The organism is Pseudomonas sp. RG1, from assembly GCF_025910115.1.
GTDB classification, from domain to species: Bacteria; Pseudomonadota; Gammaproteobacteria; order Pseudomonadales; family Pseudomonadaceae; genus Aquipseudomonas; species Aquipseudomonas atacamensis.
In genome coordinates this window covers 56,830-170,126 of record NZ_JAPCIK010000055.1, presented here as the reverse complement: position 1 = coordinate 170,126, position 113,297 = coordinate 56,830, and the positions used below count along the sequence as shown (strand labels likewise).

Sequence of the window (113,297 nt, the reverse complement as noted above, 5' to 3'; positions counted from 1 at the left end):
TGGTGGTGCTGGCGATCCTGCTTTACGCGGTGCTCGGCAAACTCGCCGACCTCGCCGCCCGTGGACTTGAACGTGTGTGGCTGCGCTGGCACCCGGCCTATCAGGTTGCCAAGGGAGGTGCGGCATGACCGCTCAACAACCTCCACGCCTGTTGCGCGGGATTCCACTGGCGGTGCGCAACCTGCAGAAAACCTTCGGCGCGCGCCAGGTGCTGCGCGACATCGATCTGCACATTCCGGCGGGGCAGTTTGTCGCCGTGGTCGGGCGCAGCGGTTGTGGCAAGAGCACGTTCTTGCGCTTGCTCGCCGGCCTCGATCAACCGACTGGCGGCGAGCTGCTGGCCGGCTCCGCGCCGCTCAGCCAGGCGCGCGACGATACGCGGCTGATGTTCCAGGAAGCGCGGCTGCTGCCGTGGAAAAAGATCATCGACAACGTCGGTCTCGGCCTCAAGGGCAACTGGCGCCAGCAAGCGCTGGATGCACTGGAAGCCGTGGGTCTGGCTGATCGCGCCAATGAGTGGCCGGCGGCGTTGTCCGGTGGCCAAAAGCAGCGTGTCGCGCTGGCCCGGGCGCTGATCCATCAGCCGCGTCTGTTGCTGCTCGACGAACCACTCGGCGCACTGGATGCCCTGACCCGCATCGAGATGCAGCAACTGATCGAACGGCTGTGGCAGCAACACGGTTTTACCGTGCTGCTGGTGACCCATGACGTCAGTGAAGCGGTGGCGATTGCCGATCGGGTGATCCTGATCGAGGACGGCGAAGTCGGCCTCGACCTGCACGTCGAACTGCCGCGCCCCAGGGTGCGTGGCTCGCATCGCCTCGCCGCACTGGAAACCGAAGTGCTCAACCGTGTTCTGTCCCTGCCCGGCGAACCGCCGGCGCCGGAACCCGTTTCACCCCTGCCTACGCAATTGCGTTGGGCGCAATGAAGCAGCTGCAAGCTTCAAGCTACAAGCCGCAAGAACAAGCCTGGTGCTTTTACTTGCAGCTTATAGCTTGCCGCTTGCAGCTCATTTCGATCCTAGGAGAAATGCCATGACTATCAAAGCCATCAACGTGCGCAACCAGTTCAAAGGCTCGATCAAGGAAATCGTCCTCGGCGACGTGCTGTCGGAAATCGACGTGCAGACCGCTTCGGGCATCGTCACTTCGGTGATCACTACCCGCTCTGTGAAAGAGCTGGAGCTGGTGGTCGGCAGCGAAGTGATCGCCTTTGTGAAATCCACCGAGGTATCGATCGCCAAGTTGTAAGCCGGTGAACAAAAAACAACCCCGGAGGGTGTGAGCCCTGCGGGGTTTTTTGTGCCTATCGATCGTTCCCATGCTCCGCGTGGGAATGCCTCTAGGGACGCTCCGCGTCCAGTGACGCGGAGCGTCACGGGCTGCATTCCTTTGCTGCGCGTGGGAACGATCATGTCTCAGCGCTTGGGTAGATACGGCGGCAGATACAACCCGATATAGGCATCAAACACGCGCATCCCTTCCTCGGCCATGCGCGGGGTGATCTGCCCGTGCTGCTGCACCGAACGAGCATAGACCCGGTCGCCCAGTTCCATCGCCAGGGCAAACACATCGACATCGTCCGGCAGCCTCGGCAACTCGAAATGCTGGTCGAACAGCTTGTGCATCAGGTCGCCCAGTTCCAGATCGTGCTGGCGGTCGGCCTGGGTCACTTCGGTCAGGCCGTGTTGCGCCAGGATCAATTGCCGTGCGGCGGCGTCTTCGTCGTAGATCTCCAGCATGCGTTGTTCGACCAGTCGCGACAGATCTCGCCAGTCGCGTAACGCGTCGTGATCGATCGGCGCTTGCAGGCAGGCGCGGAAGGCTGCGTGGACATCAGCGGTCAGGGCTTCAAGCAGCGCCGGGACGCTGGCGAAGAAGTGATACACGGAGGAGGGCGGAATCTGCGCGCGCTCGGCGACGCTGTAGATCGACAGACTGGCCACGCCCTCGGCCGCCAGCAGCGTGCGCGCGGCATCGAGGATCGAATCGATCCGCGCCTGACTGCGGGCACGGGGTTTGCGGACGGTGGCGGGACGCGTCATGGAAGTCTCCTGCGGGGCAGCGGGCATTGTACGAGGCGGTTCAGGTGTTGTCTGCCAGTACCCTGTGGCGAGGGGATTTAGCGAAACGTCGCACCGCCCCGTTCGGCTGCGCAGCAGTCGTAAACCCTGAGAGCCGGGTATTGCTGACACACCGAGTGGGATGGATTTGGGGCTGCTTCGCAACCCAACGGGGATAAATCCCCTCGCCACAGGTTTTGTGTTCGGCCATAAAAAAAAGCCGCTGGCTGAATCAGCCAACGGCGTTTTTTTGAAGCTGCAAACCATTTAAACGGTATGCAGATACCAGTTGTACTCAAGGTCGGAGATGGAGTGTTCGAACTCCTCCAGCTCGCTTTCCTTGCAGGCGACGAAGATATCGATGTACTTCGGATCGATGTACTTGGCCATCACCTCGCTGTCGTCCAGCTCGCGCAGGGCATCGCGCAAGTTGTTCGGCAGGCTCTGTTCGTTCTGTTCGTAGCTGTTGCCTTCGACAGGCGCGCCCGGTTCGATCTTGTTGACCAGACCGTGGTGCACGCCGGCAAGTACCGAAGCCATCAGCAGGTACGGGTTGGCGTCGGCGCCGGCCACGCGGTGCTCGATACGTACGGCATCGGCAGAGCCGGTTGGTACGCGAATCGCCACGGTGCGGTTGTCCAGGCCCCAGCACGGCGAGTTCGGTACATAGAACTGCGCGCCAAAGCGACGGTAGGAGTTGACGTTCGGGCAGAGGAAAGCCATCTGCGCCGGCAGGGTCTCGAGCACACCGCCGATCGCGTGACGCAGCGCGGCGTTCTGCTCGGGATCCTCGCTGGCAAAAATGTTTTTGCCGGCTTTGTCCAGAATCGAAATGTGTACGTGCAGACCATTGCCCGCCTGGCCCGGATACGGCTTGGCCATGAAGGTGGTGTCCATTTCATGGTCGTAGGCGATGTTCTTGATCAGACGCTTGAGCAGGACCGCGTAGTCGCAGGCCTTGATCGGGTCGGCGACGTGGTGCAGGTTCACTTCGAACTGCGCCGGGGCACTTTCCTTTACGATCGCATCGGCCGGGATGCCTTGCTCTTTGGCACCTTCCAGAATGTCCTGGAGGCAGTCGACGTATTCGTCGAGGTCGTCGATCAGGTAGACCTGCGTCGAGTGCGGGCGTTTGCCGGAGATCGGCGAGCGTGGCGGCTGCGGACGGCCGTTCACGTTTTCCTGATCGATCAGGTAGAACTCGAGTTCGAAGGCGGCGCATATGGTCAGGCCGAGCTCGTCGAACTTGGTCACCACCTGGCGCAGCACTTCACGGGGATCGGCGAAGAACGGATCGCCTTCGAGTTCGTGCATGGTCATCAACAGCTGCGCGGTCGGGCGCTTCTGCCATGGCTCGTTGCACAGGGTATCGGGGATTGGATAGCAGATGCGATCGGCGTCGCCGATGTCCAGGCCCAGACCGGTGCTTTCCACCGTGGAGCCGTTGATATCCAGAGCAAATAGAGAGGCCGGCAGGTTGATGCCTTTCTCGTAAACCTTGTGGAGGCTGGTGCGTTCGATGCGCTTGCCGCGCACCACACCATTCATATCCGCAATCAGAAGGTCAACGTACAGAACCTCAGGATGTTCCTTAAGGAACGCGTTCGCTTCGTTAAGCTGAACGGCACGCGGGGGTACCGACATGATGCAACACCTTTGTTGTTAAAAATATCAATCATTGATCTTTTCTGGTTTCAGTCAACCCGAACGGCCTGCCGAAGTCAAGCGAGGCCTTTTTTGCCCCGAAAAAGCGCTTGAAGGGCATTTATGGGGCACTTTGGGGCGTTTTTTCAAACCTTGAACATTGCTCAGCTGCGGGCTTGAGCAGGCCGTGTTGTATTTTTTACGGGGGTGTTGTGTAAAAAAATGAACAAGGCTAAGCTCCGGTCAAACCCATAACAGCAATAATACCGGGGTGCTTCATGTCTCGCCTGCCGTTAATCGGCATCACCGACTGCTCGCAACAGTCCGGTCTGCATGCTCATCACATCAGTGGCGATCAATCCGTCCGTAGCGCAGCCAGCAAGGCGCGCAGCCTGTCGACGACACGCTCGTCCACATCCGGCAAAACGGCAGCGTCCGATATTCTGGACGTCGGGCACAGCATCCGCTTTATGGCGTCTCCTTTCACTATAGAACTCTTTCCCTCCCAAAGCCCGTGCCGCACTCAGCGTCATGCTTGTGATTCTGCACGTTTGCAAAGTGCACGGGAAATGCAACGCCAGCGTCAAGGGCAGGTAAGCTCCTCTTTCATTGTCTATGCGCGGTGCCAGGCGTAAGCCGGCACTGCGCGAGCAAGCCCCCTTTAACGCGACGCCGCAAGCGTCAAAATTGCCTGACATCGCGTCAGGAGACTCAGCCCAGAGGCATTTATGAGTAACAACCTCGACCAGCTCACCGATTGGTTGAAAGACCGCAAGATCACAGAAGTCGAATGCATGATCGGCGACTTGACCGGTATTACCCGGGGCAAGATTTCGCCGACCAACAAGTTCATCGCCGAGAAAGGCATGCGTCTGCCGGAGAGCGTGCTGCTGCAGACCGTGACCGGCGACTACGTCGAAGACGACATCTATTACGAACTGCTCGACCCGGCCGACATTGACATGATCTGCCGTCCCGACCAGAACGCCGTGTATCTGGTGCCGTGGGCCATCGAACCGACCGCGCAGGTGATCCACGACACCTACGACAAGCAAGGCAACCCGATCGAGCTGTCGCCGCGCAACGTCCTCAAGAAAGTCTTGAAGCTTTATGCCGACAAGGGCTGGCAGCCAATCGTGGCGCCGGAAATGGAGTTCTACCTGACCAAACGCAGCGACGACCCCGACTATCCGTTGCAGCCGCCGATCGGCCGCTCGGGCCGTCCGGAAATCGGCCGGCAGTCGTTCTCCATTGAAGCGGCCAACGAATTCGACCCGCTGTTCGAAGACGTCTACGACTGGTGCGAATTGCAGGAGCTGGACCTCGACACGCTGATCCACGAAGACGGCACCGCGCAGATGGAAATCAACTTCCGTCACGGTGACGCCCTGTCGCTGGCCGATCAGATTCTGGTGTTCAAGCGCACCATGCGCGAAGCCGCGCTCAAGCACGACGTGGCAGCGACATTCATGGCCAAGCCGATGACCGGCGAGCCGGGCAGCGCCATGCACCTGCACCAGAGCATCATCGACATTCAGACCGGCAAGAACGTCTTCTCCAACGAAGACGGGACCATGAGCCAGTTGTTCCTGCACCACATCGGTGGTCTGCAAAAATTGATCCCCGAGCTGTTGCCGCTGTTCGCACCGAACGTCAACTCGTTCCGCCGCTTCCTCCCGGATACTTCGGCACCGGTGAACGTCGAGTGGGGTGAAGAAAACCGCACCGTCGGCCTGCGCGTACCGGATGCCGGCCCGCAGAACCGCCGCGTGGAAAACCGCCTGCCGGGCGCCGACGCCAACCCGTACCTGGCGATCGCCGCGAGCCTGCTCTGCGGCTACATCGGCATGGTCGAGGGCTTGAATCCGAGCGCGCCTGTGGTCGGCCGTGGATACGAGCGCCGCAACCTGCGCCTGCCGCTGACCATCGAGGACGCGCTGGAGCGTATGGAAAACAGCGCGACCATCGAGAAGTACCTCGGCAAGACCTTCATTACCGGCTACGTCGCGGTCAAGCGGGCCGAGCATGAAAACTTCAAGCGCGTGATCAGTTCCTGGGAGCGTGAGTACCTGCTCTTCGCCGTCTGATACGCCGGGCGCGGCGGCCAGCCGTCGCGCCTTCACCGATAACAAGGAGAATTGGCATGACCAGCAACAACCCGCAAACCCGTGAGTGGCAAGCGCTGAGCAGCGATCACCACCTGGCCCCGTTCAGCGACTTCAAGCAACTGAAAGAGAAGGGCCCGCGGATCATCACCAACGCCAAGGGCGTTTATCTGTGGGACAGCGAAGGCAACAAGATCCTCGACGGCATGGCTGGCCTCTGGTGCGTGGCGATCGGTTACGGTCGCGATGAGCTGGCCGATGCCGCCGCCAAACAGATGCGCGAACTGCCGTACTACAACCTGTTCTTCCAGACCGCACACCCGCCGGCACTGGAACTGGCCAAGTCGATTGCCGACGTGGCGCCAGAAGGCATGAACCACGTGTTCTTCACTGGCTCCGGCTCCGAAGGCAACGACACCATGTTGCGCATGGTCCGCCACTACTGGGCGATCAAAGGCCAGCCGAACAAGAAAGTCATCATCAGCCGCAAGAACGGTTACCACGGTTCTACCGTGGCCGGCGCCAGCCTCGGCGGCATGACTTATATGCACGAGCAGGGCGACCTGCCGATTCCGGGCATTGTCCACATCGCCCAGCCGTACTGGTTCGCCGAAGGCGGTGACATGTCGCCGGAAGAGTTCGGCATCTGGGCGGCCAATCAGCTCGAAGAAAAGATTCTCGAGGTCGGCGTCGACAACGTCGGTGCCTTTATTGCCGAGCCGATCCAGGGTGCCGGCGGCGTGATCATTCCGCCTGATACCTACTGGCCGCGCATCAAGGAAATCCTCGCCAAGTACGACATCCTCTTTGTTGCCGACGAAGTGATCTGCGGCTTCGGCCGTACCGGTGAGTGGTTCGGTAGCGATTTCTACGACCTCAAGCCGCACATGATGACCATCGCCAAGGGCCTGACCTCCGGCTACATCCCGATGGGCGGGTTGATCGTGCGTGATTCGGTGGTGGCCGTGCTCAATGAAGGCGGCGATTTCAACCATGGCTTCACTTACTCCGGCCACCCGGTGGCAGCCGCTGTGGGCCTGGAAAACATCCGCATCCTGCGCGACGAAAAAATTATCGAGAACGCCCACAACGAAACGGCACCGTATTTGCAGAAACGTCTGCGCGAGCTGAACGATCACCCGTTGGTGGGTGAAGTTCGCGGCGTCGGTCTGCTGGGGGCGATCGAGCTGGTGCAGGACAAGGCCACGCGCAAGCGTTACGAAGGCAAGGGTGTGGGCATGATCTGCCGGCAGTTCTGCTTCGACAACGGCCTAATCATGCGCGCAGTCGGCGACACCATGATCATCGCGCCGCCGCTGGTGATCAGCAAAGCGGAGATCGATGAGCTGGTTACAAAGGCACGCAAGTGTCTGGACCTGACCCTCGGTGCGCTACAGGCCTAGGTGCTAGGCTTTGGGCGGGGGAGCTGCGGCGCACTCGCTCAAAGCTGTCAGAAAGGCTGGTCTTTTGTTGAAAGACCGCCTCGGATCTTGCCAGACTAGCCGCGGTTCCAGTTGTCCGGGTTCGGCCGCTGAACAAAGTGGTTCAAAAAAGAAAAATTTGGAGCATGACGCATGAAGGCATTAGGTAAAAAGCTAGCTGGCAAGACTCTGCTCGCGCTGTCCATGGCGGGCATGATGGCGGGTGCGGTGCACGCGGACGACAAGGTACTGCACGTCTACAACTGGTCCGACTACATCGCGCCGGACACCGTGGCCAACTTCGAAAAAGCCACCGGGATCAAAGTCGTCTACGACGTCTTCGACAGTAACGAAACCCTGGAAGCCAAGCTGCTGGCCGGCAAGTCCGGTTACGACATCGTGGTGCCTTCCAACAATTTCCTCGCCAAGCAGATCAAGGCCGGCGTTTACCAGGAGCTGGACAAGTCCAAGCTGCCGAACTGGAAAAACCTCGACGAAGATCTGCTCAAGGCCGTTGGCGATGCCAGCGACCAGGGCAACAAACACGCCTTCCCGTACATGTGGGGCTCGATCGGCATCGGCTACAACCCGGCCAAGGTCAAGGCTGCGCTGGGCATCGACAAGATCGATTCGTGGGACGTGGTGTTCAAGCCTGAAAACATCGAGAAACTCAAAAGCTGCGGTGTGAGCTTCCTCGATGCCCCGACCGAAATGATTCCGGCGGCATTGCACTATCTGGGCAAGCCGACCAACAGCAAGGACAAGGCTGACCTGAAAGCCGCCGAAGACCTGTTCCTGAAGATCCGTCCTTCGGTCGCCTACTTCCATTCGTCCAAGTACATCTCCGACCTGGCCAACGGCAACATCTGCGTCGCCGTCGGTTACTCGGGTGACCTGGAGCAATCCAAGACCCGCGCTCAGGAAGCCGGTGACAAGGTCAAGCTGGCCTACACCATTCCAAAAGAAGGCGCCGGTACTTTCTACGACATGGTCGCCATTCCCAAGGATGCCGAAAACGTCGAAGCCGCCTACAAGTTCATGAACTACCTGCTGGAGCCGCAAGTGATGGCCGGCATCACTAACGCCGTGCGTTTCCCGAACGGCAACAAGGCGGCGACGCCTATGGTGGACAAGGACATCACCAGCGACCCGAGCATCTACCCGTCGGCTGAAGTGAAGAAGCAGCTCTATGCGATCAGCGATCTGGACGCTGCAACGCTGCGTCTGATCACGCGCAGCTGGACCAAGATCAAATCGGGCAAATAAGCCGGTTTGTCGCCACAACCACTGGCCGTCGTCGTCGCGACGGCGGCCAGCGGATAATTAAATGACAGAAAGTTTTGCTGGATCGGTTTTTCGAGGGTAAGTTGCGCGCCGGTTTTGTTGTCGGGCAGCCATGGCTGTCATGCAGCGCGGGGCAACTTGGGCCCAATCAATTTAGAGGACCTCCACTTGCCTGTATTTTCTTCTTTGCGCAAAGCCCTGCTGGTCGCTGCCGGCCTGACAATCGCTGTCGGAACCCAGGCCGCCGGTACGGTGCATATTTATAACTGGTCCGATTACATCGGCGAATCGACCCTGGCCGACTTCGAGAAAGAGACCGGGATCAAACCGGTCTACGACGTTTTCGACTCCAACGAAACCCTGGAAGGCAAGCTGCTCGCCGGGCGTACCGGTTACGACGTGGTCGTGCCCTCGAACCACTTCCTTGGCAAGCAGATCAAGGCGGGCGCGTTCCAGAAGCTCGACAAGGCGCAACTGCCCAATTATTCCAACCTCGACCCGGTGCTGCTCAAGCGCCTGGAGCAGAACGATCCCGGCAACCTCTACGCCGTGCCGTATCTGTGGGGCACCAACGGCATCGGCTACAACGTCGACAAGGTCAAGGCCGTGCTCGGTATCGACAAGATCGATTCCTGGGCCGTGCTGTTCGAGCCGGAAAACATCAAGAAGCTGCACAGCTGCGGCGTTGCGTTCCTCGATTCGGCTGATGAAATGATGCCGACGATGCTCAATTACCTGGGCCTGAACGCCAACAGCACCAACACCAAGGACTACGAAAAGGCCACCGCCAAGTTGCTCGCGGTGCGTCCATACGTGACCTATTTCCACTCGTCGAAGTACATCGGTGATCTGGCCAACGGCGACATCTGCGTGGCCATCGGTTTCTCCGGCGACATCTTCCAGGCGAAGAACCGTGCCGAGGAAGCCAAGAAGGGCGTCAACATCGCCTATTCGATCCCGAAAGAGGGCGGTGCGCTGTGGTTCGACATGCTGGCGATCCCCAAGGATTCGTCCAACGTCAAGGAAGCCCACGCCTTCATCAACTATTTGCTGAAACCTGAGGTGATCGCCCAGGTCAGTGATTACGTCGGTTACGCCAACCCCAACCCGGGTTCGGACAAGCTGATGGAACAATCCATTCGCACCGATGAAGCGGTTTACCCACCGCAAGCAGTCCTCGACAAGACCTACGTGTCGACCGAGTTGCCAGCCAATATTCAGCGTTTGATGACCCGTAGCTGGACCAAGGTCAAGTCGGGCAAATAACGCACAAACTATCCAGGGTTCGTCTTGCGGGGCGAACTGCTGCTTCTGTTGGGAGTTTCGTAAATGGCAGTTGCCTCCGGCGCCTACAAGAAAGCCCTCGAGGGCGACCAGACACCAAAACAGGTGCTGGTCAAAATCGACCGGGTCACGAAGAAGTTCGACGAGACGATTGCCGTGGACGACGTGTCCCTGGAAATCAAGAAGGGCGAAATTTTTGCTCTGCTCGGCGGTTCGGGATCGGGCAAATCCACCTTGCTACGGATGCTTGCAGGCTTCGAACGGCCCACGGAAGGGCGGATTTTCCTCGACGGCGTCGACATCACCGACATGCCGCCGTACGACCGTCCGATCAACATGATGTTTCAGTCCTACGCACTGTTCCCGCACATGACCGTGGCGCAGAACATTGCCTTCGGCCTGCAGCAGGACAAGATTCCCAAGGCTGAAATCGACGCCCGCGTGGCCGAGATGCTCAAGCTGGTGCAGATGAGCCAGTACGCCAAGCGCAAGCCGCATCAACTGTCCGGCGGTCAGCGTCAGCGCGTGGCCCTGGCCCGCTCGCTGGCCAAGCGCCCGAAGCTGTTGCTGCTCGACGAACCGATGGGTGCACTGGACAAGAAACTGCGTTCGCAGATGCAGCTGGAACTGGTGGAAATCATCGAGCGCGTCGGCGTGACCTGCGTGATGGTGACCCACGACCAGGAAGAGGCCATGACCATGGCCGAGCGCATCGCGATCATGCACCTGGGTTGGATCGCGCAGATTGGTAGCCCGATCGACATCTACGAAACCCCGACCAGCCGTCTGGTCTGCGAATTCATCGGCAACGTCAACATCTTCGAAGGCGAAGTGATCGACGACGCCGAAGGCCACGCGACCATCACCTGCAAGGACCTCGACCGGCAGATCTACGTCGGCCACGGCATCAGCACCTCGGTGCAGGACAAGTCGGTCACCTACGCGATTCGCCCGGAAAAACTGCTGGTCACCGCCGACATGCCGACCTGCGAGTACAACTGGTCGAGCGGCAAGGTCCACGACATCGCTTATCTGGGCGGGCACTCGGTGTTCTACGTCGAATTGCCAAGCGGCAAACTGGTGCAGTCGTTCGTCGCCAACGCCGAACGTCGCGGCGCGCGTCCGACCTGGGGCGATCAGGTCTACGTGTGGTGGGAAGACGATAGCGGCGTGGTACTTCGCTCATGAACATGCGCAAATTCAAACGCCGCATAAACCGAATCATCCCCAATGGCCGGCAGATGGTCATCGGGGTGCCGTTCATCTGGCTGTTCCTGTTCTTCATGCTGCCGTTCTTCATCGTCCTGAAGATCAGCTTCGCCGAAGCCGACGTGGCGATCCCGCCGTACACCGAGATCTACACCTACGCCGAGCAGAAGCTGCAAGTGCTGCTGAACCTGGGCAACTACGCGTTGCTGGGTGACGACGAGCTGTACATCGCTGCCTATCTCGGCTCGCTGAAAATGGCCTTTATCAGCACCTTGCTCTGCCTGCTGATCGGCTATCCGATGGCCTACGCCATCGCCAGCGCGCGCAAGGAGCTGCAAACGGTACTGGTGCTGCTGATCATGATGCCGACCTGGACCGCGATCCTGATCCGCGTGTACGCGTGGATGGGCATCCTCAGCAACAACGGCCTGCTCAACGGTTTCCTGATGAGCATGGGCCTGATCGACGAGCCGCTGCAGATTCTCAATACCAACCTGGCGGTGTACATCGGGATTGTCTATTCGTACCTGCCGTTCATGATCCTGCCGCTCTACGCCAACCTGGTCAAACACGATCAGAGTCTGCTGGAAGCTGCGTCTGATCTGGGTTCGAGCACCTTCAACAGCTTCTGGAAAATCACCATTCCGCTGTCCAAGAACGGGATCATTGCCGGCTGCATGCTGGTGTTCATTCCGGTGGTCGGCGAGTTCGTGATCCCGGAACTGCTGGGCGGCCCGGAAACCTTGATGATCGGTAAAGTGCTGTGGCAAGAATTCTTCAACAACCGCGACTGGCCGGTGGCGTCCGCGCTGGCGGTGGTGATGCTGGCGATCCTGATTGTGCCGATCATTCTGTTCAACCGCAGTCAGGCCAAGGAAATGGAGGGTAAAGAATGAAGCGCTTCCGTTTCTCCAGCCTGATGCTGGTACTGGGTCTGCTGTTCATCTATCTGCCGATGCTGATCCTGGTGATCTACTCGTTCAACGCCTCGAAACTGGTGACGGTATGGGGCGGCTGGTCGATCAAGTGGTACGTCGGCCTGCTCGACAACTCGCAACTGATGGGCTCGGTGCTGCGCTCGCTGGAAATCGCCTGCTACACCGCGGTTGCTGCGGTGGCACTGGGTACCCTGGCAGCGTTCGTGCTGACCCGTATCACCCACTTCAAGGGCCGCACGCTGTTCGGCGGCCTGGTGACTGCGCCACTGGTGATGCCGGAAGTGATCACCGGTCTGTCGCTGTTGCTGCTGTTCGTGGCCATGGCGCAGATGATCGGCTGGCCGCAGGAACGCGGCATCGTCACCATCTGGATTGCGCACACTACGTTCTGCGCGGCGTATGTGGCGGTGGTGGTGTCGGCGCGCTTGCGTGAGCTGGACCTGTCGATCGAAGAGGCGGCGATGGACCTGGGCGCGCGGCCGTGGAAGGTGTTCTTCCTGATCACCATCCCGATGATCGCGCCGTCGCTGGCGGCGGGCGGCATGATGTCGTTCGCGCTGTCGCTGGATGACTTGGTGCTGGCGAGCTTCGTGTCCGGCCCGGGTTCGACGACCCTGCCGATGGAAGTGTTCTCGGCGGTGCGCCTGGGTGTGAAGCCGGAAATCAACGCCGTGGCCAGCCTGATTCTGCTGGCCGTGTCGCTGGTGACCTTCCTCGTCTGGTTCTTCAGCCGCCGCGCCGAAGAAGCCCGCAAGAAAGCCATCCAGCAAGCCATCGAAGAAAGCGCGGCTGATTCGTGGAAGCAACCGGACGCACGCCGCGCGCCTGCGCCACAGACTGTGTGAGCCGGCGGGTTGGTTTCATTCCCGAGGCCAACCCAAATCAAAATGTGGGAGCGGGCTTTTGTGGTGAGGGGATTTATCCCCGATGGACTGCGCAGCAGGCCTTTTTTTTGGGGGTCGCTTCGCAACCCAACGGGGATAAATCCCCTCGCCACAGGGCCCAGTTCCAAATCTGGTTTTAAGCAGTCCAGGGAGACTGGCGGATGACCTCGACGAAATTCATCGGTTTGAACCCCGGCTCCTGATCCACCAGCACATCGGTCTTCACATTGCCAAACGTGGTCTGCGGTCGATGACGCAAGCCGTCGGCAAACGCGCAGATGATGCACTCCTTGAAACCCTCCCCACGCGGATGCGCATGCACCACGGCTTCGCGCTGCACGCTGCTGAACGCCGCGTAGTCCATGCCCAGCACGTCCATCTCCACCCCGGCCGTCACCAGCGCGACGGTCGGGCGCAGATGCCTGGGTACGCCCGGCGTGGTGTGCAATGCGATCGACAGCCAGACTTGCTCGATATCGTCGTCGCTCAGCCCGTACGGTGTGAGAAAGGCTGCGGCGGCATTTGCGCCGTCCACTTCAAAGCGCTCGTCATCGCTGCGATGACCTGCGACCAGACCAAGGTCGTGGAACATCGCGCCGACATACAGCAGCTCCGGGTTATAGGCCAATTGCTGGCGCTCGCCGCTCAGGGCACCGAACAGAAACACCCGGCGCGAGTGGTGATAAAGCAGTTCGGATTCGATGTCGCGGATGTATTCGGTGGTGGCCCGGGCGAGGGCGCTGTCAGGGATCTTGATGCCGGCGATGGTGCTGGTCATAACGGTTTCCTCGTCGAAAACGCCGTCGTGGCGCTGCTGGAGAAAGTCTGTTCCCCGCGCGCCAAGCGAACAATCGAGTCATGGCTGCGATCCTTGCCATTGCGCCTGCAAATCGTGCCAAGCTCACTTGTCGGGTGTGGGCTGGCCAGGGTTAGCTCGATCAACCAGTTGGACATGGCCCATGTGGGAGCGAGCCTGCTCGCGAAAGCGGTTTCTCATTCGACAGCTATGTTGCGTGTGTTGGCCTCTTCGCGAGCAAGCTCGCTCCCACGGGTTTGTGTGTTTGCCAAAGGATCGAGGACGTTTGAGTCATGAACAAATCCGTCGCCATTGTGGTGTTCCCCGGCGTGCAGTCACTGGACGTCAGCGGCCCGATGGACGTGTTCGCCGAAGCCAACCGCTTTCTTGCGCCGCAGGATCACTATCGCTTGCAAGTGATCGGCGTCGAGCATGGACCGATGGCCTGTTCCAACGGCATGAGCCTGAATGCCCACTGCCACTTTAGCGAAGCAAAGGATAGCCCTGACCTGTTGCTGGTCGCCGGTGGCCCGCAGTTGCCGTTCATGGATTTTGGCCCCACGTTCGATGCCTGGCTGCGTGAAGCCTGTGGCCGCGCCCGGCGTTTCGGCTCGATCTGCAATGGCGCGTTCATGCTCGCCCGCGCCGGTTTGCTCGAGGGGCGCACTGTCACCACGCACTGGAACGATGCCGAGGCGTTGGCGCAGTTGTGCCCGACCACGCGGGTCGAAGCGGATCGCCTGTATGTCGAGGACGCCACGCTCTACACTTCGGCCGGGGTCACGGCGGGCATCGATCTGTCGCTGTACCTGCTGGCGCGCGACCACGGTGCCGAGGTCGCGCTGAGTGTGGCGAAACGGCTGGTGGTGTTCACCCAGCGCTCGGGCGGGCAATCGCAGTTCAGCCCGTTCCTCACGCCGCATGCCGAGCCGACGTCAGCGGTGGCGCTGGTGCAGTTGTATGTGCTGGCCAATCTCACTGGTGATCTGACGATCGCCGATCTGGCCAATGCGGCGAACATGAGTGCGCGCAATTTCTCGCGGGTGTTTGCGCGGGAAGCGAAAGTGACCCCGGCGGAGTTTGTCGAACGGGCGCGGGTGGATGCGGCGCGGGTCATGCTGGAAAGCACCACGGCGCCGCTGAAGACCGTGGCCTATCAGTGCGGGTTTCGTGATGCGCAGCATATGCGCAGTGTGTTCAACCGCAGATTAGGCGTGACGCCGCAGCAGTTTCGGATGAATTTTGCGCTGAATGTTTGATCCGGGCTTGAGCTCGAAAGCCCTCACCCCAGCCCTCTCCCAGAGGGAGAGGGAGCCGACTGCAGTGTCTGGCGTGTTACATCGACCTGAAAGACCTTATCGATTATGGATTCGGCGCCAATCTTTCACGTCGGCGTTTCTCATGAATATCCCCCAATCGGTCCCCTCTCCCTCTGGGAGAGGGCTAGGGTGAGGGGCTGTTCAGGGCTTGCGCGCAGGCAGCAGCTTCAACGTACTGCGCGTATTCGCCAGCACCTCTTCCTCGCTGAAATGCGCCTGCACATAAATCCCCTCCACATACGCCTCGGCCTGGTCGTCATAGTGACTGTCCAAACGCACGCCACTCTGGCCGACCGGGTTGATCGTCAGGCCATGCACCGGATCGGCGAAATCCACCAGACGTCGCGTCGACGGTCCATAGGTCACCGGCCATGGCGCCGGGCCGATCTTCGCCGAGAGGTTGTTCGGCACTTCGTGGCTGCCCGGCGCTGCGAACGGGCCGACGTTGAACAGGCGATCCAGCGGCTTCTGCTGCCCCAGTGGATGGCCGTGGGTGAGGGTGTGCGCCGCGCCCCACTGCCAACCGGCCACGTTATCGCCGAGGGTCAGTTTCAGATGCGCCATGCTTGCCGCCCACGCCGTGCGCACGACATCGGCGCGGGTTTCTTTGGCTGGCGTGCTGCGATTGTCCCACCACGGTGAATCCGCCTTGGCCGCCAGGCGTGGCAGCGCCGAATCGATCACCCTCGTCGACAGCAGTGTCTCGAAGAAGTCATTGCCCAACTCATCGCGCATCGCCGCATCGGCAAGGTCGTAGAGGAACTGGTTGAACAGCGTCGCGCTGATCGAGTTCAGCGGATAGTCGCCAGGCCACTGCGCCAGTTGCTCGACCAGTTTGAGCTGCGCCGGATCACTGACCACCTCACGCAACACCGGCAACAGCGGCGCCAACAGACGCGGGCCGTAACCGGTCGCCGTGCCCAGTTGCAGTTGCTGGTTGGCCTCGTTGCTCCACTTCACCCGGTTGTCGCTGAGCTGACGGTCAAGCTGCTGACCACGATCGGCAAGGTTGTAGTAACCGGGGATCTCCATGCCGGTCGGCGACACGGGCTGGAAGTTGGCCGAGACGATATAGCCGCGCGCCGGATTCTCTTCCTGCGGGTTGGCGCTGAACGGGTAATAGCCTTCCTTGTCCGCCTCAGGCGTGCTGCCGTCGAGGATGAAGCCCGGTTTCACCCCGGCCGGACGTTTGGGCAGCAGGGCCGAGGCCCACCAGGCGATATCGCCTTTGGCGTTGGCGTACACCAGATTCAGGCCCGGCGCCTGCACCTTGGCCGCTGCCGCGCGGGCCTTGGCCAACGTGTCGGCGCGGTTGAGCTGGTAGAAACCGTCGAGGATCGGGTTGGGTGTTTCGAGGAACGCCCACCACATCGCAATCGGGATCTTGCCGGCAGCGCTGCCAAGAGCATCGTTGACGATTGGCCCGTGCGGGGACTGGCGCAAGGTGAGGGTCACCGGCGCCTGCCCCTTCACATTGATCTGTTGTTCGCTGACGAGCATCTCGGTCCACTGACCGCGATACCAGACTTGATTGGGGTTGTCCGGGTTGACCTTCTCGGCGATCAGGTCGAGATCGTCGTTCTGGAACATTGTCAGGCTCCAGCCGAAATCGAGGTTGTGTCCCAGAAACGCGAACGGCACCAGTGCCTGATGATGGCCGTACAACTCGAAACCCGGCGCCGACAGCTGCGCCTCGTACCACACCGACGGCACCGAAAAGCGGATATGCGGATCGCCGGCCAGCAACGGCTTGCCACTCTGGCTGCGGCTGCCGGCAATCACCCAGGCGTTGCTGCCTTCAAACTGCGGCAGGCCGTTGTCGAGCAGCGCCTGTTCGCTGAGGCGGGCGAGGGCGGTGAGGTCCTGCCAGTCGCCGGCGGCGAGGGCCGGTGCGTGGCGGGTGTGATCGGTGGCCAGAACGCCTTTGGCCTGCCAGTCCAGATCGAAGACATTGAGGTAATCGGCGCCGAGCTGATCGCGCACATAGGTCAGCAGCGGCTCGGTGCGGAACGCGGCGGCAAAGCTGTAGGCCATGTAACCGGCGACGCTGATGCTGTCTTCGGCAGTGAACGGCCGCTTGGGGATGCCCAGCACGTCGAACTCGATCGGCGCGGCGTGGCTGCTCTGATATTGGTTGATGCCGTCCAGATAGGCTTGCAGGCCCTTCCACGCCGGCGACTGCTTGTCGAGGCTGGCGACGTAACTGGCCGCACGCTCGCGGATGCGCAGGCTGCGGAACAGTTTGTCGGTGTCGAGCAGTTTCGGCCCGAGCACTTCGGCCAGCTCGCCCCTGGCGAGGCGGCGCATGGCTTCCATCTGGAACAGACGATCCTGCGCGTGCACATAACCGAGGGCGCGATAGAGGTCGGTTTCATTCTCGGCGCGGATATGCGGCACACCGCGCTCGTCGTAGCGCACGGTCACTGAGCCTTGCAGGTTGCGCAACTCGACCTGGCCCTGGCGCGTCGGCTGCTTGCTGTAGATATACCCGCCGGCGGCGCCGAGCAGGACAACGATGAGCAAGGCAACGACGATCAACGCACGCTTCATGGTGACTCCTTGTGCAGGCGGGAAGGCCGCCCGTCGGGCTGCAAACATTTAGCACAGAGCATCTGTGCGGTGCAGCGCTGTCCTTGAAAAGTCCGGAATGCCTTACTTCGCGTCCGCCGGCCACGGGCAATAACAACCCACTGCCAGCGTATGCGTGGCATTGACCGGGCGATCTTCCGTCAGCGCATGCAGAATCGGTTCGATAAAGCTGTTGCTGGAGTTGCAGGTCAAACCTTCGCTGTACGGGCCGAAGTAGGCGAGTTTGCCGCTACGATCCCAGATCGCCACGGCGGGGCTGGCGGGGATCTGTTCGGCGCCGGGCAGGACGATGATGGTTTTCAGGCTGGCGAGGGTGGCGGGCAACTGGCCGTGGCTGCCGGGCTTTTGCACGGCGAAGAACTCCACGCCGCGAGGACCGAACTGTTCGACCATCTCGCTCAGGTGCTGTTGATTACCGACGTTGCACGGGCAGGCCGGGTCCCAGAAGTGCACCAGGCGGATATTGCCCGGCCCGGCGAGGTTGTCCGGCAGGCGCAGCGGGTCACCGGAAAATACCGCCGTATGTTCGCTGAACGCGCGCAGATAGCGGCCCTGAAACCAGTCATACGCCGCCCACAGCACCCCGGCGCAGATCAGCGCGAGCAGGCTGGCGAACAGTGCGGTGCGGTAGGGCGAACGCATGATTTCGGAATCTGAAAAGGTTGGCTAGCTTGCCATGCTTGCTCCGACAGATGAATATCGCAGGCCGATAAAGTCCGTTTACCGCTTTGGAATGTGCGCATGCCTGATACTTTCGACCCCGATCATTTACGCGCGAGCCTCAAGCCATTGGCCGAGTGGCAGCCGTTATCGGATGAGGCGAAGGCTTATCAGCGCTTCTACAAGACCGACTTCGCCGAGCGCGATGTCTGGCGCGGCATGGGTCGTTTCGAGGTCGATGGCTACGAGCTGGTCAGCCATTGCTGGTGGCCGGAGAAGGTCAAGGCGACGTTGTTTCTGCTCCACGGTTACTACGATCACATCGGCCTGTACCGGCATGTGATCGAGTGGGCGCTGGATCAGGATTTTGCCGTGATCGCCTGCGACTTGCCGGGCCATGGTCTGTCGAGCGGGCCACGGGCAAGCATTCGTGATTTCTCTGAATACCAGGACGTGTTGCAGGCGCTGTTTGCTGAAGCGAGCTCGATCGCGCTGCCGCAGCCTTGGCATTTGTGCGGGCAGAGCACCGGTGGCGCGATTGTCGTCGATCACCTGCTCAACCATGGCGAGAACAGCCCGGCGCAGGGGCAGGTGATTCTGCTGGCGCCATTGGTAAGGCCGAGGGCGTGGGCCTGGTCGCAGTTGAGTTATTACCTGCTGCGGCCGTTTGTACGCGGGGTCGCGCGACGCTTCAGCGAGAACTCCAACGATCCGGATTTCCTGCCGTTTCTGCAGGCCGATCCGTTACAGCCAAGGCGCCTGCCGACGAAATGGGTGGGCGCGCTGTCGCGCTGGATCATCCGCGTCGAGCACGCGAAAAAAAGTCCGCGACGGCCGCTGATCATTCAGGGGCAGGCGGACATGACTGTCGACTGGCAGCACAATCTGCAGGTGTTGAAATGGAAGTTCGACCGACCGCAGATTCTGCTGCTGGCCGAGGCACGGCATCACCTGGCCAATGAAACGGCGGAGATGCGTGAGGAGTATTTCGAATTCTTGAGCAAGCGGATCAGGGGGCGGAATCTCTAGTGCCTGGGAGGGCCTCTTCGCGAGCAGGCTCGCTCCCACAGGGGAATGCGTTACAACTGTGGGAGCGAGCCTGCTCGCGAATGCGATCTTTCAGGTAACGAACATCACTGGCCGACCGCCAACCCCGCCCGAATCGCCGCCAGTGCCGCCTGGTAGTAAGCCTTGCCCTCGGTCGACTCGGCAAATGTCGCAAACTCTTCCAGCTCTTCATCCGACAAGTCGCGATAGACATAGAGCAGCGTGTTGTTCAGATCGGCGCCGATCTGATCCATCAACCGCTGGCGCTGACCGTTCAACATGCCCTGTGCCTGTCCACCGCCGAGCAGTCCCGGGATCATCGAACTCAAGCTGTCCGCCGCTACGCCGGCAATCGCCAGGCTGACCTCGGCGCCCGCCTCACGGGCTGGCAGGGCCTGGGCGAGATGGCCGATGATCAGCAAGCGACTGTCGCTGGCCTGCATCTTCGGCAGGCCCTGGGCATTTTTTGCCAGTTGATCGCGACGGGTCGCCAGCAATTCGGCGGCGACGATTTTCTTGCCCAGCGGTGACTGGAAGAAGGTCAGCGCCGGTTTCGGGTCGGCGAGTTTCTGCCGCAGTTGCGCTTCGGCACGCTGATCCATGGCCTGCGCGGCAAAGCGTTGATTGCTGTTGTTGACCAGCGCCTGAAACACCGCAGGCGGCAGGCTGTTCTGATAGCGCTGCTGGGCGGCGCTCAGGGCATCGTTGAAATGCGCGCGTTGTTCTGGCCAGCCGGCGACCTTGTACAACTGATCAAAGCCGTCCGCCCAGGCGGGCAATACGCAGAACATCAACAGTGAAAAAAGCAAACGGCGCATAGGGACTCCTGTCAGCAGCGGACTATTGTCCGTGCGGTGCCGGTACTTGTCGAGAATTCGTAGCAAGGCGCTGCATGGCTCTGTCGGATTTGTTGCCGTCGGCATACTATGCGCGCCATGCCGATATCCTCTGAACACCCGCTGCTGTTACGCATTGTCGACGACCTGGCCGAACACGGCTGGTCGCAGCAGAACATCTTCCTGCCCGCCGATCTGACCCGGGCGCTGGCGGCCGAGTGCCGTAAACGTGAAGCCGAAGGTGAGCTGGCGCCGGCGGCGGTCGGACGCGGGCCGTTTTCGGAGATTCGCGAGGGTATTCGCGGCGATCACATCCAGTGGATCGACCCGGGTCAGGCCGAGGCCACCGACCGTTACCTGAGCCTGATGGACAGTCTGCGCGAGGCACTCAATCGTGGCTTGTTTCTGGGGCTTGAGGATTTCGAATGCCATTTCGCCCTGTACCCGCCCGGCGCGTTTTACCTCAAGCACGTCGACCGCTTTCGCGATGATGACCGGCGCATGGTCTCGGCCGTCATTTACCTCAACGAGGCCTGGTTGCCGGAGGACGGCGGCCAGTTGCGCATGTACCTGGGCGAGGAACGCGTGCATGACGTACAGCCGACCGGCGGCTGTCTGGTGGTGTTTCTCTCCGGCGAAGTGCCCCACGAAGTGTTGCCGGCCCATCGCGAGCGCCTGTCGCTGACTGGCTGGTTCCGTCGCCGTGGCAACGAGCCGTTCTGAACATGGAAAAGATCCTGGTCAGTCGCTGCCTGCTGGGCCATCGCGTGCGTTATGACGGTGGTGCGAGCGGGCCGTTTGATCTGCTTGAGCAGTGGATCGAAGAAGGGCGGGTAGTGCCGTTGTGTCCTGAGGTGGCCGGTGGATTGCCGACGCCGCGGGCGGCGGCTGAGATTCCTGGCGGGCAGGGCGGAGAGGTGCTGGATGGCACTGCTGCTGTGATCACTACCGATGGCGAGGATGTCAGCGTGCAGTTTCTCGAGGGGGCGCGGCGAGCGCTGGAACTGGTGCAAAAGCACGGCATTCGGGTGGCGGTGCTCAAGGCCAACAGTCCTTCTTGCGGGAATCTGCTGACGTATGACGGCACGTTCAGTGGGGTCAGAGTCAGTGGCGAAGGGGTGACGGCGGCGTTGCTGAAGCGCCATGGGGTTCGGGTTTTCAGTGAGCTTGAGCTGGCTGAGGCGGCGGTGACTCTGGCGGCTTTGGACTGATCCGCCATCGTTGCCCTCACCCCAGCCCTCTCCCGGGGGGAGAGGGGGCCGACCGAGGTGTCTGCCGCTGTCCATCGACCTGAAAGACCTTGGCGACCAGGGATTCGACAAAGCCATGATCAGTCGATTTCGGATTCGGTATAGCAATCCCAAGTCGGCGTACCTCTAAAGCATCCCCGGATCAGTTCCCTCTCCCTCCGGGAGAGGGTTAGGGTGAGGGGCTCTTACGGTTTCAACCACTTCTCGGACAACGCCGCCAACCGCCCATCCGCCTTGATCCGTTCCAGCGCGCTCTTGAGGCTGGCCTGAAACGCCGGATTACCCTTCTGAAACGGTATCGCCAATTCCACCGGCGCCGCCGCTTTCGGCTTCTCTTCCGTCAACGCCTGCACCAGCACCATCGGCCGTGGCGTCTCGTCCTTCTTCGCCAACAACTGCCCGTCGACCTGGCCGTACGGCTCGCTGAAGTCGAAACGATCCTTGAGTTCGGGTGTCAGTGCTATGTGGTTGAGCGCGACGTCGTACTTGCCGCTTTCAACGCCCTGGAGCAGGTCGCCCTGGTCGGTGACGATGAAGTCGGCGCGTACATCCAGCTCGTTGGCGATCAGTTGCCCAAGCTCGACCTCGAACCCCGTGAGGGTGTCGCCTTCCTTGTAATTGAAGGGCGGTGTATTAGCCTCAAGGGCTATGCGCAGCTCGCCACGGTCGTTGATGTCATCAATCAGTTCGGCGTGAGCCAGCGGGCTCAGAAGGGGTAGCAGGCAGATCAGGCCAGGCAGCAGGCGCATGGTCACTCCTTTGAAATCATTATCGCGACGCTCTGATTCAGGCTCGCTTTGCTATGGTTGTCGAGTGCCTTCGACAACGAATGGTCATGAAGTTGTCATGACCGTGCGGATTTTACGGAAAAACTGGAGAAGAAAATGAAAAGCTTTTTGTCACGTGCAGCGTTGGCCGGTGTGCTGATGGGTGTTTCGGTGCTGGCCAGTGCGGCGACACCGGCGCCGAAGGATGCTGAAGTGTTCATCGTTTCTCCCGAGGACGGCGCTACCGTCTCGCAGGAATTCAAGGTCAAGTTCGGCGTCAAGAACATCGCGCTGGCCCCGGCGGGTGACACCACCAAGAACACCGGCCACCATCACCTGCTGATCGACGTCGATGATTTGCCGGCCGAAGGCGCGCCGATCCCGACTGACGCCCATCACATGCATTTCGGCAAGGCGCAGACCGAAGCCACGATCAAACTGGCCCCGGGCAAGCACACCTTGCAACTGATCCTCGGCGACAGCGGCCACATGCCGTTCGACCCATCGATCGTTTCGGAAAAAATCACCGTAAACGTGAAATAAAAAAAGGGAGCCCTGCGGGGCTCCCTTTTTTAATTCAGCTTCAAGTGGCTAGCTGCAAGCGGCAAGGTAAAGCAAAAGCGCTGTTCACTTGCCGCTAGTAGCTTGAAGCTTGCCGCTGCTTCTTCAGAAGAGAACACGGCTACGGATAGTGCCGTTGACGTGTTGCAGTTTCTCTTGCGCCAGCTCCGAGTATTCGGCGTCTACGTCGATCACCACGTAGCCGACTTTCTCGTTGGTCTGCAGGAACTGACCGGAGATGTTGATGCCGTTTTCGGCGAAGACCTTGTTGATCTCGCTCATCACACCCGGGATGTTCTCGTGGATGTGCAGCAGGCGGTGCTTGCCAGGGTGAGCCGGCAGGGCCACTTCCGGGAAGTTCACCGACGACACCGAAGTACCGTTGTCGCTGTACTTGACCAGTTTCTCTGCCACTTCCAGACCGATGTTGGCTTGCGCTTCGGCGGTCGAGCCACCGATGTGCGGGGTCAGGATCACGTTGTCGAGGCCGCGCAGCGGGCTTTCGAACTCTTCATCGTTGGAGCGTGGTTCCACCGGGAACACGTCGATGGCCGCGCCGATCAGGTGCTTGTCCTTGATCGCGTCCGCCAGGGCGTCCAGCTCGACCACGGTGCCGCGTGCGGCGTTGATCAGGATGCCGCCCTTTTTGATGGCGCGGATTTCCTTCTCGCCGATCATCCACTGGGTCGCCGCAGTTTCCGGGACGTGCAGGGTGACGATGTCGGACATGCCCAGCAGCTCGTGCAGGTTGTTGACCTGCGTAGCGTTGCCCAGTGGCAGCTTGGTCACGGTGTCATAGAAGAACACCTGCATGCCCAAGCCTTCAGCCAGCACCGACAGCTGCGTGCCGATCGAGCCGTAGCCGACGATGCCCAGCTTCTTGCCACGGATCTCGAACGAGTTGGCGGCGGACTTGATCCAGCCGCCACGGTGGCAGGATGCATTCTTCTCAGGGATGCCGCGCAGCAGCAGGATCGCTTCGGCCAGTACCAGCTCGGCTACGGAACGGGTGTTGGAGTACGGCGCGTTGAACACGGCAATACCGCGCTCGCGGGCCGCACTGAGGTCAACCTGGTTGGTGCCGATGCAGAAACAGCCGACCGCGACCAGTTTCTTCGCGTGATCGAAGATCTCTTCGGTCAGTTGCGTGCGCGAGCGAATGCCGATGAAGTGAGCGTCAGCAATCTTTTCCTTGAGCTGGGCTTCCGGCAAGGAACCAGTCAGGTATTCGATGCTGGTGTAGCCCGCCGCCTTGAGGACGTCGACAGCCGATTGGTGGACGCCTTCGAGAAGAAGGAACTTGATCTTGCTCTTATCGAGAGAAGTCTTGCTCATCTGCGTAAACCTGTATCCCGGAGAAAAATGGCAGGGAGGGAGCAGCCTGGAGCTGACCCGCACGGCAACAAAGCCGTCACCGCGGATCTGGCCTTGGGCACTGTCCTGCGGGGTCGGTATGCTAGCATAGCCACCCCGCTAAACACTCATTCCTGCGACGTGAAGCGTTCTCAGGATGACCATGAATTGTTCGAGAGTTCTGTCGATGACCAATCCTGCGCTGATTGATGAACTGAAGACCCTGGTTGAGCCTGGCAAAGTCCTCACCGACGCCGACTCCCTGAACACTTACGGCAAGGATTGGACCAAGCACTTCGCCCCGGCGCCGAGCGCTATCGTGTTTCCCAAGACCATCGAGCAAGTGCAGGCCGTGGTGCGTTGGGCCAACACCCACAAGGTCGCACTGGTGCCGTCCGGCGGGCGCACCGGGTTGTCCGCCGCTGCGGTGGCGGCCAATGGCGAAGTGGTGGTTTCGTTCGATTACATGAACCAGATTCTCGACGTCAACCTCACCGACCGCACCGCCGTCTGCCAGCCGGGTGTGGTCACTGAGCATCTGCAGAACGTCGCCGAGGAAAACGGCCTGTACTATCCGGTCGACTTCGCCTCGGCGGGTTCCAGTCAGATTGGCGGCAATATCGGCACCAATGCCGGCGGGATCAAAGTGATTCGCTACGGCATGACCCGCAACTGGGTTGCCGGCATGAAAGTCGTCACCGGCAAGGGCGACGTGCTGGAACTGAACAAGGACCTGATCAAGAACGCCACCGGTTACGACCTGCGTCAGCTGTTCATCGGTGCCGAAGGCACCCTCGGTTTCGTTGTCGAAGCGACCATGCGCCTCGATCGCGCGCCGAAAAACCTCACGGCGATGGTCCTCGGCACCGCCGATTTCGATTCGATCATGCCGGTGCTGCATGCCTTCCAGGGCAAACTCGACCTGACGGCGTTCGAATTCTTCTCCGACAAGGCCTTGGCCAAGGTCATGGGCCGTGGTGACGTGCCGGCGCCGTTCGAGACCGAGTGCCCGTTCTACGCCCTGCTGGAATTCGAAGCGACCACCGAAGAAGTGGCCAACAGCGCGCTGGAGACCTTCGAACACTGCGTAGAACAGGGCTGGGTGCTCGACGGCGTGATGAGCCAGAGCGAAACCCAGCTGCACAATCTGTGGAAGCTGCGCGAGTACATCTCCGAAACCATCTCCCACTGGACGCCGTACAAGAACGACATCTCGGTTACCGTCTCGAAAGTGCCGGCGTTCCTGCGCGAAATCGACGCGATCGTTGGCGAGCACTACCCGGATTTCGAAATCGTCTGGTTCGGCCACATTGGCGACGGCAATCTGCACCTGAACATCCTCAAGCCGGAAAATCTGAGCAAGGACGAGTTCTTCGCCAAGTGCGCCACCGTCAACAAGTGGGTGTTCGAAACCGTCGAGAAATACAACGGCTCGATCTCGGCCGAGCACGGCGTGGGCATGACCAAGCGTGATTACCTGACCTACAGCCGCTCGCCGGCCGAGATCGAGTACATGAAAGCGGTCAAGGCAGTGTTCGACCCGAACGGCATCATGAACCCGGGCAAGATTTTCCCGGTTTGATCGGTAATCTCTGTTGAACCAATAAAGGCAGGAGTCGGTAAATGAGCTATCAGCACCAGTACGTCGACGGCACGCGCATTCACTTCCCGATCGGGAAAGTCGTGTGCATTGGCCGCAATTACGCCGAACACGCCAAGGAACTGGACAATCCGGTGCCGACCGAGCCGCTGCTGTTCATCAAGCCGGGCAGTTGCGTGGTGCCGCTGGAAGGCGGGTTCAGCATTCCGACCGAGCGTGGTTCGGTGCACTACGAAGCGGAAATCGCCGTGTTGATCGGCAAGCCGCTGTCAACCAAGCCGAGCCGTGAAGAAGTCCTCGATGCGATCTCCGGCTTCGCCCCGGCGCTGGACCTGACCCTGCGCGACAAGCAGGCCGAGCTGAAAGCCAAGGGCTTGCCTTGGGAAATCGCCAAATCGTTCGATGGTGCAGCGGTGATCGCGCCGTTTGTGGTCGGCAGCACCTTCGCTGACCTGACCGACATCGGCATCCGCCTGACCATCAACGGCGAAGTGCGCCAGGACGGCAACAGCAGCGCGATGCTCAACCCGATCGTGCCGATGATCCAGCACATGGCCGGCTGCTTCTCGCTGCAGGCCGGCGACGTGATCCTCACCGGCACGCCAGTGGGCGTCGGCCCGCTGAACGTCGGCGATGAAATCGTCCTCGAACTGCCGGGGGCGAGCAGCTTCAGCAGCAGCGTGCGCTAACCGCAGAACCCCTTGTAGGGGGTGAGCTTTGTGGTGAGGGGATTTATCCCAGCAGGCCCCTCTTCAAGATCAAGAGGGGCGCGCTTCGCGCGCCAACGGGGATAAATTCCCTCGCCACAAGGGCCATTCCATATCTGTAATGTGTTGCTGCTGGCAAATGCACACGGCAATCCCGCCATTTCCCGTTTTTTTCACATCCTCTCTGGATAATTCCCGCGATTCTGGCGTCTCAGCCGGCCTCTTTGTGCTATTACCCTTGGCCTGAATTAACGGAACGCATCCCTTGATGGCATCTTCAACTCAGCAGAAATCCCCCTCCCGTTCGCGCTTCGTCCTGCGCTGGTATGTCTGGCTGTTGCTGGTCATCGCCGCAGCCTATGGGCTGGCGTTCGCCATGCACTGGGATGATCGCGGCGTGCTGTGGGTGCTGGAGCGCTTCGAGAGCAAGGCCGAGCAGAAGGAGAGCGTGTGGCTGCCGGATTATCAGGTGGTGATCGATGCCAAGCCGCTGCCGGGCATGGAAAAGGACGAAGCTTCGGATCTGGCCTACAACCCGCAGACCAGGACCCTGTTTGCGGTGATGGGCAAGAATGCCTTTCTGGTCGAGCTGACGCTTCAGGGCGACGTGTTGCGCAAGATGCCGTTGGTGGGCTGGAGTAATCCGGAAGGCTTGACGGTCATGGAAAACGGTTTGCTGGCCATTGTCGATGAGCGTGAGCATACGCTGTCGATCGTCAAGGTCGATGCCGCGACTCGTGAGCTGAACATCGCCGATTTCCCCAAATACGACCTCGGGCCGTCGAAAGATCAGAACAAGGCTTTTGAGGCCATCACCTGGGATCCGCGCAACCAGCGCCTTATTCTGGGGGAGGAACGCCCCCCGGCGCTGTTCACCTGGAAAAGCGATGGCGGCCAGACCCTGCAGGGCGAGAAGCAGAAACTGGCCAGCGATCAGCTGGATCTGCGCAACCTGTCGGCGCTGGCTGTCGATCCGCGCACTGGCCATCTGCTGGTGTTGTCCGCCGATTCGCACCTGTTGCTGGAACTGGACGAGGCCGGCAAGCAAGTCAGCTTCATGACATTGCTCGGCAATTTCAACGGTCTGAAAGACACCATCCCCCGCGCCGAAGGCATGACCATGGATGAGGAAGGCACGCTGTACATGGTCAGCGAACCGAACCTGTTCTACCGATTCGAAAAACATCGGTAATGCTTTCCCTGTAGGAGCCGCCGCAGGCTGCGATCTTTTGATCTTGCCTTTCAAAAGCAAGATCAAGAGATCGCAGCCTTCGGCAGCTCCTACACGGGTTGGCTTGTGGTCTGGGGCAAGTGGCCATTAAGCTTCAATTCAGACGGGCGTGATATTTCATCGGCCTGTCATGAATCCGAGCCTGCCTGAATGCGTCGACTTGCCCGCCCCAAACCGCTGATCCTCGTCCTGTTGATGATTGTCCTGATCGCGTTGCTCGCGATCGGCCAATACCTGCGCCTGTTCGAGCGCGCCTGGTTCAACCTGCACACGCTGTGGCAACCGGTGAGCAGCGAGGCGATCGGCCTGGATCAATATCGGGTGATCATCGAAGCGCGACCGATCGACGGGCTCGACGATGACGTCTCGGCGCTGACCTACGATCCGGTGCGCAAAAGCCTGTTCACCGTGACCAACAAGAATTCCGAACTGATCGAACTGTCGCTGGAAGGCAAGATTCTGCGGCGCATCGCTCTGGTGGGGTTTGGCGATCCGGAAGCCGTCGAGTACATCAGCGCCGACACCTACGTGATCACCGACGAGCGTCAGCAACGCCTGATCAAGATCCACCTTGAAGCCGACACCACTTTTCTCGATGCCGAAGATGCGGAGCAAATGACCTTGGGCGTGCACATGGCCAGCAACAAGGGTTTCGAGGGGCTGGCTTACGACTCGGTGGGCAAGCGGCTGTTCGTGGCCAAAGAGCGCGACCCGATGCTGATCTACGAGGTCCACGGCTTCCCGCATTTCAAACCGGACAAGACCTACGCGGTGCACGTGATCAACAACCCCAAGCGCGATGCCGGGATGTTCGTGCGTGATCTGTCGAGTCTGCAGTACGACGAGCGCAGCGGGCACTTGCTGGCACTGTCGGACGAGTCGCGGTTGATTATCGAACTGGATGTCGACGGGCGCCCCTTGAGCACCATGTCGATCAGCGGCGGGCGTCAGGGTTTGCAGAAAACCGTGCCGCAGGCGGAAGGGATTGCGATGGATGATGACGGCACGTTGTACCTGGTGAGCGAGCCGAATCTGTTTTACGTCTTCAAGAAGCCCACACAAAACTGACCAACACCACAAAACACTGTGGGAGCGAGCCTGCTCGCGAATGCGGTTGGCCAGTCAATGAAGATGTTGGCTGAACAGGCGCATTCGCGAGCAGGCTCGCTCCCACAGGTTTATTTGTCTGCCCATGATTCGGGCAGTCTGTTACTCAGCCTTCAGGGTTTTCACGCCTTCACTGGTGCCCAGCAACAGCAGATCCGCCGGGCGCGCGGCGAACAGGCCGTTGGTGACCACGCCGACGATGGCATTGATCTGCGCTTCCAGCTCCACCGGGTTGGTGATCTGCAGGTTGAACACGTCGAGGATGATGTTGCCGTTGTCGGTCAATACGCCTTCGCGGTACACCGGGTCGCCACCGAGTTTGACCAGTTGGCGGGCAACGTGGCTGCGGGCCATCGGGATGACTTCCACCGGCAGCGGGAACTCGCCGAGTACCGGCACCAGTTTGCTGGCGTCGGCGATGCAGATGAAGGTCTTGGCCACGGCGGCGACAATCTTCTCGCGGGTCAGGGCGGCGCCGCCGCCCTTGATCAGGTTCAGGTGCGCATCGCTTTCATCGGCGCCGTCGACGTAGAACTCCAGATCGCTGACGGTATTCAGCTCATACACCGGAATCCCATGGCCCTTGAGGCGCGCGGCGGTGGCTTCGGAGCTGGCAACGGCGCCATCGAACGCGCCCTTGTGCTGGGCCAGTGCATCGATGAAGCAGTTGGCGGTGGAGCCGGTGCCGACGCCGACGATGCTCTTGTCGTCGAGTTTCGGCAGGATGAAGTCGACAGCGGCCTGGGCCACGGCCTGTTTGAGTTGATCCTGGGTCATGCGGGCTCCGGAAGCGGGCAAGGGTTGGGCAGAAAGGCCGGCATTATAGGCCTCGCGGTGGTAGAGGGGGAAACAAGCTGTGGCGAGGGGATTTATCCCCGTTCGGCAACGCAGTCGTCGTAAGACCCTGGAACGCGGTGTAACTGAAAAAATGCAGGGGAGCGCTTCGCACTCCAGCGGGGATAAATCCCCTCGCCACGACAGTGCTCACTCAAGAATGGGTTTCCAGACCTTAAAACCACCTGTTTAGTGTGGTCGCCTCGGCAAAAGGCGGGTTAGACTCGCTGGTCCCGCCCAATCGCCAGTGATGCTTTCCGATGCTCGAACAGTACGTCAAGAAGATCCTCACCTCGCGCGTTTATGACGTTGCCGTAGAAACCCCGCTGCAGAACGCTCGCCAGCTCTCCGAGCGGCTGGGCAACGACATCTGGCTCAAGCGTGAAGACTTGCAGCCGGTGTTCTCGTTCAAGATTCGCGGCGCCTACAACAAGCTGACGCAACTGAGCGACGAAGAGCGCGCTCGTGGCGTGGTCACCGCGTCGGCGGGCAATCATGCGCAGGGGCTGGCCTTGGCGGCGAAAGTGTTGGGCGTCAAAGCCACCATCGTCATGCCCAAGACCACCCCGGAAATCAAGGTCGAAGGCGTGCGTTCGCGCGGCGGCAAAGTGGTGCTGCACGGTGACTCGTTTCCGGAAGCGCTGGCCTACTCGCTGAAACTGGTCGATGAAAAAGGCTACGTCTACATCCACCCGTACGACGATCCGCACACCATTGCCGGGCAGGGCACCGTGGCGATGGAAATCCTGCGTCAGCACCCGCAGCCGCTGGATGCGATTTTCGTCCCGGTCGGCGGTGGCGGCCTGATCGCCGGTATCGCGGCCTACGTGAAATACCTGCGTCCGGACATCAAGGTGATTGGCGTCGAACCGGACGATTCCAACTGCCTGCAAGCGGCAATGGCAGCGGGCGAGCGCGTGGTTCTGCCGACTGTCGGCATCTTCGCCGACGGCGTGGCGGTGGCGCAGATCGGCCAGTACACCTTTGAGATCTGCAAGGATTACGTCGATGAAGTGATTACTGTCAGCACCGACGAGATCTGCGCAGCAATCAAGGATATCTACGACGATACCCGCTCGATCACTGAGCCTGCCGGCGCGTTGGGCGTAGCCGGGATCAAGAAGTATGTTGAGCAGCGTGGCGTCAGCGGCCAGACTTTCGTCGCCATCGACTCCGGCGCCAACGTCAACTTCGACCGTTTGCGCCACGTCGCCGAGCGCGCCGAACTGGGCGAAGGTCGCGAGGCGATCATCGCCGTGACCATCCCGGAAAAGGCCGGCAGCTTCAAGGCGTTCTGCGAAGCCATCGGCAAGCGCCAGATCACTGAATTCAATTACCGCTACAACACCGGCAGCGAAGCACACATCTTTGTTGGCGTGCAGACCCACCCGGACAACGACCCGCGCAGCGCCTTGCTGGCGAGCCTGACCGAGCAGGGTTTCCCGGTCATCGACCTGACCGACAACGAACTGGCCAAGTTGCACATCCGCCACATGGTCGGCGGCCGCGCGGCGCAGGTGGTCGATGAAGTGGTGCTGCGCTTCGAATTCCCGGAGCGCCCGGGCGCGCTGTTCAACTTCCTCAACAAGCTCGGCGGGCGCTGGAATATCTCGATGTTTCACTACCGCAATCACGGCGCAGCGGACGGCCGCGTGGTCGCCGGCCTGCAAGTGCCCCATGACGAGCGTCATCTGGTGCCGGCGGCACTGGCGGAAATCGGCTACCCGTATTGGGATGAAAGCGACAACCCGGCCTATCAGCTGTTTCTTGGCTGAGCGGCTACGCTGATGGGCATGGATCTACGGAAGAGAACGACATGGAAACCCTGACCACCCTGAAAGTCCTTCACGTCGCGGCGACCGTGGTCATCCTCGCGAGCGGGCTGGTGCTCGCCGCCCTGACCTGGCGTAATCGCAGCGAAGGCCCGGCCAGTACGATGCGCCGTCCGTGGCTGTTCATCTGGTGTCTGATGCTGATCGGCATGCTCAGCATGCCTTTCACCGGCTGGTGGCTGGTACACCTGGTGGGCTGGCCATTGGGCCAATTGTGGATTCTGGGTTCCAGCGTGATCTATGCCGTGGCCACGCTCAGCGCGGTCTGGCTGCTGGTCCGGCTGGATCGGCTGTGGACAAGCGGGATGGGCAATCGCAAGTTCAATCTGGCCCTGGCGATTGTCAGCGGCGTCGGGTTTGTCGCCATAGCGGCGTTGATGGGGGCCAAGCCGGTTTAAGGCTTGAGGCCGAGTTGACCCCCATCGCTGGCTTGCCAGCGATAGCAATCTCAGTCGCGCAACGAAATCACCGGCCAGCCACGCTTCTCGGCCTCGGCCCGCAGATTCGCATCCGGGTCTACCGCCACCGGATTCGCCACCTGCTCCAGCAGCGGCAGATCATTCATTGAATCGCTATAGAAATAGCTGTCCTCAAGCGAATGCCCGGTCTCTTCCAGCCAGCGATTGAGGCGCGTGACCTTGCCTTCACGGAAACACGGAATGTCGGTGCTGCGCCCGCTGTAGCGGCCGTCGATCATCTCGCATTCGGTGGCGATCAGGGTTTCCACGCCCAGGCGCACGGCGATCGGCGCCGTGACGAAGCGGTTGGTGGCGGTAATGATCACCAGTTTGTCGCCGGCATCGCGGTGTTTTTTCAGCAGCTCCAGTGCCTTGGGCAGCACGATCGGCTCAATGCAGTCGCGCATGTAATCGCTATGCCAGGCGTCGAGTACGGCCATTTCGGTGCGGCCGAGAATTTCCAGGCAGAAGTTCAGGTAGGCAGCGTTGTCGAGCTTGCCGGCCAGGTAATCCTGATAGAACTCGTCGTTGCGCGCCTTGTAGGCGATCGGGTCGAGGAAGCCGCGCTCGCACAGATAATCGCCCCAGGCGTGATCGCTGTCGCCGCCCAGAAGGGTGTTGTCCAAATCGAATAAAGCCAGGCGCATTGCAGTTACCCGCTGAAAAGTCAGTAAAAAGGCGACAAGAATACGGTCTTTTCACAAGAGTGCACATAAGGTAGGAACCTTCGTTGCCGCCTCATCAAGCTTTGTGGAACAATGCGGCGACATGCGTTTGCGAGGTTGTTGCCGTGATCGACCCCGATGGTTTCCGCCCCAATGTCGGGATCATTCTGACGAATGACGCCGGCCAGGTGCTATGGGCTCGCCGTATCAATCAGGACGCCTGGCAGTTTCCGCAAGGGGGGATCAACCCCGAGGAGACGCCGGAAGACGCCTTGTACCGCGAGCTGAACGAAGAAGTTGGCCTGGAACGTGAAGATGTTGAAATACTGGCCTGTACCCGAGGCTGGTTGCGCTATCGTTTGCCGCAACGCCTGGTGCGTACCCACAGCCAACCGCTGTGCATCGGCCAGAAACAGAAATGGTTTCTCCTGCGCCTGATCTCCAACGAGCAGCGGGTGCGGATGGATCTGACCGGTAAACCGGAGTTCGATGGCTGGCGCTGGGTCAGCTATTGGTATCCGTTGGGCCAGGTGGTGACATTCAAGCGCGAGGTGTATCGACGCGCTCTCAAAGAGCTTGCCCCGCGCCTTTTAGCGCGCGACTGACGACGGAGTTCGACCCCGAGCCATGCTCAATACGCTGCGCAAGATCGTCCAGGAAGTTAACTCCGCCAAGGATCTCAAGGCGGCGTTGGGGATTATTGTGTTGCGCGTCAAAGAGGCCATGGGCAGCCAGGTCTGCTCGGTCTACCTGCTTGATCCGGAAACCAATCGCTTCGTCCTGATGGCCACCGAGGGCTTGAACAAGCGCTCGATCGGCAAGGTCAGCATGGCCCCCAACGAGGGTCTGGTCGGTCTGGTCGGCACGCGTGAAGAACCCCTGAACCTGGAAAACGCGTCGGTTCACCCGCGCTATCGCTATTTCGCCGAAACCGGTGAAGAGCGTTACGCCTCGTTCCTCGGTGCACCGATCATCCACCACCGCCGCGTCGTCGGCGTGTTGGTCATCCAGCAGAAAGAACGCCGCCAGTTCGACGAAGGTGAAGAAGCCTTCCTCGTGACCATGAGCGCGCAGCTCGCCGGCGTGATCGCCCACGCCGAGGCCACCGGTTCGATCCGTGGTCTGGGCCGGCAGGGCAAGGGCATTCAGGAAGCCAAGTTCGTCGGCGTGCCGGGTTCGCCGGGTGCTGCCGTCGGTACCGCCGTGGTCATGCTGCCGCCGGCGGACCTGGACGTGGTGCCGGACAAGACCATCACCGACATCAACGCTGAGCTGGCGCTGTTCAAGACTGCCATCGAAGGCGTGCGCGCCGACATGCGCGCCTTGTCCGCCAAACTCGCGACCCAGTTGCGCCCGGAAGAGCGCGCGTTGTTCGACGTCTACCTGATGATGCTCGACGATGCCTCGCTGGGCAGCGAAATCACCACGGTGATCAAGACGGGGCAGTGGGCTCAGGGCGCCCTGCGTCAGGTGGTCACTGAGCACGTCAACCGTTTCGAACTGATGGACGACGCCTACCTGCGCGAGCGCGCCTCGGACGTCAAAGACCTTGGCCGCCGTCTGCTCGCCTATCTGCAGGAAGAGCGTCAGCAGAATCTGGTCTACCCGGAAAAAACCATTCTGGTCAGCGAAGAGCTGACGCCGGCGATGCTCGGCGAGGTGCCGGAAGGCACGCTGGTCGGTCTGGTCTCGGTACTCGGTTCCGGTAACTCTCACGTCGCGATTCTGGCCCGGGCCATGGGCATTCCGACGGTGATGGGCCTGGTCGACCTGCCGTACGCCAAGGTCGACGGCATCGAAATGATCGTCGACGGCACCCGTGGCGAGGTCTACACCAACCCCAGCGAAGTGCTGCGCAAGCAGTTCGCCGAAGTCGTCGAAGAAGAGAAACAACTGGCGCTGGGCCTCGACACCCTGCGCGACCTGCCGTGCGTGACCCTCGATGGCCACCGCATGCCGCTGTGGGTCAACACCGGCCTGCTCGCCGATGTGGCGCGGGCGCAGAAGCGTGGCGCCGAAGGAGTCGGCCTGTACCGCACCGAAGTGCCGTTCATGATCAACCAGCGCTTCCCGAGCGAGAAGGAACAGCTGGCGATCTACCGCGAACAGCTCGCCGCGTTCCACCCGCAACCGGTGACCATGCGCAGCCTCGACATCGGTGGTGACAAGTCGCTGTCGTACTTCCCGATCAAGGAAGACAACCCGTTCCTCGGCTGGCGCGGTATCCGCGTCACCCTCGACCACCCGGAAATCTTCCTCGTGCAGACGCGCGCGATGCTCAAGGCCAGCGAAGGCCTGAACAACCTGCGGATTCTGCTGCCGATGATCTCCGGCACTCACGAACTCGAAGAAGCCCTGCACCTGATCCACCGTGCCTGGGGTGAAGTGCGCGACGAAGGCACAGACGTGCCGATGCCGCCGATCGGCGTGATGATCGAAATCCCGGCAGCGGTGTACCAGACCAAGGAACTGGCGCGGATGGTCGACTTCCTCTCCGTTGGCTCCAACGACCTGACCCAGTACCTGCTGGCGGTAGACCGCAACAACCCGCGCGTCGCCGACCTCTACGACTATCTGCACCCTGCGGTGCTGCAAGCTCTGCAAACCGTCGTCACTGACGCCCACGCCGAAGGCAAACCGGTGAGTATCTGCGGCGAGATGGCCGGGGATCCAGCGGCGGCGGTGCTGTTGATGGCGATGGGTTTCGACAGCCTGTCGATGAACGCCACCAACCTGCCGAAGGTGAAGTGGATGTTGCGCCAGGTGAACCTGAGCAAGGCGCAGGAGATGCTGGCGGAACTGATGAAGATCGATAACCCGCAGGTTATCCACAGCTCGCTGCAACTGGCGCTGAAGAATCTTGGGTTGGCGAAGATGAATTCGCCGGTGGTGACCAAGGCTCTCTAAAAGGTAGATGCCCTCTTCGCGAGCAGGCTCGCTCCCACAGGGATTCGTATCGATCACGAAACCCATGTGGGAGCGAGCCTGCTCGCGAAGGCGCCAGTTCAGGCACCGCTAAACCACAATCTCAACCTCGCCCAAATGCCCACCATACGGCCCAAAGCTGCGCTCTACCATCCGCCGCGTGCCGTCCGCTCGCACGATCAACGCTGTACTCGCTCGGGTCCCATAGCTCTGGCTGGCAATAAACACGCTCGACAACAACGACTCCGTCGCCATGCCTACCCCGGTATCCGGCAACTCCGCCTCGGGTGCGGTCTGCGCATCGCTCAGCAAGGCCAGCAATCGCTCAGGCTGCGGATCGTCCAGCACCGCGCTCAACGCCGCCCTGGCCTTGAGCAGTTTCGGCCAAGGCGTATCCAGCCCCGCGTTGGATAAACCATAAACCCCGGGCTGCAACATCACCGGCTCTGACGCCCGCGCATTGAAGTGCCACAACTCATGGGCATTGCCCAGCAGCAGATTGAACCCGGCATATTCGGCGGCACGAGCCACCACATCGCTCAAATAATCATCAATCGACAGATCACTAGCAAGAAACCGCGCCACCAGCTCGCCCCGGGATTTGGTCGCCGGTGGCTGCTGTGGATCGCGAATATTGGTCAGCGCGGCGAAGCGTCCGTTGGCGCCGATCCCCAACCAGGTGCCGCCGGCTTCAAGATCGCGCCCGGCGTGCACATGCGGAGCTTCCGCCCACGGCGCCAATGGCAGGCTGGGGCGGGCGTAGAACTCGTCGCGGTTGGCCGCGACGATCAGCGGCTGGGCATGGTCCGGGCGCCAGGCGAAAACAATCAGGCACATAAGGTGGTCCTTGCGTGTTTTTTGCCCACTCTACGCATCCGGCGTCCGTGCATCCATCGCCAGTGGAGCAGAAGGCTGCGCATCCGTTAACATGCCGCTCCTGTTTTGCCGATGCGTGCTGGAGACGGTCATGGAATTTCTGCTCTACCTGGCGCTCGGCGCCTGTGCGGGCGTGCTCGCCGGGCTGTTTGGCGTCGGCGGCGGGATCATCATCGTCCCGGTGCTGGTGTTCAGCTTCACTTTGCAGGGCTTCGATCAGTCGATTCTTACGCACTTGGCGGTAGGGACTTCGCTGGCGACGATCATCTTCACCTCGGTCAACGCCGTGCGTGAACATCACCGTCGCGGCGCGGTGCGCTGGGCGATTTTTCGCTGGATGACCGTGGGTATCCTGCTCGGTGCCGGTTTCGGGGCGCTGACCGCAGAAGCCATCTCCGGGCCGAACCTGCAAAAGATCATCGGCGTGTTCGCTCTGGTGATCGCCGTGCAACTGGCGCTGGACGTCAAACCCAAGGCCAGCCGAACGGTGCCGGGCAAACTCGGTCTGACTGCCGCCGGTACGGTGATTGGCTGGGCCTCGGCGATTTTCGGCATTGGTGGCGGCTCGCTGACCGTGCCGTTTCTGACCTGGCGCAGCGTGCCGATGCAGCAGGCGGTGGCGACCTCGTCGGCCTGTGGCCTGCCGATCGCTCTGGCCAGTGCAGCAAGTTTCATGATTCTGGGGTGGCACGATCCGTTGTTGCCGGCCCATAGTCTCGGTTTTGTGTATTTGCCGGCATTGTTGGGCATCGCCCTGACCAGCATGGTCTTCGCCCGGCTCGGCGCGCGTCTGGCACACAGGTTGTCGCCGCGCTTGCTGAAAAGGCTGTTCGCCGCTTTGCTGTTCTGCGTGGGTCTGAGCTTTCTGCTCTGACCGCGTGGCAATCCTGGCTTAATCCTGAGGTGGCAGCGTCGCCCGGGAATTTCGCTTTCAACTCTAACAAGGAGTCGCAATGCTGCCTTACCCGCAGATCGACCCGGTGGCCCTGGCCATCGGTCCGCTGAAAATCCACTGGTACGGTCTGATGTACCTGATCGGCATCGGCGGCGCGTGGCTGTTGGCGTCGCGCCGGCTCAACCGCTTCGACCCGACCTGGACCAAGGAGAAACTCTCCGATCTGGTGTTCTGGCTATCGATGGGCGTGATCGTCGGCGGCCGTCTGGGTTACGTGCTGTTCTATGATCTGAGCGCGTACCTGGCCAACCCGACGCTGATTTTCGAAGTATGGAAGGGCGGCATGTCGTTCCACGGCGGATTCATCGGCGTGATGCTCGCGGCCTTGTGGTTCGGCAAGCGCAATGGCAAGTCGTTCTTCCAGCTGATGGACTTCGTCGCGCCGATGGTGCCGATCGGCCTGGGCGCCGGGCGCATCGGCAACTTCATCAACGCCGAGTTGTGGGGCAAGGCCACCGACGTGCCATGGGCGATGGTGTTCCCGCCGTTCAGCGATCCGGCGCAGTTGCCGCGTCACCCGTCGCAGCTGTACCAGTTCGCCCTCGAAGGCGTGGCGCTGTTCCTGATCCTGTGGATCTTCTCGCGTAAACCGCGTCCGACCATGGCGGTCTCCGGCATGTTCGCGCTGTTCTACGGCATCTTCCGTTTCATCGTCGAGTTTGTCCGCGTGCCTGATGCGCAGTTGGGCTATCTGGCGTGGAACTGGCTGACCATGGGTCAGGTGCTCTGCGTGCCGATGATTGTCGGCGGGCTGTTGCTGATCTGGCTGGCCTATCGTCGCGCCCCGGCAGCACCGCTCGCGCCGACGGCTTAAACTACGAACCCCGGCGCGCGACGCCGGGGCTCCAAGGACACAGGTAACTCATGAAGCAATATCTCGAACTGGTCTCGCACGTCATTCAGAACGGCACCAAACAGGCCAACCGCACCGGCATCAACACCATCAGTTTTCCGGGAGCGATGCTGCGTTTCGATCTGCAGGAAGGTTTCCCGGCGATCACCACGCGCAAAATGGCTTTCAAATCGGCCATCGGCGAGATGTGCGGCTTTCTGCGTGGCGTGAACAACGCCGCTGAATTCCGCGCACTGGGCTGCAAGGTCTGGGACCAGAATGCCAACGAAAACGCGCAATGGCTGGCCAACCCGTTCCGTCAGGGCGACGACGACCTCGGTGAAATCTACGGCGTGCAATGGCGCAAATGGCCGGCGTACAAGCAGATCCCGCTGAGCAACACCGCCGCCATTGAACAAACCCTGGCCAACGGCTACAAGCAGATCGCTCAGGGCGAAGAAGACGGCCAGGCCTACGTCGTGCTGTGCAAGGCGATCGATCAGGTGCGCCAGTGCGTCGACACGATCATCAAGGATCCGGGCAGCCGCCGCATTCTGTTCCACGGCTGGAACGTCGCCCAGCTCGATGAAATGGCCCTGCCGCCATGCCATCTGCTGTACCAGTTCCACCCGAACGTCGAGACCAAGGAGATCTCCCTGACTCTCTACATCCGTTCCAACGACCTGGGCCTGGGCACACCGTTCAACCTCACCGAGGGCGCCGCGCTGCTGAGCCTGATCGGTCGCCTCACCGGTTACACGCCGCGCTGGTTCACCTATTTCATCGGCGATGCGCACGTCTACGAGAACCACCTGGACATGCTCAACGAACAGCTCAAGCGCGAGCCGTTTGCCATGCCGAAACTGAAGATCTCCGATCGCGTGCCGGAGTTTGCCAAGACTGGTGTGTATCAGCCGGAGTGGCTGGAATTGGTCGAGCCGAGCGACTTCTCGCTGGAAGGCTATGAGCACCATCCGCCGATGACCGCGCCGATGGCGGTCTAGTCACCATTGATCGTTCCCACGCTCCGCGTGGGAATGAATCCCGTGACGCTCTGCGTCACTTTGGACGCGGAGCGTCCATGGCGGCATTCCCACGCGGAGCGTGGGAACGAGCTTCGCCCGTCAGTGGCCGTGGCTACGGCCGACGTGGGAATGTTCAACTTCGGTCGCGACAACCCCGCCACTCACCTCCAGCCGCTGCAAGATCCCGCACTGATCGGCCTCCGGCCCTTCGCCACAGCGTTGGCGCAGGTCGAGCAGTTGTCTCTGCAACGCCAATAACCCATCAATTCGCGCCTTCACGTGCTGAATATGTTCGTCGATCAGCGCATTGACGCTCTCGCACTGATCCTGCGGGCTGTCGCGCAGGGCGAGGAGGCTGCGGATTTCTTCGAGGGTCATGTCGAGGGTGCGGCAGTTGCGGATGAAGGTCAGGCGTTCAGCGTGGGCTTGGGTGTAGACGCGATAGTTACCGTCGCTGCGCGCCGGTTCCGGCAGGAGGTTTTCGCGCTCGTAGTAGCGGATGGTTTCCACCGCACAGTCGGTGAGTTTCGCCAGTTCGCCGATCTTCATGACCGCCATCTCCAAAAGGGTGCTTGACCCTATAGTGGCTACAGGGTCTTTACTTGGCAACAGGCACCTTCATGGACGCGACCAATGAGCGATTCCCTGCACACCCGCAAGCCCGGCGACGGTCACGATCACAGTCATAAATTGCAGCCCGTGCATAAACATGCGCATGGCGGCGATTCCTGCTGCTCGTCAAAAGCCGCCGCACCTGCGCGGGTGCAACTGAGCGAAAAGACCAGCGCAGACGCGCGCCTGAGCAGCTTCCGCATCGAGGCAATGGACTGCCCGACCGAGCAGACGCTGATCCAGAACAAACTCGGCAAACTGGCCGGGGTGCAGCAGCTGGAATTCAACCTGATCAACCGCGTGCTTGGCGTGACCCACAATCTGCCGGGCACCGAGCCGATCACCGAGGCGATCAAATCCCTCGGCATGCACGCCGAGCCGCTGGAGGCGGGTGTCGATGCGCCGGCACCGGCTGCGGTGAAAAAACACTGGTGGCCACTGGCGCTGTCCGGTGTGACCGCGCTGGGCGCCGAAGTCATCCACTTCACCAGCGCTGCCCCCGACTGGGTGGTGGCGATTGTTGCGCTGATGTCGATCCTCAGCGGCGGCCTCGGCACCTATAAAAAGGGCTGGATTGCCCTGAAGAACCGCAACCTCAACATCAATGCGCTGATGAGCATTGCGGTGACGGGCGCGATCCTCATCGGCCAGTGGCCGGAAGCGGCGATGGTGATGTTCCTCTTCACCGTCGCCGAGCTGATCGAAGCACGCTCGCTGGACCGCGCGCGCAATGCGATCAGTGGCTTGATGCAAATGACTCCCGAGCAAGCCACGGTTTTGCAGGCCGACGGCAACTGGCGCGAACAAGAGGTCAAAAGCGTCGAACTGGGCGCCCGCTTGCGGGTGAAACCTGGCGAGCGCATAGCTCTGGACGGCACGGTGGTCAGCGGCAGCTCGACCATTGACCAGGCGCCGATAACCGGTGAAAGCCTGCCGGTGGAAAAAACCGTCGGTGACAAAGTCTTCGCTGGCACCATCAATCAGGCCGGCTCGCTGGAATACACGGTGACCGCTGCGGCGAACAACTCGACCCTGGCGCGAATCATTCACGCCGTCGAACAGGCCCAGGGCGCGCGGGCACCGACGCAGCGTTTCGTTGACCAATTCTCGAAAATCTACACCCCGGCGGTATTCGTCTTCGCCTTGGCCGTGGCGATCATCCCGCCGTTGTTCATGGGCGCGGCGTGGTTCGACTGGATCTACCGCGCGCTGGTGCTGCTGGTGGTGGCCTGTCCGTGCGCACTGGTGATTTCCACCCCGGTGACCATCGTCAGCGGCCTCGCGGCGGCGGCGCGCAAGGGCATTCTGGTCAAGGGCGGCGTGTATCTGGAAGGCGGCTTCAAGCTCGATTATCTGGCGCTGGACAAGACCGGCACGATCACCCACGGCGAACCGGTGCAGACCGATTACCTGTCGCTCGATCCGACAGCCGATGCCAGCGCGCCGGCCATCGCTGCCGCGCTGGCCGGGCGCTCCGATCACCCGGTGTCGTTGGCCATCGCCAACGCCGCTGTGGATAAAGATTTCGCCGCACTGCCTGTGGACAACTTCGCCGCGCTGGGCGGGCGGGGCGTCAAAGGCGACATCAACGGCCAGACTTATCACTTGGGCAACCATCGTCTGGTCGAAGAGCTTGGCCTGTGCTCACCGCAGCTGGAAGAGAAGCTGTTCGCGCTGGAAAAGCAGGGCAAATCCGTGGTGTTGCTACTCGACAAATCAGGCCCGCTGGCGCTGTTCGCCGTGGCCGACACGGTCAAGGAAACCAGCCGCGAAGCGATTCGTCAGTTGCATGCACTCGGGGTGAAAACCCTGATGCTGACCGGCGACAACGTCCACACCGCACAAGCGATTGCCGCCCAGGTCGGGATCGACGAGGCGCGCGGCGATTTGCTGCCGACCGACAAGCTGCAAGCCATTGAAGATTTGTACAAGCAGGGCCACCGGGTCGGCATGGTCGGCGATGGCATCAACGACGCCCCGGCACTGGCCCGCGCCGAGATCGGTTTCGCTATGGCCGCGGCTGGCACCGACACCGCGATCGAAACCGCCGATGTCGCCCTGATGGACGACGATCTGCGCAAGATTCCTGCGTTCATCAGTCTGTCGCGCAATACCGCGAGCATTCTCAAACAGAACATCGCACTGGCGCTGGTGATCAAGGCGATCTTTCTTGCGGTAACCTTCGCCGGGTTCGCCACCATGTGGATGGCGGTGTTTGCCGATATGGGCGTGAGCCTGCTGGTGGTGTTCAACGGTTTGCGCCTGCTGCGCAAATAAACGTGAGGGATGGTTGTGCTGAGTGCCGAGCTGAAAGCGTTTTACATGGTCGCCCGCCTGGGCAGCATCACGCTGGCGGCGAAAAAGCTCGGCCTCAGCCAACCGACCGTGACCACGCAGATCCGCAATCTGGAGAGTCAGTATTCGGTGGAACTGTTCTACCGTGGCGGGCGCCGTTTAAGCGTCAGTGACGAAGGCGCGCGGCTGCTGCCGATGGTCAAGACCCTGTTGCAGCAAGAGGCCGACATCGAGTTTTTCCTGCGCAACAGCGGTCAGGTGCAGGGCACGCTGCGTATTGCCGCCACCGCGCCGTATTACATTCTCGATCTGGTAAAAACCTTCCGCGAGCGTTTGCCGCAGGTGGAAGTGTCGGTGGAAATCGGCAACTCGCAGCAGGTGCTTGAGGCTCTGGAGGATTACCGCGTGGATGTCGCGGCCTCGTCGCAGTTGCTCGACGATGCGCGGTTGATTCGCCGGGTACTCGGCACCGATCCGCTGGTGCTGGCGGTGCATCGCAATCATCCGTTGGCGGCGCAGGAACATGTGACGCTGAACGCGCTGGCCGGGCATACGTTGTTGATGCGCGAGCCGGGTTCGACTACTCGGCGCTTGACCGAAGAGTTGCTGGCCAGCGCCGGGGTCAGCTTCGGGCCGTTGCTGGAGATCGGCAGCCGCGAGTCGATTCGTGAGGCGGTGCTGCGCAATATCGGCATCAGCATCATTGCGCGGCAGGAGGTGCCGCATGATCCGCAACTGAGGGTGCTGACCATCGAGAATGCGCCGCAGATTCCGGAGTATCTGTATTGCCTGAAGGAAAGAAAGGGCGCGCGGTTGCCGGCGGCGTTTCTTGGCCTGGCCCAAGAGATGTCTCCTGCGTAATGATCGTTCCCACGCTCCGCGTGGGAATGCAGCCCGGGACGCTCTGCGTCCCAAAAGCCGAACGCGGAGCGTCCGATGAGGCATTCCCACGCAGAGCGTGGGAACGATCTGCAGTGAACCAAAATCCTCGAATACCACTATCAGCCGTTTTTGCCTCGCTGCCACATGACGGACGCATTACAACTCTAGGATTGGCCTCATCCGTTTGCTGAGGTCCGTCCATGAATCCTGCCATCGCAACTGCCCTGACCAACCCCGGCGCGCCGATGAAAGTGCGCGGCGTGCACAAGCGTTTCGGTGCGTTCACTGCGCTGGACAACGTCTCCCTCGATGTCGCCGCCGGCGAACTGGTGTGCCTGCTCGGCCCGTCGGGCTGTGGCAAGACCACGCTGCTGCGCTGCATTGCCGGGCTGGAGCAGCAGGACAGCGGCGAGCTGTATCTGGGCGATCGCGATGTCTCGCACCTCGCCCCGCAAGCGCGGGATTACGGGATTCTGTTCCAGTCCTACGCGTTGTTTCCCAATCTGACGGTCGAGGCGAACATTGCCTACGGCCTCGCCGGCAGCGGGCGCGATGAAGTGCGCCGGCGTGTCGGCCAGATGCTGGAACTGGTCGGCCTCAGCGGCAGTGAGAAAAAGTACCCAGGCCAATTGTCCGGCGGTCAGCAACAGCGGGTGGCGCTGGCTCGGGCCCTGGCGCCGTCGCCGTCGCTGTTATTACTCGACGAACCGATGTCGGCCCTCGACGCGCGGGTGCGCGAGCACTTGTGCACCGAGCTGCGTCAGCTGCAACGCAACCTCGGCATCACCACGCTGATGGTCACGCACAATCAGGACGAAGCGATGCTGATGGCCGATCGCATCGCGGTGATGAACAACGGCCGCGTCGAGCAGTACGCCACGCCGCAGGAAATCTACAACCGCCCGGCCACGCCGTTCGTGGCCGAGTTTGTCGGCCAGGGCAACTGGCTACCGTTCCAGCGCAGCAGCGACAGTCATGCCCGGGTCGGCGGGATGAATCTGCGCTTGGCCGAGGGCAGCGTACACGGCGCTTCGGGTCGACTGTTCTGCCGCCCGGAGGCGATCAACGTCAACCCGCTGGTGCACGAAGAGAACCTGTTCCCGGCCAAGGTTCGCGAAATCACTTTCCTCGGCAACCGCTGCCGGATGAGCTTCGAACTCGATCAACTGCCGGGCCATGCGCTGCTTGCCGAAATCGCGCCAGAAGCCATGCCGCGCCTCGGCGCCCAGCAGATCATGGTCGCCTTGCCGCCGCGCAGTTTGCAGGTGTTCGCCTGATGAACAGCAACCTCGCGCTGCCGCTACCGCACAAGCAGGTGCGACAGTCCTCGAAAGCCGAGATCGGCGATCGCCTGTTCGTTCTCGGCGGCAAAATCCTCCTGCTGGTGTTGCTCGGCCTCGCGGTGCTGCTGCCGTTGCTGGCGATCTTCTGGCGCGGCTTCAGCAACGACGCCGGGCAGGGCGGTGGATGGCTCGCGGCGAAGGAGTTGGTGACCAGTGCCAATTTCCATTGGCTGCTCGGCAACAGCCTGAAAGTGTCCCTCAGCGTTGCGGCCATTGTCGTACCGCTGGCCTACCTGTTTGCCTACGCGCTGCAACGCACGCTGATTCCGGGCAAAGGCATCTGGCGCGGGATCTCGCTGCTGCCGCTGATGGCGCCGTCGATGCTGCCGGGAATTGCGCTGGTCTATCTGTTCGGCAACCAGGGCATGCTGCGTGGGCTGCTCTCGGACAATATCTATGGGTTCTGGGGCATTGTGCTGGGCGAGGTGATCTACACCTTCCCCCATGCGCTGATGATTTTGCTCTCGGCATTGTCGCTGGCCGATGCGCGGCTGTTCGACGCCGCATCGAGCATGGGCGCCAGTCCGGCCAAAGCGTTTCGCAGCATCACCTGGCCGGCGACCCGCCAGGCGGTATTCGCTGCGTTCTGTCTGGTGTTCACCCTGACCATCACCGATTTCGGTGTGCCGGTGGTGGTCGGTGGCGACTATCAAGTGTTGGCGCTGGAAGCCTACAAAGCCGTGGTCGGCCAGCAGCAATTCGGTCGCGGCGCGTTGATCGGTATGGTGCTGTTGCTGCCGGCGCTGTTCAGTTTCGGTGTCGATGCATGGTTGCGTCGGCGTCACGGCGATTCCATGAGCGGGCGCGCGCAAGTGTTCAAACCGCTGCCGTCGAAAATGCGCGACGGCTGCTATCTGGCGATCGTTTTGCTGATTTGCGCCGCGCTGCTGCTGGTGTTCGGCATGGCGGTGTTCTCGTCGCTGGTGAAGTTCTGGCCGTACAACCTGTCGCTGTCGCTCAACCACTATCAGTTCAACGAGACCGCCGGCGGTGGCTGGCTCGCCTACAGCAACAGTCTGAAAATGGCGCTGGGCACCGCGCTGATTGGCAGCGTGCTGATTTTCACTGGCGCCTATCTGATGGAGAAAACCCGCACCCAGCGCGGCTTGAACCTGGCTTTGCGCATGCTCAGCTTCGTGCCGATGGCGGTGCCGGGGCTGGTGCTGGGCCTGGGTTTCGTTTTCTTCTTCAACCTCAGCGGCAATCCGCTGCACGTGCTGTACGGGACGATGACGCTGCTGATCGTCTGCACCATTGCGCACTACCTGACCACCGCACAAATGACCGCGACCACCGCGCTGCGCCAGCTCGACGCCGAGTTTGAAGCGGCGGCGCTGTCGCTGAAGGCGCCGCTGTACCGGCATTACCTGCGCGTGACCGTGCCGATCTGCCTGCCGGCGTTGCTGGACATCGTGCGCTACCTATTCGTCTCGGCAATGACCACGGTTTCCGCCGCGATCTTCCTCTACAGCCCCGACACCATCCTTGCGGCGGTGGCGGTACTGAACATGGACGACGCCGGCAACGTCGGCGGTGCGGCGGCGATGTCGACCCTGATTCTGTTCACTTCGGCCGGCGTGTCGCTGCTGCTGGCGTGGGCTTCGCGCGGCCTGTTGCGCCGTTCCCAGGCCTGGCGGCAAACCGCGCCAGGTCACTGATTGCAAACCCGATCAACTCATCTACAGGAAAACGCTCATGTTCAAGCCTATGGCCCTGGCCGCTGCTGTGCTCGCGACTTTCAGCCTGAATGCCTTCGCGGCAAAAACCGAGTTGACGGTGTACACCGCACTCGAAGCCGAACAGCTGAAGTCCTACAAGGACGCTTTCGAAAAGGCCAACCCGGACGTCGAGATCAAATGGGTGCGCGATTCCACCGGGATCATCACCGCCAAACTGCTCGCCGAAAAGGCTCGTCCGCAGGCTGACGCGGTGTGGGGCCTGGCCGCGTCGAGCCTGGCGATTCTCGACCAGCAAGGCATGCTGCAAAGCTATGCACCGAAGGATCTCGGCAAGATCGGCGCGAACTACCGCGACGCCGCCAACCCGCCAGCCTGGGTCGGCATGGACGTCTGGGCCGCGACCATTTGCTTCAACACTGTCGAAGCCGAGAAGCAGGGGCTGAGCAAACCGGTCAGTTGGCAGGATCTGACCAAGCCTGAGTACAAGGGCAAGATCGTCATGCCCAACCCGGCGTCGTCCGGCACTGGTTTCCTCGACGTCAGCGCCTGGCTGCAAACCTTCGGCGAGAAGCAGGGCTGGGCGTATATGGACGGCCTGCACCAGAACATCGGCCAATACGTTCACTCCGGTTCCAAGCCGTGCAAGTTGGCGGCGGCGGGGGAGTTTCCGATCGGGATTTCCTTTGAATATCCAGCCGTACAGTTGAAACGCCAGGGCGCGCCGCTGGATATCATCCTGCCGAAGGAAGGTCTGGGCTGGGAGATCGAAGCGACGGCGGTGATCAAAGGCACACCGCATGAAGAGGCGGCGAAGAAGCTCGCCGACTTCTCCGCCAGCGCCGAGGCGATGGATCTGTACAAGGAGAACTTCGCCGTGCTCGCCCAGCCGGGGATCGCCAAGCCGCAGACCGAATTGCCGGCCGACTATGAGCAGCGTCTGATCAAGAACGACTTTGCCTGGGCCTCGAAGAATCGCGACGAGATCCTGGCCGAATGGCGCAAGCGGTATGACGGCAAGTCCGAAAAAGTTGTCGCCAAGTAAGATCTTTATCGACTGACAAGGCCCCTTCGCGAGCAGGCTCGCTCCCACAGTTGCAATGCTGTCCCCTGTGGGATCGAGCCTGCTCGCGAAAGCGGTTTCTCATTCAGAGCACCTCTACATGACACAACCCAAAGACTTGCTCATCGTCGGCGCCGGCATCCTCGGTCTGTCCCACGCCTATGCCGCTGCCAAACGCGGCCTGAAAGTCGCGGTATTCGAACGCACCGCCACCCCCCTCGGCGCTTCGGTGCGCAACTTCGGCCAGGCGCTGGTCACCGGTCAGCCGCCCGGCATCATGCTCGAACTGGCCAAGGCCAGCCGCGATATCTGGGGCGACTGGGCGCAACTTGCCGGCCTGCAGGTCAAGCGCAACGGCTCATACCTGTTCGCCCGCAGCGAGGCCGAAGAACACCTGCTCGAAGCCTTTTGCGCCGGCCGCGCGATCGAGCACGGCTACAACGTCGAGCTGCTGCGCGGCGCGGCGTTGCGTGATCTGTATGGCGGCCAGTTCAGCCATCACCGCGCCGCGCTGCACGGTATCGATGATCAGCAGTTGTACTCGCGCGAAGCGATTCCCGCGCTGATCGACTACTTGCGCCGTGACCTCGGTGTCGAGTTTCACTTTTCCACGCTGGTGCGCGACGTCGAACCGGGGCGTCTGCACAGCACCGCCGGCAGTTTTACCGGCAAGCAGATCATCGTCTGCTCCGGCCACGATTATCAGACCCTGCTGGCCGAGCCGATTGCTGCGCTCAATCCGCAGATCTGTCGTTTGCAAATGCTGCGGGCCAGACCAAGCATCGAGTTGAACCTGCAACACGCCGTGCTCACCGGCCTGAGCTGCGTGCACTACGGCGCCTTCGCCGATTTGCCGCAAGCCGCAGCGGTGCAGGCGCAGATCATCCGTGAGCAACCGCACCTGCACGCCAACGGCATTCACCTGCTGATCAGCCCGACGCCGTATGGCGAACTGATCATTGGCGATTCGCATCATTACGGCAGCGATGCGTCACCGTTCAACGCCGAACAGGTCGACAATTGGATGCTCGAACTTGCCGAGCAGACGCTGGGCTGCCAGGTGCAAGTGGTCGAACGCTGGCAGGGCGTCTATGGTTCTCGGGGGCCAGGGCCGTTTTCTTTCCTGCGCCCGGCACCGGGCCTGAGCGTGGCGCTGATGCACACCGGCGTCGGCATGAGCGTCGGCCCGGCGCTGGCCGAACGCAACATCGCGCAGTTACTGGAGGAGGCATGAATCACGAACAGGTGATCGCCCGGGTGTTCGGCCTGTATGAACGCTTCGGCGCCAGCGATTACATCGGCGAACCGGTGTCGCAACTCGAGCACATGTCCCAGGCCGCAGAACTGGCCATGGCTGAAGGCTGTGACGATGAAGTGGTGCTGGCGGCGTTTTTTCATGACATCGGCCATTTGTGTGCCGAGGGCGCGGGAAACATGGGCGGTTATGGCGTGGTCAGCCATGAACGGCTCGGTGCGGATTATCTGCGTGAGGCAGGTTTCAGTGAACGGCTGGCGCGACTGGTGGAATATCACGTTCAGGCCAAACGCTATCTGACGTTACGCGAGCCGGGTTATTACGCGCGGTTGAGTGAGGCGAGTCGCAGGACGCTGGAATATCAGGGCGGGGTAATGGGCGCGGCTGAGGCGGATGCGTTTGCGGCTGATCCGTTGTGTGCGCTGAGTTTGCGCATGCGGCGCTGGGATGAGTTGGCGAAGGAGGTTGCAGTGCCGCTGGTGGATCTGGCTGGATTGAAAGCGAAAGCGGCGCGACTGCTGGCGGCGTAACCCATGTCACCGAGTCGCGCCATTCGCGAGCAGGCTCGCTCCCACAGGGATCCGCATTCCAATGTGGGAGCGAGCCTGCTCGCGAATGGGTCAGCGCTACAAATTTTCAACCAACGCCTCAACCTGCTCCTGCCTTTCCGCCTGATTCAACTTCGCCTGCGGATTGAGCGACGACCACTGCGGATGCGCGCGCGCCTTGTTCAGCGCTTCCGGCAACTTGCCTTCGCGCCAGGTTTTATCCACAGGCGTGGCCACCTGAATGCTGTCCATCGCCGCATGCCCGCGCTGATCGAGTGCCAGCAACAACTGGCGCTGGCGCAACGCCAACAGGCGCAGCACGGCGTCATCCACCGTCAATTCCCGCTGGCCTTTGATCTTGCCGAGCAAGCGACTGCCATAACTGCGCGCGGTTTGCAGCGCACCGCCGGCAATCGCGCCGGCCAATGCTGCTGCGCCGAGGGTAATCCCGCCGACCAGCAAATCCACGCCGGCCCCGGCCGCTGCACCGGCAGCAATGCCGCCGCCGACGCGCACGCCGAGTTGCTTCAGGGTTTCCGGGTTGAACAGATCATCGCCCCAGCGCCCGTCGAGCAACGGCAAGTCACTGGCCGCCGCGTCCTGCGGGCGAAACGCGTAGAGCTTGAGCAGCGCCTCAACGCACTTCTGCTCGCGCTGGCGCACGGCTTTGCGCAGTTCGCTGATCGCCTGCTGCTCCTGCTCGGCTTCGCTGACCACACTGCGCCGGCACGCAGCGCAGTCGATCAGCAATTCGGCAATCAAGCGCGCGGCGCTTTGCTGACGGGCGAGGCGCTGCGCCTGCTGGTCGGCGATCAACCGCTCCAGTTGCGGCCGGGCGTTTTCCAATAGCAGGGCGAGGCTCTCGTACAAGCGCCGCTCGCCATCTTCGGGCGGTGCGACGCTGTCGAAACGTACCAACGCATGCAGCCCCAACCGCGCCAGCGCCTCGCGCCAATCGGGTTCGCGATGGTTGGCGCTGCTGACGAAATTCAGCACCGGCAGTAGCGGTTTGCCGCAACTGGCGAGCACTTCCAGTTCGTCGCGGTACTTGGCCAGCACCGGTTCACGGGCGTCGATCACATACAGACCAGCGTCGGAAGCGAGCAATTGCCGCAGCACCTTGGCCTCCTGCTCGAAACGCTGGCGCGCCTCGCTGCCGTCGAGAAACCGCGCCAGTCGTGCCGGGCCGTCGAGGCGTTCGCCGGGGCGTTCCAGACGCTCGAGAAAATCCAGCAGGGCGATCGCATCTTCCAGCCCCGGCGTGTCGTACAGATCGAGCAACGGCTCGCCGTCCACCGACAACCGCGCGCCTTCGACATGCCGGGTGGTACTCGGCCGATGCGAGACTTCGCCGAAGCCGACATCGCGGGTCAGCGTGCGCAGCAGCGAGGTCTTGCCGACGTTGGTGTGGCCGACCACCGCGAGTTTCAGCGGGGCTTTGCGTGCATCAGTCATGTCCGCTCTCCAGCCAGTTCATCGGCGCGCAATCGGCAAACGGCAGGTTCAGTTGTTGCAGCGCCGCGTGCCAGTCACCCAGACGTTGCCCGTCCAGCGCTTCGCCAGGCGGCGCTTGCAGCAGCCAGATGCGAGTGGCGCCAGCGTTGCGCGCGAGTTCGGCGATCAGCGCAAGGCTGCCGCGATCCGGCGAACGTCGCGGATCACAGGCGATGGCCAGCCGCGCCGGCGGGAAGCGACTGAGTTGTTCGAGCAGCTTGTGCCGCGATTCGCGGCTGTCGAGGATGCCCGCGTTGCTGACGTTTTTCGGCAGCACGGGTGGCCACGGACGCTGTTCGTCCAACTCAATCGCCACCAGCAGCGCGCCTTCACTGGCCAGTTCGCCGACGTTGCTTTCGACGCGATGCAGTTGCGCCGGCTCCGGGTCGTTGACACCAAGGCGCTCGCTGGTCGGCATCAGCCTTTCGCGCAGTTGCGCGTAGCCGGGCAGGTTCAGATCCAGGCGCAGCGCAGCTTTGCCGCGGTTCCAGCGCCACAGGCAGAACAGCGCGAGCAGCAGGCGCGGCAGCACGCCGTAGACCACCAGCACACCGACCAGCCAGGTCGCCCAGGCTTGTCGTGCGCTTTCAATATCCAGTGCGCCGGCGCCGCTGGCGCGGATCATTTCCTCGGTCGGCACGTTGAAGCCGAGCAGCGACGGCAGATAGCCAAGGGCCTGGGTGACATGGATAAAGGTGTCGGCACCGAGGATTGTGGTTTCCCAGACAAAGCCGTAGCGCCGCGTGGCCATCAGCGTCAGCAACAGAATCAGCGCGCTGAGCATCGCCAGCAGCCACAGACCATTGACCAACGCGCCGAGCGCCCAGCGGTTGAGTTTCTTGCGCTGCAGCAGCAACAGCAGGGCCGGCGCCAGTTGCGCGGCTTTGGCGTCGCGGGCGAATTTTTCGCTGAGCCACAGCCACAAGCGCCCAAGGGTGGCGCCGTGTTCGCCAGCGAAAATCAAGCCCAGCGCCCAACTCAGCAGCAAAATCAGATTGATCCCGAGCAGACTGCCCAGCGCCCAGAACACATTCACCGGCGTTTGGCCAAGTGCGGCGAAAGCCAGGCCGGCGCCGCTGAGCACGGCGAAAATCATCAACAGCACCAGCGCCAGACGCGCGCCTTGCAGCCAGTGCTTGAGCGCGGCGGTCAGCCCGTCACGCTCGGCCAGCCATAGCGCCCGGCGCGCAATGCGGCTCGGCAGATCGCCGCCAGCGGCGCGGGCCAGACGATTGGCTTCCAGATCATCCAGCGGCCCCGCGTGTTCTTCGCGCAGGCGGATGGTTTCGGTGAGCCAGAGGTTTTGCAGTGGAGTCAGTTCAGTCACGCGGCGTCCCGTCGCTAAATCGAGCGCTGAGCATAACCGCTGTGGCGCTTATCGGGGTAAGCGCGGCTCTGGTATCCTCGCCGGCATGACTAAATCACTGCCCCTCAGCCTGATCGCAGCCCTCGGTGAAAACCGCGTGATCGGCGTCGACAACAGCATGCCCTGGCACCTGCCGGGGGACTTCAAATACTTCAAGGCGACCACGCTCGGCAAGCCGATCATCATGGGTCGCAAGACCTGGGATTCGCTCGGCCGGCCGCTGCCGGGGCGCTTGAACATCGTGATCAGCCGCCAGACCGATCTGCAACTCGAAGGCGCCGAGGTCTATCCGTCGCTGGAAGCCGCCGTGGCCCGCGCCGAGGAATGGGCGAAGGCCCAGGGCGTTGATGAACTGATGCTGATTGGCGGCGCGCAGTTGTATGCGCAGGGACTGGCGCAGGCCGATCGGCTGTACCTGACCCGCGTGGCGCTGAGCCCGGAAGGGGATGCGTGGTTTCCGGAGTTTGATCTGAGCGAATGGAAGCTGGTGTCGAATGTTGAAAACCCGGCGGTTGAAGATAAACCCGCGTACAACTTCGAAGTCTGGGAGCGCGCATGATCGTTCCCACGCAGAGCGTGGCAACGATCCTTTGAAACTATGCCTGGGCCAACTCTGCGTGTTCATCGGCATCCAGCAGCGCTTTATCCGTCTGCTGCATGACCTGACTGGTTATCGCCCCGGCGGTAATCGAGCCACTCACGTTCAACGCCGTACGGCCCATATCGATCAGCGGCTCGACCGAAATCAGCAGGGCCACCAGTGACACCGGCAAGCCCATCGCCGGGAGCACGATCAGGGCGGCGAACGTCGCGCCGCCACCGACCCCGGCGACACCGGCCGAACTCAACGTGACAATCGCTACCAGCGTCGCGATCCACAACGGATCCAGCGGGTTGATGCCGACCGTTGGCCCGACCATCACGGCCAACATCGCCGGGTACAGGCCGGCACACCCGTTCTGGCCGATGGTCGCACCGAACGAGGCAGCGAAACTGGCGACCGACGACGGAATACCCAGGCGGCGGGTCTGCGCTTCAATGCTCAGCGGAATGGTCGCCGCGCTGGAGCGGCTGGTGAAGGCGAAGGTCAGCACCGGCCAGATCTTGCGGAAGAAGCGCAGCGGGTTGATCCCGGCGGCCGACACCAGTACGCCGTGCACGACGAACATCAGGCCCAGGCCGATATACGAGACCACGACGAAACTGCCCAGCTTGATGATGTCCTGCAGGTTGGAACCGGCGACCACTTTGGTCATCAGCGCCAGCACACCGTACGGGGTCAGCTTCATCACCAGACGCACCAGTCGCATCACCCAGGCTTGCAGGGTGTCGATGGCGTTGATCACTTTTTGACCTTTTTCCTCGTCATCCTTGAGCAACTGCAACGCAGCAACCCCAAGGAACGCGGCGAAGATCACTACGCTGATGATCGAGGTCGGCTTGGCCCGGGCCAGGTCGGCGAACGGGTTCTGCGGAATGAACGACAGCAGCAATTGCGGCACATTGAGGTCGGCGACCTTGCCGGCGTAGTCGTTCTGAATGGTTTGCAGGCGCGCCATTTCCTGAGTGCCGGCGATCAGACCTTCAGCGGTAAGGCCGAACAAATTGGTCAGGCCGATGCCGATCAGCGCCGCGATGGCGGTGGTGAACAGCAGCGTGCCGATGGTCAGGAAACTGATTTTGCCCAGCGACGAAGCGTTGTGCAGGCGTGCCACGGCGCTGAGGATCGAAGCAAACACCAGCGGGATCACGATCATTTGCAGCAACTGCACGTAACCGTTGCCGACCAGATCGAACCAGCCGATCGAGGCTTTCAGCACCGGGTTGCCGGCACCGTAAATCGTGTGCAGCGCAACGCCGAACGCCACGCCGAGAACCAGTGCAAGCAGGACTTTTTTCGCCAGGCTCCAAGTGGTGTGGCGGGTTTGCGCCAGACCGAAGAGCAAGGCGAGGAACACCAGCAGGTTGAGAATCAACGGTAGATTCATGAGAACTCCAGTAAAGACTGTGCCAACAGCCGTCCGGGGCTGCTGCGAACCGGAAAGCCTAACAGCTTGATTTGCAATGATTTAATACCGAAATGGCAGGGCGTCCGTCGTTTTTGGAATAAGCGCGTGTCGCTGTCGGCAATGCAGCTGACGCGCAGGGGACGCAAGCGGTCGCTGACAGGCGAGGGTTGTCACACTGATTTGTTAGCGTCGAACTCTTTGCATCGGGGAGTAGCGCTATGAAAATTGCACGCACGTTGTTGGCTGTGGCACTGGCGGCTGGCCTCGCCGGCCAGGCATTGGCCACGGACCTCAAGCATTGGCCGGCAGATCAGGCCAAGGCGCTGGACGCGATGATCGCTGCCAACGCCAACAAGGGTAATTACGCGGTGTTCGACATGGACAACACCAGTTACCGCTACGACCTCGAAGAATCCTTGCTGCCGTTCATGGAAAACAAAGGCCTTATTACCCGCGACAAGCTCGACCCCTCGTTGAAACTGATGCCCTTCAAGGACACCGCCGAGCACAAGGAAAGCCTGTTCAGTTATTACTACCGGCTCTGCGAAGTCGACGACATGGTCTGCTACCCATGGGTGGCGCAGGTGTTCTCCGGCTTCACCCTCAAGGAGCTCAAGGGCTACGTTGACGAACTGATGGCTTCGGGCAAACCGGTGCCGGCGACGTATTACGAAGGCGATGTGGTGAAGAAGCTCGACGTCAATCCGCCGAAGATCTTCACTGGCCAGCAGGAGCTGTATAACAAGCTGATGGAGAACGGCATCGAGGTTTACGTGATGACCGCCGCTTCAGAGGAACTGGTGCGTATGGTCGCGGCGGATCCCAAGTATGGCTACAACGTCAAACCGCAGAACGTCATTGGTGTTTCACTGCTGCTCAAGGATCAGAAGACCGGCGAGCTGACCACTGCGCGCAAACAGATCACTGCCGGCAAATATGACGAGAAGGCCAACCTCGGCCTGGAGCTGACGCCGTACCTGTGGACCCCGGCAACGTGGATGGCCGGCAAGCACGCGGCGATCCTCACCTACATCGATGAATGGAAAAAACCGGTACTGGTCGGCGGCGATACCCCGACGAGCGACGGTTACATGCTGTTCCACGATGTCGATGTGGCCAAGGGCGGCATTCACTTGTGGATCAACCGCAAGGACAAGTACATGACGCAAATCAACGGCATGATGGCCAAACACGCAGCGGCGCAGGCCAAGGAAGGCTTGCCGGTGACCGCGGACAAGAACTGGGTGATCGTCAAGCCGGAAGAAATTCAATAAAAGCAGCTGATAGCGGCAAGCTACCAGCTGCAAGAAAAAGCAAGGCGGCTCTTGCTAGCAGCTTGGCGCTTATTTGATCGTTCCCACGCTCTGCGTGGGAATGCAGCCCGTGACGCTCCGCGTCACTGGACGCGGAGCGTCCCTTGAGGCGTTCCCACGCAGAGCGTGGGAACGCTCACCTTTGCTTGCAGCTTGCAGCTTGCAGCTTGCAGCTTGCAGCTTGCAGCTTGCAGCTGTAGCTGCCTCAAATCCCGTCCAGCATCGCTTTGTTACGCACCGCGCCTTTATCTGCACTGGTCGCCAGCAGGGCGTAGGCCTTGAGGGCGGTGGTCACCTTGCGTGGGCGCACCTCGACCGGTTTCCAGCCTTTCTTGTCCTGCTCGGCACGGCGTGCCGCCAGTTCTTCGTCGCTGACCAACAGGTTGATCGAGCGGTTCGGAATGTCGATCAGCACCTTGTCGCCATCCTGCACCAGACCGATCGCACCACCGGCCGCAGCCTCTGGCGAAGCGTGACCGATCGACAGGCCGGAAGTACCGCCGGAGAAACGCCCGTCGGTGAGCAGCGCACAGGCTTTGCCCAGGCCTTTGGATTTCAGGTAGGACGTCGGGTAGAGCATTTCCTGCATGCCCGGGCCGCCTTTCGGGCCTTCGTAGCGAATGATGACGATGTCGCCTTCCTTCACTTCGTCAGCGAGGATGCCGCGCACGGCGCTGTCCTGGCTTTCGAAAATCTTCGCGTTGCCTTCGAAGACGTGGATCGACTCATCGACCCCGGCGGTTTTCACCACGCAGCCGTCCTGCGCGATGTTGCCGTACAGCACGGCGAGGCCGCCTTCTTTCGAATAGGCGTGCTCGAAGCTGCGGATGCAGCCGTTTTCACGGTCGTCGTCGAGGGTTTCCCAACGGGTCGACTGGCTGAACGCGGTCTGGGTCGGAATGCCCGCCGGACCTGCCTTGAAGAAGTGATGCACGGCTTCGTCGCTGGTCTGGGTGATGTCCCACTTGGCGATGGCTTCTTCCATGCTGCGGCTGTGCACGGTCGGCAGGTCGGTGTGCAGCAGGCCGCCACGAGCCAGCGAACCGAGGATGCTGAAAATGCCGCCGGCGCGGTGCACGTCTTCCATGTGGTACTTCTGGATGTTAGGTGCAACTTTGCACAGCTGCGGCACGCTGCGCGAGAGACGGTCGATGTCGCGCAGGTCGAAATCGATCTCGGCTTCCTGGGCAGCTGCGAGCAAGTGCAGGATGGTGTTGGTCGAACCGCCCATGGCGATGTCGAGCATCATCGCGTTCTCGAACGCCTTGAAGTTGGCGATGTTGCGCGGCAGCACGGAGTCATCGTTCTCGCCGTAGTAACGCTTGCACAGCTCGACGATGGTGCGACCGGCCTGGAGGAACAGCTGTTCGCGGTCGCTGTGGGTGGCCAGAGTGGAACCGTTGCCCGGCAAGGCCAGACCCAGTGCTTCGGTCAGGCAGTTCATCGAGTTGGCGGTGAACATGCCGGAGCACGAACCGCAGGTCGGGCAGGCGCTACGCTCGTACTCGGCGACTTTCTCGTCAGAAGCGCTGGAGTCGGCGGCGATTACCATGGCGTCGACGAGGTCGAGGCCGTGGGAAGCGAGTTTGGTCTTGCCGGCTTCCATCGGGCCACCGGAAACGAAGATCACCGGGATGTTCAGGCGCAGCGCGGCCATCAGCATGCCCGGGGTGATCTTGTCGCAGTTGGAAATGCACACGATGGCGTCGGCGCAGTGGGCATTGACCATGTACTCGACGGAGTCGGCGATGATCTCGCGGCTCGGCAGCGAATACAGCATGCCGTCGTGGCCCATGGCGATGCCGTCATCGACAGCGATGGTGTTGAATTCCTTGGCCACGCCACCGGCGCGTTCGATTTCGCGGGCGACCAGTTGACCCAGGTCCTTCAGGTGCACATGCCCCGGGACGAACTGGGTGAACGAGTTGGCGATGGCAATGATCGGCTTCTTGAAGTCGTCATCTTTCATGCCGGTGGCGCGCCACAGTGCGCGGGCGCCGGCCATGTTGCGGCCGTGGGTGGATGTTTTCGAGCGGTAATCTGGCATGGAGCACTCCGGGCGGCTAATCACGTACTAAAGGGGAGTGAGCTTCTGTTGACCTCTGAAACACCCGAAAAATGGCCGTGTGTCCGGAAGCTGCCGATGACGTTGCGGGATCGCCGCTGGTCTCAGCCTGAGCTCATAAACCCGCCGGGGATGAATGGCGATGAATGAGGCGATTCTACACCGCTGGCGTCGCGAGGGAATGGCGCAAAGCGTTGTTCCCCCGCTGAAGAGGCACGCGGGATGACGACTGGCAGGATCAGTGGTCGCCTCCCGGCATCACCGGATTGCTGCGCAGGTTGCTGACGCGACGGCCAATCACGCTGTTGAGCAACAGCGATACGCCGCTCAACACCACGAAGCCGTAACCCAGCGTCGCTTGCAGGTTGGCCGGGCCGAGGCTGATCAAGGCGCTGACCAGCCCGCCACAGATAAAGATGATGGTGCTGCCGGCGGACGCCGATGCGCCGGCATTTTCGGCAAACAGGCTCATGGCGCGGGAGGTAGCCGGTGGTCTTGAAATGGTCGTGCCCACCGTGCAGATCAGCATCGGAACCAGCACCGTCGCCGCTGACAGATCATGATTGGCCGCCAGATAGAGCATCACCAGCCCCGAGAGCAGGATCAGGCTCAGCCCGGTGAAAATCTGCTGTTGCGCATTGATATGCCGATTCAGCACGCTGGCGAACAGGCCGCCAAAGACATAGGCGGCGCCGTAGATCAGCAGGATCAAGGCGAAATCGTAAGGTGCCATCTGCAGCTGCTCCATGAAGATCAGCGGGGAAATGACAATGAAGGAAAAGTGGCAGGCGAAAGCGAATGCAGAAATCAGCCAGCAGCCGACGAATTCGAAATTGCTCAGCACCAATCGGTAGGGCTTTATGAAACCCCCGTGTGGCCCATTCTGAACGGGCCGGCTGTTATCGAGCAGCCGCCACGTCTTCACCAGAACCACGGCGGCCAGGGCGATGAACACCCAGAAGCTGCCGCGCCAGCCGAGCGTGGCCTGCAGAAACGTGCCCGCCAATGGTGATACTGAAATGAAGATGCCTGTTGCGGTGACCATCAGGATCCGCAGGCGATCACGCTCGTTGCCTTCGAACAGATCCTGCACCAGTGCCTGGGACAGCACGAAGCAACCGCATCCCAGCGCCTGCATCACCCGGAAAATCAGGAACAGCGTGTAGTCATTGCTCAGCACGCAGCCCAGTGCGCCGAGCAGCGACACGCTCATGCCGGCGAGCAGCAGACCTTTGCGCCCGATCACATCGGACAACGGGCCGATCAATAACTGGGCAAATGCGATGCCCACGGCAAACAGACTGATCGACAGCGCGATGTCGTTTGACGATCGGCCAAAGTGGGCTGCCAATGCCGGAAAGGAAGGCAGCAGCACATCCAGCGGAAACACGCCAAGCAGGATCATCGCCAGCAGCAGGCTGATTGCTCCGCGCTGCTGTCGGCGGGTGGTTGCACGGCTGTGTTTATCCATCGATCAATCCTGCTTTGGCGAAGAGTGTCTGGTTATGGGGCAATGCAAAGAAGCCGGCCTTGTGCAAGGCCTCCACCGTAGGTTTGCAGCCAACGCGTGCACGGGCGCGGTTGGCCTGCACCGTTGCCGTGCCGCCGACAATCTCCATCACGTCGATCTCGGCAATACCGGCCGAACGCAGGCTTTGTTGCAGCCAGCCTTCATCTGCTTCGAAGAAGATGGAAATGATCTCCACGAGGGTCTTGCTGGCGAACAGGCGTTGACGACTGTTCATCGCAATCCAGAAGTAATGGAAGGCTTCGGCGAAATAACGGCTGTGCCGGGCTTCGTCGGCAAGGTGATCACGCAACATGTCACTCACACTGGATACCAGCGTGTCGCGGCAGACCTCCAGCAACTCGCGGGCAATGATGGTTTCCGAGACAAATCCCAGCAGGAACCAGGCCAGAGCGCGGTTTTTCTCCGGCGTGCGCGCGATCAAGGCGTTCATGCGGCTGATCCGCTTCGGAATGACCGGACGCCGGGTGATGCTGTAATACGCAGCGATCTGCTCGGCAATCTGGTTGGAAAACAGCGCGTGGTAGCCCTCGTCGGTATACAGCTGCAGTGCCGCATGTTTCATCGGCAGCGGTATGTAGATGGGCAGTTCGCGGTGCGCAATGACTTCCACCGCGCGGTTGACGATGCGGTGTTCAAGCAGGGTGGTGTAGTCGAGGAAATAAACCAGATGATTGGCGGTAAGGCGGTGCAGGGTTTCGCGACCTTTGGCCTGGATGGCCGGATGCGCCAGATAGGGCACAAAGGCCGGGGGGAACCAGTAGCGGGTTTGCAGTTGCTGCTCGACATCGCCCGGTAACCGGTAGTCATGGGTACTGCTGCGTACCGATGCACGGCTCTCCCAGTCTGGAAGCGTGAATTTCAGCGACCATGACACCGGGGCTTCGCTCTCGTCCATCGCCGTGGGAATCATGACTGTGCTCCGCTGAGCAGATCACGCATTTCCTGGCACATGGTGTGACCATCGCTTTCGCCGCAACCGACAAAGAACAACGGTTGCTCGGCGCTGCCCGCGATGCCGAGCAGGGTTTCAACCTGTGCGTCGGCAAATGCGCCGGTCAGCCAGGTGTTCAGCCCCAGCGTCGTTGCTACCAGTTGAAAGGTTTGCGAGAGATGACCGGCCTCGATGAATGCCATGCGATAGGCGCGCGAGTGTTCGTACTTCCACCAGAGACGATCAAACCTGGCGGTGATGAACACGCCCAGCGGCAGGTTGTTGATGAAGTGCTGGCCGCCGAGCAATTGGCCCAGTTCCGGATCCGGCAGCGCATTGATCCGACTCAGAGCGTGTTCGGCAGGGTGGTAGGCGTAGATGCCGGGTTCCAGCCCGCTGACATTTTGCGCCAGGACAAATCCCTCACAGGCGTTCAATCCGCCGCCGGACGGGCAGCTCCGGCGGGCCTCGAGACCCGGCGCGACCGGATCGGCGTGGGCGTCTTCGCGCGGGGGAAGATAGCCGAGCGTCAGATACAGCAGCGTGCCGACCTCGTTCAGTGTCACCGCGGCACCGGTGTAGGAACGACAGGTTTTGCGCCTCATCAAGGCCTGAGTCAGGCTGTCATCATTAATGGCGCCCGGTACGGGCAGGGTAATCAAGGGCTGCACTGATCGCGGCGCCGGGGTGTTCGCAGGTTCCGGCTTCCCCAGCACTTCGCTGCAGTGCGCCAGATATTGCCTGGACCACTCGTGGATATTCCGAGGCGTATGTGCGCAAGGTATATTTTGTGTGCCGATGTGATAGATCTTCGATAGTTCATCCCAGCCCCAATCCGGGCTGTCTATTTTTGAAGTTGTTAGAATGCCTGCGTTCAGAAGTTGTCTGTCTATTATGTTGTTGGGGTCAAATATATCAGGGTTGTGTATAAGGCTGGCGAGGCGATGGGAGTATTCAAGATCAAGTTCGTGTTGAGTATGGTTCTTGTAGTTCCAGACTACTTGTCCGGGCGGGCGCGGCAATATAAAAAGAAAAGGATTGATATACATGGGTTCAGATCACTCAGGAAAAGTCTGATGGACGCCAGAGTGCCGGCACTCTCCAGCGTCCAGGCTACTTAGCGGCCGGTGGCTGCAACCAGAAAGGCCAGGTTGGCGAGTTTGTCTGTTTCGAGATAAATGGTTTTCATGATGTGAACTCCTTGTTCGTTGGTAGTTGGAGTCGCTTCGTTGCGACAACTTCATATTAGTTTGTAATCGAATATTGGCAAGCGGATATTAAGTAGGAATATTCCAATAATTTTGTCGGAGTGATCTTTTGCAGGAGGCTTACTGTGTAGGTTTAATTTCCATGATTTACAGGCATGACGAAACTTCCTGCAAGGCAGCGAGAAATAAGTTGTAGGAAGAGAGCAGGGCACTCATGTCGAGTGTGAAAAAAACGGGCGGAGGAGGCGCAAAAAAAACGGGGAGCTCAGTGGCTCCCCGGTGTTCAAGCGCAATCAGCTGTTGGGCAGCAGACGGCAGGTGATGCTTTTGATGTAGCGGGTTTCAGCGATGGCCGGATGCACCGGATGATCCGGACCCTGACCCCCACGTTCGAGCATCTGGATGTTGCGGTCCAGATGACGGGCGCTGGTCAGCAGGATGTTCTGCAGATCGTCTTCCGGCAGGTGCATGGAGCACGAAGCACTGACCAGAATGCCGTCCTTGGTCAGCAGGCGCATGGCTTGCTCGTTGAGACGACGGTAGGCGCCTTCGCCGTTCTTCATGTCTTTCTTGCGTTTGATGAAGGCCGGCGGATCGGCAACGATCACGTCGAAGCGCTCTTCGCTGGCTTTCAGTTCCTTCAGCGCTTCAAAGACGTCGCCTTCGATGCAGGTCATCTTGTCAGCGAAGCCGTTCAGTGCAGCGTTGCGCTCGACACCGTCGAGGGCGAATGCAGAGGCGTCGACGCAGAACACTTCGCTGGCGCCGAACGCAGCGGCCTGCACGCCCCAGCCACCGATGTAGCTATAGAGATCAAGTACGCGTTTGCCCTTGGCGTAAGGTGCCAGGCGCGCGCGGTTCATGCGGTGATCGTAGAACCAGCCGGTTTTCTGCCCTTGAATGACCGGCGCTTCGAACTTGACGCCGTTTTCTTCCAGCGCGACCCATTCCGGCACCAGACCGAATACGGTTTCGACGTAGCGGTTGAGGCCTTCGGCGTCGCGGGCGGCGGAATCGTTCTTGAACAGGATGCCGCTTGGCTTGAGCACCTGGGTCAACGCGGCGATCACGTCGTCTTTGTGCGCTTCCATGGTCGCCGAGGCGATCTGCACCACGAGGATGTCGCCGAAGCGATCGACCACCAGACCCGGCAGCAGGTCGGAGTCGCCGTAGACCAGACGATAGAACGGCTTGTCGAACAGACGCTCGCGCAACGACAGTGCGACATTCAGGCGATGCACCAGCAGCGACTTGTCGAGGGCCAGTTTGATGTCGCGTGACAGCAGACGCGCGCAGATCAGATTGTTCGGGCTCATGGCGACGATGCCCAACGGCTTGCCGCCAGCGGCTTCGAGCACCGCCTGATCGCCGGCCTTGAAGCCGTGCAGAGGCGTGGCGGCCACGTCGATTTCGTTGCTGTAGACCCACAAGTGGCCGTTGCGCAGGCGACGGTCGGCGTTGGCTTTGAGGCGCAGGCTAGGCAGGGACATGACGTCGCTCCGGAAAAAAGAGCGGGAGTATAGCGTGTTGAGGCGTGCTCCGGTCTGGCCTGCGATGAAAAGCGGAGGGCCCCTTCGCGAGCAGGCTCGCTCCCACACTTGGAATGCATTCACCTGTGGGAGCGAGCCTGCTCGCGAAAGCAGCTCTTATGCAGCCAGTGCGTCAATCAGGGCCTGACTGAACGCCGGCACATCATCCGGCTGTCGGCTGCTGATCAGGTTGCCGTCCTTGACCACTTCCTGGTCGACCCAGTTGACCCCGGCATTGACCAGATCGTCCTTGACCGTTTTGTAGCTGGTCATGGTCTTGCCATTGACCAGTCCTGCCGAGATCAGCAACCAGCTGCCGTGGCAGATCACGGCAATCGGCTTGCCCGCCGAAGCGGCAGTCTTGACCAGATGCTGAGCATCCTGGTCGATACGGATGGTGTCGGAATTTTGCACACCACCCGGCAGCAGCACGGCATCGTATTGATCGACGCTCACAGCCTGGAAAGTGTTGCTGACGGGGAAGTCGTCGGCCGGTTTGTCATGGTTCCAGCCTTTGACGGTGCCGGCCTCGGCCGAGAGGATATCGACCTGCACGCCGGCCTGCTCCAGGGCATCCTTGGGACCGGTCATTTCGACCTGTTCGAAACCATCGGTAACCAAAATAGCGACGCGTTTGCCATTGAGGGAAGTTGCCATCGGTAAGCTCCTGAGTCTGTGGAGATTTTGCCTTCGCAGCGGACCGATGAGGTCCGATGCGCCCTACAGATTCCGAAGCCTGCGCACAGATGAAAGTTCCGGCGATGTGCCCATCGGTGTGTCGCCCTGCGGTTTCAGCGGTTAGAATCGCCGCCTGCCCCGGAGTGTGTACTTATGTCCCAAGAGCTGACCACCGAACAGATTCAACAATCGCTGCAAGGCATCAGTGTGCCGGCGCAACCGCAGATCATGGTGGATCTGCAAATGGAGCAGTACATGCCCGACCCGGACCTGGAGGTGATCGCCAAACTGATCTCCCAGGACCCCGGTCTGTCCGGCGCGCTGCTGAAAATCGTCAACTCGCCGTATTACGGCCTGAGCAACAAGATCACCTCGATCCAGCGTGCGGTGAACCTGTTGGGCAGCCGCTCGATCATCAACCTGATCAACGCGCAGTCGATCAAGGGCGAGATGAACGACGACACCATCGTCACCCTCAACCGTTTCTGGGACACCGCGCAGGATGTGGCGATGACCTGCCTGACCCTCGCCAAGCGCATCGGCACCCAGGCCGGTGACGAAGCCTATGCGTTGGGCCTGTTCCACGATTGCGGCGTGCCATTGATGCTGCAGCGTTTCCCCAATTACATGACCGTGCTGGAAGAGGCCTACGCCAGCGCCAGCCCGGAATGCCGCGTGGTCGATACGGAAAACCGTGTGTTCAACACCAACCACGCCGTGGTCGGTTACTACACCGCCAAGTCCTGGCGCCTGCCGGAGCATGTCAGCGCCGCCATCGCCAACCACCACAATGCGCTGGCGATTTTCAGCGACGAATCGTCGAAGAACAGCCAGCTGAAAAACTTGCTGGCGATTCTGAAAATGGCCGAGCACATCTGCGCCTCTTATCGCGTGCTGGGCAACCAGAGTGAAGATTTCGAGTGGAACGCGGTCGGCCCGCTGGTGCTCGATTACGTCGGTCTGTCGGACTACGACTTCGAAACACTCAAACAAACGATTCGCGACCTCGGCGCGCATTGATCCGAGGACAACATGCCTGAACTGCCGGAAGTCGAAACCACCCGTCGCGGGATCGCCCCGCACCTCGAAGGCCAGCGGGTCAGCCGGGTCATCGTCCGCGACCGGCGCCTGCGCTGGCCGATCCCCGAAGACCTCGATGTGCGTCTGTCCGGGCAGCGCATCGTGCTGGTCGAGCGGCGCGCCAAGTACCTGTTGATCAACGCCGAGATCGGCACGCTGATCAGCCACCTGGGCATGTCGGGCAATTTGCGTCTGGTAGAGGCCGGGTTGCCGGCGTTGAAGCATGAACACGTCGACATTGAACTGGAATCGGGACTGGCCTTGCGCTACACCGACCCGCGACGCTTCGGTGCGATGCTGTGGAGCAACGACCCGCTCAATCACGAACTGCTGATTCGCCTCGGGCCGGAGCCGCTGACCGATCTGTTCGATGGCGAGCGCCTGTTCCAGCTGTCACGCGGGCGCTCGATGGCGGTCAAGCCGTTCATCATGGACAACGCGGTGGTGGTCGGGGTCGGCAATATCTACGCGACCGAAGCGCTGTTCGCCGCCGGCATCGATCCGCGCCGCGAAGCCGGGGGCATTTCCCGCGGGCGTTACTTGAAACTGGCAATCGAGATCAAACGCATCCTCGCCGCCGCCATCGAGCGTGGCGGCACGACGCTGCGCGATTTCATTGGCGGAGATGGTCAGCCGGGCTATTTCCAGCAGGAACTGTTTGTCTACGGCCGCGGTGGTCAGCACTGCAAGGTCTGCGGTAGCGGCCTGCGCGAAGTGAAGCTGGGCCAGCGCGCCAGCGTGTTTTGCCCGCGCTGCCAGACCTGAAAAAATCCTTCGGTCTATAGTGAGAAGTCTCACTGCTCAGCCCGAAGGATCGTGCCATGAAAGTCCTGCAAGTCTTCTTCGTCACGCTGCTGTTGTGTTCCAGCCTGGCCGTTCAGGCCTCGGAAACCGGCAGCGGTGATCCGCGTTACACCATCCAGAATCCCCCGGCCTACGCCATGCTTGGCGACCTGCTGATTGCCCGACCTTTGCTGGTGGTGGCCACGGTGATCGGTGCGGGAGCGTTTGTGGTGTCGTTGCCGTTTACCGCACTGGGCGGCGGTGTTGGCGATGCCGGTCAGGCGCTGGTGGTTGACCCGGCGAAAGCGGCGTTTGTGCGGTGTCTGGGGTGTACAGGGGAGGGGTTTGAGCAGCGCGAGTGAGCTGATCGGGTTTCAGTGGTGTGGCTGATGGCCCATTCGCGAGCAGGCTCGCTCCCACAGGGGAATGCATTGCAAATGTGGGAGCGAGCCTGCTCGCGAAGAGGGCGGTACAGGCGCTGAAGTGATCAGGCCTTGCCGGTGATCTTGCGGTACTTCTCCATCAACTGTTCTTCAGTCTCCGGATGGGCTTCGTCCAGTGGAATGCAATCCACCGGGCAGACCTGCTGGCACTGCGGTTCGTCGTAGTGGCCGACGCACTGGGTGCACAGGTTCGGGTCGATCACGTAGATCTCTTCGCCTTGGGAAATGGCGGCGTTCGGGCACTCGGGTTCGCAGACGTCGCAGTTGATGCAATCGTCGGTGATGATCAGGGACATGCTAACTCCAGCCGGGGCGGCAGGCCCGGGCGCTATAAATCAATGCGCGCAATTGTGCCGCATTGGCGAGCGCAGTGCACGCGGGGGCGATCAAGGGCACTCTTTGGCTGCGATCCAAAAACAAAAGGATCGCAGCCTGCGGCAGCTCCTACTTCTTGAAGCGCAGGGTCAGCGCGTCGGCCACGGCCGGGTGGACGAACTTGCTGATATCGCCGCCCAGCGCGGCAATCTCCCGCACCAGCGTCGAGGAAATGAACGAATAACGCTCCGACGGCGTGAGAAACAGGCTCTCCACATCCGGCGCCAGTTGGCGGTTCATGTTGGCCAGCTGGAATTCGTATTCGAAGTCCGACACCGCGCGCAGACCACGCAGGAACACATTGGCGTTCTGCTCTTTGGCGAAATGCGCGAGCAGCGTCGAGAAACCGACCACTTCCACGTTAGGCAGGTGTTTGGTGACCTCGCGAGCCAGTTCGACCCGTTGTTCCAGCGGGAACAGCGGGTTCTTTTTCGGGCTGGCGGCGACCGCAATGATCACGTGATCGAACAGGCGCGAGGCGCGTTCGACCAGATCGCCATGGCCCTTGGTAATAGGGTCGAAGGTACCTGGGTACAACACTCGGTTCATCGCGTCGTCCTGGCGGGAGTCCGTTGGGGAGTCGGATGGTATCGCAGCCTTCCCGGTCGGCCAAGTCGCCTGTTGGGTAAGAAAGCACTATAGACGATAGGAATATTCTGCTTTTTCATGGATTTTTCAGTCGGTCAGCCAAGGCTGTCGCCAGTTGCGCGGTCAGGCCATACACCGACAGCTGGGGGTTGGCGCCGATGCTGGTGGGGAACAGCGAGCCGTCGTGAATCGACAGATTGCGCAGTTGATGATGGCGGCCGAGGCTGTCAGCGACCGCGCTTTGCGGATCTTCACCCATCGCACAACCACCCATCACATGGGCGCTGCCGAGTCGCGTGCGGTACAGCTCCAGGCTCAGTCCATCGATCATTGAGCGCGCCTCGGCCAGTGTCTTCACATAGCGGCCGTCGGCGTGCATCGGCATCACCGATTGCGCGCCGCCGGCGAACTGGATTTCGGCCATGACGTGAAAGGCCCGACGCAAACCGTCCCAGGCGTACTGCGAAACCTGATAGTCGAGCACGGGCGAGCCATCACCGCGCAGCTCCACCGAGCCACCGCTGCTGTCCGGGTGAAAGCCATCGCGCAGCAGCGCCAGCATCGCGTGGGTGTGCGGCAGGTCGGCCATATGCTGGGCGTTTTCCTTGCCGAAACCACCGAGCAGTGTGGCAGCCAGCGCCGGGTGCAGCGGTGGCACTTCGAGTTTGAACGCCATCGGCCCGGTGGTGCCGTCCTTCCATTGAAAATGGTCGGAATAAATCGACTGCGGCGCGCCGTAGAACGGATTGACCACCTCGGCGAAACGCGCGGCGGACATGTTCACCGGGTGCAGAAAGGTGCGCTTGCCCACGCGCTCATGCGGATCCGGCGCGTCGGAGCGCAGCAACAGCGCCGGGCTGTTGATGCCGCCGCCGGCCAGCACGTAATGCCGCGCCTTGACGGTGATGCTGCGCCCGGTCGGCTCGACGCAGCGCTCGTCCATCGCCACGCAATGCAGCCCGGTAACCTTGTCGCCACTGATCAGCAGTTTCTCCACCCGCGCGAGATACAGCAGCTCGCCGCCCTTTTCCAGCGTCGCCGGGATGGTCGTGACCATCATCGATTGCTTGGCGTTGCTCGGACAGCCCATGCCGCAATAGCCGAGATTCCAGCAACCGCGAACGTTGCGCGGGATCACGTGCCAGCTGTAGCCGAGTTGCTCGCAGCCTTTGCGGATCACATCGTTGTTGGCATTGGGCGGCACCATCCACGGCGCGACGCCGAGGCGCTGCTCCATTTTTTCGAACCACGGCGCCATCTCTGCCGGACTATGGCCTTTGACGTTGTGCTCGCTGGCCCAGTGTTCGAGGGTCGGCTCGGGCGTGCGGAAGCTTGAGGTCCAGTTGATCAGCGTCGTACCGCCGACCGCGCGGCCCTGCAGGATCGTGATCGCGCCGTCCTTGCTCATGCGCCCGATGCCTTCCTGGTAGAGGCTGCTGTAGGCCTCGTCTTCGAGCAGTTTGAAATCCGAACTGGTCTTCAGCGGGCCTTCTTCGATCAGCAGGACTTTGTAGCCGGCCGCGCTGAGGATCTCCGCCGTGGTGCCGCCGCCGGCGCCACTGCCGATGATCGCCACGTCGGCTTCGAGGGTGAGGTCGTCGCTCAGTTGCGCGCCGTTGTAGATTTTCCAGCCTCGGGCAAGGCCTTCGCGGAAGGGATCGGGTACGGGCATCGGTCAGGTTCTCTTTATTATTCTGGATGCGGGTGTGTGTGGCGGCTGGCCCCTTCGCGAGCAGGCTCGCTCCCACAGGGACATGCATTTCAAATATGGGAGCGAGCCTGCTCGCGAAGGCCGCGCCCCGGTTTCAGACCTTAGGCGGCCCGGGATAACCGCAATGCGCCCAGGATTCGGCGCGGGTGTACCAGGCCATCATCACCATCTGCTGCAATGAGCTATGGCCCATGCGCAGCAAGCTCAGTGAACTGTTCTCCCAGCGTTCGAGGAAATGCCGCATCGCTTCAGGGCTGGCATTTCCCCAACTGCCCCAGATGCCGGTAAGCGGGCCACGGGTCACGGCCATGCCCAGCACGTCGAACAGTTGCCGAGTGAGCTTGAGCATTTCCGGCGACACGTGATCGAGGCTGTAGTCCAGCGACTTCAGCGTGCCGTCGACCGCCGCGGGCATTTCCCCGACGGCAACGGCGCCGTCGAGCATCACCGGGATTAGCGCGCGCAGGAACAGTAAGTCGCCGTCGCGCAAAACGACAAAGCCGTTGGCGCTGATGCTAGACGAGCAGCCAGTGAGGCTGGCGCCAAGGCCGGCGGTGGCGAGAAACGCGCTGGCGCCGAGGCTGAATTTCAGCAGGCCACGGCGCGACAGGGCGGGTGTTTCGGTCAGGCTTGGGTGCATTGTTGTTATTACCCGGCGTCGACGAACGTTTAGCGAATGAACAGTTTCTGAATCAGTTTCTGAATCGATGTGCCGTAGGGCGGGTAGATCAGCCGGGCCGCGTTGAAGCGCTGTTTGATCAGCACGCCCTTGGCCTTGCTGAAGGTCAGGAAACCTTCGTGGCCGTGGTAATGGCCCATGCCCGAGGGGCCGATGCCACCGAAGGGCATATCGTCCTGAGCCACATGCAACAAGGTGTCGTTCAGGCATACGCCGCCGGAATGGGTCTCGTGCAGTACGCGATGCTGTTCGCGTTTGTCGTAGCCAAAGTAGTAAAGAGCCAGAGGACGAGGCCGCTGATTGATGTAAGCGAATGCCTGCTCCAGATCGCGGTAGGGCACGATTGGCAGCAATGGGCCGAAGATTTCGTCCTGCATCACGGTCATCTCATCGCTGACATTGAGCAGCACGCTGTGCGGCATGCGTCGGCCCTGGCCTTGTTCGAACAACGGGATCAGCAGTGCGCCCTTGCTGGTCGCGTCGCTGACGTATCCGTTCAGCCGGGCCAGTTGGCGTTCGTTGATGATCGCGGTGTAGTCGACGTTGTCGGCCAGGGTCGGGTAGAAACCTCTCACAGCCTGACGATAGGCCTCGACGAAAGCGCCGACGCGGTCTTCCGGCACCAGCACATAGTCGGGCGCGACGCAGGTCTGCCCGGCGTTGAGGGTTTTGCCGAAGGCGATGCGTTCGGCGGCGTCCTTGAGCGGTACGTCTCTGGAGACGATGGCCGGCGACTTGCCGCCCAGTTCCAGGGTGACCGGCGTGAGGTTTTCCGCCGCAGCGCGCATGACGTGTTTGCCGACGCTGGTGGAACCGGTGAACAGCAAGTGATCGAACGGTAGACGCGAGAACGCCACGCCGACGTCCGCCTCACCCAGCACCACGCTAACCAGGTCTTCGGGAAAGATCCGCGCCAGCAGCTCTTTGAGCAGCAGCCCGGTGGCCGGGGTGGACTCGCTGAGCTTGAGCATCACCCGATTGCCGGCAGCCAGGGCGCCGACCATCGGCCCCACGGCCAGATACAGCGGGTAGTTCCACGGCACGATCACGCCGACCACGCCCAGCGGCTGATAAACCACCTTAGCCGAAGCAGGCTGGAACGCCATGCCGACCTTGCGCCGCGAGGGCTTCATCCAGTTTTTCAGGTGACGACTGGCGTAGTGAATGCCGTGCAGGCTCGGCATCAGCTCGGCGAGCAGGGTTTCGTCGGCGCTGCGGTGACTGAAATCGGCGCTGATCGCGTCGATCAATGCCTGCCGCTCAGCGCTGAGCAGATCGCGCAAAGCCTTGAGCCATTGTTGCCGCTGTGCGGCCGGTGGCATCGGGTTGGCGGCGTACGCGGCGCGTTGTGCCTGGAACTGCCGATCAAGGGTTTCAAGAGGCTGTTGCAGCGTTTGCAGGTAGGCAATGTCGGCAGTCATCGCGGGCTCCGGATTTTATTGTAGTGGGCACTTTTTAGAGTCTAAGCTCTAGAAAGTCAAACGACTTCCGCGCACGTCAGTGTTTTATCCATTTCCGGTTAGGTCGTAAGATGCGCCGTCTACGCACTCTGAATTAAAGCTCAAGCCATGGCCCCACGAATAAAAACCAGCGAGCGCATCGTTCAGAACAGCCTGGAGCTGTTCAATCAGCAGGGCGAGCGCAGCGTCAGCACCAACCACATCGCCGCGCACATGGAGATTTCTCCGGGCAACCTGTACTACCACTTCCCCAACAAGCAGGCGATCATCGCCGTGTTGTTCAGTGAGTACGAAGCCCTGGTGGACAGCTTTCTGCGTCCGCCTCAGGGTCGCCCGGCGACCGTCGAGGACAAGCGTTTCTATCTCAAGGAACTGCTCTCGGCCATGTGGCGCTACCGCTTTCTGCACCGCGACCTCGAGCATCTGCTCGACAGCGATGCGGAACTGGCCGCGCGTTATCGGCGTTTCTCCCAGCGCTGCGTGATCCAGGGGGCCGCAATCTACGAAGGTTTTGTCGCCGCCGGCATCCTGAAAATGGATCGCGTGCAGATCGAGTCGCTGACCCTCAACGCGTGGATCATCCTGACCTCGTGGGTGCGTTTTCTGTGCACCACGCGGGAAAACTCCAACCACCTCAGCGAACAGGCCGTGAAGCGTGGCGTGTACCAGGTGCTGGTGCTGGAAGCAGGGTTTGTTACCGATCAGGCGCGGGATGAAGTCAACGCATTGTTCGACGAGTTCTACGTGCCGCTGGCGCAGGCTCTCGAAGACGTGAAATAAACCGTTCAGCCGAATTCCACAGGAGCCCGTTATGTCGATTGCGCAGTTGATCAGCCCACAAGCACTGGACGCTCGCAAAGAGCAGCCGAGGCTGGTGATTCTCGATTGTCGTTTTGCCCTCGAAGATCCGGATTACGGCCAGCGCAGCTACGCCGAAGGGCACATTGCCGGGGCGAGTTTCGCCGATCTGGAACGGGATCTGAGCGGTAAAGTCGAGAAGGGCGTGACCGGGCGTCATCCGTTGCCCGAGCCGGCGGCGCTGATCGAACGCCTGCAAGCCTGGGGCATCAGCAACGACAGCGATGTGGTTCTGTATGACGACGGCCCGGGTGCATACGCGGCGCGGGCGTGGTGGTTGCTGGCTTGGCTGGGCAAGCGCGACGGCGTATTCATTCTCGATGGCGGGCTCAAAGCCTGGCACGCCGCCGGCCTGCCGCTGAGCCTGGATCCGCCGAGCGTGACGCCGGGCAGCTTCAGTGGTCAGCCGGACATGAGCCTGTTGCTCAGCGCCGAACAATTGCAGCAGCGCCTCGGCCAGCCAACCCTGACCCTGCTCGACGCCCGCGCCTTGCCGCGCTTCAAGGGCGAAGTGGAACCGATCGATCCGGTCGCCGGGCACATTCCCGGCGCGCAGTGTGCGGCGTTCACCGACAACCTCGGCAGTGATGGACGGTTTTTGCCGGCCGAGCAGCTCAAGCAGCGCTTTGCCGCGAAACTGGGCGATCGCTCACCGTCGGAACTGGTCGCCTACTGCGGCTCCGGGGTGACGGCGTGCCATAACCTGTTCGCACTGTGCCTGGCTGGCTATCCGCTGGGTGCGCTGTATGCCGGATCGTGGAGCGAATGGATCAACGAACCGTCGCGCGGCATTGCCACCGGCGAATAACATCGCTGATCCCATGTGGGAGCGAGCTTGCTCGCGAAGGCGTCCTGTCAGGCATTGAATTTCCAGACTGACACACCGCGATCGCGAGCAGGCTCACTCCTACAGGGGATATGCGGTGTTCACACACTGGTCTCGGCCAGCCATTGCGGGATACGCCGCTCCAGGTAATACCTCGGGCGGCGCACCGAGCCATCGACGAAGCCGACATGACCGCCACGCGCCTGCAATTCGAACCGGGTGCAGGCTGACAACTCGTCGGCTTGCGGCAGGCTGTGGGGAAATACGAACGGATCGTCCGCCGCCTGAATGATCAGCGTCGGCGTGCGGATTTCGCCGAGGTAGTAGCGGCTTGAGGCGCGGCGGTAGTAATCCTCGGCATCGGTGAATCCATGCAGCGGCGCGGTGATCCGGCCGTCGAAATCCCAGAACGTACGCATGTTTTCCAGCGAGCCGAGCGCGGCCAGTTTCGCCAGGCCGTCTTCACGCCCGTCATGCTGGAACTGGCGCTGCTTGTTCTTGATGTAGGCGACCATTTCGCGCATGAAATGCGCCTGATAAACCCGCGAAAACCCCTGGCCAATCCGGTCTGCGCACTGGTCGAGCCTGAACGGCACCGACACGGCCACCGCGCCGAGCACGCCGCTGTTGCTGCCGGTTTCGCCCAGATGCTTAAGCAGCACATTACCGCCCAGCGAATAGCCGACCGCGTACAACGGCGCCAACGGTCGTTTCGCGCGCAGGTGCTGGATGGCTTCGGCAAGGTCTTCGCTGGCGCCGGAGTGGTAGCTGCGCGGCAACAGATTCGGCTCGCCGGAACAACCGCGCCAGTTCAGCGCGACGCTGGCCCAGCCCTGGTCGGCCAAGGCCTTTTGAATGCCCGCCACATAGGGCGAATTGGAAGAGCCGGTCAAACCGTGCAGCACCAGTACCAACGGCGCCTCGGCGCTGTGCGGGCCGTGCCAGTCGAGGTCGAGGAAGTCGCCGTCCTCGAGCCACAGGCGTTCGCGTTCGCGCTCGATGTGCACGGTCTTGCGCCACAGCGGCCCCCACAGGGTTTGCAGATGCGGATTGCCGAGGCCGAAGGCGGGGATGAAGCGTTCTGGCGAAGGGGGCACGATGATTCTCGATGGGCTTGAGGCGAGGAAGCTTTGCCCCTCGCCGCAGGTTGCTTGCGACCTTGTCAGCCGGCGATGTCCGCCGTGCGCTGCCACAGCGCGTAAAAAACCCGACCGGATTTCTGTTCACGATGCAGGCGCCAGTTGCCCGGCAGGCCCAGCGTCGATGGCGCTGTTTCGCTTTCAGTGTAGATCCACGAATCGGCCGCCAGCCATTGGCGCTCTTCCAGCAAGTTACAAACCGCTGGCAACAGGTTCTGGTTGAACGGCGGGTCGAGGAACACCAAGTCGAACGGCGTCGCGGTCTGGGTTTCCAGGTAGCGCAGCGCGTCGGCGGTTTGCACCTGGCCGTTGCTGCAACGCAGGGTGCCGAGATGTTCTTTCAGGCTGGAAACCGCAACGTTGCTGGCGTCCAGCGCCTGGGCCGTGGCCGCGCCACGGGACAGGGCTTCGAGAAACAGCGCGCCGCTGCCGGCGAACGGGTCGAGCACTTTCGCCCCTTCGACATACGGCGCGAGCCAGTTGAACAGGGTTTCACGCACGCGATCCGGGGTCGGGCGCAGGCCCGGTGCGTCGGGGAAGCTCAGCTTGCGGCTGCGCCACTGGCCGCCAATGATGCGCAGCTGGTTCACGCCGTTGTGCAAGTTTTGCACGGGTTTTTTCGGTGCTCGAGTGGCCATTAATGCTCCGGAACCCCGAGCGGTTGCTCGGCAGGTTTATCAGATGGGGCCGGTAACGGCTTTTGCGGCACGGTCGGGCCAGCGGTGACGATGACCATTTTCTCCGTGCTCAGGTGTTTGTTCAGGGCGTCGCGGACTTGCTCCACAGTCAGACTCTGCGACTGCCGCATGAAATCGTCGAGATAGCTCAGCGGCAGATTATAGAAGCCCATCGCGCCGAGCTGGCCAACGATGTCGGCGTTGCTCGCGGTGGACAGCGGGAAGCTGCCGGCCAGTTCGCGCTTGGCATCGTCGAGTTCTTTTTGCGTCGGCCCGGTTTTCAGGTAGTCGGCGAGCACGTCCTGCACCAGCTTCAGGGTGCCTTCGCTCATCTCGGCGCGGGTCTGCAGGTTGATCATGAACGGGCCACGGGCCTGCATCGGGCTGAACGCCGAATAAACACCGTAGGTCAGGCCACGCTTCTCGCGCACTTCGCTCATCAGGCGCGTACCGAAACCACCGCCGCCGAGGATCTGGTTGCCCAGCGACAGCGCGGCGTAATCCGGATCGTCGCGATCGATGCCCAGTTGCGCGAGCATCAGGTTGGTCTGTTTCGACGGAAACTCGATGTGGTTGACGCTGGCCTTCGGTTCCTGCGGTGCGGCGATTTTCGCCAGTGCCGGACCTTTCGGCAGGGCAGAAGAGACCTGATTGGCGATCGCCTCGGCTTCGGCTCGCGACAGGTCGCCGACCAGTGCAATCACAGCGTTGCCGGCGGCGTAGGCCTTGGCATGGAACTCGCGCAATTGCGCGACCGTGATCTTCGGCACGCTCTGCGCATTGCCATCGCTGGAATGCGCGTACGGGTGCTCGCCGTACAGACGCTTCATCAGCTCCAGGCTGGCGAGTTTGCCGGGGTTCTGTTTCTGGTATTCGAAACCGGCGAGCAACTGGTTCTTGATGCGCGCGAAGGAGTCGGCGGGGAAGGTCGGTTTGCCGACCACATCGGCGAACAGCTTCAACGCCGGTTCACGCTGCTCAGGTGCGCTCAGGCTGCGCAGCGAAGCCAGCGCCATGTCCTTGAACGCACCGTTGCCGAAGTCGGCGCCGAGGCCTTCAAACCCTTGAGCGATGGCGCCGACGTCTTTGCCGGCAATGCCTTCGTTGAGCATGGCGTTGGTCAGCACGGCGAGGCCGGGGACGTTGCCATCCTGGCTGCTGCCAGCGGCGAAGATCAGGCGCATGTCGAACATCGGCAGCTCATGCGCTTCGACAAACAGCACTTTCGCGCCTTCAGCAGTGTTCCAGGTCTGCACATCAAGCTTGCGGCTGGCCGGAGCCTTGCCGTCGAGTTCGGCCAGCGATTGCAATCTCTGGCTGGACTTGGCGTTATCCAGTGCTTCGCTGGCCTTGCTGTCAGCGCTTGGCGACAAATAAACCGCTGCCGAGCCGATCACTGCGACAGCAATCAGGCCAAGCAGCATCAGGCGTGGGGTTTTGCGCTCACTCATGAGTCGTCTCCATTGGCAGGACGTGGGCGACGCTGAGACGTTCGCGGGTGAAATACTTTTTCGCGGCGTTCTGGATGTCTTGCGGGGTCACGCTTTCCAGATCGGCCAGTTCGGTGTCCATCAGCTTCCACGACAGACCGACCGTTTCCAGTTGACCGATCGCGGTGGCCTGGCTGGTGATCGAGTCACGCTCGTAGACCAGGCCGGCGATGACTTGAGCGCGGACGCGTTCGAGCTCTTCGGCAGACGGCGCGGTGGTTTTCAGTTGCTCAAGCAGTTTCCACAAGCCGGCTTCGGCCTGGGCGATGGTCTTTTTCTTCTGCGTATTTGGCGTGGCCGACAGGGTGAACAGGCTGTCGCCACGGGTGTAGGCGTCATAGTCCGACGAGCCGCCGGAGACCAGCTCTTCGCCGCGTTCCAGTTGCGCCGGGATGCGTCCGCTGTAGCCGCCGTCGAGCAGCGCCGAGATCAGGCGCAAGGCGTTGACAGAGCGTTTGTCTTCAGCGGTAGCAATGCTCGGCACGTTGAAGCCAAGCATCAGGCTCGGCAGTTGGGTCTGCACGCGCAGGGTGATCTGGCGTTCGCCGGGCTCGGCCAGTTCCAGCGGTTTTTTCGCCGGTGGCACGTCGCGTTTGGCGACCGGGCCGAAATAACGCTGGGCGAGGGTTTTCACTTCGTCCGGAGTGACGTCACCGACCACCACCAGCGTGGCGTTGTTCGGCGCGTACCAGGATTGGTACCAGTGGCGCAGTTCCTCGACTTTCATGCGGTCGAGGTCAGCCATCCAGCCGATGGTCGGCGTGTGGTAACCGCTGGCCGGGTAGGCCATGGCCTTGTAGCGCTCGTAAGCCTTGGACATCGGCTTGTCATCAGTGCGCAGGCGGCGCTCTTCCTTGATGACTTCGATTTCCTTGGCGAACTCGTCGGCCGGCAGGCGCAGGTTGGCCATGCGGTCGGCTTCCAGCTCGAAGGCCACGCCGAGGCGATCGCGGGCCAGCACCTGATAGTAAGCGGTGAAGTCGTCGCTGGTGAACGCGTTCTCTTCGGCGCCGAGGTCGCGCAGGATCAGCGAGGCTTCGCCGGGGCCGACTTTTTCGCTGCCCTTGAACATCATGTGCTCGAGCGCGTGGGACAGACCGGTCTGGCCCGGAGTCTCGTAGCTGGAGCCGACCTTGTACCAGATCTGCGAAACGACCACCGGCGCACGATGGTCTTCGCGCACGACGACCTTGAGGCCGTTGTCGAGGGTGAATTCATGGGTCGGTTGCGGGTCGGCCGCCAGGGCCGAAAGGGGCAGGCAGACTGCGCTGAGCAGCAGGCCAGCAGCGCGGCGGGCAAGAGCATTCATTCGTTTTTCAACCTGTTGGGCTGCCCGCTTGGTCTTAGCGTCGGCGGGCGAGAGGGTGCTAGGATACTGATCCGTTTTACTGGCGGCCACGCCTATCAGGCTTCAGGGTTTGATAAGGCTGTATAGGTTTGCGGCGAAAAGTTGTGTTTTTCCCACTAAACTCCGCGTTTTCGCCGATCTTTGCCGGTGTAGACCAACGTTAATACGATCCTTGAGGTGCCTTCGGTGCCTCGACAAAATGTTGCGCGTGAACAAGCTGGGTGAAACACAGTCTGTTCTGCATCGAATATTTATTTGCCGGGGCGCCCTGTTGGCGCGTCGCTACCGTGAGATAGCCGTCCTCCATGTTTGGTTCCAACGACGACAAGAAGAGCCCAGCTGCGGCTGGCGAGAAGAAAAGCCTGTTCGGATGGCTGCGGAAGAAACCGCAGGAACCCGTCGTCGAACAGCCGCCCGCGATTCCTGAGCCGGCCCCCGCGCCAGCACCTGTAATAGAAGAAGAGCCGGCGCCGATTGTGCTGCCGATCGCCGAGCCGGTGCTGCAACCGGAGGCTGAAGCCGAGCCGGAAGCGCCCGCCGCTCCCGAACTGCCGCTGACGCCCGCCGCCGAGCCGTGGCTGACCTTGCCAGTGGCAGAAGAGCCGGTCGCGCTGGTTGAAGAAGCAGCGCCGCATGTGACGCCAGTGATTCCTGCGCCGGTTGCCGAGGTTGCGGCGCAGCCTGTGCTTGAAGCGGTTGTCGAGCCAGCGCCGATCATTTCTGAACCCGCCGCCCCGGTTGTTCCGCCGTCCGAGCCTGAGCCCGCACCGCTTGCCGCTGCGCCGGTTGTCGCTCCGATCGTGCCGGTCGAAGCGCCTGTAGAAACGCCCGTCGAAACCCCGCGCACCGAAGAAACCAAAGCCGGCTTCTTCGCCCGTCTCAAGCAAGGCCTGTCGAAGACCAGCGCCAGCATCGGCGAGGGCATGGCCAGCCTGTTCCTCGGGCGCAAGACCATCGATGATGACCTGCTCGACGACCTCGAAACCCGTCTGCTCACCGCCGACGTCGGCGTCGAAGCCACTACGCAGATCATCCAGCGCCTGACCCAGAAGGTCGCACGTAAGGAGCTGGCCGACGCCGACGCCCTGTACAAATCTCTGCAGGCCGAATTGGCAGCGATGCTCAAACCGGTTGAACAGCCACTGAAAATCGCCTCGCAGAACAAGCCTTTCGTGATCCTGGTGGTCGGCGTCAACGGCGCCGGCAAAACCACCACCATCGGCAAACTGGCGAAGAAGCTGCAACTGGAAGGCAAGAAAGTCATGCTGGCGGCCGGTGACACCTTCCGTGCAGCGGCCGTGGAGCAATTGCAGGTCTGGGGCGAGCGCAACAAGATACCGGTGATCGCCCAGCACACCGGCGCTGATTCCGCTTCGGTGATCTTCGATGCGGTGCAAGCGGCCAAGGCCCGTGGCATCGATGTGCTGATCGCCGACACCGCCGGTCGCCTGCACACCAAAGACAACCTGATGGAAGAGCTGAAAAAGGTTCGCCGGGTGATCGGCAAGCTCGACGCCGACGCGCCGCACGAAGTGCTGCTGGTGCTCGACGCCGGCACTGGCCAGAACGCCATCAACCAGGCCAAGCAGTTCAACCAGACCGTCGAACTGACCGGCCTGGCGCTGACCAAGCTCGACGGCACCGCCAAGGGCGGGGTGATTTTCGCCCTGGCCAAGCAGTTCGGCCTGCCGATCCGCTACATCGGCGTCGGTGAAGGCATCGACGATTTGCGCACCTTTGAAGCCGAACCCTTTGTCCAGGCGCTGTTTGCCGAGCGGGAGCGTTCATGATTCGTTTCGAACAGGTCGGTAAACGCTACCCGAACGGTCACGTCGGCTTGCATGAGCTGAGCTTTCGAGTCCGTCGTGGCGAGTTCTTGTTTGTCACCGGTCACTCCGGTGCCGGTAAATCCACGCTGTTGCGCCTGTTGCTGGCGATGGAACGGCCGACCAGCGGCAAGCTGCTGCTCGCCGGGCAAGACCTGAGCACCATCAGCAACGCGCAGATTCCGTTCCTGCGCCGACAGATCGGCGTGGTGTTCCAGAATCACCAGTTGCTGTTCGATCGTACGGTGTTCAACAACGTCGCCTTGCCGCTGCAGATCCTCGGCCTGTCCAAGGTCGAGATCGCCAAGCGCGTCGATTCGGCGCTGGAGCGCGTGGCACTGTCGGACAAATCCGATCTGTACCCGGGCGACCTGTCCACTGGTCAGCAACAGCGCGTCGGCATTGCCCGCGCCATCGTCCATCGCCCGGCCTTGCTGCTGGCGGACGAACCGACCGGTAACCTCGACCCGCGTCTGGCGGCGGAGATCATGGGCGTGTTCGAAGACATCAACCGTTTGGGCACCAGCGTGCTGATCGCCAGTCACGACCTGGCACTGATCGCGCGCATGCGTCATCGCATGCTGACCCTGCAACGCGGCCGCCTGATCGGCGACGGGGAGGCCGGGGTATGAGTGCGACACGCAGTCCGAAGGTTTCCGAGCGCGTGGCCCCGAAGGCCGCCGATCCGCAACCGCAGAAAAAGAAAAAGCACGACGATGACGACGGCCCGGACTTCGCCACGCTGTTTCGCGCCTGGATCGAAAGCCATCGCGCCAGCCTTCTCGACAGCCTGCGCCGCCTCGGCAAGCAGCCGATCGGCAGCTTCTTCACCTGCATGGTGATGGCCGTGGCGTTGAGTCTGCCGATGGGGTTGTCGCTGTTGCTCAACAATGTCGAGCGTCTTGGCGGTTCCTGGCAGCGCGCGGCGCAGATTTCCCTGTACCTGCAACTCGACGCCAGCCCGGAGCAGGGTGAAGCGCTGCGTGAGCAGATCAAAGGCATGCCGGGCGTCGCTGATGCCGAATATGTCGGCCGCGATCAGGCGCTGGAAGAGTTCCAGCAGCAGTCCGGCCTGGGTGAAGCCCTGCGTGAGCTGCCCGAGAACCCTTTGCCGGGTGTGGTGCTGGTGACACCGAACGAAGTCGACAAGCCGACACTCGAAGCATTAAGACAAAAACTTTCCGAGCTGCCGAAGGTACAACAGGCGCAACTTGATCTAGTCTGGGTCGAGCGTCTGGCCGCCATCCTCAAGCTTGGCGACCGCTTTGTCTTCGGTCTGACGGTGTTGTTGGTGTCTGCATTACTTTTGGTGATAGGCAATACCATTCGTCTTCATATTGAAAACCGCCGCACCGAGATAGAAGTGATTAAACTCGTCGGCGGCACTGACAGTTATGTGCGCCGCCCTTTCCTGTATATGGGCGCGTTGTATGGCTTCGGTGCAGGGCTGTTGTCCTGGGGTGTATTGGCGTTCGGCCTCAACTGGCTGAACGATGCGGTGGTCGGACTGGCCGGTTTGTACGGCAGTGATTTCGCCCTGGCCGGCGTGCCAGTGGCCGACGGTCTGTCGCTCTTGCTTGGCGCGGTGCTGTTGGGTTATATCGGTGCATGGATTGCAGTCGCACGTCATCTCAGGGAGCTGGCGCCGAAGTAGAATCTTTTTTGCGCGTGATTGACCTTGCGGTTTTTATGGGAACTTGTACCTGAGTTCCCGGTCAATTTTTCGCAGTGCCGAGAGGCACGAGTATGTAAGTGGGAGGTTTTTTCGTATGACCAATTCTTTGCAACCTGCGTATGCGCTGGTTCCGGGTGCGAACCTGGAAGCCTATGTGCACACCGTCAACAGCATTCCATTGCTGACGCCGGAGCAGGAGCGTGAACTGGCCGAGAGTCTCTACTATGAGCAGGATTTGGGGGCGGCTCGGCAGATGGTGCTCGCCCACCTGCGTTTTGTCGTACACATTGCCCGTAGCTATTCCGGCTACGGTCTGGCTCAGGCTGATCTGATCCAGGAAGGTAATGTCGGCCTGATGAAGGCCGTCAAGCGCTTCAACCCGGAAATGGGTGTGCGTCTGGTGTCGTTCGCCGTGCACTGGATCAAGGCGGAAATTCACGAGTTCATCCTGCGCAACTGGCGCATTGTGAAAGTCGCGACCACCAAGGCCCAGCGCAAGCTGTTCTTCAACCTGCGCAGCCAGAAGAAGCGTCTGGCGTGGCTGAACAACGAGGAAGTCCACCGTGTGGCGGAAAGCCTTGGCGTCGAACCACGTGAAGTGCGCGAAATGGAAAGCCGCCTGACCGGCCATGACATGGCCTTCGACCCGGCTGCTGAGGCCGACGACGACAGCGCTTTCCAGTCGCCGGCCAACTACCTGGAAGACCACCGGTACGACCCGGCCCGTCAACTGGAAGATGCCGACTGGAGCGACAACTCGAACACCAACCTGCACGAAGCGCTGGAAGTGCTGGACGAGCGTAGCCGCGACATCCTCTACCAGCGCTGGCTGGCAGAAGAGAAAGCCACGCTGCACGACCTGGCGCAGAAGTACAACGTGTCGGCCGAGCGAATCCGTCAGCTCGAAAAGAGCGCGATGAACAAGCTCAAGTTGTCGATCGCCGCGTAACCGGCGCATCAGCAATAAAAAACGCCCCGATCAGCGATGATCGGGGCGTTTTTATTTCTGTTTCAACACAAATCCCTGTGGGAGCGAGCCTGCTCGCGAATGCAGCTTATCAGTGCTATCAATGCAAGCCGACACACCGCTTTCGCGAGCAGGCTCGCTCCCGCATTGGTATTTCGGTGTTATTCAGCCCAAGGCGCCCGTCGCGAATCATTCAGCCCGAGCAAATAACTGTCCCCGCCCAACTGACTCATCTGCTGCCGAATCCACCCGGCACGGCGCGATACATAACCGGTCGGATGACTCGCGCTCCACACCCGTGGATTGGGCAGTACCGCCGCCAGATAACTCGCCTGCTGGCGCGACAATGACTTCGCGCTCACGCCAAAGTGATGCCGCGCCGCTGCTTCAGCGCCAAACACGCCGTCATCCCACTCGACACTGTTCAGGTACACCTCAAGAATCCGCTGCTTGGGCCAGAACACCTCGATCAGCGCGGTAAACCACGCTTCCAGGCCTTTGCGCAGATAACTGCGACCCGACCAGAGAAAGAGGTTTTTCGACACCTGTTGGCTCAAGGTGCTGGCGCCGCGAATCGAGCCGCCCAGCTCGTTGTGGGCCAGAGCGGCCTGAATCGCGCGCAGATCGAAGCCCCAGTGCTCGGGGAATTTCTGGTCTTCGCCAGCAATTACCGCCACTTTCAGGTCATCGGAGATCTCGTTCCACGGTTTCCAGGTGCGCTGCAGGTCAATCGGCTCGCCGTCGACCCAGGATTCGACCTTGCGCTCGACCATCAACGCCGTGCCCGGCGGTGGCACGAAGCGAAACACCAACACCAGCAAGACACTGCCACCGGCGAACCAGAGCAGAGCCTTCGTGAGACGACGGAAAATTGAACGCAGCATAGAGATGGCTTGGCCGAACCCGTGGAGCGGGCCATTATACAGACCCTGCCGATGGCGTCTGACTGGAGTTCCCCATGCTGCGTGGCTTTTTGATGCTGGCCGCTTTTTTCGGATTCACCGGTGTTGCGCTGGGCGCGTTTGCCGCCCACGGCCTGAAAAACCGTCTGACGCCGGAATACCTGACGATTTTCCACACCGGCGTCACCTACCAACTGGTGCACACACTCGCGCTGTTCGGCGTTGCGCTGCTGGCCACGCAGATTCAGGGGCGCCTGATTACTTGGGCCGGCCTGTCCTTCACCGTCGGCATGGTGTTGTTCTCCGGCAGCCTGTATCTGCTGACCATGACCGGCATCAGCAAACTCGGCATCATCACGCCGTTTGGTGGCCTCGCGTTTCTCGTCGGTTGGGTTTGCCTCGGCCTCGCCGCCTGGCGCTTGCAGCTAACCGCTTGACGCTTGGTACTGACCTTTAGGTCATGATCGGGCTAGAATGCCAGCCCCTAAAAATGATGGCGGCGTTGTGCATGCGCATTCAGTTGAACGGCGAGTCCTTTGAATTGCCCGACGGTGAAACCGTTGCGGGCCTGATCACCCGTCTGGATCTGGCCGGACGTCGGGTGGCGGTCGAGCTCAATCTGGACATCGTCCCGCGCAGCCAGCATGCCGACACCACGTTGAACGACGGCGACAACGTCGAAGTGGTCCACGCCATCGGCGGCGGCTGATTGTCCCGGCCCGCAAGGGCACAGAATTCTGCAAGACCCTCACCCTTAAAGAGGATTCCCCATGAGCATCGTTCGTAGCGACAAGCCTTTTGTGCTGGCCGGTCGTACTTACCAGTCGCGTTTGCTGGTCGGTACCGGCAAGTACCGTGACATGGAAGAAACCCGCCAGGCCATCGAAGCCTCGGGTGCCGAGATCGTCACTTTCGCCGTGCGCCGCACCAACCTGGGCCAGATCGAAGGCGAGCCGAACCTGCTCGAAGTGCTGTCGCCGGATCGCTACACCTTCCTGCCGAACACTGCCGGTTGCTACGACGCCATCGAAGCCGTGCGCACCTGCCGCCTGGCGCGTGAACTGCTCGACGGCCACAACCTGGTGAAGCTGGAAGTGCTGGCCGACCAGAAAACCCTGTTTCCCAACGTGATCGAAACCCTCAAGGCCGCCGAAACCCTGGTCAAGGAAGGCTTCGACGTGATGGTCTACACCAGCGATGACCCGATCATCGCTCGCCAGTTGGCCGAAATCGGTTGCATCGCCGTGATGCCGCTGGCGGGTCTGATCGGCTCCGGTCTGGGCATCTGCAATCCGTACAACCTGCAGATCATCCTCGAAGAAGCCAAGATCCCGGTGCTGGTGGATGCTGGCGTCGGTACCGCTTCCGACGCGACCATCGCCATGGAGCTGGGTTGCGACGCCGTACTGATGAACTCGGCCATCGCCCACGCCCAGCAACCGGTGATGATGGCGCAAGCCATGCAACACGCCATCGTCGCTGGTCGCCTGGCGTACCTCGCCGGCCGCATGCCGAAAAAACTTTATGCCAGCGCCTCTTCGCCGCTGGATGGTCTGATCAAGTAAGAGCCATTGATGACTGAATCGAACGACACGCCTGTCCAGCCGGACGAAAGCGACGAGCGCCAACACCGCCGCATCAAGAGTTTCGTGATGCGCGCCGGGCGCATGACCGAAGGCCAGCAACGCGGCCTGGACCAGGGCGCGCCGCTGTACGTGCTGCCGCTGGCCGATGCGCCGGTCGATTACGACCAGGTGTTCGGCCGCTCGGCGCCGCGCTCGCTGGAAATCGGTTTCGGCATGGGCCATTCGCTGCTGGAAATGGCCGCGGCTGCTCCGGAGCAGGATTTCATCGGTGTTGAAGTACACCGTCCGGGTGTCGGCGCGCTGCTCAATGGCGTGCTGACCCAAGGGCTGACCAACCTGCGGGTCTACGATTGCGACGCGATCGAAGTGCTCAACCGCTGCATCGCCGACAACAGCCTCGATCGCCTGATGCTATTTTTCCCGGATCCGTGGCACAAGAGCCGCCACCACAAGCGACGCATCGTCCAGGCCTCGTTCGCCGAACTGGTGCGTAGCAAGTTGAAGGTTGGCGGCATTCTGCACATGGCCACCGACTGGGAACCGTACGCCGAGTACATGCTGGAAGTGATGAACGTCGCCCCCGGCTACCGCAACCTTGCCGAAGACGGCAAATGCGTCCCACGCCCGGCCGAACGCCCGATCACCAAGTTCGAACGCCGCGGCGAACGTCTTGGCCATGGCGTGTGGGATCTGAAGTTCGAAAAGATCGCCTAAGCATCACGCAATAAAAACTGTGGGAGCGAGCCTGCTCGCGAAAGCGGTCTGACAATCAACGATGATGTTGGATGTCATGACGCCTTCGCGAGCAGGCTCGCTCCCACATTTCGTTTTGGGGTGTTTGCGGGGTCAGCGGCGGTCGGCGACGACGCCGATCAGTACCAGTACCACCAACAGCACCGGAGCCAGGCTGTAGTTGTTGAACTGGCTCAGGCCTTTGATCACCCACGGCGTGGCGTAGATCAGCGCGGCGCCGCTGCCGATCAGGCAGAGCAGGGCCATCAGGGGCACGCGCAGGGCGCCGGCGATGCTGCCCAGGCGTTGCTCGACCCAGCCTTTGAAGTCAGCGCCGAACAGCACCAGCAGGCAACCGACCAGCGCCAGAGCGATTTCCGAGAGATTGCTGCGGCTCCAGCGGGAGACGGTGGCCAGCAGGTCGAGTATCAAATCCATGCGTTTTCCCTTTGAGCTGAAGTCAGTTCAGAAATTGTTGCAGCAAGTCGTTGAGGAACAGCTGGCCGCGTTCGGTCGCCGCCAGGCGTGACGGTTCGACCTGCAACAGGCCGCTTTGTTCGGCCTCGCGGCGGCCTTCGGCGAGGGTCTCCAGCGACAGACCGGTGCGTTCCGGATACAGGCGCGATTCGACCCCGGCGGTCAGGCGCAGGGCGTTCATCAGGAACTCGAACGGCATCTCGTCATTGCTCAGCGATTTCTCGCCGGCCTGAAAGCTTTTCGCCGGGTTCAGATAGTCCTTCGGCAGGCGGGTTTTCCATGTGCGCACGATGCGCCCGTCCGGGTGGCTCAGCTTGCCATGGGCGCCGGCGCCGATGCCGATGAAGTCGCCAAAACTCCAGTAATTGAGGTTGTGCCGCGCCGGTCGCCCTGCCTGGGCATACGCCGACACTTCGTATTGCGCGTAACCGTGCTCGGCCAGTAGCGCCTGGCCGGCTTCCTGAATGTCCCACAGGGTGTCGTCTTCCGGCAGCACTGGCGGCTGGTTCCAGAACACCGTATTGGGCTCCAGCGTCAGCTGATACCAGGAAATGTGCGTCGGCTGCAGCGCGATGGCCTGGCGCAGATCGCTCAAGGCATCGTCCAGCGACTGATCGGGCAAGCCGTGCATGAGATCGAGATTGAAGTTATCGAACCCGGCCTGCCGGGCCATGCCCGCCGCACGCACGGCTTCGTCACCGTTGTGAATGCGGCCGAGGGCTTCAAGCTTTTCCTGCTGGAAACTCTGGATGCCGATCGACAGGCGATTGATCCCCAGCTTGCGATAAGCAACAAACTTCTCTTGCTCGAAGGTGCCCGGATTGGCCTCAAGGGTGATTTCGATGTCGGCGGCGAACGGGATGCGTTGCTCGACGCCCTGCAACAAGCGTCCGAGGGCTTCGGCGCTGAACAGGCTCGGCGTCCCGCCACCAAAGAAAATCGAGGTCAGCTTACGGCCATACACCGCATGCAGATCCTGGTCGAGATCGGCCAGCAGCGCGTCGACGTATTCCTGCTCCGGCAGCACCGGGCTGGCGGTGTGCGAGTTGAAATCGCAATACGGGCATTTGCGCACACACCACGGAATGTGGATGTACAGCGCCAGGGGCGGCAGGGTGGGCAGCGGCGCCCGAGGCGAAGAAGCGGCGCCGCCGATGATCAGCGACGACGCAGAGGGGCTGTCGGTCATTTCAAGCCCAGACGCTGGCGCAGCAGATCCATTGCACGGGCGCGGTGGCTGATCTGGTTTTTGTCGGCCGGGCTCAGTTCGGCGCTGGAGCAGTCGCGCTCCGGCACCCAGAACAGTGGGTCATAACCGAAGCCGTGCTCGCCGCTGGCAGCGGTGAGGATGCGCCCGTGCCACAGGCCTTCGCAGAGGATCGGCAGCGGATCATCGGCGTGGCGCACCAGTGCCAGCACGCAGACGAACTGCGCGCCGCGCTCAGCTTGCGGCACGTCCTTCAGCGCATCGAGCAGTTTGGCGTTGTTCGCCGCGTCGCCCTGGCCGTCGGCGTAACGCGCCGAATAGATGCCCGGTGCGCCGCCGAGGAAGTCCACTGCCAGCCCGGAATCGTCGGCCAGTGCCGGCAGCCCGGAAATGCGCGCGGCATTGCGGGCCTTGAGGATCGCGTTCTCGACGAACGACAGGCCGGTTTCTTCCGGCTCGACCTTGCACCATTCGCCAATCGAGCGCAGTTGCACCGAGTCGCCGAGCATGGCCTGGAGTTCTTTGAGTTTGCCGGCGTTATGGCTGGCCAGTACGAGCTGCTTGATGTTCATCATTCGCCGGGAAAGAGTTCTTGGTTGAAGTTGATGGTGTTGATCTTGTCGCCGTTCTGCACCTTGATTTCAAAGGTGCGGGTTTCCTGTTGCGGCACCGGGTACTGGGCGATGTAGTAGATCGCGCCCTGTTCGGTGACCTGGCGGAATTTCAGCGCCACGCTGTTGCTGGTCAGGTCCTTGACCGTGCCGGTGACGCTGGCGATCAGCGGTTTGCCGTCCTTGACCACCGAGACGTTGATCACGCCCTGGTTCTTGCTGCGAATCAGCTCGGCAGCCTTGGCGATGTCCGGTTGCAGGAACGTCGAGTTGAACGTGTTGTAGTGCACCGTGATGTCGCCGAAGGTTTCCTTGCGTTCACCTTTGATGACGTCCGCCGCCATGGCGCTGGCGCTCAGGCAGGCGGTGAGTAACAGCAACGCTAGACGACTCATGTTCGTGCTCCTTCAAATGCCCAGGCTCAGACCGCGACTCGGTGGTCCGCCAACTGCGGACTGCTGACGCGGTAGATACCGATTTCACCTAACAGATTAGGCCATAGCTTACTGGCCCACCCGTGCCGGTGCTGTTGATCCACGGCAAGCCGATCAATGACCTTCGCATCACGTTCGCGGCACAGTTCTTCGAAATCCTCGAAGGTGCAGAAGTGGATGTTCGGCGTGTTGTACCAGGTGTAGGGCAGGAATTCCGAGACCGGCATGCGGCCCTTGCTCGCCAGATACCAGCGGCAGCGCCAGTGGCCGAAGTTGGGGAAGGTGATGATGCACTGACGGCCGACCCGGAGCATTTCGTCGAGGATCCTGTCCGGGTAATGCACCGCTTGCAGGGCCTGGGTCATGACGACGATGTCGAAACTGTTGCTGGCAAAATTGCCCAGGCCTTTGTCCAGATCCTGCTCGATGACGTTGATGCCCTTGGCCACGCACTCGGCGATGTTGTCAGCGTCGTTTTCCAGGCCATAACCGGTGACGTTCTTGTTGTCGCGCAGCCAGGTCAGCAGCTCGCCGTCACCGCAACCCAAGTCGAGGACGCGGCTGCCGGCGGGGATCCATTCCTGGATGATTTCCAGATCAGCTCTCATGGCTTTCTCACAACGAAATGCGGTTCATGTAATTGCCGAACGCCTGCAAATAACGCGGGATCGGAATCAGGAAGGCGTCGTGGCCTTGCGGCGCGTCGATTTCCAGATAACTGACGTCCTTGCGCGCGGCCATCAGCGCATCCACCAGTTCCCGCGAGCGCGCCGGGGAGAAGCGCCAGTCGGTGGTGAACGACATCACGCAGAACTTGGCCGTGGCGTTTTCGAAGGTTTTCGCCAGGTCGTCGTCGAAGTTAGCCGCTGGATCGAAGTAATCCAGCGCTTTGGTCATCAACAGGTAGGTGTTGGCATCGAAGCGCCCGGAGAATTCTTCGCCCTGGTAACGCAGGTAGCTTTCGACCTGGAACTCGACGCTGTGGAAGTCGTAGTTGAGCTTTTCGCTCTTCAGGCCACGGCCGAATTTCTCACCCATGGAGTCGTCGGACAGATAGGTGATGTGGCCGACCATGCGCGCCAGCATCAGCCCGCGCTTGGGGATCACGCCCGCTTCCTGGAACGAACCACCGTGGAATTCCGGATCGGTGAGGATCGCCTGACGCGCGACTTCGTTGAAGGCGATGTTCTGCGCCGACAATTTAGGCGCCGAGGCGATCGCCAAGCAGTGACGTACGCGATCCGGGTAGGTGATGGTCCATTGCAGGGCCTGCATGCCGCCGAGGCTGCCGCCGATCACCGCTGCCCACTGGCGGATGCCGAGCAGGTCAGCCAGACGCGCTTGGCTGTGCACCCAGTCTTCCACGGTGAGCACCGGGAAATCGGCGCCGAACGGCTTGCCGGTTTCCGGGTTGATACTGCTCGGGCCGGTGGAGCCGTTGCAGCCACCGAGGTTGTTCAGGCTGACCACAAAGAACTTGTTGGTGTCGATCGGCTTGCCGGGGCCGATGCAGCTGTCCCACCAACCGGGCTTGCGGTCGTCGACGCTGTGATAACCAGCGGCGTGATGATGACCGGACAGCGCGTGGCAGATCAGCACGGCGTTGCTCGCCTGGGCGTTCAGCGTGCCGTAGGTTTCATAAATCAGGTCATAAGCGGCCAGCGAACGGCCACAGGCCAGCGTCAGCGGTTCGCTGAAATGCGCGGTTTGCGGCGTTACCAGACCAACAGAATCGGCGGGAAAGGCAGTTGGCATCGACCCTGCTCTCGTTGAAATGAGGCGTAAGTCTAAAGACCGGGGGGGTTAGCGGCAAGCAACGATCAGGTCCGGCGTTTTCGCTTCGCACCGAGGTGCAGCCATTCGCGAGCAGGCTCGCTCCCACAGTTGAAATGCATTCCAATGTGGGAGCGAGCCTGCTCGCGAAAAAGGCGACTCGGTCAGTCAGACCGAACGCACTGGCTTACATCAGCAAACGCAGAATCTCCGGCATCATCGTCATCGCCGCCAGATTGTTGATCACCAGCATGTCGATCAATTTCAGCGCAAGGAAGGCGAAGATCGGCGACAGGTCCAGGCCGCCGAGGTTCGGCAGGAAGCGGCGGAACGGTGCCAGCGCCGGTTCACAGATCTGGTTGACCAGTTCAGCGCCCGGATTGTGGCTGCCCGGTGCGACCCACGACAGGATCACGCTGATGATCAGGGCGAAGAAGAAGATCTTCAGGAACAGTGCAGTGACGCCGATCAGCGACCAGATCACCAGTTGCAGCGGGTTGCCAGTGGTGCCGTAGGTCAGCAGCAGGGTCAGCGCCATCAGCAGCAGTTGCACCAGAATCGCCAGCACCAGCGACGACATGTCGAGGCCGAACAGGCTCGGGATGATCCGGCGCAAAGGCTTGAGCAGCGGCTGAGTGGCCTTGACCACGAACTGGCACAGCGGGTTGTAGAAGTTCGCCCGCACCAGTTGCAGGACGAAGCGCAGCAGCACGATCAGCAGGTACAGGCTGCCGAGGGTTTGCAGCACGTAAACCGCTGCGGTGTTCAATCCGATCATGTAAGGCTCCTTTATTTGCCCAGTTGTTCGGCCATTTCGGCCGAGCGGTGCGCGGCGGCGCCGAGTGCGGTTTCAACCAGCGCTTCGAAGCCGCCAGCCTGGAATGATTTGATCGCAGCTTCCGTTGTGCCATTCGGCGAGGTCACGCGGCGACGCAATTCGGCTGCATCGACATCGCTGGACACCGCCATGTGCGCGGCGCCCAGAGCAGTCTGCACGGTCAGTTGCTCAGCGATCTCTTTTGGCAGGCCAAGTTTGACGCCGGCGGCGGTCATCGCTTCGATCAGCAGAAAGAAGTACGCCGGGCCGGAGCCGGACACTGCGGTGACTGCGTCCAGTTGCTGTTCTTCTTCCAGCCACAGCGCAATGCCGACGGCGGACAGCAGCTCTTCGGCTTGCTGGCGCTGCTCGGCGCTCACTTCGCTGGTCGCGTACAGACCGCTGACCCCCTGACGCAGCAGCGCCGGAGTATTGGGCATGCAGCGCACGATCGGTTGTTCGCCGAGCCACGCGGTCATGCTCGCGCAGGTGATGCCGGCGGCGATCGACACCACCAGTTGATTGGGCTTGAGGCTCGGGCGAATCGCCTCGCATACGGTTTTCATCGCCTGTGGCTTGACCGCCAGCACGATGACATCGACGCCGTCGATGGCCTGGGCGTTGTCAACGAAGGTTTCGATGCCGTGTTCGGCGCTGACCTTGGCGCGGGTGTCTTCGCCCGGATCGCTGGCGCGGATCTGCGCCGCTTCCAGACCTTTGGCGCGCAAGCCGCCAATTAGACTGGCCGCCATGTTGCCCGCACCGATAAACGCAATACGTGTGTTGCTCATGTGTGGTCCTTATCTGGAAACGTTCAAGACTGGGAATAATCTCTGGCGCCAAACAGCGCGGTACCGATCCGCACCCAGGTGGCGCCTTGGGCGATGGCCGACTCAAGGTCGTGGCTCATGCCCATGGACAGTGTGTCGAGCGGCAGAGCGAGGCTCGCCTGCAATGCCTGTACGGCGGCGAAGGCAGCGTCCTGTTCAGCGCGCTCCTCGGTCGGCTCGGGAATCGCCATCAGTCCGCGCAGTTTCAACCGTGGCAGCGCGCTGATGGCCTCGGCCAGCGCTGGCAGATCGGCCGGGGTGCAACCGGATTTGCTCGCCTCGCCGCTGACATTGACCTGAATGCAGATGTTCAGTGGCGGCAGTTCGGCCGGGCGTTGTTCGGACAGGCGTTGGGCAATTTTCAGACGATCCACGGAGTGCACCCAGTCGAAATGCTCGGCAATCGCGCGAGTCTTGTTCGATTGAATGGGGCCGATGAAGTGCCAGATCAAGGGCAGGTCGGCCAGCTCCAGCTGTTTGCCCAAGGCTTCCTGCAAGTAGTTCTCGCCGAAGTCGCGCAGGCCGGCGGCGTAGGCTTCCCGCAGGGCCTGGGCGGGTTTGGTCTTGCTCACGGCGAGCAAATGGATGCTGTTTTCGTCGCGGTGCGCAGCTTTCGCCGCTGCCTGGATGCGCGAACTAACCTGAAGGATGTTGTCTGCTATCGTGGACATCAAGAGGCGCCGGCGGTCTGTAGGTTCGCGGCATTCTACTGGAATTGAGGGACGCTATGGATATCACTGAACTGCTGGCCTTCAGCGCCAAACAGGGCGCTTCCGACCTGCACCTGTCGGCCGGCCTGCCGCCGATGATCCGTGTCGATGGTGACGTGCGACGGATCAATCTGCCGGCGCTGGATCACAAGCAAGTGCACGATCTGATCTACGACATCATGAACGACACCCAGCGCATCGAATTCGAGAAAAATCTGGAAACGGATTTTTCCTTCGATGTACCCGGCGTGGCGCGCTTTCGGGTCAACGCCTTTAACCAGAACCGTGGCGCCGGCGCGGTGTTCCGCACCATCCCGTCGAAAGTGCTGAGCATGGAAGACCTCGCCATGGGCGATGTTTTCCGCAAGATCACTGATGCGCCGCGCGGTTTGGTGCTGGTCACCGGGCCGACCGGCTCCGGCAAGTCGACCACGCTGGCGGCGATGATCGATTACCTCAACACCCATCGCCATCACCACATTCTCACCATCGAAGACCCCATCGAGTTCGTCCATGAATCGCGCAAATGCCTGATCAATCAGCGCGAAGTCCACCGCGATACGCGCAGCTTCGCCACCGCACTGCGCTCGGCCCTGCGTGAAGACCCGGACGTGATTCTGGTTGGCGAGATGCGTGATCTTGAAACCATTCGCCTGGCGTTGACCGCCGCCGAGACCGGGCATCTGGTGTTCGGCACGCTGCACACGACCTCGGCGGCGAAGACCATCGACCGCGTGGTGGATGTGTTCCCCGGCGACGAGAAGTCGATGGTCCGTTCGATGCTGTCGGAGTCGTTGCTGGCGGTAGTGTCGCAGACGTTGATCAAGAAGATCGGCGGCGGGCGGGTGGCGGCGCATGAAATCATGCTCGGGACCTCGGCGATCCGTAACCTCATTCGCGAGGACAAGGTGGCGCAGATGTATTCAGCGATTCAGACCGGTGGGTCGTTGGGCATGCAGACACTCGATATGTGCCTGAAGGATCTGGTCACCAAGGGCTTGATCAGCCGCGAGCATGCACGCGAGAAAGCGCGCACCCCGGATAACTTTTGAGGGAGTGATCGTTCCCACGCTCTGCATGGGAATGCAGCCCGGGACGCTCTGCGTCCCTGCCGAAGCGGACGCGGAGCGTCCATTGAGTCATTCCCACGCGGAGCGTGGGAACGATCGATATGGTGTTAGCGCTGGACTACGCGCAGCTGCTGTTGCTCTTTCGGCAACACGCGCTTGGCGACGACGTAATGCTTTTCCCAGTACGGCTTGTTCAGCGTGTCGATGCTCACCGCTTTGCCACGGCGCGGGGCGTGGATGAAGCGGTCGTTGCCCAGGTAGATGGCAACGTGATTGACCCGACGGCTCTTGATGTTGAAGAAAATCAGATCGCCCGGCTTCAGATCCTTGCGCTCGACTTTCTCGCCGTGACCGCTGGCCATGGCGTTGGAGGTGCGTGGCAGGTCGAATGTAGCGTCGTTGAACGCGTATTTCACCAGACCGCTGCAATCGAAGCCTTTACTTGGGCTGCTGCCGCCCCAACGATAAGGTGTACCGAGGACGTTTACCGCACGGCTCAGCACATTGCTGCTTTCCTTGCTCGCCATCGGTGGCACCAGCTTGCTGCGGCTCTTGCTGCTCAGCGTGGTGGTCTTGCTCTTGCTGCTTTTGCTCGAAGGAGCCGAAGCATGGGATTTTGGGGTGAAGCCGTTGACGTTAGGAAGACGTTGCTCACGATTGGTGGCGTGGGCGGCCAGTGGCATTAATAGGCAAATAGTCAGCCATGTCTTGAAAAATGGTCGCATTAGGCGTGGCTCATAAGTGATAGCGCGCAACTTTATAACAGCTTTTTTTGCCGTTCCGAGGCCGTTCATCGATTCATTCCACCGGCTACGGAACCAAAAACGCTCAAAAAGTACGCAATTGTCCGACAGAAGTCAGGTTCTACAAGGGTTTCGCGCTAGCAACGGTAACATTTGCCATACGTCGCCCACCTGTAAAAAAGTCACAAAGAAATGAAGAATATTTATCTATCGAGTGCAATGAGGTCTTAATGAACAGCTATCAGCTCCCCCGCGTGAAAGAAAAAGACACTCACAGCAAAGTCATCGGCTACCTGCTGTGGATTTTCGGATTCACTGGCGCGCACCGCTTTTATTACGGCAAACCGGTGACCGGGACGATCTGGTTCTTCACCTTCGGTTTGCTGGGGATTGGCTGGCTGATCGACCTGTTTCTGATCCCGGCGATGGATCGCGAAGCGGATCTGCGCTTTGCCGCCGGGCCGATCGAGTACAACGTCGCGTGGATTCTGCTGACTTTCCTCGGTGTGTTCGGCGTGCACCGGATGTATCAGGGCAAATGGATCAGCGGCCTGCTGTATCTGCTGACCGGAGGGTTGTTCTTTATTGGTGTGCTGTATGACTTCTGGACCCTGAACGATCAGGTGTCGGTGCGCAACGCGCAGAATCGCGGCGCCTTCCAGTAAGTAGTGGCGAGGGGATTTATCCCCGTTGGGCCGCGAAGCGGTCCTGAATCCGAGAACGCGGTGGATTTGTTCCACCGCGTGCAATGGCTTCGCGACTGCTACGCAGCCGAACGGGGATAAATCCCCTCGCCACAATCTCCCTCAGCAGCAAGTCATGCCTGGTGAGTAATCCGCCCATCCACCAGCGTATAGCGCACCACGCCCGGCAGACTGTGGCCGATGAACGGGCAGTTCTCGCCCTTCGACAGCCAGTGCTCACCGGCCACCGTCGATGCCTTCGGATCGAACAGCACGATATCCGCCGCACCACCTACCGCCAGTTTGCCCGCCGGCAGGCGGAGGGCTTCGGCCGGGCCTGCGCTGAGACGTGCCAGCAGCGTCGGCAAGTCGAGCAAACCATCCTCGACCAGCGTCATCGCCAGCGGCAGCAGCAACTCAACACTGCTAATGCCCGGCTCGGTCGCGCCGAACGGTGCCAGTTTGGCGTCGCGCTCGTGGGGCTGGTGATGGCTGGAGATCGCCGAAACCACCCCGGATTTCACCGCTTCCCGCAGGCCATCGCGGTCGGCACGGGTGCGCAGCGGCGGTTGCACGTGGTAGAGGCTGTTGAAGTCGATCAGCGCTTCGTCAGTCAGGATCAGCTGATACAACGCAACATCCGCCGTTACCTTCAAGCCACGGGCCTGCGCCTGAGCAATCAGCGCCACACCGCGAGCACTGGTCAACTGGCTGAAGTGCGCACGCACGCCGGTCTGCTCGACCAGTAGCAGATCGCGAGCCAGCGCCACGGTTTCGGCGGTTTCCGGGATGCCCGGCAGGCCTAGGAAACTGGCGACCGCGCCTTCGTGAGCGAGACCGCCCTCGGCCAGATCGTGGTCCTGCGAGTTGAAGATCACCGTCAGGTCGAAAGTCGCCGCGTATTCCAGCGCCCGGCACAGGGTGCGGCTGTTGCGGAAGCTCTCCAGACCGTTGCCGAACGCCACGCAACCGGCGTCGCGCAGCGCGACCAGTTCGGCCAGTTGCTCACCGTCCAGACCTTTGCTCAGCGCGCCAATCGGGAACACTTTGGTGTTGCCAGCCTCGCGGGCGCGGTCGAGGATCAGTTCGGCCACAGCGGAGGTGTCGAGCACCGGTTTGGTCTTCGGCGGGCAGCACAGGCTGGTCACGCCACCGGCAGCAGCGGCGCGGGTTTCGCTGACGATCGAGCCTTTGCGGCTGTAGCCCGGCTCGCGCAGGGCAACGTTGAGGTCGACCAGGCCAGGCGCGGCGACCAGGCCTTGGGCATCGATGGTTTCTACTGCGCTGAAACCGGCCGGTGCGGCGCCGAGGGCGACGATCTTGCAGGCTTCAACGTGGATGTCGGTGATTTGATCCAGGCCGCTGCTGGGATCGATGACGCGTGCGCCGAGAATGCTGAGCTTCACTGGGCGTTCTCCTGCTCGAATTGACGTTGCGCAGTCTGCCCGCTCATGGCCATGGACAGCACGGCCATACGAATCGCGATGCCGTAGGTCACTTGATTGAGGATCACCGAGTGCGGGCCGTCGGCCACCGCCGACTCGATCTCCACGCCACGGTTGATCGGCCCCGGGTGCATGACGATGCAATCGGGTTTGGCTCCGGCCAGACGTGCGGTGGTCAGGCCGAACAGGCGATAGAACTCGCCTTCGCTGGGCAGCAGGCCGCCGGTCATGCGCTCACGTTGCAGACGCAGCATGATCACCACATCGACGTCCTTCAGGCCTTCGGCCATGTCGGTGTAGACCTTGACGCCGTATTGCTCGATGCCGATCGGCAGCAGGGTTTTCGGCGCGATCACGCGGATGTCCGGGCAGCCGAGGGTCTTCAACGCGAGCATGTTCGAGCGCGCTACCCGCGAATGGAGGATGTCGCCGACAATCGCCACCGAGAGGTTTTCGAAACCGCCCTTGTGCCGACGGATGGTGAGCATGTCGAGCATGCCCTGGGTCGGGTGCGCATGCCGGCCGTCGCCGCCGTTGATGATCGCCACCTGCGGGCAGACATGCTCGGCGATGAAGTGCGCCGCGCCCGAATCGCCGTGGCGCACGACGAACATGTCGGCGGCCATCGCTTCAAGGTTGCGCAGGGTATCGAGCAGCGTTTCACCCTTGCTCGCCGACGATGTCGACACGTTCAGGGTAATCACGTCTGCCGACAACCGTTGGGCCGCCAGTTCAAACGTGGTGCGGGTGCGCGTGGAGTTTTCGAAGAACACGTTGCACACGGTCTTGCCGCGCAGCAACGGGACTTTCTTCACCGCCCGGGCACCGACTTCAAGGAACGAGTCGGCAGTGTCGAGGATTTCCGTCAGCAACTCGCGGCGCAGGCCGTCGAGCGAGAGGAAGTGGCGCAGCTGGCCCTGATCATTGAGCTGCAGCGGGCGCTTGGTATCTAGAGGCGTCATCGCGAGGGGGACTCTCAATAGGGCGGATTAAAGGGTGACGTCTTGCAGTTCGAGCGTCAGCGGCTCGGGGCCGGACAACTTGACCCGCTGGTTGCCGGCCAGGGTCAGGGTGGCGCCGACCACGTTCGGGCGGATCGGCAACTCGCCGGCGTCCAGGTCCAGCAGGCAGACCAGGGTAACGCTGGCCGGGCGGCCATAATCGAACAGTTCATTCATGGCGGCGCGGATGGTCCGACCGCTCATCAGCACGTCGTCGATCAGCACCAGATGCTGGCCTTCGATCTCGAAGGGCAGGGCGGATGGGCGCACTTGCGGGTGCAGGCCGTTCTGGCTGAAGTCGTCGCGGTAGAAGGATACATCCAGCGTGCCCAGTGGCGCATCGCTGGCCATTTCCTTGAGCAGCGCCTGCGCGACCCAGATGCCGCCGGTGCGGATGCCGATGTAACGCGGTTCGCTGATGTCACGCTGGGCAAGGTGCGCCTTGAGGCGGGTCGCCATCTGGCTGATCAGATCGGCGGGATTGGGCAGGCTCATGGTTGCTCCTTCGTGATTCCGCGCTGCGTCCTGCCGGACGAAGCTCGGTTTATAACCAAAAGAAAAGCGCCGAAGCGCTTGTCAGGACTCAAACAATGCAGTGTTTTCATCGAGCCAGCCCTGCAGCAGCAGGGCGGCGGCGATGGCGTCCACCGGGTTGTCGCGATAACTGCCTTTCTGCCCGCCACGCACCAGTCGCTCGCCCTTGGCTTCGAAAGTGGTCAGGCGTTCGTCGTGGGTATAGAAGGGCAGGTTGTAGCGGCCGTTGAGGCGGCGGGCGAATTTCTCCGCGCGTACGCACATCTCGCTGGGCGTGCCGTCCATGTTCAGCGGCAGGCCGACCACCACGGCGTCGGGTTTCCATTCTTTTATCAGCGCTTCGACCTGATCCCAGTTCGGCACGCCGTTCTGCGCTTTCAGGGTGCACAGCTCGCGGGCCTGGCCGGTGATGACCTGGCCGACCGCGACGCCGATCTGTTTGGTGCCGTAGTCGAAGCCGAGAATCAGGCGCAGGGCCATCAGGCGTGACCCGCCTGGCTGGTGAGCAGATTGAGATCGATGCCCAAGTGCCGCGCCGCCGCTTCCAGGCGCAATTCGCTGCGGGTGTTGAAGAGGATGTCGGCGTTGAACGGGCAGGTCAGCCAGGCGTTGTCGGCCAGTTCGGCTTCCAGTTGCCCGGCTTCCCAACCGGCGTAACCGAGGGTAATCAGGCTCTGCGCGGGGCCGACGCCGTCAGCGATGGCGAACAGCACGTCCTGCGAAGTCGACAGGGCCAGGTCGCCGTCCAGCTGCGCCGTGGCCTGGAAGGTCTGGCCCGCCGGGTGCAGGACGAAACCGCGATCGGTCTGCACCGGCCCGCCGATGAAGATCGGCACATCCTGGCAACGCGCCGGCGGCTCGATGTCCGGGCGCAGCTGTTCGAGGATGTCGGCCAGGTTCAAGTCTTGCGGCCTGTTGACCACCAGCCCCATCGCGCCATTGGCCGTGTGCTCGACGATGTAGGTCAAGGTGTGGGCAAAGTTCGGGTCGGCCATGTGTGGCATGGCGATCAGGAAGTGATGCTTGAGGTAGCTGGGGCTGACGTTTTTCATGAGCGCTAGTGTGGCGTTCGAGGGGCGAACTGACAAGCTGGAGATGCTGACAACAACACAGATCCATTATTGGAACAGAGCTTTTGTGGCGAGGGGATTTGCTGTGGTGAGGGAGTTTATCTGTGGTTAGGGGATTTATCTGTGCTCAGGGAATTTATCTGTGGTGAAGGGATTTATCTGTGGTTAGGGGACTTATCTGTGGCGAGGGGATTTATCTGTGGTGAGGGGATTTATCTGTGGTGAGGGGATTCATCCCCGTTGGGGCGCGAAGCGCCCCTGAATCGCTTGATGGGTTCTGCCTGACACTCCATATGGAATGGTTTTGCGGCTGCTGCGCAGCCGAGCGGGGATAAATCCCCTCGCCACAGATAAATCCCCTCGCCACAGATAAATCCCCTCGTCACATAAATATTCAGTTGCTTGAGAGCTTGTCGCCCCGGGCAAATTTCCAGGTGCGGATGATTTCCAGGCGGTCGATGTCCGACAGATCGCCGGTAAACGGTGCAAACGGCGCGGCCAGGCGGACGATGCGCTGCGCCGCCTGATCGAGCAGCGGCTGGCCGGAGGATTCCAGCACCAGCACTTCATACAGCGAGCCGTCGCGATTGATCGAGACCATCAGGCGCAAATTGCCGTAGATCTGCTTGCGCCGCGCTTCTTCGGGGTAGTTGAGGTTGCCGATGCGCTCGACCTTCTTGCGCCAGTCGTCCTTGTACCACGCGCCCTTGTCGCGCATGGTCGACGCCGCGCTCAAGCGGTGGATGCGCGGGCGCTTGGCGTACAGCTGTTGTTCCTTGGCCAGCTCCGCCTCGAGGCTGGCGATGTCGCTGGACAACTGCGAGCTGTCGAACACCGGCGCGTCGACGGTCGGTTTGACTTCGGTTTTGCTTTCTTCTTTCTTGGTCGGCGCCTTTTTCGGTTTCGGCGCGACGGTGGTCACCGCTGCCTTGGGTGCGGCTTCCTGCACCACTGGCTTGGCGGCGGGCGGCGGGGTGACCTTTTTGACCTGATTGTCCTGGAACGGCGCGACTTCGGTGGTCTTGGGCAGGGCCTTCTTGTCGAGCGTGCCGCTGCCTTCCTGGTTTTCCTGAGCGAGAAAATCTGCCTTTTCCGGCTTCTTCTCGGCCTTGAAGGTGGCCAGGGTGATTTCCAGGGTTTTGCTGATCTGCTGCGGCTCGACCATGGTGAAACCGACGCCGAGCAGCAGCGCCAGGTGAATCAGCGCCGCGAGAAACAGGGTAAAACCGAGGCGATCGGCCGGGCGCACGCCACGATGGGCGAGTTCAGCGGGCAGATCGGACGGGAGGGTCATGACAGAAAAACCAACATCGCGTTTTCATGGGCCCGGCATGATAACGCAATGTTGGTTTTTAGCTGCAAGCTACGAGCTTCAAGCGACAAGCTGCATAGGGGCAGCTTCAAGCTTCAAGCTTCAAGCTTCAAGCTTCAAGCTTCAAGCTGACGCGGGCCGGCTTCAAGCTTGTGGCTTGCGGCTCGAAGCTTGCAGCTGCTTTTCGATAGCATCCATGAGCATGCCGCCGATGTCAGTGCCGAACGCATTGTCGATTTCGCGGATGCAGGTCGGGCTGGTGACGTTGATTTCGGTCAGGTGCTCGCCGATCACGTCGAGGCCGACGAACAGCAGGCCTTTCTCGCGCAGGGTCGGTCCGACCTGGGCGGCGATCCAGCGATCCTTTTCGGTCAGCGGACGTGCTTCGCCACGGCCACCGGCGGCGAGGTTGCCACGGGTTTCGCCCATGGCCGGGATACGCGCCAGGCAGTAATCCACCGGCTCGCCATCGATCATCAGGATGCGCTTGTCGCCATCGACGATCGCCGGCAGGTAGCCCTGAATCATGATTTGCTGCTTGCCGTGCAGGGTCAGGGTTTCGAGGATCACCGAGAGGTTCGGGTGGCCGGCGGTATGGCGGAAGATCGACGAACCGCCCATGCCGTCCAGCGGCTTGAGGATCACGTCACCGTGATGGTCGGCGAACTGACGCAATACGTCCGGGCGGCGGCTGACGATGGTCGGCGGCGTGCACTGCGGAAACAGCGTAGCGAACAGCTTTTCATTGCAGTCGCGCAGGCTCTGCGGCTTGTTCACCACCAGCACGCCAGCGGCTTCGGCCTGTTCCAGCAGATAAGTGGAATAGACGAATTCCATGTCGAACGGCGGATCCTTGCGCATCAGGATCACGTCCAGGTCGCTCAGCAGCTTGTCCTGCTCGGCGTCCAGTTCGAACCATTTGTCCGGGTTGGCGAAGACTTTCAGCGGGCTCATCCGCGCCCGCGCCTGGCCTTCGGCCTGATACAGGTCTTTCTGTTCCATGTAGAACAGTTCCCAGCCACGCTTCTGCGCGGCCAGCAGCATGGCCAGCGAGCTATCCTTTTTATAGGAGATGCTGGCGATAGGGTCCATGACAATCCCGACGCGAACGCTCATTGGGTTTTCCTCGAAATTTGGCTACCGGATCGGTATTGAAAAAGTGCCGCCAGAGTGGCGCCGGGCGGGTTTCGGGTCAAGGAAAAACCCGTCGATAGATTGCATCTGGAGACTGTGCTAAAAAGGCTGGCAGATCGCGCCGCCCCATGGGTTTCAAGGGTTTCAGGCCATTATTCACAGCAAAACGGACAATTTGATTCGCAAAGGCGACGGTAGAACCCTCTTATGGAACAGCAGTCCAGCGCCTTGAAGGTCATGGTGATCGACGACTCGAAAACGATTCGCCGCACCGCCGAAACATTGTTGAAGAATGTCGGTTGCGAAGTGATCACCGCCATCGACGGTTTCGATGCGCTGGCGAAGATCGCCGACCACCATCCCGGGATCATCTTTGTCGACATCATGATGCCGCGTCTGGACGGTTATCAGACCTGCGCCCTGATCAAGAACAACAGCGCCTTCAAGGCGACGCCGGTGATCATGCTGTCGTCCAGGGACGGTCTGTTCGACAAGGCAAAGGGGCGGATTGTCGGCTCTGATCAATTTCTGACCAAGCCGTTCAGCAAAGAAGAACTGCTCAACGCGATCCAGGCCCATGTTCCGGGCTTCGCCGCCGTTTTGCCGCAGTAAGACACGCACAGTGACGCTCGGCCAGCGGGCCGGCAGTCGACCAGAAAAATGGGGAAGACCATGGCACGTATCCTGATCGTCGATGATTCGCCGACTGAAATGTACAAACTCACCGGCATGCTCGAAAAGCACGGCCATGAAGTGCTCAAGGCCGAGAACGGCGCCGACGGCGTGGCCCTGGCCCGTCAGGAAAAACCCGACGCGGTGCTGATGGACATCGTCATGCCCGGCCTCAACGGTTTTCAGGCGACCCGCCAGTTGACCAAGGATGCCGACACGGCGCACATCCCGGTGATCATCATCACCACCAAGGATCAGGAGACCGACAAGGTCTGGGGCACCCGCCAGGGCGCCAAGGATTACCTGACCAAACCGGTCGACGAAGACACCCTGATCAAGACCCTGAACAACGTACTCAACGGCTGATCGCGCGATCATGAACGAATCGCTGACCGCGTTCGAACTGCTCTGGCAGATCGACCAGCGCTGCCGCCTGCTGGCAGCGGACCTGCCGTCGCAAGCGGCGCGCCCGGATCGCTGGAGCGGCATCGGCTTTCGCCTCGGCGAGCATTGGTATGTGGCGCCGATGGGCGAAGTCAGCGAAGTCCTGCATGAACCGCGCTTCACCCAGTTGCCCGGGGTCAAGCCGTGGGTCAAGGGTGTGGCTAACCTGCGCGGGCGGCTGCTGCCGATCATGGACCTGTGCGGGTTCTTCGGCCATGAACTGTCGCCGTTGCGCAAACAACGGCGGGTATTGGTGGTGGAACATGAAGACGTGTTCGCCGGGGTGATGGTCGATGAAGTCATCGGCTTGCAGCATTTCGAACAGGGCAGTTTCGAGCCGCTGTCGATCAGCAAGCGCCAGGGCTCCAAGGCCGAATTCGTCAAAGGCTATTTCCGCCGCGAACAGAACTGGCGGGTGTTCAGCTTGTTCGCACTGGCCAGATCCCCGGTGTTCATGGGTGTAGCTCTTTAGCACGAACAACAGAACCCATGTGGACGCGGGCCATGTGGCGAGGGGATTTATCCCCGTTGGGTCGCGCAGCGGCCCCAAAAACTGCAATGCCTGACACCGTCAGTGCATGCGATATTTTTGCGACTGCTTCGCAGCCGAACGGGGATAAATCCCCTCGCCACAAGGCTCGCTCCCACAAGGGCCATGGCAGGTTTCATAGGCGAGGACCGATGACAAAAGCAAAAACAGGCAAGTCGGCAGAAGCATCGCGCAGTCGCGCGCAGATCATCGTGCTGTTTATCGCACTGATCGTGTTCATCATGCTGCTGTTCGCCAACTTCGCGTACCTCAACACCCAGGCGAACTACGACAAGCAGTACATCGGCCATGCCGGCGAACTGCGCGTGCTCTCGCAACGCATTGCCAAGAACGCCACCGAAGCGGCGGCGGGCAAGGCGGCCGCCTTCAAACTGCTCAGTGATGCGCGCAACGATTTTGCCCAGCGCTGGGGTTACCTGAAAAAGGGTGACCCGAATACCGGCCTGCCACCGGCACCCGTCGCCGTGCGCCCGGAAATGCGCGCGGTGCAGATGGACTGGGAGCGCCTGCTGAAAAACACCGATGCGATCCTCACCAGCGAACAGACCGTGCTGTCGCTGCATCAAGTCGCCGCAACGCTGGCCGAAACCGTGCCGCAGTTGCAGATCGAATACGAAAAAGTCGTGGAAATCCTGCTCCAGCGCGGCGCTCCGGCGGCGCAGGTAGCGATGGCGCAACGGCAATCGCTGTTGGCTGAACGCATTCTTGGCGCAGTCAACACCGTGCTCGCCGGTGACGAAAACTCGCAGCAGGCCGCCGACGCGTTTGGTCGTGATGCCGCGCGTTTCGGTCTGGTGCTCAACGGCATGTTGCAGGGCAACCCGGCGCTGAAAATCAGCCAGGTCGAAGACCGCGACGCCCGTGCGCGTTTGAGCGAAATCTCCGAGCTGTTCCAGTTCGTTTCCGGCTCCGTGGATGAAATCCTCGAAACCTCGCCTGAGCTGTTCAAGGTGCGCGAGTCGGCGAGCAACATCTTCACCCTGTCGCAAACCCTGCTCGACGAAGCCTCGCACTTGGCCACCGGGTTCGAGCACCTGGCCGGCGGGCGCAACACCGACACCATTGGCGGCTATGTGCTGGGCTTGCTGGCGCTGGCCTCGATCATCCTCATCGGTCTGGTCATGGTCCGCGAAACCAATCGCCAATTGCGCGAGACCGCCGAGAAGAACGAGCGCAACCAGAACGCGATCATGCGCCTGCTCGACGAAATCGAAGACCTCGCCGATGGCGACCTCACCGTGACCGCCTCGGTGACCGAAGACTTCACCGGCACCATCGCCGACTCGATCAACTATTCCGTCGACCAATTGCGTGATCTGGTGGCGACCATCAACCTCACCGCCGGCCAGGTTGCCGCTGCGGTGCAGGAAACCCAGGCCACCGCCATGCATCTGGCCCAAGCGTCTGAGCAACAGGCGCAGCAGATTTCCGAAGCCTCGACAGCCATCAGCGACATGGCCGAGTCCATCGATCAAGTCTCGGCCAACGCTGCCGAATCGTCGGCGGTGGCCGAGCGTTCCGTGGAAATCGCCAACAAAGGCAACGAGGTGGTGCACAACACCATCCACGGCATGGACAACATCCGCGAACAGATTCAGGACACCGCCAAGCGCATCAAGCGCCTCGGCGAGTCGTCCCAGGAAATCGGCGACATCGTCAGCCTGATCGATGACATCGCCGACCAGACCAACATTCTCGCCCTCAACGCAGCGATCCAGGCATCGATGGCCGGGGATGCCGGGCGCGGTTTTGCCGTGGTTGCCGACGAAGTGCAGCGGCTGGCCGAGCGTTCGTCCGCCGCGACCCGGCAGATCGAAACCCTGGTGCGGGCGATTCAGGCCGACACCAACGAAGCGGTGATTTCCATGGAGCAGACCACCACCGAAGTGGTGCGCGGCGCGCGACTGGCGCAGGATGCCGGTGTGGCCCTGGAAGAAATCGAAGGCGTGTCCAAGACCCTCGCCGCGCTGATCCAGAGCATTTCCAACGCGGCGCAGCAGCAGACCTCTTCGGCCGGGCAGATCTCGCTGACGATGAATGTGATCCAGCAGATCACCTCGCAGACTTCGTCGGGGTCCACGGCCACCGCCGAGAGCATCGGCAACCTGGCGAAAATGGCCAGTCAGTTGCGCCGTTCGGTGTCCGGTTTCACCTTGCCGGCGGCGACAGATAAAGCGTGAGTGGAGTGGTTATGGGTGATCGGCACGACTACGTGGCCCTGGAATGGGTCAAGGGCGAAATTGCCGAAACGCTGAAGCTGGCGCATCAGGCGATCGAGGCCGTGCTCGACGATCCGCAGGCCTTCCCCGGGCTGGACGAGTGCCTGGCCTACATTCATCAGGTCCACGGCAGTCTGCAAATGGTCGAGTTCTACGGCGCAGCGTTGCTGGCCGAAGAAATGGAGCATCTGGTCGAAGCCCTGCAACATCAACGCGTGCCGCACCGCGACGAAGCCTTGCACCTGATGCTGCAAGCCTTGGGACAACTGCCGCTTTACCTCGACCGCGTGCAGAGCGCCCGCCGCGACCTGCCGCTGGTGGTGCTGCCGCTGATCAACGATCTGCGCAGCGCTCGCGGTGAAAGCCTGCTGGCGGAAACCAGCCTGTTCAGCCCGCCACTGCCCGAGCTGGCGCCGCTCGGCGACGCGGCACTCGCCGAGCTGGAACCGCCCGATCTGCCGAACGTGCTGCGCAAACTGCGGCAGATGCTGCAAATGGCTCTGGTCGGGCTGCTGCGCGAACAGGACGACCAGACGCACCTTGGCTATCTGGCCAAAGTCTTCAGCCGTCTCGAAGCACTGAGCGGCGACGCGCCGTTGAGCCCGTTGTGGCAGGTCGCCTCGGCGTTGGTCGAGGGCATGCGCGAGGGCGTCATCGCCAACAGTCCGGCGCTGCGCAGCCTGTTCAAGGACGCCGACCAAGAGCTCAAGCGCCTGCTCGAGCAGGGCATCGTCGGGCTCAACCAGCCGGCGCCGGCCGAGCTGCTGAAAAGCCTGTTGTTCTATATTGCCAAAGCCGAACATCCCACCGGGCAGATGCTGACCATGAAAGATCGCTACTCCCTGGACGACGCGTTGCCCGACAGCGCGATGGTCGATGAAGAACGCGCGCGCCTCGCCGGCCCCGACCGCGATGCCATGCGCTCGGTGCTGGCAGCGCTGTGCGAAGAGCTGGTGCGGGTCAAGGAGCGCCTCGATCTGTTCGTGCGCAGCGACCGCCAGCACGCCTCGGATCTGGACAGCCTGCTCGCGCCGCTGCGACAGATTGCCGACACCCTCGCGGTGCTGGGTTTCGGCCAGCCGCGCAAGGTCATCATCGACCAACTGGCAGTGGTGCTCAGCCTCGCCCAAGGCCAGCGCGAACCGAACGACGCGATTCTCATGGACGTCGCCGGGGCCTTGCTCTACGTCGAAGCCACGCTGGCCGGCATGGTTGGCACGGTAGAGACGCAAAGCGCCGAAGACGCGCGCCTGCCGACCACCGACCTGACGCAGATCCACCAGATCGTGATCAAGGAGGCGCGCATCTGCCTGCAACAGGCCAAGGACATGATCGTCGACTACATCGACGCCGATTGGGACCGCCAGCATCTGCAATCGCTGCCCGAGCTGCTGACGCAAGTACGCGGCGCGCTGGCGATGATTCCGCTGGCCCGCGCAGCGAGTCTGGTCGAGGCCTGCAACGGTTTCATTCGCGAGCATTTGATGCTCGATGCCCACGAACCGGGCTGGGAGCAACTCGATCATCTGGCCGACGTGATCAGCAGCCTGGAGTATTACCTCGAACGCCTGAGCGATGACCCGCAGGCGCCCGCCGAGCATCTGCTCGATGTCGCGCAAAACAGCCTTGCCAGCCTCGGCTTCTTTGCCAACGAGCAGCCCGGCGAAGCGCAGGTGCCGGTGCTCGATGAGGTGCTCAGCCCCAGCGAAGCGCAGCTCATGCAGGATCTGCAAGCGCTCGACGACCCTGACGTCGTGCAGTCGCTGGCCGAAGTGCTGGCCAGCCCGCTGTCGGCGCTCAACCCGCCGGCGCGCAACAGCCCCGACAGCCTGATGCCGCCGCCAGCCGATGAAGAACCGGTCGACGATGAACTGCGCGAAGTGTTCCTCGAAGAGACCGACGAAGTCCTCGCGGTCCTCCACGAATACCTGCCGCGCTGGACCGCCAATCCCCAGGACCGCGCCGCGCTGACCGAACTGCGCCGGGCCTTTCATACCTTGAAGGGCAGCGGGCGCATGGTCCGCGCGTTGGTCCTCGGCGAACTGGCCTGGGCCGTGGAAAACCTGCTCAACCGCGTGCTCGAACAAAGCGTCGAGCCCGGCGCAGTGCTGCGCCAATTGCTCGGCGACACCGTGTTGCTGCTGCCCGAGCTGATCAACGAATTCGCCACCCAGCGTCAGCGCCAGCGCAACGATGTCGACCAACTCGCCGCCCGCGCCCACGCGTTGGCCAAAGGCGATGAGCCGCTGGCTGCCGAAGACACCGACGACGTCGCCGCGCTTGATCCGCTGCTGCTGGAAATCTTCCGCAAAGAAGCCGAAACCCACCTCGCCAGCCTCAACCGTTTCCTCGATCAGGCCGCCGAACGGGTGCCGTTGCCGGCCAGCGACGAGCTGCAACGGGCGCTGCACACGCTCAAGGGCAGTGCATCCATGGCCGGTGTCTTGCCGATGGCCGAACTGGCGGCTTCGCTGGATCAACTGGCCCGCGAGTTCAAGGCGCATCAGTTGCCGCTGGATCTGGACGAGGTCGAACTACTGCTCGAAGCCGAGGGCCTGTTCCGCGTCGGCCTGCGCCAGCTCAAACACGATCCGCTGGCGCCGATTGTCGGTGCGCAGTCGCTGATCAAACGCACCGAAGCGCTGCTCGCCGAGCGCCTGCAAGCCAGCTCCGATGGCGCTGACAGCGGCCTGCGCCTCAAGCGCGATCCGCAGTTGATCAACAACTTCCTCGCGCAGGGCATGGACATCCTCCTCGACGCCGAAAACCTCTTGCAGCGCTGGCAGCAACACCCCGGCGAGCGCCAGGAACTCAGCGCCTTGCTCGATGAGCTGACCACTCTGGGCGAAGGTGCGCATCTGGCCGATCTGCAGGCGGTCGATGGCTTGTGCGAAGCCTTGCTCGATCTGTATGGCGCGGTGGAAGAAAGCAGCCTGGCGGTCAGCGAGCGGTTTTTCCACGAAGCGCAACTGGCCCACGAAGCGCTGATCAACATGCTCGACGAACTCGCTGCCGGCCAGGAAATCACCCCGCAACCGGAGCGGATTCGCGCCTTGCAGGAACTGCTCGACGAAGGCCTCGACCCGGCGGCGATGGGCCTGATCCGCAGCGACGGCAGTCGCACCCTGGATATTCGCGAACTGGGCAGCGCCACCGCCCAATTGCAGCAATCGGTTGCCGCCCTCGAGCCTGACGACGAGATCGTCGAAATCTTCCTCGAAGAGGCGGTGGACATTCTCGACAGCGCCGGGCAAGCCTTGCAGCGCTGGCGCAAGGATCCGGACAACGCCGCGCCGCTGTCGTCATTGCAGCGCGACTTGCACACGCTGAAGGGCGGCGCGCGCATGGCCGAGGTCGAGGCCGTCGGCGACCTCGCCCAGGAACTGGAAAATCTCTACGAAGGGCTGGTCGATCGACGCTACAACCACAGCGCTGCGCTCGAAGGTTTGTTGCAGCGCAGTCATGAGCGGTTGGCGCTGATGCTGGAGCAACTGCAAGCGCATCAAGCGCTGACCCCGGCGCAGGATTTGATCGACGCGATCCGTCAGTTGCGTCAGGGCCAGGCCGCCAGCGAATCTGCCCCCGCAGCGGTCGAACACGACAACGCCGGGCATGATCCGGAGTTGCTGGAGATCTTCCTCGAAGAAGGTTTCGACATCATCGAAAGCTCCGGCGCCGCGCTGTTGCGCTGGCAGGCCGAGCCGGGCAACCGTCAGGAAATCGAAACCCTGCTGCGCGATCTGCACACCCTCAAGGGCGGCGCGCGGATGGTCGAAATCGGCCCGATCGGCGACCTCGCCCATGAGCTGGAATTTCTCTACGAAAGCCTCTCCACCGGTGCGCTGCAACCGTCTGCCGAACTGTTCGCGCTGGTGCAGCGTGGCCATGACCGACTGGCGCAAATGCTCGATGGCGTGCGCGCCGGGCAACCGTGCCCGCCGGCCGATCGGCTGATCAGCGCGATCCAGAATTTCAGTCACCCGGTGCAGGTTGAAGCGCCGCCGGCGCCGGTCGCGGCACCGGTGGCTAAGCCCGAGGCTGCGCCACCGGCCGCCGATGTTGGCGCGGACATGGTCAAGGTTTCGTCCGAGCTGCTTGATGAACTGGTCAATCTGGCCGGGGAAACCTCGATCTTTCGTGGACGGATCGAGCAGCAAGTCAACGATGCGCAGATTGCTCTCAACGAGATGGAAACCACCATCGAGCGCATGCGCGATCAGTTGCGCCGCCTCGACACCGAAACCCAGGGGCGCATCCTCAGCCGCCAGCAAGTCGATGGCGAACGCCTCGGTTATGAAGACTTCGATCCGCTGGAAATGGACCGCCATTCGCAGCTTCAGCAACTGTCGCGGGCGCTGTTCGAATCCGCCTCGGACCTGCTCGACCTCAAGGAAACCCTCGACCGCCGCAATCACGACGCGGAAAACCTGTTGCAGCAACAGGGGCGGATCAACACCGAGTTGCAGGAAGGCCTGATGCGTACGCGCATGGTGCCGTTCGAGCGCATGGTGCCGCGTCTGAAACGCATCGTGCGTCAGGTCGCCGAAGAGCTGGGCAAGGATGTCGCATTCGTCGTCGGCAACGCTGATGGCGAGATGGATCGCAACGTACTGGAGCGCATGGCCGCGCCGCTGGAACACATGCTGCGCAACGCCGTCGACCATGGCCTCGAATCTGCCGAGGTGCGATTGGCGGCGGGTAAACCGGCGCAAGGGCAGATCACCCTCGATCTGTCGCGCGAGGGCGGCGACATGGTTTTCGACATCCGCGATGACGGCGCCGGGGTGCCGCTGGAAGCCGTGCGGCGCAAGGCGATCAAACGCGGTCTGCTGGCGCCCGACGCCGAGATCAGCGACCGCGATGTGTTGCAGTTCATTCTCCAGCCGGGTTTCTCCACGGCGGAAAAGATCACCCAGATTTCCGGGCGTGGCGTCGGCATGGACGTGGTCCACGAAGAGGTGCGCCAACTCGGCGGCAGCATGAGCATCGATTCGGTGCCGGGGCAGGGCGTGCATTTCCGTATTCGCTTGCCGTTCACCGTGTCGGTCAACCGCGCGCTGATGGTGCAGTGCGCTGAGGATCAATACGCGATTCCGCTGAACACCATCGAAGGCATCGTGCGTGTGTTGCCGAATGATCTGGAAGGGCACTTCCGTCAGGATCCGCCGAGTTATCAATACGCCGGCCAGCGTTATGAACTGTGCTACCTGGGCGAGCTGTTGAAGACTGCGCCACGGCCAAAACTGCTCGGGCAGAACCTGCCGTTGCCGGTGCTGCTGGTGCATTACAACGACCGCCATGTTGCGGTGCTGGTCGACGCCATGGCCGGCACTCGCGAGATCGTGGTCAAGAGCCTCGGCCCGCAATTCGCGGCGGTGCAGGGCGTGTCGGGGGCGACGATTCTCGGCGACGGCCGGGTGGTGCTGATTCTGGATCTGCTCGCACCGATCCGGGCGATGCAGGCGCGGCTGGCGCAAGAGCCGGCGCGCACGGAGATCGACAGCGAGCCGCACAAGCCGCTGCTGATCATGGTCGTCGATGACTCGGTGACGGTGCGCAAGGTCACCAGCCGTTTGCTCGAACGTCACGGCATGAACGTGCTGACCGCCAAGGACGGTGTCGATGCGATGCTGCTGCTCGAAGAGCACATGCCCGACCTGATGCTGCTCGACATCGAAATGCCGCGCATGGACGGCTTCGAAGTCGCCACCCAGGTGCGCGCCGACGAACGCCTGCGCCACTTGCCGATCATCATGATCACCTCGCGCACCGGGCAGAAACACCGCGACCGCGCCATGGCCATCGGCGTCAACGACTACCTCGGCAAGCCGTATCAGGAATCGGTGTTGCTGGAGAGCATCGCCCAGTGGAGCAAGAAACATGCATGAGCACCGGCACAACCCGCGCACCAGCCAGCTTACCGGGCTGCTGCTGCCGCTGGCCGATCGCAACCTGATCCTGCCGAATGTCGCCATCGCCGAGCTGATCGACTACCAGGCCAGCGCCTTCGATCTCGACACGCCGCCGTGGTACCTGGGCCGGGTAACGTGGCGCGAGCGGCAGATTCCGTTGATCAGTTTCGAATCGGCCTGCGGGCAGAAAATCGTCATCGGCGAACGGGCGCGGATCGTCATTCTGAATGCGCTGGGCGGCTTGCCGCAGCTGAGATTCATCGCCCTGTTGGTGCAGGGGATTCCTCGGTCGTACAAGCTGGACAGTCAGTTGAGTTACGTGGATGTGCCGTTGTGTGCGCTGGAACAGGCGGCGGTGCAGGTGGGCGAGCAGGTGGCGAAGGTGCCGGATTTGTTGGGGCTGGAGCGGTTACTGGTGGATGCGGGTTTGGCCCGCTGATCCAAGGCTTGACTGATCGTTCCCACGCGCAGCAAAGGAATGCAGCCCGGGACGCTCCGCGTCCCTTTCAGAAGCCGAACGCGGAGCGTCCGTGGAGGCATTCCCACGCAGAGCGTGGGAACGATCAACATCAAGCCACGCCTGTGTTTAAAGACACCCCGTGTTACGCCGCACCAGCCTACAATTCGCGAGCAGGCTCGCTCCCACAATTGGAATGCATTCGATCGTTCCCACGCTCCGCGTGGGAATGCCGCAACGGACGCTCCGCGTTCGGCTTTGGAAGGGACGCGGAGCGTCCCGGGCTGCATTCCTTTGCTGCGCGTGGCTTGTCCGTTACGCTCAGCGTAATGATTCATCACCCAGCTTGATTGATGCCCTCATCACACACGCCTAACTTGGCTCCACGACAGCGAACCCGTGGAGTGAGCATGACAACAACAATTTCCCCCGACTCGCGCTGGACGCGGCGGCGTGACGAGAAGCAGCGCCGGCTCGACAAGGTGCGCGGGCTCGCCGATGGTGCGGTGCTGCCCAGCGACAAAATCGTCGCCGCGCTCGAAGCGCTGATCCATCCCGGCGATCGTGTGGTGCTGGAGGGCAACAACCAGAAGCAGGCAGATTTCCTCTCGCGTTCACTGGCCAAGGCCGACCCGGCCAAGCTCCACGATCTGCACATGATCATGCCCAGCGTCGGCCGCTCCGAACACCTTGATCTGTTCGAACGTGGCATTGCCCGCAAGCTCGATTTCTCCTTCGCCGGCACCCAGAGCCTGCGCATCAGCCAGTTGCTCGAAGACGGCTTGCTCGAAGTCGGCGCCATTCATACCTACATCGAACTCTACGCCCGCCTCGTCGTGGACCTGATCCCCAACGTTGTGCTCTCGGCCGGGTTCATGGCCGACCGCGCCGGCAACATCTACACCGGCCCGAGCACCGAAGACACCCCGGCGCTGATCGAACCGGCGGCGTTCAGCGACGGCATCGTTATCGTTCAGGTCAACCAATTGGTCGATGACGTCAGCGAACTGCCGCGCGTGGACATTCCCGCTTCATGGGTCGATTTCGTCGTGGTCGCCGACAAACCGTTCTACATCGAACCGCTGTTCACCCGCGACCCGCGGCACATCAAGCCTGTGCACGTGCTGATGGCGATGATGGCGATTCGCGGGATCTACGAAAAACACAACGTGCAGTCGCTCAACCATGGCATCGGTTTCAACACCGCCGCCATCGAACTGATCCTGCCGACTTACGGCGAATCCCTCGGCCTGAAAGGCAAGATCTGCCGCAACTGGACGCTCAATCCGCACCCGACGCTGATCCCGGCGATTGAAAGCGGCTGGGTCGAGAGCGTGCATTGCTTCGGTACCGAACTGGGCATGGAAAACTACATCGCCGCTCGGCCGGATGTGTTCTTCACTGGCCGCGACGGTTCGCTGCGCTCCAACCGCATGGTCTGCCAACTCGCCGGGCAATACGCGGTGGATCTGTTTATCGGCGCGACGTTGCAAGTCGACGGCGACGGCCATTCCTCGACGGTGACTCGGGGCCGTCTCGCCGGTTTCGGTGGTGCGCCGAACATGGGCCACGATCCGCGCGGCCGCCGTCACGGCACTCCGGCGTGGCTGGACATGCGCCATGCCGATGGGCCGCAACCGATGCTCGAACGCGGCAAGAAACTGGTGGTGCAAATGGTCGAGACCTTCCAGGAAGGTGGCAAAGCGACCTTCGTCGAAACCCTCGACGCCGTGGAGGTGGCGAAGAAAAGCGGCATGCCGCTGGCGCCGATCATGATCTACGGCGACGACGTTACCCACCTGCTCACCGAAGAAGGCATCGCCTACCTGTACAAGGCGCGCTCGCTGGAAGAGCGCCAGGCGATGATCGCAGCGGTCGCCGGGGTTACCGCCATCGGCCTGCGGCACAACCCGAAAGACACCGAACGCATGCGCCGCGAGGGCCTGATCGCCCTGCCCGAAGACCTCGGCATCCGCCGCACTGACGCCACGCGCGAATTGCTCGCGGCGAAAAGCGTCGCCGATCTGGTCGAGTGGTCCGGCGGCCTGTACAACCCGCCCGCCAAATTCAGGAGCTGGTAATGCACGCATTCAACCTGCAAGCGAAACCGCTGTCCCTGGCTGACCGCTTGGCCGATCTGGCAGTGGACGCGTTGATCGACGAAGCCGATCTGTCGCCGAAACCGGCGCTGGTCGACCGTCGTGGCAACGGCGCGCACACCGATCTGCACCTGGGCCTGATGCACGCGTCGGCGTTGGCCTTGTGGCCAGCGTTCAAGGAAATGGCCGAGGTGGCGCTGGAGCTGTGCGAAGTCGGTGTGCCGTTACGCGAAGCGATTGGCCGCATCGGTCGCGAGGGCGAACAAGCCATGCTCGTGACCACCAACGGCGTCAACACCCATCGCGGTGCGATCTGGGCGTTGGGACTGTTGGTGACGGCCGCCGCGCTGCAACCGAAATCCATCGCCCTGTGCGCCGCCCGCCTGGCACTGCTCGACGACCGCTACGCACCGACACCACTCAGCCACGGCGCACAGGTCGCCCAGCGTTACGGCGCACGCGGTGCTCGCGAGGAAGCGCAACTGGGCTTCCCGTCCGTTCTGCAACGGGGCCTGCCGCAACTGCACAAAAGCCGCGCCAACGGCCACGGCGAACAGAACGCCCGGCTCGATGCGTTGCTGGCGATCATGACCGAGCTGGCCGACACCTGCGTGCTCTACCGCGCCGGCGAGCCCGGTCTGCAGGCCATGCAGGCCGGCGCGCAAGCGGTGCTCGATGCCGGCGGCAGCGCCAGCCTCAGCGGTCGTCGGCGCCTGCACGAACTGGATCAACAACTCATCGCATTGAATGCCTCGCCCGGTGGCGCCGCCGACCTGCTCGCCGCCACGCTGCTGCTCGATCGTATCGAGCGCGACGGCATCTCTCAGGGAGCGTTTTGATGGAAAACCTATCGTTTGAATTCCCCGCCGGGCAGCCGCCACGCGGGCGTGCGCTGGTCGGTTGTGTCGGCTCGGGTGATCTGGAAGTGCTGATCGAACCGGGTCTGGCCGGCAAACTGACGATCAACGTGCAGACCTCGGTCAACGGCGCGCAGCAGCGCTGGCAGCACCTGTTTGCGCGGATGTTCGACGGCACCACGCCACCGGCGATGGCCATCGATATCCACGATTTCGGCGCGACACCGGGGGTGG

107 protein-coding genes (2 of these 107 only partly in view) are annotated in these 113,297 nt (G+C 61.6%); 59 read left to right on the top strand and 48 right to left on the bottom strand.

Features of this window, described 5'->3' with window-relative positions:
* From ssuC to OK411_RS26750, 3 genes are all read left to right on the top strand, one after another.
* Nucleotides 1-128, top strand: the end of a protein-coding gene (gene ssuC / locus OK411_RS26760) for an aliphatic sulfonate ABC transporter permease SsuC (protein WP_027610511.1). It extends 655 nt beyond the left edge of the window; the window shows 128 of its 783 coding nt (coding positions 656-783); its start codon lies beyond the left edge, outside the window; the stop codon is at nt 126-128.
* A complete protein-coding gene (gene ssuB / locus OK411_RS26755; RefSeq protein ID WP_264365918.1) occupies nt 125-931 on the top strand; it encodes an aliphatic sulfonates ABC transporter ATP-binding protein in 807 nt (268 codons plus the stop codon). Before ssuC ends, ssuB begins: the two co-directional genes overlap by 4 nt.
* A gap of 106 nt (nt 932-1,037) precedes the next feature.
* Nucleotides 1,038-1,253 carry a TOBE domain-containing protein gene (locus tag OK411_RS26750; RefSeq protein ID WP_003229256.1) on the top strand — a complete coding sequence of 72 codons (216 nt, stop codon included), beginning with the start codon at nt 1,038-1,040 and terminating at the stop codon, nt 1,251-1,253.
* Between the two features lie 167 nt (nt 1,254-1,420).
* Here OK411_RS26750 and OK411_RS26745 read toward each other — a convergent pair whose 3' ends face one another.
* A complete protein-coding gene (locus tag OK411_RS26745) occupies nt 1,421-2,047 on the bottom strand; it encodes a TetR/AcrR family transcriptional regulator (RefSeq protein WP_024014722.1) in 627 nt (208 codons plus the stop codon).
* A 285-nt stretch (nt 2,048-2,332) separates the two neighbouring features.
* A complete protein-coding gene (locus tag OK411_RS26740; RefSeq protein ID WP_016772657.1) occupies nt 2,333-3,709 on the bottom strand; it encodes a glutamine synthetase family protein in 1,377 nt (458 codons plus the stop codon).
* 728 nt (nt 3,710-4,437) lie between these two features.
* Here OK411_RS26740 and OK411_RS26730 point away from each other — a divergent pair.
* The 7 genes from OK411_RS26730 to OK411_RS26700 all read left to right on the top strand — a co-directional run bounded on the left by OK411_RS26730 (nt 4,438) and on the right by OK411_RS26700 (nt 12,795).
* Nucleotides 4,438-5,796 carry a glutamine synthetase family protein gene (locus OK411_RS26730; RefSeq protein WP_016772658.1) on the top strand — a complete coding sequence of 453 codons (1,359 nt, stop codon included), beginning with the start codon at nt 4,438-4,440 and terminating at the stop codon, nt 5,794-5,796.
* Nucleotides 5,797-5,852: 56 nt separating this feature from the next.
* Nucleotides 5,853-7,217, top strand: coding sequence for an aspartate aminotransferase family protein (locus OK411_RS26725; protein ID WP_071172173.1), 1,365 nt, complete (start codon nt 5,853-5,855; stop codon nt 7,215-7,217).
* A 171-nt stretch (nt 7,218-7,388) separates the two neighbouring features.
* Complete coding sequence (locus OK411_RS26720; RefSeq protein ID WP_123441777.1) at nt 7,389-8,501, top strand: polyamine ABC transporter substrate-binding protein; 1,113 nt, start codon at nt 7,389-7,391, stop codon at nt 8,499-8,501.
* A 186-nt stretch (nt 8,502-8,687) separates the two neighbouring features.
* Complete coding sequence (locus OK411_RS26715) at nt 8,688-9,785, top strand: polyamine ABC transporter substrate-binding protein (protein ID WP_319636921.1); 1,098 nt, start codon at nt 8,688-8,690, stop codon at nt 9,783-9,785.
* A 63-nt stretch (nt 9,786-9,848) separates the two neighbouring features.
* A complete protein-coding gene (locus tag OK411_RS26710) occupies nt 9,849-10,991 on the top strand; it encodes an ABC transporter ATP-binding protein (RefSeq protein WP_016772662.1) in 1,143 nt (380 codons plus the stop codon).
* A 35-nt stretch (nt 10,992-11,026) separates the two neighbouring features.
* Nucleotides 11,027-11,908 carry an ABC transporter permease subunit gene (locus OK411_RS26705; protein ID WP_177318487.1) on the top strand — a complete coding sequence of 294 codons (882 nt, stop codon included), beginning with the start codon at nt 11,027-11,029 and terminating at the stop codon, nt 11,906-11,908.
* A complete protein-coding gene (locus OK411_RS26700) occupies nt 11,905-12,795 on the top strand; it encodes an ABC transporter permease subunit (protein WP_024014718.1) in 891 nt (296 codons plus the stop codon). Before OK411_RS26705 ends, OK411_RS26700 begins: the two co-directional genes overlap by 4 nt.
* Nucleotides 12,796-12,970: 175 nt before the next feature.
* Here the strand turns inward: OK411_RS26700 and OK411_RS26695 are convergent, their stop codons facing one another.
* Nucleotides 12,971-13,612 (bottom strand): HD domain-containing protein, encoded by a 642-nt coding sequence (locus OK411_RS26695; protein WP_130889101.1) that lies wholly within the window; start codon nt 13,610-13,612, stop codon nt 12,971-12,973.
* Nucleotides 13,613-13,923: 311 nt separating this feature from the next.
* On the opposite strand from OK411_RS26695, the gene OK411_RS26690 reads away from it, so the two are divergent.
* On the top strand, nt 13,924-14,889 hold the full coding sequence (locus OK411_RS26690; protein WP_136493144.1) for a GlxA family transcriptional regulator: 966 nt from the start codon (nt 13,924-13,926) through the stop codon (nt 14,887-14,889).
* A gap of 201 nt (nt 14,890-15,090) precedes the next feature.
* Here OK411_RS26690 and OK411_RS26685 read toward each other — a convergent pair whose 3' ends face one another.
* Nucleotides 15,091-17,499 carry a penicillin acylase family protein gene (locus OK411_RS26685; RefSeq protein WP_136493143.1) on the bottom strand — a complete coding sequence of 803 codons (2,409 nt, stop codon included), beginning with the start codon at nt 17,497-17,499 and terminating at the stop codon, nt 15,091-15,093.
* Nucleotides 17,500-17,601: 102 nt separating this feature from the next.
* Entirely contained in the window at nt 17,602-18,180 is a 579-nt protein-coding gene (locus OK411_RS26680; RefSeq protein WP_024014714.1) for a DUF6436 domain-containing protein, read from the bottom strand.
* A gap of 99 nt (nt 18,181-18,279) precedes the next feature.
* Between OK411_RS26680 and OK411_RS26675 the strand changes: the two genes are divergently transcribed.
* A complete protein-coding gene (locus OK411_RS26675) occupies nt 18,280-19,227 on the top strand; it encodes an alpha/beta hydrolase (RefSeq protein WP_264365917.1) in 948 nt (315 codons plus the stop codon).
* A 104-nt stretch (nt 19,228-19,331) separates the two neighbouring features.
* Here OK411_RS26675 and OK411_RS26670 read toward each other — a convergent pair whose 3' ends face one another.
* Nucleotides 19,332-20,063 carry a DUF2059 domain-containing protein gene (locus tag OK411_RS26670; RefSeq protein ID WP_123441772.1) on the bottom strand — a complete coding sequence of 244 codons (732 nt, stop codon included), beginning with the start codon at nt 20,061-20,063 and terminating at the stop codon, nt 19,332-19,334.
* Nucleotides 20,064-20,171: 108 nt separating this feature from the next.
* Here OK411_RS26670 and OK411_RS26665 point away from each other — a divergent pair, with 108 nt between their 5' ends.
* Nucleotides 20,172-20,804 carry a 2OG-Fe(II) oxygenase gene (locus OK411_RS26665; protein ID WP_024014711.1) on the top strand — a complete coding sequence of 211 codons (633 nt, stop codon included), beginning with the start codon at nt 20,172-20,174 and terminating at the stop codon, nt 20,802-20,804.
* Between the two features lie 2 nt (nt 20,805-20,806).
* Complete coding sequence (locus OK411_RS26660; protein ID WP_264365916.1) at nt 20,807-21,292, top strand: DUF523 domain-containing protein; 486 nt, start codon at nt 20,807-20,809, stop codon at nt 21,290-21,292.
* A gap of 224 nt (nt 21,293-21,516) precedes the next feature.
* Here OK411_RS26660 and OK411_RS26655 read toward each other — a convergent pair whose 3' ends face one another.
* Nucleotides 21,517-22,080 (bottom strand): transporter substrate-binding domain-containing protein, encoded by a 564-nt coding sequence (locus tag OK411_RS26655; protein WP_136493140.1) that lies wholly within the window; start codon nt 22,078-22,080, stop codon nt 21,517-21,519.
* Between the two features lie 135 nt (nt 22,081-22,215).
* Here OK411_RS26655 and OK411_RS26650 point away from each other — a divergent pair, with 135 nt between their 5' ends.
* Entirely contained in the window at nt 22,216-22,641 is a 426-nt protein-coding gene (locus OK411_RS26650; protein ID WP_024014708.1) for a DUF4399 domain-containing protein, read from the top strand.
* 123 nt (nt 22,642-22,764) lie between these two features.
* On the opposite strand, the gene serA is transcribed toward OK411_RS26650, so the two are convergent.
* Nucleotides 22,765-23,994, bottom strand: a complete 1,230-nt coding sequence (gene serA / locus OK411_RS26645; RefSeq protein WP_024014707.1) for a phosphoglycerate dehydrogenase — start codon at nt 23,992-23,994, stop codon at nt 22,765-22,767.
* 205 nt (nt 23,995-24,199) lie between these two features.
* Between serA and OK411_RS26640 the strand changes: the two genes are divergently transcribed.
* The 4 genes from OK411_RS26640 (at nt 24,200) to OK411_RS26625 (ending at nt 28,618) form a co-directional block, all read left to right on the top strand.
* Complete coding sequence (locus tag OK411_RS26640) at nt 24,200-25,594, top strand: FAD-binding oxidoreductase (protein WP_041476861.1); 1,395 nt, start codon at nt 24,200-24,202, stop codon at nt 25,592-25,594.
* A gap of 41 nt (nt 25,595-25,635) precedes the next feature.
* The gene (locus OK411_RS26635; RefSeq protein ID WP_024014705.1) at nt 25,636-26,301 is read left to right on the top strand and encodes a fumarylacetoacetate hydrolase family protein; all 666 of its coding nucleotides are present in this window, start codon (nt 25,636-25,638) and stop codon (nt 26,299-26,301) included.
* A 286-nt stretch (nt 26,302-26,587) separates the two neighbouring features.
* Nucleotides 26,588-27,511, top strand: a complete 924-nt coding sequence (locus OK411_RS26630) for an SdiA-regulated domain-containing protein (RefSeq protein ID WP_264365915.1) — start codon at nt 26,588-26,590, stop codon at nt 27,509-27,511.
* A gap of 189 nt (nt 27,512-27,700) precedes the next feature.
* Nucleotides 27,701-28,618, top strand: a complete 918-nt coding sequence (locus tag OK411_RS26625; protein WP_262136553.1) for an SdiA-regulated domain-containing protein — start codon at nt 27,701-27,703, stop codon at nt 28,616-28,618.
* 141 nt (nt 28,619-28,759) lie between these two features.
* Here OK411_RS26625 and rpiA read toward each other — a convergent pair whose 3' ends face one another.
* The gene (rpiA, locus tag OK411_RS26620; protein ID WP_007913886.1) at nt 28,760-29,434 is read right to left on the bottom strand and encodes a ribose-5-phosphate isomerase RpiA; all 675 of its coding nucleotides are present in this window, start codon (nt 29,432-29,434) and stop codon (nt 28,760-28,762) included.
* 317 nt (nt 29,435-29,751) lie between these two features.
* Between rpiA and ilvA the strand changes: the two genes are divergently transcribed.
* Together ilvA and OK411_RS26610 are read left to right on the top strand one after the other, a co-directional pair.
* Entirely contained in the window at nt 29,752-31,266 is a 1,515-nt protein-coding gene (gene ilvA, locus OK411_RS26615) for a threonine ammonia-lyase, biosynthetic (protein WP_071172186.1), read from the top strand.
* A 41-nt stretch (nt 31,267-31,307) separates the two neighbouring features.
* Nucleotides 31,308-31,721: a DUF2269 domain-containing protein gene (locus OK411_RS26610; RefSeq protein ID WP_264365914.1), complete on the top strand. Its 414-nt coding sequence runs from the start codon at nt 31,308-31,310 to the stop codon at nt 31,719-31,721.
* Nucleotides 31,722-31,771: 50 nt separating this feature from the next.
* Here the strand turns inward: OK411_RS26610 and OK411_RS26605 are convergent, their stop codons facing one another.
* Nucleotides 31,772-32,428 (bottom strand): HAD family hydrolase, encoded by a 657-nt coding sequence (locus tag OK411_RS26605; RefSeq protein ID WP_264365913.1) that lies wholly within the window; start codon nt 32,426-32,428, stop codon nt 31,772-31,774.
* Between the two features lie 143 nt (nt 32,429-32,571).
* On the opposite strand from OK411_RS26605, the gene OK411_RS26600 reads away from it, so the two are divergent.
* Together OK411_RS26600 and ptsP are read left to right on the top strand one after the other, a co-directional pair.
* Nucleotides 32,572-33,051 (top strand): RNA pyrophosphohydrolase, encoded by a 480-nt coding sequence (locus OK411_RS26600; RefSeq protein WP_003229203.1) that lies wholly within the window; start codon nt 32,572-32,574, stop codon nt 33,049-33,051.
* A gap of 22 nt (nt 33,052-33,073) precedes the next feature.
* Nucleotides 33,074-35,353, top strand: a complete 2,280-nt coding sequence (ptsP, locus tag OK411_RS26595) for a phosphoenolpyruvate--protein phosphotransferase (RefSeq protein ID WP_024014698.1) — start codon at nt 33,074-33,076, stop codon at nt 35,351-35,353.
* 108 nt (nt 35,354-35,461) lie between these two features.
* On the opposite strand, the gene OK411_RS26590 is transcribed toward ptsP, so the two are convergent.
* A complete protein-coding gene (locus OK411_RS26590) occupies nt 35,462-36,208 on the bottom strand; it encodes an NRDE family protein (RefSeq protein WP_264365912.1) in 747 nt (248 codons plus the stop codon).
* Nucleotides 36,209-36,338: 130 nt separating this feature from the next.
* On the opposite strand from OK411_RS26590, the gene OK411_RS26585 reads away from it, so the two are divergent.
* The 3 genes from OK411_RS26585 to OK411_RS26575 all read left to right on the top strand — a co-directional run bounded on the left by OK411_RS26585 (nt 36,339) and on the right by OK411_RS26575 (nt 39,038).
* Nucleotides 36,339-37,121 carry a sulfite exporter TauE/SafE family protein gene (locus OK411_RS26585; protein ID WP_016772682.1) on the top strand — a complete coding sequence of 261 codons (783 nt, stop codon included), beginning with the start codon at nt 36,339-36,341 and terminating at the stop codon, nt 37,119-37,121.
* A 79-nt stretch (nt 37,122-37,200) separates the two neighbouring features.
* Complete coding sequence (gene lgt, locus OK411_RS26580) at nt 37,201-38,016, top strand: prolipoprotein diacylglyceryl transferase (protein ID WP_016772683.1); 816 nt, start codon at nt 37,201-37,203, stop codon at nt 38,014-38,016.
* Nucleotides 38,017-38,066: 50 nt separating this feature from the next.
* Nucleotides 38,067-39,038 carry a thymidylate synthase gene (locus tag OK411_RS26575; protein WP_264365911.1) on the top strand — a complete coding sequence of 324 codons (972 nt, stop codon included), beginning with the start codon at nt 38,067-38,069 and terminating at the stop codon, nt 39,036-39,038.
* 120 nt (nt 39,039-39,158) lie between these two features.
* Here OK411_RS26575 and cadR read toward each other — a convergent pair whose 3' ends face one another.
* Entirely contained in the window at nt 39,159-39,608 is a 450-nt protein-coding gene (gene cadR, locus OK411_RS26570; RefSeq protein WP_125916722.1) for a Cd(II)/Pb(II)-responsive transcriptional regulator, read from the bottom strand.
* Nucleotides 39,609-39,692: 84 nt separating this feature from the next.
* Between cadR and OK411_RS26565 the strand changes: the two genes are divergently transcribed.
* The 7 genes from OK411_RS26565 (at nt 39,693) to OK411_RS26535 (ending at nt 48,715) form a co-directional block, all read left to right on the top strand.
* A complete protein-coding gene (locus OK411_RS26565) occupies nt 39,693-41,948 on the top strand; it encodes a heavy metal translocating P-type ATPase (protein ID WP_264365910.1) in 2,256 nt (751 codons plus the stop codon).
* Between the two features lie 15 nt (nt 41,949-41,963).
* Nucleotides 41,964-42,827 (top strand): LysR family transcriptional regulator, encoded by an 864-nt coding sequence (locus OK411_RS26560; RefSeq protein WP_038861192.1) that lies wholly within the window; start codon nt 41,964-41,966, stop codon nt 42,825-42,827.
* A 221-nt stretch (nt 42,828-43,048) separates the two neighbouring features.
* Nucleotides 43,049-44,125, top strand: a complete 1,077-nt coding sequence (locus OK411_RS26555; protein WP_264365909.1) for a putative 2-aminoethylphosphonate ABC transporter ATP-binding protein — start codon at nt 43,049-43,051, stop codon at nt 44,123-44,125.
* Complete coding sequence (locus OK411_RS26550; protein WP_264365908.1) at nt 44,125-45,849, top strand: putative 2-aminoethylphosphonate ABC transporter permease subunit; 1,725 nt, start codon at nt 44,125-44,127, stop codon at nt 45,847-45,849. The genes OK411_RS26555 and OK411_RS26550 overlap by 1 nt, the downstream gene beginning before the upstream one ends.
* Before the next feature lie 37 nt (nt 45,850-45,886).
* Nucleotides 45,887-46,912, top strand: a complete 1,026-nt coding sequence (locus OK411_RS26545; protein ID WP_130900350.1) for a putative 2-aminoethylphosphonate ABC transporter substrate-binding protein — start codon at nt 45,887-45,889, stop codon at nt 46,910-46,912.
* Nucleotides 46,913-47,030: 118 nt separating this feature from the next.
* The gene (locus OK411_RS26540) at nt 47,031-48,164 is read left to right on the top strand and encodes a TIGR03364 family FAD-dependent oxidoreductase (protein WP_217878973.1); all 1,134 of its coding nucleotides are present in this window, start codon (nt 47,031-47,033) and stop codon (nt 48,162-48,164) included.
* Complete coding sequence (locus OK411_RS26535; RefSeq protein WP_264365907.1) at nt 48,161-48,715, top strand: phosphonate degradation HD-domain oxygenase; 555 nt, start codon at nt 48,161-48,163, stop codon at nt 48,713-48,715. Before OK411_RS26540 ends, OK411_RS26535 begins: the two co-directional genes overlap by 4 nt.
* A 96-nt stretch (nt 48,716-48,811) precedes the next feature.
* Here OK411_RS26535 and OK411_RS26530 read toward each other — a convergent pair whose 3' ends face one another.
* Together OK411_RS26530 and OK411_RS26525 are read right to left on the bottom strand one after the other, a co-directional pair.
* Nucleotides 48,812-50,188 (bottom strand): GTPase/DUF3482 domain-containing protein, encoded by a 1,377-nt coding sequence (locus tag OK411_RS26530; RefSeq protein WP_264365906.1) that lies wholly within the window; start codon nt 50,186-50,188, stop codon nt 48,812-48,814.
* Nucleotides 50,181-51,554: a DUF2868 domain-containing protein gene (locus OK411_RS26525; RefSeq protein ID WP_264365905.1), complete on the bottom strand. Its 1,374-nt coding sequence runs from the start codon at nt 51,552-51,554 to the stop codon at nt 50,181-50,183. Before OK411_RS26525 ends, OK411_RS26530 begins: the two co-directional genes overlap by 8 nt.
* 85 nt (nt 51,555-51,639) lie before the next feature.
* Between OK411_RS26525 and OK411_RS26520 the strand changes: the two genes are divergently transcribed.
* Nucleotides 51,640-52,152: a dihydrofolate reductase gene (locus OK411_RS26520; RefSeq protein WP_264365904.1), complete on the top strand. Its 513-nt coding sequence runs from the start codon at nt 51,640-51,642 to the stop codon at nt 52,150-52,152.
* A gap of 37 nt (nt 52,153-52,189) precedes the next feature.
* Here OK411_RS26520 and OK411_RS26515 read toward each other — a convergent pair whose 3' ends face one another.
* The gene (locus OK411_RS26515) at nt 52,190-53,581 is read right to left on the bottom strand and encodes an L-cystine transporter (protein WP_264365903.1); all 1,392 of its coding nucleotides are present in this window, start codon (nt 53,579-53,581) and stop codon (nt 52,190-52,192) included.
* Between the two features lie 239 nt (nt 53,582-53,820).
* Here OK411_RS26515 and OK411_RS26510 point away from each other — a divergent pair, with 239 nt between their 5' ends.
* Entirely contained in the window at nt 53,821-54,876 is a 1,056-nt protein-coding gene (locus OK411_RS26510; RefSeq protein ID WP_024014685.1) for a phosphorylcholine phosphatase, read from the top strand.
* A gap of 244 nt (nt 54,877-55,120) precedes the next feature.
* Here OK411_RS26510 and ilvD read toward each other — a convergent pair whose 3' ends face one another.
* From ilvD to OK411_RS26480, 6 genes are all read right to left on the bottom strand, one after another.
* Entirely contained in the window at nt 55,121-56,962 is a 1,842-nt protein-coding gene (gene ilvD, locus OK411_RS26505; protein WP_016772696.1) for a dihydroxy-acid dehydratase, read from the bottom strand.
* A gap of 256 nt (nt 56,963-57,218) precedes the next feature.
* Complete coding sequence (locus OK411_RS26500) at nt 57,219-58,451, bottom strand: MFS transporter (RefSeq protein ID WP_258604045.1); 1,233 nt, start codon at nt 58,449-58,451, stop codon at nt 57,219-57,221.
* The gene (locus tag OK411_RS26495; protein ID WP_264365902.1) at nt 58,444-59,421 is read right to left on the bottom strand and encodes a diiron oxygenase; all 978 of its coding nucleotides are present in this window, start codon (nt 59,419-59,421) and stop codon (nt 58,444-58,446) included. The genes OK411_RS26500 and OK411_RS26495 overlap by 8 nt, the downstream gene beginning before the upstream one ends.
* Complete coding sequence (locus OK411_RS26490; RefSeq protein ID WP_264365901.1) at nt 59,418-60,491, bottom strand: SagB/ThcOx family dehydrogenase; 1,074 nt, start codon at nt 60,489-60,491, stop codon at nt 59,418-59,420. Before OK411_RS26490 ends, OK411_RS26495 begins: the two co-directional genes overlap by 4 nt.
* Nucleotides 60,492-60,943: 452 nt before the next feature.
* Nucleotides 60,944-62,140: a class I SAM-dependent rRNA methyltransferase gene (locus OK411_RS26485; RefSeq protein WP_016772700.1), complete on the bottom strand. Its 1,197-nt coding sequence runs from the start codon at nt 62,138-62,140 to the stop codon at nt 60,944-60,946.
* Between the two features lie 156 nt (nt 62,141-62,296).
* Complete coding sequence (locus OK411_RS26480) at nt 62,297-62,836, bottom strand: type 1 glutamine amidotransferase domain-containing protein (protein WP_016772701.1); 540 nt, start codon at nt 62,834-62,836, stop codon at nt 62,297-62,299.
* Between the two features lie 228 nt (nt 62,837-63,064).
* Here OK411_RS26480 and OK411_RS26475 point away from each other — a divergent pair, with 228 nt between their 5' ends.
* The 3 genes from OK411_RS26475 to OK411_RS26465 are packed head-to-tail and all read left to right on the top strand — an operon-like array spanning nt 63,065 to nt 65,082.
* On the top strand, nt 63,065-63,877 hold the full coding sequence (locus OK411_RS26475; protein ID WP_161984078.1) for an HDOD domain-containing protein: 813 nt from the start codon (nt 63,065-63,067) through the stop codon (nt 63,875-63,877).
* A gap of 12 nt (nt 63,878-63,889) precedes the next feature.
* Nucleotides 63,890-64,702, top strand: a complete 813-nt coding sequence (mutM, locus tag OK411_RS26470; protein WP_122698599.1) for a bifunctional DNA-formamidopyrimidine glycosylase/DNA-(apurinic or apyrimidinic site) lyase — start codon at nt 63,890-63,892, stop codon at nt 64,700-64,702.
* Nucleotides 64,703-64,758: 56 nt separating this feature from the next.
* Nucleotides 64,759-65,082 (top strand): multidrug transporter, encoded by a 324-nt coding sequence (locus tag OK411_RS26465; protein WP_076564452.1) that lies wholly within the window; start codon nt 64,759-64,761, stop codon nt 65,080-65,082.
* 125 nt (nt 65,083-65,207) lie between these two features.
* Here OK411_RS26465 and OK411_RS26460 read toward each other — a convergent pair whose 3' ends face one another.
* The 5 genes from OK411_RS26460 to OK411_RS26440 form a co-directional block, all read right to left on the bottom strand.
* Complete coding sequence (locus OK411_RS26460) at nt 65,208-65,459, bottom strand: YfhL family 4Fe-4S dicluster ferredoxin (RefSeq protein ID WP_003195146.1); 252 nt, start codon at nt 65,457-65,459, stop codon at nt 65,208-65,210.
* 148 nt (nt 65,460-65,607) lie between these two features.
* A complete protein-coding gene (gene coaD / locus OK411_RS26455; protein WP_003229157.1) occupies nt 65,608-66,087 on the bottom strand; it encodes a pantetheine-phosphate adenylyltransferase in 480 nt (159 codons plus the stop codon).
* A 115-nt stretch (nt 66,088-66,202) separates the two neighbouring features.
* On the bottom strand, nt 66,203-67,798 hold the full coding sequence (locus OK411_RS26450; RefSeq protein ID WP_264365899.1) for a GMC family oxidoreductase: 1,596 nt from the start codon (nt 67,796-67,798) through the stop codon (nt 66,203-66,205).
* 133 nt (nt 67,799-67,931) lie between these two features.
* Complete coding sequence (locus OK411_RS26445; RefSeq protein ID WP_110603632.1) at nt 67,932-68,477, bottom strand: twin-arginine translocation pathway signal protein; 546 nt, start codon at nt 68,475-68,477, stop codon at nt 67,932-67,934.
* 29 nt (nt 68,478-68,506) lie between these two features.
* The gene (locus OK411_RS26440; RefSeq protein ID WP_264365898.1) at nt 68,507-69,937 is read right to left on the bottom strand and encodes a coniferyl aldehyde dehydrogenase; all 1,431 of its coding nucleotides are present in this window, start codon (nt 69,935-69,937) and stop codon (nt 68,507-68,509) included.
* 147 nt (nt 69,938-70,084) lie between these two features.
* Here OK411_RS26440 and OK411_RS26435 point away from each other — a divergent pair, with 147 nt between their 5' ends.
* Both OK411_RS26435 and OK411_RS26430 read left to right on the top strand, forming a co-directional pair.
* Nucleotides 70,085-70,756: a TetR/AcrR family transcriptional regulator gene (locus OK411_RS26435; RefSeq protein WP_016772708.1), complete on the top strand. Its 672-nt coding sequence runs from the start codon at nt 70,085-70,087 to the stop codon at nt 70,754-70,756.
* A 31-nt stretch (nt 70,757-70,787) separates the two neighbouring features.
* Nucleotides 70,788-71,642 carry a sulfurtransferase gene (locus tag OK411_RS26430; protein WP_264365897.1) on the top strand — a complete coding sequence of 285 codons (855 nt, stop codon included), beginning with the start codon at nt 70,788-70,790 and terminating at the stop codon, nt 71,640-71,642.
* A 119-nt stretch (nt 71,643-71,761) separates the two neighbouring features.
* On the opposite strand, the gene OK411_RS26425 is transcribed toward OK411_RS26430, so the two are convergent.
* From OK411_RS26425 to OK411_RS26410, 4 genes are all read right to left on the bottom strand, one after another.
* Nucleotides 71,762-72,757, bottom strand: coding sequence for a hydrolase (locus OK411_RS26425; protein ID WP_136493118.1), 996 nt, complete (start codon nt 72,755-72,757; stop codon nt 71,762-71,764).
* 65 nt (nt 72,758-72,822) lie between these two features.
* Entirely contained in the window at nt 72,823-73,437 is a 615-nt protein-coding gene (gene rsmD / locus OK411_RS26420) for a 16S rRNA (guanine(966)-N(2))-methyltransferase RsmD (RefSeq protein WP_136493117.1), read from the bottom strand.
* Entirely contained in the window at nt 73,437-74,927 is a 1,491-nt protein-coding gene (locus OK411_RS26415) for a M16 family metallopeptidase (protein ID WP_136493116.1), read from the bottom strand. Before OK411_RS26415 ends, rsmD begins: the two co-directional genes overlap by 1 nt.
* The gene (locus tag OK411_RS26410; RefSeq protein WP_123441741.1) at nt 74,920-76,275 is read right to left on the bottom strand and encodes a M16 family metallopeptidase; all 1,356 of its coding nucleotides are present in this window, start codon (nt 76,273-76,275) and stop codon (nt 74,920-74,922) included. The genes OK411_RS26415 and OK411_RS26410 overlap by 8 nt, the downstream gene beginning before the upstream one ends.
* A 344-nt stretch (nt 76,276-76,619) precedes the next feature.
* On the opposite strand from OK411_RS26410, the gene ftsY reads away from it, so the two are divergent.
* From ftsY to rpoH, 4 genes are all read left to right on the top strand, one after another.
* On the top strand, nt 76,620-78,104 hold the full coding sequence (ftsY, locus tag OK411_RS26405) for a signal recognition particle-docking protein FtsY (RefSeq protein WP_136493115.1): 1,485 nt from the start codon (nt 76,620-76,622) through the stop codon (nt 78,102-78,104).
* Nucleotides 78,101-78,772, top strand: a complete 672-nt coding sequence (gene ftsE / locus OK411_RS26400) for a cell division ATP-binding protein FtsE (RefSeq protein WP_016772715.1) — start codon at nt 78,101-78,103, stop codon at nt 78,770-78,772. Before ftsY ends, ftsE begins: the two co-directional genes overlap by 4 nt.
* Entirely contained in the window at nt 78,769-79,794 is a 1,026-nt protein-coding gene (gene ftsX, locus OK411_RS26395) for a permease-like cell division protein FtsX (RefSeq protein WP_073471030.1), read from the top strand. Before ftsE ends, ftsX begins: the two co-directional genes overlap by 4 nt.
* 115 nt (nt 79,795-79,909) lie before the next feature.
* Nucleotides 79,910-80,764 carry an RNA polymerase sigma factor RpoH gene (gene rpoH / locus OK411_RS26390; protein ID WP_016772717.1) on the top strand — a complete coding sequence of 285 codons (855 nt, stop codon included), beginning with the start codon at nt 79,910-79,912 and terminating at the stop codon, nt 80,762-80,764.
* Between the two features lie 179 nt (nt 80,765-80,943).
* On the opposite strand, the gene mtgA is transcribed toward rpoH, so the two are convergent.
* Nucleotides 80,944-81,666, bottom strand: coding sequence for a monofunctional biosynthetic peptidoglycan transglycosylase (gene mtgA, locus OK411_RS26385; protein ID WP_095181330.1), 723 nt, complete (start codon nt 81,664-81,666; stop codon nt 80,944-80,946).
* A gap of 74 nt (nt 81,667-81,740) precedes the next feature.
* Between mtgA and OK411_RS26380 the strand changes: the two genes are divergently transcribed.
* The 4 genes from OK411_RS26380 to trmB all read left to right on the top strand — a co-directional run bounded on the left by OK411_RS26380 (nt 81,741) and on the right by trmB (nt 83,984).
* The gene (locus OK411_RS26380) at nt 81,741-82,121 is read left to right on the top strand and encodes a DUF423 domain-containing protein (RefSeq protein WP_136493114.1); all 381 of its coding nucleotides are present in this window, start codon (nt 81,741-81,743) and stop codon (nt 82,119-82,121) included.
* Between the two features lie 71 nt (nt 82,122-82,192).
* On the top strand, nt 82,193-82,393 hold the full coding sequence (thiS, locus tag OK411_RS26375) for a sulfur carrier protein ThiS (protein WP_038861193.1): 201 nt from the start codon (nt 82,193-82,195) through the stop codon (nt 82,391-82,393).
* A gap of 61 nt (nt 82,394-82,454) precedes the next feature.
* Entirely contained in the window at nt 82,455-83,249 is a 795-nt protein-coding gene (locus OK411_RS26370) for a thiazole synthase (protein WP_007964131.1), read from the top strand.
* Nucleotides 83,250-83,258: 9 nt separating this feature from the next.
* A complete protein-coding gene (trmB, locus tag OK411_RS26365) occupies nt 83,259-83,984 on the top strand; it encodes a tRNA (guanosine(46)-N7)-methyltransferase TrmB (protein ID WP_125916673.1) in 726 nt (241 codons plus the stop codon).
* Nucleotides 83,985-84,116: 132 nt separating this feature from the next.
* On the opposite strand, the gene OK411_RS26360 is transcribed toward trmB, so the two are convergent.
* The 9 genes from OK411_RS26360 to OK411_RS26320 form a co-directional block, all read right to left on the bottom strand.
* The gene (locus OK411_RS26360) at nt 84,117-84,440 is read right to left on the bottom strand and encodes a DUF3392 domain-containing protein (RefSeq protein ID WP_008083808.1); all 324 of its coding nucleotides are present in this window, start codon (nt 84,438-84,440) and stop codon (nt 84,117-84,119) included.
* Between the two features lie 22 nt (nt 84,441-84,462).
* Nucleotides 84,463-85,668, bottom strand: a complete 1,206-nt coding sequence (gene hemW / locus OK411_RS26355) for a radical SAM family heme chaperone HemW (protein ID WP_225914396.1) — start codon at nt 85,666-85,668, stop codon at nt 84,463-84,465.
* Nucleotides 85,665-86,261 carry an RdgB/HAM1 family non-canonical purine NTP pyrophosphatase gene (gene rdgB, locus OK411_RS26350; RefSeq protein ID WP_264365896.1) on the bottom strand — a complete coding sequence of 199 codons (597 nt, stop codon included), beginning with the start codon at nt 86,259-86,261 and terminating at the stop codon, nt 85,665-85,667. The genes hemW and rdgB overlap by 4 nt, the downstream gene beginning before the upstream one ends.
* A complete protein-coding gene (locus OK411_RS26345) occupies nt 86,258-86,692 on the bottom strand; it encodes a DUF4426 domain-containing protein (protein ID WP_264365895.1) in 435 nt (144 codons plus the stop codon). The genes rdgB and OK411_RS26345 overlap by 4 nt, the downstream gene beginning before the upstream one ends.
* Nucleotides 86,693-86,718: 26 nt before the next feature.
* Complete coding sequence (gene metW, locus OK411_RS26340; protein WP_039757544.1) at nt 86,719-87,339, bottom strand: methionine biosynthesis protein MetW; 621 nt, start codon at nt 87,337-87,339, stop codon at nt 86,719-86,721.
* A gap of 7 nt (nt 87,340-87,346) precedes the next feature.
* Entirely contained in the window at nt 87,347-88,486 is a 1,140-nt protein-coding gene (metX, locus tag OK411_RS26335) for a homoserine O-succinyltransferase MetX (protein ID WP_130888301.1), read from the bottom strand.
* Nucleotides 88,487-88,691: 205 nt separating this feature from the next.
* Nucleotides 88,692-89,282 carry a YggT family protein gene (locus tag OK411_RS26330; protein ID WP_016772729.1) on the bottom strand — a complete coding sequence of 197 codons (591 nt, stop codon included), beginning with the start codon at nt 89,280-89,282 and terminating at the stop codon, nt 88,692-88,694.
* An 11-nt stretch (nt 89,283-89,293) separates the two neighbouring features.
* Nucleotides 89,294-90,112: a pyrroline-5-carboxylate reductase gene (proC, locus tag OK411_RS26325; protein WP_125916665.1), complete on the bottom strand. Its 819-nt coding sequence runs from the start codon at nt 90,110-90,112 to the stop codon at nt 89,294-89,296.
* 23 nt (nt 90,113-90,135) lie between these two features.
* The gene (locus tag OK411_RS26320) at nt 90,136-90,822 is read right to left on the bottom strand and encodes a YggS family pyridoxal phosphate-dependent enzyme (RefSeq protein ID WP_016772731.1); all 687 of its coding nucleotides are present in this window, start codon (nt 90,820-90,822) and stop codon (nt 90,136-90,138) included.
* A gap of 56 nt (nt 90,823-90,878) precedes the next feature.
* Between OK411_RS26320 and OK411_RS26315 the strand changes: the two genes are divergently transcribed.
* A complete protein-coding gene (locus OK411_RS26315; RefSeq protein ID WP_016772732.1) occupies nt 90,879-91,913 on the top strand; it encodes a type IV pilus twitching motility protein PilT in 1,035 nt (344 codons plus the stop codon).
* A 125-nt stretch (nt 91,914-92,038) separates the two neighbouring features.
* Here OK411_RS26315 and OK411_RS26310 read toward each other — a convergent pair whose 3' ends face one another.
* On the bottom strand, nt 92,039-92,656 hold the full coding sequence (locus tag OK411_RS26310) for a C40 family peptidase (RefSeq protein ID WP_024014657.1): 618 nt from the start codon (nt 92,654-92,656) through the stop codon (nt 92,039-92,041).
* Nucleotides 92,657-92,904: 248 nt separating this feature from the next.
* On the opposite strand from OK411_RS26310, the gene OK411_RS26305 reads away from it, so the two are divergent.
* Nucleotides 92,905-93,339 (top strand): NINE protein, encoded by a 435-nt coding sequence (locus tag OK411_RS26305; protein WP_016772734.1) that lies wholly within the window; start codon nt 92,905-92,907, stop codon nt 93,337-93,339.
* A 152-nt stretch (nt 93,340-93,491) separates the two neighbouring features.
* Here OK411_RS26305 and OK411_RS26300 read toward each other — a convergent pair whose 3' ends face one another.
* From OK411_RS26300 to gshB, 7 genes are all read right to left on the bottom strand, one after another.
* Nucleotides 93,492-94,763: a dihydroorotase gene (locus OK411_RS26300; protein WP_110603640.1), complete on the bottom strand. Its 1,272-nt coding sequence runs from the start codon at nt 94,761-94,763 to the stop codon at nt 93,492-93,494.
* On the bottom strand, nt 94,760-95,764 hold the full coding sequence (locus tag OK411_RS26295; RefSeq protein WP_016772736.1) for an aspartate carbamoyltransferase catalytic subunit: 1,005 nt from the start codon (nt 95,762-95,764) through the stop codon (nt 94,760-94,762). Before OK411_RS26295 ends, OK411_RS26300 begins: the two co-directional genes overlap by 4 nt.
* Nucleotides 95,765-95,791: 27 nt before the next feature.
* Nucleotides 95,792-96,298, bottom strand: a complete 507-nt coding sequence (gene pyrR, locus OK411_RS26290) for a bifunctional pyr operon transcriptional regulator/uracil phosphoribosyltransferase PyrR (protein WP_130888298.1) — start codon at nt 96,296-96,298, stop codon at nt 95,792-95,794.
* An 81-nt stretch (nt 96,299-96,379) separates the two neighbouring features.
* Nucleotides 96,380-96,817 carry a Holliday junction resolvase RuvX gene (ruvX, locus tag OK411_RS26285; protein WP_016772738.1) on the bottom strand — a complete coding sequence of 146 codons (438 nt, stop codon included), beginning with the start codon at nt 96,815-96,817 and terminating at the stop codon, nt 96,380-96,382.
* Complete coding sequence (locus OK411_RS26280; protein ID WP_016772739.1) at nt 96,817-97,389, bottom strand: YqgE/AlgH family protein; 573 nt, start codon at nt 97,387-97,389, stop codon at nt 96,817-96,819. Before OK411_RS26280 ends, ruvX begins: the two co-directional genes overlap by 1 nt.
* A gap of 412 nt (nt 97,390-97,801) precedes the next feature.
* Nucleotides 97,802-98,701, bottom strand: a complete 900-nt coding sequence (locus tag OK411_RS26275; protein WP_039757551.1) for an energy transducer TonB — start codon at nt 98,699-98,701, stop codon at nt 97,802-97,804.
* A 162-nt stretch (nt 98,702-98,863) separates the two neighbouring features.
* Entirely contained in the window at nt 98,864-99,835 is a 972-nt protein-coding gene (gshB, locus tag OK411_RS26270) for a glutathione synthase (RefSeq protein WP_042606571.1), read from the bottom strand.
* A gap of 225 nt (nt 99,836-100,060) precedes the next feature.
* Between gshB and pilG the strand changes: the two genes are divergently transcribed.
* From pilG to OK411_RS26225, 9 genes are all read left to right on the top strand, one after another.
* Nucleotides 100,061-100,465: a twitching motility response regulator PilG gene (gene pilG / locus OK411_RS26265; protein ID WP_016772743.1), complete on the top strand. Its 405-nt coding sequence runs from the start codon at nt 100,061-100,063 to the stop codon at nt 100,463-100,465.
* Between the two features lie 60 nt (nt 100,466-100,525).
* Nucleotides 100,526-100,891, top strand: a complete 366-nt coding sequence (gene pilH, locus OK411_RS26260; protein ID WP_016772744.1) for a twitching motility response regulator PilH — start codon at nt 100,526-100,528, stop codon at nt 100,889-100,891.
* A 10-nt stretch (nt 100,892-100,901) separates the two neighbouring features.
* On the top strand, nt 100,902-101,441 hold the full coding sequence (locus OK411_RS26255) for a chemotaxis protein CheW (protein WP_016772745.1): 540 nt from the start codon (nt 100,902-100,904) through the stop codon (nt 101,439-101,441).
* Between the two features lie 209 nt (nt 101,442-101,650).
* A complete protein-coding gene (locus tag OK411_RS26250; RefSeq protein ID WP_016772746.1) occupies nt 101,651-103,699 on the top strand; it encodes a methyl-accepting chemotaxis protein in 2,049 nt (682 codons plus the stop codon).
* An 11-nt stretch (nt 103,700-103,710) separates the two neighbouring features.
* The gene (locus OK411_RS26245; protein WP_264365894.1) at nt 103,711-109,626 is read left to right on the top strand and encodes an Hpt domain-containing protein; all 5,916 of its coding nucleotides are present in this window, start codon (nt 103,711-103,713) and stop codon (nt 109,624-109,626) included.
* On the top strand, nt 109,619-110,089 hold the full coding sequence (locus OK411_RS26240) for a chemotaxis protein CheW (RefSeq protein ID WP_186569309.1): 471 nt from the start codon (nt 109,619-109,621) through the stop codon (nt 110,087-110,089). The genes OK411_RS26245 and OK411_RS26240 overlap by 8 nt, the downstream gene beginning before the upstream one ends.
* 428 nt (nt 110,090-110,517) lie before the next feature.
* Nucleotides 110,518-112,188 carry a malonate decarboxylase subunit alpha gene (gene mdcA, locus OK411_RS26235; RefSeq protein ID WP_136493108.1) on the top strand — a complete coding sequence of 557 codons (1,671 nt, stop codon included), beginning with the start codon at nt 110,518-110,520 and terminating at the stop codon, nt 112,186-112,188.
* Nucleotides 112,188-113,045: a triphosphoribosyl-dephospho-CoA synthase gene (locus OK411_RS26230; protein WP_264365893.1), complete on the top strand. Its 858-nt coding sequence runs from the start codon at nt 112,188-112,190 to the stop codon at nt 113,043-113,045. The genes mdcA and OK411_RS26230 overlap by 1 nt, the downstream gene beginning before the upstream one ends.
* On the top strand, nt 113,045-113,297 hold the 5' portion of the coding sequence (locus tag OK411_RS26225) for a malonate decarboxylase subunit delta (protein ID WP_039757560.1). Its footprint extends 47 nt past the window's final position; the window shows 253 of its 300 coding nt (coding positions 1-253); the start codon lies at nt 113,045-113,047; its stop codon lies off the right edge, out of view. Before OK411_RS26230 ends, OK411_RS26225 begins: the two co-directional genes overlap by 1 nt.

Bases quoted from the DNA above. Each gene is read 5' to 3' on its own strand.
- ssuB (WP_264365918.1), top strand. From the start codon at position 125: ATGACCGCTCAACAACCTCCACGCCTGTTGCGCGGGATTCCACTGGCG.
- OK411_RS26750 (WP_003229256.1), top strand. From the start codon at position 1,038: ATGACTATCAAAGCCATCAACGTGCGCAACCAGTTCAAAGGCTCGATC.
- OK411_RS26745 (WP_024014722.1), bottom strand. From the start codon at position 2,047: ATGACGCGTCCCGCCACCGTCCGCAAACCCCGTGCCCGCAGTCAGGCG.
- OK411_RS26740 (WP_016772657.1), bottom strand. From the start codon at position 3,709: ATGTCGGTACCCCCGCGTGCCGTTCAGCTTAACGAAGCGAACGCGTTC.
- OK411_RS26730 (WP_016772658.1), top strand. From the start codon at position 4,438: ATGAGTAACAACCTCGACCAGCTCACCGATTGGTTGAAAGACCGCAAG.
- OK411_RS26725 (WP_071172173.1), top strand. From the start codon at position 5,853: ATGACCAGCAACAACCCGCAAACCCGTGAGTGGCAAGCGCTGAGCAGC.
- OK411_RS26720 (WP_123441777.1), top strand. From the start codon at position 7,389: ATGAAGGCATTAGGTAAAAAGCTAGCTGGCAAGACTCTGCTCGCGCTG.
- OK411_RS26710 (WP_016772662.1), top strand. From the start codon at position 9,849: ATGGCAGTTGCCTCCGGCGCCTACAAGAAAGCCCTCGAGGGCGACCAG.
- OK411_RS26700 (WP_024014718.1), top strand. From the start codon at position 11,905: ATGAAGCGCTTCCGTTTCTCCAGCCTGATGCTGGTACTGGGTCTGCTG.
- OK411_RS26695 (WP_130889101.1), bottom strand. From the start codon at position 13,612: ATGACCAGCACCATCGCCGGCATCAAGATCCCTGACAGCGCCCTCGCC.
- OK411_RS26690 (WP_136493144.1), top strand. From the start codon at position 13,924: ATGAACAAATCCGTCGCCATTGTGGTGTTCCCCGGCGTGCAGTCACTG.
- OK411_RS26685 (WP_136493143.1), bottom strand. From the start codon at position 17,499: ATGAAGCGTGCGTTGATCGTCGTTGCCTTGCTCATCGTTGTCCTGCTC.
- OK411_RS26680 (WP_024014714.1), bottom strand. From the start codon at position 18,180: ATGCGTTCGCCCTACCGCACCGCACTGTTCGCCAGCCTGCTCGCGCTG.
- OK411_RS26675 (WP_264365917.1), top strand. From the start codon at position 18,280: ATGCCTGATACTTTCGACCCCGATCATTTACGCGCGAGCCTCAAGCCA.
- OK411_RS26670 (WP_123441772.1), bottom strand. From the start codon at position 20,063: ATGCGCCGTTTGCTTTTTTCACTGTTGATGTTCTGCGTATTGCCCGCC.
- OK411_RS26665 (WP_024014711.1), top strand. From the start codon at position 20,172: ATGCGCGCCATGCCGATATCCTCTGAACACCCGCTGCTGTTACGCATT.
- OK411_RS26660 (WP_264365916.1), top strand. From the start codon at position 20,807: ATGGAAAAGATCCTGGTCAGTCGCTGCCTGCTGGGCCATCGCGTGCGT.
- OK411_RS26655 (WP_136493140.1), bottom strand. From the start codon at position 22,080: ATGCGCCTGCTGCCTGGCCTGATCTGCCTGCTACCCCTTCTGAGCCCG.
- OK411_RS26650 (WP_024014708.1), top strand. From the start codon at position 22,216: ATGAAAAGCTTTTTGTCACGTGCAGCGTTGGCCGGTGTGCTGATGGGT.
- serA (WP_024014707.1), bottom strand. From the start codon at position 23,994: ATGAGCAAGACTTCTCTCGATAAGAGCAAGATCAAGTTCCTTCTTCTC.
- OK411_RS26640 (WP_041476861.1), top strand. From the start codon at position 24,200: ATGACCAATCCTGCGCTGATTGATGAACTGAAGACCCTGGTTGAGCCT.
- OK411_RS26635 (WP_024014705.1), top strand. From the start codon at position 25,636: ATGAGCTATCAGCACCAGTACGTCGACGGCACGCGCATTCACTTCCCG.
- OK411_RS26630 (WP_264365915.1), top strand. From the start codon at position 26,588: ATGGCATCTTCAACTCAGCAGAAATCCCCCTCCCGTTCGCGCTTCGTC.
- OK411_RS26625 (WP_262136553.1), top strand. From the start codon at position 27,701: ATGCGTCGACTTGCCCGCCCCAAACCGCTGATCCTCGTCCTGTTGATG.
- rpiA (WP_007913886.1), bottom strand. From the start codon at position 29,434: ATGACCCAGGATCAACTCAAACAGGCCGTGGCCCAGGCCGCTGTCGAC.
- ilvA (WP_071172186.1), top strand. From the start codon at position 29,752: ATGCTCGAACAGTACGTCAAGAAGATCCTCACCTCGCGCGTTTATGAC.
- OK411_RS26610 (WP_264365914.1), top strand. From the start codon at position 31,308: ATGGAAACCCTGACCACCCTGAAAGTCCTTCACGTCGCGGCGACCGTG.
- OK411_RS26605 (WP_264365913.1), bottom strand. From the start codon at position 32,428: ATGCGCCTGGCTTTATTCGATTTGGACAACACCCTTCTGGGCGGCGAC.
- ptsP (WP_024014698.1), top strand. From the start codon at position 33,074: ATGCTCAATACGCTGCGCAAGATCGTCCAGGAAGTTAACTCCGCCAAG.
- OK411_RS26590 (WP_264365912.1), bottom strand. From the start codon at position 36,208: ATGTGCCTGATTGTTTTCGCCTGGCGCCCGGACCATGCCCAGCCGCTG.
- OK411_RS26585 (WP_016772682.1), top strand. From the start codon at position 36,339: ATGGAATTTCTGCTCTACCTGGCGCTCGGCGCCTGTGCGGGCGTGCTC.
- lgt (WP_016772683.1), top strand. From the start codon at position 37,201: ATGCTGCCTTACCCGCAGATCGACCCGGTGGCCCTGGCCATCGGTCCG.
- OK411_RS26575 (WP_264365911.1), top strand. From the start codon at position 38,067: ATGAAGCAATATCTCGAACTGGTCTCGCACGTCATTCAGAACGGCACC.
- cadR (WP_125916722.1), bottom strand. From the start codon at position 39,608: ATGAAGATCGGCGAACTGGCGAAACTCACCGACTGTGCGGTGGAAACC.
- OK411_RS26565 (WP_264365910.1), top strand. From the start codon at position 39,693: ATGAGCGATTCCCTGCACACCCGCAAGCCCGGCGACGGTCACGATCAC.
- OK411_RS26555 (WP_264365909.1), top strand. From the start codon at position 43,049: ATGAATCCTGCCATCGCAACTGCCCTGACCAACCCCGGCGCGCCGATG.
- OK411_RS26550 (WP_264365908.1), top strand. From the start codon at position 44,125: ATGAACAGCAACCTCGCGCTGCCGCTACCGCACAAGCAGGTGCGACAG.
- OK411_RS26545 (WP_130900350.1), top strand. From the start codon at position 45,887: ATGTTCAAGCCTATGGCCCTGGCCGCTGCTGTGCTCGCGACTTTCAGC.
- OK411_RS26540 (WP_217878973.1), top strand. From the start codon at position 47,031: ATGACACAACCCAAAGACTTGCTCATCGTCGGCGCCGGCATCCTCGGT.
- OK411_RS26535 (WP_264365907.1), top strand. From the start codon at position 48,161: ATGAATCACGAACAGGTGATCGCCCGGGTGTTCGGCCTGTATGAACGC.
- OK411_RS26530 (WP_264365906.1), bottom strand. From the start codon at position 50,188: ATGACTGATGCACGCAAAGCCCCGCTGAAACTCGCGGTGGTCGGCCAC.
- OK411_RS26520 (WP_264365904.1), top strand. From the start codon at position 51,640: ATGACTAAATCACTGCCCCTCAGCCTGATCGCAGCCCTCGGTGAAAAC.
- OK411_RS26515 (WP_264365903.1), bottom strand. From the start codon at position 53,581: ATGAATCTACCGTTGATTCTCAACCTGCTGGTGTTCCTCGCCTTGCTC.
- OK411_RS26510 (WP_024014685.1), top strand. From the start codon at position 53,821: ATGAAAATTGCACGCACGTTGTTGGCTGTGGCACTGGCGGCTGGCCTC.
- ilvD (WP_016772696.1), bottom strand. From the start codon at position 56,962: ATGCCAGATTACCGCTCGAAAACATCCACCCACGGCCGCAACATGGCC.
- OK411_RS26500 (WP_258604045.1), bottom strand. From the start codon at position 58,451: ATGGATAAACACAGCCGTGCAACCACCCGCCGACAGCAGCGCGGAGCA.
- OK411_RS26495 (WP_264365902.1), bottom strand. From the start codon at position 59,421: ATGATTCCCACGGCGATGGACGAGAGCGAAGCCCCGGTGTCATGGTCG.
- OK411_RS26490 (WP_264365901.1), bottom strand. From the start codon at position 60,491: ATGTATATCAATCCTTTTCTTTTTATATTGCCGCGCCCGCCCGGACAA.
- OK411_RS26485 (WP_016772700.1), bottom strand. From the start codon at position 62,140: ATGTCCCTGCCTAGCCTGCGCCTCAAAGCCAACGCCGACCGTCGCCTG.
- OK411_RS26480 (WP_016772701.1), bottom strand. From the start codon at position 62,836: ATGGCAACTTCCCTCAATGGCAAACGCGTCGCTATTTTGGTTACCGAT.
- mutM (WP_122698599.1), top strand. From the start codon at position 63,890: ATGCCTGAACTGCCGGAAGTCGAAACCACCCGTCGCGGGATCGCCCCG.
- OK411_RS26465 (WP_076564452.1), top strand. From the start codon at position 64,759: ATGAAAGTCCTGCAAGTCTTCTTCGTCACGCTGCTGTTGTGTTCCAGC.
- OK411_RS26460 (WP_003195146.1), bottom strand. From the start codon at position 65,459: ATGTCCCTGATCATCACCGACGATTGCATCAACTGCGACGTCTGCGAA.
- coaD (WP_003229157.1), bottom strand. From the start codon at position 66,087: ATGAACCGAGTGTTGTACCCAGGTACCTTCGACCCTATTACCAAGGGC.
- OK411_RS26450 (WP_264365899.1), bottom strand. From the start codon at position 67,798: ATGCCCGTACCCGATCCCTTCCGCGAAGGCCTTGCCCGAGGCTGGAAA.
- OK411_RS26445 (WP_110603632.1), bottom strand. From the start codon at position 68,477: ATGCACCCAAGCCTGACCGAAACACCCGCCCTGTCGCGCCGTGGCCTG.
- OK411_RS26440 (WP_264365898.1), bottom strand. From the start codon at position 69,937: ATGACTGCCGACATTGCCTACCTGCAAACGCTGCAACAGCCTCTTGAA.
- OK411_RS26435 (WP_016772708.1), top strand. From the start codon at position 70,085: ATGGCCCCACGAATAAAAACCAGCGAGCGCATCGTTCAGAACAGCCTG.
- OK411_RS26430 (WP_264365897.1), top strand. From the start codon at position 70,788: ATGTCGATTGCGCAGTTGATCAGCCCACAAGCACTGGACGCTCGCAAA.
- rsmD (WP_136493117.1), bottom strand. From the start codon at position 73,437: ATGGCCACTCGAGCACCGAAAAAACCCGTGCAAAACTTGCACAACGGC.
- OK411_RS26415 (WP_136493116.1), bottom strand. From the start codon at position 74,927: ATGAGTGAGCGCAAAACCCCACGCCTGATGCTGCTTGGCCTGATTGCT.
- OK411_RS26410 (WP_123441741.1), bottom strand. From the start codon at position 76,275: ATGAATGCTCTTGCCCGCCGCGCTGCTGGCCTGCTGCTCAGCGCAGTC.
- ftsY (WP_136493115.1), top strand. From the start codon at position 76,620: ATGTTTGGTTCCAACGACGACAAGAAGAGCCCAGCTGCGGCTGGCGAG.
- ftsE (WP_016772715.1), top strand. From the start codon at position 78,101: ATGATTCGTTTCGAACAGGTCGGTAAACGCTACCCGAACGGTCACGTC.
- ftsX (WP_073471030.1), top strand. From the start codon at position 78,769: ATGAGTGCGACACGCAGTCCGAAGGTTTCCGAGCGCGTGGCCCCGAAG.
- rpoH (WP_016772717.1), top strand. From the start codon at position 79,910: ATGACCAATTCTTTGCAACCTGCGTATGCGCTGGTTCCGGGTGCGAAC.
- mtgA (WP_095181330.1), bottom strand. From the start codon at position 81,666: ATGCTGCGTTCAATTTTCCGTCGTCTCACGAAGGCTCTGCTCTGGTTC.
- OK411_RS26380 (WP_136493114.1), top strand. From the start codon at position 81,741: ATGCTGCGTGGCTTTTTGATGCTGGCCGCTTTTTTCGGATTCACCGGT.
- thiS (WP_038861193.1), top strand. From the start codon at position 82,193: ATGCGCATTCAGTTGAACGGCGAGTCCTTTGAATTGCCCGACGGTGAA.
- OK411_RS26370 (WP_007964131.1), top strand. From the start codon at position 82,455: ATGAGCATCGTTCGTAGCGACAAGCCTTTTGTGCTGGCCGGTCGTACT.
- trmB (WP_125916673.1), top strand. From the start codon at position 83,259: ATGACTGAATCGAACGACACGCCTGTCCAGCCGGACGAAAGCGACGAG.
- OK411_RS26360 (WP_008083808.1), bottom strand. From the start codon at position 84,440: ATGGATTTGATACTCGACCTGCTGGCCACCGTCTCCCGCTGGAGCCGC.
- hemW (WP_225914396.1), bottom strand. From the start codon at position 85,668: ATGACCGACAGCCCCTCTGCGTCGTCGCTGATCATCGGCGGCGCCGCT.
- rdgB (WP_264365896.1), bottom strand. From the start codon at position 86,261: ATGATGAACATCAAGCAGCTCGTACTGGCCAGCCATAACGCCGGCAAA.
- OK411_RS26345 (WP_264365895.1), bottom strand. From the start codon at position 86,692: ATGAGTCGTCTAGCGTTGCTGTTACTCACCGCCTGCCTGAGCGCCAGC.
- metW (WP_039757544.1), bottom strand. From the start codon at position 87,339: ATGAGAGCTGATCTGGAAATCATCCAGGAATGGATCCCCGCCGGCAGC.
- metX (WP_130888301.1), bottom strand. From the start codon at position 88,486: ATGCCAACTGCCTTTCCCGCCGATTCTGTTGGTCTGGTAACGCCGCAA.
- OK411_RS26330 (WP_016772729.1), bottom strand. From the start codon at position 89,282: ATGATCGGATTGAACACCGCAGCGGTTTACGTGCTGCAAACCCTCGGC.
- proC (WP_125916665.1), bottom strand. From the start codon at position 90,112: ATGAGCAACACACGTATTGCGTTTATCGGTGCGGGCAACATGGCGGCC.
- OK411_RS26320 (WP_016772731.1), bottom strand. From the start codon at position 90,822: ATGTCCACGATAGCAGACAACATCCTTCAGGTTAGTTCGCGCATCCAG.
- OK411_RS26315 (WP_016772732.1), top strand. From the start codon at position 90,879: ATGGATATCACTGAACTGCTGGCCTTCAGCGCCAAACAGGGCGCTTCC.
- OK411_RS26310 (WP_024014657.1), bottom strand. From the start codon at position 92,656: ATGCGACCATTTTTCAAGACATGGCTGACTATTTGCCTATTAATGCCA.
- OK411_RS26305 (WP_016772734.1), top strand. From the start codon at position 92,905: ATGAACAGCTATCAGCTCCCCCGCGTGAAAGAAAAAGACACTCACAGC.
- OK411_RS26295 (WP_016772736.1), bottom strand. From the start codon at position 95,764: ATGACGCCTCTAGATACCAAGCGCCCGCTGCAGCTCAATGATCAGGGC.
- pyrR (WP_130888298.1), bottom strand. From the start codon at position 96,298: ATGAGCCTGCCCAATCCCGCCGATCTGATCAGCCAGATGGCGACCCGC.
- ruvX (WP_016772738.1), bottom strand. From the start codon at position 96,817: ATGGCCCTGCGCCTGATTCTCGGCTTCGACTACGGCACCAAACAGATC.
- OK411_RS26280 (WP_016772739.1), bottom strand. From the start codon at position 97,389: ATGAAAAACGTCAGCCCCAGCTACCTCAAGCATCACTTCCTGATCGCC.
- OK411_RS26275 (WP_039757551.1), bottom strand. From the start codon at position 98,701: ATGACCCTCCCGTCCGATCTGCCCGCTGAACTCGCCCATCGTGGCGTG.
- gshB (WP_042606571.1), bottom strand. From the start codon at position 99,835: ATGAGCGTTCGCGTCGGGATTGTCATGGACCCTATCGCCAGCATCTCC.
- pilG (WP_016772743.1), top strand. From the start codon at position 100,061: ATGGAACAGCAGTCCAGCGCCTTGAAGGTCATGGTGATCGACGACTCG.
- pilH (WP_016772744.1), top strand. From the start codon at position 100,526: ATGGCACGTATCCTGATCGTCGATGATTCGCCGACTGAAATGTACAAA.
- OK411_RS26255 (WP_016772745.1), top strand. From the start codon at position 100,902: ATGAACGAATCGCTGACCGCGTTCGAACTGCTCTGGCAGATCGACCAG.
- OK411_RS26250 (WP_016772746.1), top strand. From the start codon at position 101,651: ATGACAAAAGCAAAAACAGGCAAGTCGGCAGAAGCATCGCGCAGTCGC.
- OK411_RS26245 (WP_264365894.1), top strand. From the start codon at position 103,711: ATGGGTGATCGGCACGACTACGTGGCCCTGGAATGGGTCAAGGGCGAA.
- OK411_RS26240 (WP_186569309.1), top strand. From the start codon at position 109,619: ATGCATGAGCACCGGCACAACCCGCGCACCAGCCAGCTTACCGGGCTG.
- mdcA (WP_136493108.1), top strand. From the start codon at position 110,518: ATGACAACAACAATTTCCCCCGACTCGCGCTGGACGCGGCGGCGTGAC.
- OK411_RS26230 (WP_264365893.1), top strand. From the start codon at position 112,188: ATGCACGCATTCAACCTGCAAGCGAAACCGCTGTCCCTGGCTGACCGC.